Source organism: Micromonospora sp. NPDC048887 (assembly GCF_040649715.1).
Lineage (GTDB): Bacteria > Actinomycetota > Actinomycetes > Mycobacteriales > Micromonosporaceae > Micromonospora.
Window position 1 is genome coordinate 158,815 of record NZ_JBEZGA010000003.1, and the last position, 115,343, is coordinate 274,157.

Annotated in this window: 92 protein-coding genes (1 of these 92 running past the window's edge); 54 read left to right on the forward strand and 38 right to left on the reverse strand. The window is 72.7% G+C overall.

What is annotated here, in order from left to right; all coding sequences use genetic code 11:
* A partial coding sequence (locus tag AB0C17_RS06365; protein WP_357476985.1) for a hypothetical protein occupies nucleotides 1-1,495 on the reverse strand: 1,495 nt, incomplete at its 3' end.
* 265 nt (nucleotides 1,496-1,760) lie between these two features.
* A complete protein-coding gene (locus tag AB0C17_RS06370; protein WP_357476988.1) occupies nucleotides 1,761-3,236 on the reverse strand; it encodes an aminopeptidase P family protein in 1,476 nt (491 codons plus the stop codon).
* A 112-nt stretch (nucleotides 3,237-3,348) separates the two neighbouring features.
* Between AB0C17_RS06370 and asnB the strand changes: the two genes are divergently transcribed.
* Entirely contained in the window at nucleotides 3,349-5,310 is a 1,962-nt protein-coding gene (gene asnB / locus AB0C17_RS06375; RefSeq protein WP_357387992.1) for an asparagine synthase (glutamine-hydrolyzing), read from the forward strand.
* 60 nt (nucleotides 5,311-5,370) lie between these two features.
* On the opposite strand, the gene AB0C17_RS06380 is transcribed toward asnB, so the two are convergent.
* Nucleotides 5,371-6,507: a lytic polysaccharide monooxygenase gene (locus AB0C17_RS06380; RefSeq protein ID WP_357388127.1), complete on the reverse strand. Its 1,137-nt coding sequence runs from the start codon at nucleotides 6,505-6,507 to the stop codon at nucleotides 5,371-5,373.
* Nucleotides 6,508-6,829: 322 nt separating this feature from the next.
* Here AB0C17_RS06380 and AB0C17_RS06385 point away from each other — a divergent pair, with 322 nt between their 5' ends.
* Nucleotides 6,830-7,759 (forward strand): carbohydrate kinase, encoded by a 930-nt coding sequence (locus AB0C17_RS06385; RefSeq protein ID WP_357387994.1) that lies wholly within the window; start codon nucleotides 6,830-6,832, stop codon nucleotides 7,757-7,759.
* Nucleotides 7,760-7,770: 11 nt separating this feature from the next.
* Here AB0C17_RS06385 and AB0C17_RS06390 read toward each other — a convergent pair whose 3' ends face one another.
* Nucleotides 7,771-8,931, reverse strand: coding sequence for a multidrug effflux MFS transporter (locus tag AB0C17_RS06390; protein ID WP_357388129.1), 1,161 nt, complete (start codon nucleotides 8,929-8,931; stop codon nucleotides 7,771-7,773).
* Nucleotides 8,932-9,084: 153 nt separating this feature from the next.
* Between AB0C17_RS06390 and AB0C17_RS06395 the strand changes: the two genes are divergently transcribed.
* Together AB0C17_RS06395 and AB0C17_RS06400 are read left to right on the forward strand one after the other, a co-directional pair.
* Nucleotides 9,085-9,594 carry a MarR family transcriptional regulator gene (locus AB0C17_RS06395; RefSeq protein WP_357387996.1) on the forward strand — a complete coding sequence of 170 codons (510 nt, stop codon included), beginning with the start codon at nucleotides 9,085-9,087 and terminating at the stop codon, nucleotides 9,592-9,594.
* Nucleotides 9,595-9,601: 7 nt separating this feature from the next.
* A complete protein-coding gene (locus AB0C17_RS06400; protein WP_357476991.1) occupies nucleotides 9,602-10,501 on the forward strand; it encodes an aminoglycoside phosphotransferase family protein in 900 nt (299 codons plus the stop codon).
* Between the two features lie 19 nt (nucleotides 10,502-10,520).
* Here AB0C17_RS06400 and AB0C17_RS06405 read toward each other — a convergent pair whose 3' ends face one another.
* Nucleotides 10,521-11,348 (reverse strand): MBL fold metallo-hydrolase, encoded by an 828-nt coding sequence (locus AB0C17_RS06405; RefSeq protein ID WP_357388000.1) that lies wholly within the window; start codon nucleotides 11,346-11,348, stop codon nucleotides 10,521-10,523.
* The gene (locus AB0C17_RS06410; RefSeq protein ID WP_357388002.1) at nucleotides 11,345-11,749 is read right to left on the reverse strand and encodes a hotdog domain-containing protein; all 405 of its coding nucleotides are present in this window, start codon (nucleotides 11,747-11,749) and stop codon (nucleotides 11,345-11,347) included. The genes AB0C17_RS06405 and AB0C17_RS06410 overlap by 4 nt, the downstream gene beginning before the upstream one ends.
* 114 nt (nucleotides 11,750-11,863) lie before the next feature.
* Between AB0C17_RS06410 and AB0C17_RS06415 the strand changes: the two genes are divergently transcribed.
* Nucleotides 11,864-12,931, forward strand: a complete 1,068-nt coding sequence (locus tag AB0C17_RS06415; protein WP_357476995.1) for a phosphatase PAP2 family protein — start codon at nucleotides 11,864-11,866, stop codon at nucleotides 12,929-12,931.
* A 10-nt stretch (nucleotides 12,932-12,941) separates the two neighbouring features.
* Here the strand turns inward: AB0C17_RS06415 and AB0C17_RS06420 are convergent, their stop codons facing one another.
* The 3 genes from AB0C17_RS06420 to AB0C17_RS06430 all read right to left on the reverse strand — a co-directional run bounded on the left by AB0C17_RS06420 (nucleotide 12,942) and on the right by AB0C17_RS06430 (nucleotide 15,350).
* Nucleotides 12,942-14,297, reverse strand: coding sequence for a PH domain-containing protein (locus AB0C17_RS06420; RefSeq protein ID WP_357388131.1), 1,356 nt, complete (start codon nucleotides 14,295-14,297; stop codon nucleotides 12,942-12,944).
* A gap of 242 nt (nucleotides 14,298-14,539) precedes the next feature.
* The gene (locus tag AB0C17_RS06425) at nucleotides 14,540-15,067 is read right to left on the reverse strand and encodes a PH domain-containing protein (protein WP_357476998.1); all 528 of its coding nucleotides are present in this window, start codon (nucleotides 15,065-15,067) and stop codon (nucleotides 14,540-14,542) included.
* A gap of 73 nt (nucleotides 15,068-15,140) precedes the next feature.
* Nucleotides 15,141-15,350, reverse strand: coding sequence for a hypothetical protein (locus AB0C17_RS06430; RefSeq protein ID WP_357388008.1), 210 nt, complete (start codon nucleotides 15,348-15,350; stop codon nucleotides 15,141-15,143).
* 254 nt (nucleotides 15,351-15,604) lie between these two features.
* On the opposite strand from AB0C17_RS06430, the gene AB0C17_RS06435 reads away from it, so the two are divergent.
* From AB0C17_RS06435 to AB0C17_RS06465, 7 genes are all read left to right on the forward strand, one after another.
* Nucleotides 15,605-16,711 carry a MoxR family ATPase gene (locus AB0C17_RS06435; protein WP_357388010.1) on the forward strand — a complete coding sequence of 369 codons (1,107 nt, stop codon included), beginning with the start codon at nucleotides 15,605-15,607 and terminating at the stop codon, nucleotides 16,709-16,711.
* A complete protein-coding gene (locus AB0C17_RS06440) occupies nucleotides 16,690-17,637 on the forward strand; it encodes a DUF58 domain-containing protein (RefSeq protein WP_357388012.1) in 948 nt (315 codons plus the stop codon). The genes AB0C17_RS06435 and AB0C17_RS06440 overlap by 22 nt, the downstream gene beginning before the upstream one ends.
* The gene (locus AB0C17_RS06445) at nucleotides 17,634-18,584 is read left to right on the forward strand and encodes a VWA domain-containing protein (protein ID WP_302907890.1); all 951 of its coding nucleotides are present in this window, start codon (nucleotides 17,634-17,636) and stop codon (nucleotides 18,582-18,584) included. The genes AB0C17_RS06440 and AB0C17_RS06445 overlap by 4 nt, the downstream gene beginning before the upstream one ends.
* A 556-nt stretch (nucleotides 18,585-19,140) precedes the next feature.
* Nucleotides 19,141-19,845 carry a beta-ketoacyl-ACP reductase gene (locus tag AB0C17_RS06450; RefSeq protein WP_357472557.1) on the forward strand — a complete coding sequence of 235 codons (705 nt, stop codon included), beginning with the start codon at nucleotides 19,141-19,143 and terminating at the stop codon, nucleotides 19,843-19,845.
* 25 nt (nucleotides 19,846-19,870) lie between these two features.
* Complete coding sequence (fabI, locus tag AB0C17_RS06455; protein WP_357388016.1) at nucleotides 19,871-20,638, forward strand: enoyl-ACP reductase FabI; 768 nt, start codon at nucleotides 19,871-19,873, stop codon at nucleotides 20,636-20,638.
* A gap of 135 nt (nucleotides 20,639-20,773) precedes the next feature.
* Entirely contained in the window at nucleotides 20,774-21,805 is a 1,032-nt protein-coding gene (locus AB0C17_RS06460; RefSeq protein WP_357388018.1) for a ferrochelatase, read from the forward strand.
* 33 nt (nucleotides 21,806-21,838) lie between these two features.
* A complete protein-coding gene (locus AB0C17_RS06465) occupies nucleotides 21,839-22,618 on the forward strand; it encodes an HAD-IIA family hydrolase (protein ID WP_091048117.1) in 780 nt (259 codons plus the stop codon).
* Nucleotides 22,619-22,635: 17 nt separating this feature from the next.
* Here AB0C17_RS06465 and AB0C17_RS06470 read toward each other — a convergent pair whose 3' ends face one another.
* Nucleotides 22,636-23,430 carry a hypothetical protein gene (locus AB0C17_RS06470; protein ID WP_357388020.1) on the reverse strand — a complete coding sequence of 265 codons (795 nt, stop codon included), beginning with the start codon at nucleotides 23,428-23,430 and terminating at the stop codon, nucleotides 22,636-22,638.
* Between the two features lie 161 nt (nucleotides 23,431-23,591).
* Here AB0C17_RS06470 and AB0C17_RS06475 point away from each other — a divergent pair, with 161 nt between their 5' ends.
* Nucleotides 23,592-24,404 carry a DUF3097 domain-containing protein gene (locus tag AB0C17_RS06475; RefSeq protein WP_357472554.1) on the forward strand — a complete coding sequence of 271 codons (813 nt, stop codon included), beginning with the start codon at nucleotides 23,592-23,594 and terminating at the stop codon, nucleotides 24,402-24,404.
* Between the two features lie 382 nt (nucleotides 24,405-24,786).
* Here the strand turns inward: AB0C17_RS06475 and AB0C17_RS06480 are convergent, their stop codons facing one another.
* Nucleotides 24,787-26,097 (reverse strand): serine hydrolase domain-containing protein, encoded by a 1,311-nt coding sequence (locus AB0C17_RS06480; RefSeq protein WP_357477001.1) that lies wholly within the window; start codon nucleotides 26,095-26,097, stop codon nucleotides 24,787-24,789.
* Between the two features lie 98 nt (nucleotides 26,098-26,195).
* On the opposite strand from AB0C17_RS06480, the gene AB0C17_RS06485 reads away from it, so the two are divergent.
* The 4 genes from AB0C17_RS06485 (at nucleotide 26,196) to AB0C17_RS06500 (ending at nucleotide 31,007) form a co-directional block, all read left to right on the forward strand.
* Entirely contained in the window at nucleotides 26,196-26,669 is a 474-nt protein-coding gene (locus AB0C17_RS06485; protein WP_357388026.1) for an NfeD family protein, read from the forward strand.
* 5 nt (nucleotides 26,670-26,674) lie between these two features.
* Nucleotides 26,675-27,781, forward strand: a complete 1,107-nt coding sequence (locus AB0C17_RS06490) for an SPFH domain-containing protein (RefSeq protein WP_357477004.1) — start codon at nucleotides 26,675-26,677, stop codon at nucleotides 27,779-27,781.
* A 126-nt stretch (nucleotides 27,782-27,907) separates the two neighbouring features.
* Complete coding sequence (locus AB0C17_RS06495) at nucleotides 27,908-28,711, forward strand: hypothetical protein (RefSeq protein WP_357388030.1); 804 nt, start codon at nucleotides 27,908-27,910, stop codon at nucleotides 28,709-28,711.
* A gap of 91 nt (nucleotides 28,712-28,802) precedes the next feature.
* The gene (locus AB0C17_RS06500; protein WP_357477007.1) at nucleotides 28,803-31,007 is read left to right on the forward strand and encodes a transglycosylase domain-containing protein; all 2,205 of its coding nucleotides are present in this window, start codon (nucleotides 28,803-28,805) and stop codon (nucleotides 31,005-31,007) included.
* A 91-nt stretch (nucleotides 31,008-31,098) separates the two neighbouring features.
* Here AB0C17_RS06500 and AB0C17_RS06505 read toward each other — a convergent pair whose 3' ends face one another.
* Nucleotides 31,099-31,677 carry a thymidylate kinase gene (locus AB0C17_RS06505; RefSeq protein ID WP_357477009.1) on the reverse strand — a complete coding sequence of 193 codons (579 nt, stop codon included), beginning with the start codon at nucleotides 31,675-31,677 and terminating at the stop codon, nucleotides 31,099-31,101.
* Nucleotides 31,678-31,789: 112 nt separating this feature from the next.
* Between AB0C17_RS06505 and AB0C17_RS06510 the strand changes: the two genes are divergently transcribed.
* Nucleotides 31,790-32,350 carry a dihydrofolate reductase family protein gene (locus tag AB0C17_RS06510; protein ID WP_357477011.1) on the forward strand — a complete coding sequence of 187 codons (561 nt, stop codon included), beginning with the start codon at nucleotides 31,790-31,792 and terminating at the stop codon, nucleotides 32,348-32,350.
* Nucleotides 32,351-32,354: 4 nt separating this feature from the next.
* Here AB0C17_RS06510 and AB0C17_RS06515 read toward each other — a convergent pair whose 3' ends face one another.
* Entirely contained in the window at nucleotides 32,355-34,187 is a 1,833-nt protein-coding gene (locus AB0C17_RS06515; RefSeq protein WP_357477014.1) for a thiamine pyrophosphate-requiring protein, read from the reverse strand.
* Nucleotides 34,188-34,289: 102 nt separating this feature from the next.
* Here AB0C17_RS06515 and AB0C17_RS06520 point away from each other — a divergent pair, with 102 nt between their 5' ends.
* The 3 genes from AB0C17_RS06520 (at nucleotide 34,290) to AB0C17_RS06530 (ending at nucleotide 38,497) form a co-directional block, all read left to right on the forward strand.
* Entirely contained in the window at nucleotides 34,290-35,102 is an 813-nt protein-coding gene (locus AB0C17_RS06520; RefSeq protein WP_357477281.1) for an RNA methyltransferase, read from the forward strand.
* Between the two features lie 45 nt (nucleotides 35,103-35,147).
* Nucleotides 35,148-36,599, forward strand: a complete 1,452-nt coding sequence (argG, locus tag AB0C17_RS06525) for an argininosuccinate synthase (RefSeq protein WP_357477017.1) — start codon at nucleotides 35,148-35,150, stop codon at nucleotides 36,597-36,599.
* A 101-nt stretch (nucleotides 36,600-36,700) separates the two neighbouring features.
* Nucleotides 36,701-38,497, forward strand: a complete 1,797-nt coding sequence (locus AB0C17_RS06530) for a PucR family transcriptional regulator (RefSeq protein ID WP_357477020.1) — start codon at nucleotides 36,701-36,703, stop codon at nucleotides 38,495-38,497.
* Between the two features lie 138 nt (nucleotides 38,498-38,635).
* Here AB0C17_RS06530 and AB0C17_RS06535 read toward each other — a convergent pair whose 3' ends face one another.
* Nucleotides 38,636-39,985 carry a hypothetical protein gene (locus tag AB0C17_RS06535; protein ID WP_357477023.1) on the reverse strand — a complete coding sequence of 450 codons (1,350 nt, stop codon included), beginning with the start codon at nucleotides 39,983-39,985 and terminating at the stop codon, nucleotides 38,636-38,638.
* 87 nt (nucleotides 39,986-40,072) lie between these two features.
* On the opposite strand from AB0C17_RS06535, the gene murD reads away from it, so the two are divergent.
* On the forward strand, nucleotides 40,073-41,419 hold the full coding sequence (murD, locus tag AB0C17_RS06540) for a UDP-N-acetylmuramoyl-L-alanine--D-glutamate ligase (RefSeq protein ID WP_357477026.1): 1,347 nt from the start codon (nucleotides 40,073-40,075) through the stop codon (nucleotides 41,417-41,419).
* 1 nt (nucleotide 41,420) lies between these two features.
* Here the strand turns inward: murD and AB0C17_RS06545 are convergent, their stop codons facing one another.
* The 3 genes from AB0C17_RS06545 to AB0C17_RS06555 all read right to left on the reverse strand — a co-directional run bounded on the left by AB0C17_RS06545 (nucleotide 41,421) and on the right by AB0C17_RS06555 (nucleotide 43,535).
* Complete coding sequence (locus tag AB0C17_RS06545; protein ID WP_357477029.1) at nucleotides 41,421-41,972, reverse strand: DUF6114 domain-containing protein; 552 nt, start codon at nucleotides 41,970-41,972, stop codon at nucleotides 41,421-41,423.
* A gap of 1 nt (nucleotide 41,973) precedes the next feature.
* On the reverse strand, nucleotides 41,974-42,603 hold the full coding sequence (locus AB0C17_RS06550) for a DUF6230 family protein (RefSeq protein ID WP_357388048.1): 630 nt from the start codon (nucleotides 42,601-42,603) through the stop codon (nucleotides 41,974-41,976).
* A 182-nt stretch (nucleotides 42,604-42,785) separates the two neighbouring features.
* Nucleotides 42,786-43,535 (reverse strand): TetR/AcrR family transcriptional regulator, encoded by a 750-nt coding sequence (locus AB0C17_RS06555; protein WP_357388050.1) that lies wholly within the window; start codon nucleotides 43,533-43,535, stop codon nucleotides 42,786-42,788.
* 345 nt (nucleotides 43,536-43,880) lie between these two features.
* Between AB0C17_RS06555 and AB0C17_RS06560 the strand changes: the two genes are divergently transcribed.
* A complete protein-coding gene (locus tag AB0C17_RS06560) occupies nucleotides 43,881-44,567 on the forward strand; it encodes a Tat pathway signal sequence domain protein (protein WP_357388052.1) in 687 nt (228 codons plus the stop codon).
* Nucleotides 44,568-44,624: 57 nt separating this feature from the next.
* Here the strand turns inward: AB0C17_RS06560 and AB0C17_RS06565 are convergent, their stop codons facing one another.
* Nucleotides 44,625-45,578, reverse strand: coding sequence for a hypothetical protein (locus AB0C17_RS06565; protein WP_357388135.1), 954 nt, complete (start codon nucleotides 45,576-45,578; stop codon nucleotides 44,625-44,627).
* A 152-nt stretch (nucleotides 45,579-45,730) separates the two neighbouring features.
* Here AB0C17_RS06565 and AB0C17_RS06570 point away from each other — a divergent pair, with 152 nt between their 5' ends.
* A complete protein-coding gene (locus AB0C17_RS06570; RefSeq protein ID WP_357388054.1) occupies nucleotides 45,731-47,026 on the forward strand; it encodes an aspartate aminotransferase family protein in 1,296 nt (431 codons plus the stop codon).
* A 3-nt stretch (nucleotides 47,027-47,029) separates the two neighbouring features.
* On the opposite strand, the gene AB0C17_RS06575 is transcribed toward AB0C17_RS06570, so the two are convergent.
* On the reverse strand, nucleotides 47,030-48,430 hold the full coding sequence (locus AB0C17_RS06575) for an acyltransferase (RefSeq protein ID WP_357477031.1): 1,401 nt from the start codon (nucleotides 48,428-48,430) through the stop codon (nucleotides 47,030-47,032).
* A gap of 163 nt (nucleotides 48,431-48,593) precedes the next feature.
* Between AB0C17_RS06575 and ngcE (AB0C17_RS06580) the strand changes: the two genes are divergently transcribed.
* The 7 genes from ngcE (AB0C17_RS06580) (at nucleotide 48,594) to AB0C17_RS06610 (ending at nucleotide 53,676) form a co-directional block, all read left to right on the forward strand.
* The gene (gene ngcE, locus AB0C17_RS06580) at nucleotides 48,594-50,009 is read left to right on the forward strand and encodes an N-acetylglucosamine/diacetylchitobiose ABC transporter substrate-binding protein (protein WP_357477034.1); all 1,416 of its coding nucleotides are present in this window, start codon (nucleotides 48,594-48,596) and stop codon (nucleotides 50,007-50,009) included.
* Nucleotides 50,009-50,917, forward strand: a complete 909-nt coding sequence (locus AB0C17_RS06585; protein ID WP_357388137.1) for a sugar ABC transporter permease — start codon at nucleotides 50,009-50,011, stop codon at nucleotides 50,915-50,917. The genes ngcE (AB0C17_RS06580) and AB0C17_RS06585 overlap by 1 nt, the downstream gene beginning before the upstream one ends.
* Complete coding sequence (locus AB0C17_RS06590) at nucleotides 50,914-51,828, forward strand: carbohydrate ABC transporter permease (protein ID WP_357388060.1); 915 nt, start codon at nucleotides 50,914-50,916, stop codon at nucleotides 51,826-51,828. The genes AB0C17_RS06585 and AB0C17_RS06590 overlap by 4 nt, the downstream gene beginning before the upstream one ends.
* Before the next feature lie 85 nt (nucleotides 51,829-51,913).
* On the forward strand, nucleotides 51,914-52,483 hold the full coding sequence (locus AB0C17_RS06595; RefSeq protein ID WP_357388062.1) for a hypothetical protein: 570 nt from the start codon (nucleotides 51,914-51,916) through the stop codon (nucleotides 52,481-52,483).
* Between the two features lie 84 nt (nucleotides 52,484-52,567).
* Nucleotides 52,568-52,939, forward strand: coding sequence for a glyoxalase superfamily protein (locus tag AB0C17_RS06600; protein ID WP_357388064.1), 372 nt, complete (start codon nucleotides 52,568-52,570; stop codon nucleotides 52,937-52,939).
* Nucleotides 52,932-53,252 carry a metalloregulator ArsR/SmtB family transcription factor gene (locus AB0C17_RS06605; RefSeq protein ID WP_357388066.1) on the forward strand — a complete coding sequence of 107 codons (321 nt, stop codon included), beginning with the start codon at nucleotides 52,932-52,934 and terminating at the stop codon, nucleotides 53,250-53,252. The genes AB0C17_RS06600 and AB0C17_RS06605 overlap by 8 nt, the downstream gene beginning before the upstream one ends.
* On the forward strand, nucleotides 53,245-53,676 hold the full coding sequence (locus AB0C17_RS06610) for an SRPBCC domain-containing protein (protein WP_357388068.1): 432 nt from the start codon (nucleotides 53,245-53,247) through the stop codon (nucleotides 53,674-53,676). The genes AB0C17_RS06605 and AB0C17_RS06610 overlap by 8 nt, the downstream gene beginning before the upstream one ends.
* Nucleotides 53,677-54,014: 338 nt before the next feature.
* Here AB0C17_RS06610 and AB0C17_RS06615 read toward each other — a convergent pair whose 3' ends face one another.
* A complete protein-coding gene (locus tag AB0C17_RS06615; protein ID WP_357477038.1) occupies nucleotides 54,015-55,004 on the reverse strand; it encodes a BadF/BadG/BcrA/BcrD ATPase family protein in 990 nt (329 codons plus the stop codon).
* Between the two features lie 157 nt (nucleotides 55,005-55,161).
* On the opposite strand from AB0C17_RS06615, the gene AB0C17_RS06620 reads away from it, so the two are divergent.
* The 7 genes from AB0C17_RS06620 to AB0C17_RS06650 all read left to right on the forward strand — a co-directional run bounded on the left by AB0C17_RS06620 (nucleotide 55,162) and on the right by AB0C17_RS06650 (nucleotide 62,765).
* On the forward strand, nucleotides 55,162-56,109 hold the full coding sequence (locus AB0C17_RS06620; protein ID WP_357477041.1) for a MurR/RpiR family transcriptional regulator: 948 nt from the start codon (nucleotides 55,162-55,164) through the stop codon (nucleotides 56,107-56,109).
* Complete coding sequence (locus AB0C17_RS06625) at nucleotides 56,106-56,855, forward strand: SIS domain-containing protein (protein WP_357477044.1); 750 nt, start codon at nucleotides 56,106-56,108, stop codon at nucleotides 56,853-56,855. The genes AB0C17_RS06620 and AB0C17_RS06625 overlap by 4 nt, the downstream gene beginning before the upstream one ends.
* A gap of 23 nt (nucleotides 56,856-56,878) precedes the next feature.
* Entirely contained in the window at nucleotides 56,879-58,291 is a 1,413-nt protein-coding gene (ngcE, locus tag AB0C17_RS06630; RefSeq protein WP_357477047.1) for an N-acetylglucosamine/diacetylchitobiose ABC transporter substrate-binding protein, read from the forward strand.
* Between the two features lie 22 nt (nucleotides 58,292-58,313).
* Complete coding sequence (locus AB0C17_RS06635; protein ID WP_120569017.1) at nucleotides 58,314-59,255, forward strand: sugar ABC transporter permease; 942 nt, start codon at nucleotides 58,314-58,316, stop codon at nucleotides 59,253-59,255.
* 13 nt (nucleotides 59,256-59,268) lie between these two features.
* Entirely contained in the window at nucleotides 59,269-60,225 is a 957-nt protein-coding gene (locus tag AB0C17_RS06640) for a carbohydrate ABC transporter permease (RefSeq protein WP_357388077.1), read from the forward strand.
* Nucleotides 60,226-60,363: 138 nt separating this feature from the next.
* The gene (locus tag AB0C17_RS06645) at nucleotides 60,364-62,031 is read left to right on the forward strand and encodes a bifunctional 3'-5' exonuclease/DNA polymerase (RefSeq protein ID WP_357472635.1); all 1,668 of its coding nucleotides are present in this window, start codon (nucleotides 60,364-60,366) and stop codon (nucleotides 62,029-62,031) included.
* A gap of 140 nt (nucleotides 62,032-62,171) precedes the next feature.
* Entirely contained in the window at nucleotides 62,172-62,765 is a 594-nt protein-coding gene (locus AB0C17_RS06650) for a nucleotidyltransferase family protein (RefSeq protein ID WP_357472520.1), read from the forward strand.
* Here the strand turns inward: AB0C17_RS06650 and drmC are convergent.
* From drmC to drmA, 3 genes are read right to left on the reverse strand one after another with little or no spacing between them, the layout of a single operon-like run.
* Entirely contained in the window at nucleotides 62,726-63,565 is an 840-nt protein-coding gene (gene drmC / locus AB0C17_RS06655) for a DISARM system phospholipase D-like protein DrmC (protein ID WP_357477050.1), read from the reverse strand. The genes AB0C17_RS06650 and drmC overlap by 40 nt on opposite strands.
* Entirely contained in the window at nucleotides 63,562-65,403 is a 1,842-nt protein-coding gene (locus AB0C17_RS06660) for a DUF1998 domain-containing protein (RefSeq protein WP_357477053.1), read from the reverse strand. Before AB0C17_RS06660 ends, drmC begins: the two co-directional genes overlap by 4 nt.
* Nucleotides 65,400-68,921, reverse strand: coding sequence for a DISARM system helicase DrmA (gene drmA, locus AB0C17_RS06665; protein ID WP_357477055.1), 3,522 nt, complete (start codon nucleotides 68,919-68,921; stop codon nucleotides 65,400-65,402). The genes AB0C17_RS06660 and drmA overlap by 4 nt, the downstream gene beginning before the upstream one ends.
* Before the next feature lie 157 nt (nucleotides 68,922-69,078).
* On the opposite strand from drmA, the gene AB0C17_RS06670 reads away from it, so the two are divergent.
* The 3 genes from AB0C17_RS06670 to AB0C17_RS06680 are packed head-to-tail and all read left to right on the forward strand — an operon-like array spanning nucleotide 69,079 to nucleotide 72,330.
* Nucleotides 69,079-70,251: a DUF262 domain-containing protein gene (locus AB0C17_RS06670; protein ID WP_357477058.1), complete on the forward strand. Its 1,173-nt coding sequence runs from the start codon at nucleotides 69,079-69,081 to the stop codon at nucleotides 70,249-70,251.
* Nucleotides 70,248-71,396: a DUF3696 domain-containing protein gene (locus AB0C17_RS06675; protein WP_357477061.1), complete on the forward strand. Its 1,149-nt coding sequence runs from the start codon at nucleotides 70,248-70,250 to the stop codon at nucleotides 71,394-71,396. Before AB0C17_RS06670 ends, AB0C17_RS06675 begins: the two co-directional genes overlap by 4 nt.
* Before the next feature lie 13 nt (nucleotides 71,397-71,409).
* Nucleotides 71,410-72,330, forward strand: coding sequence for a hypothetical protein (locus tag AB0C17_RS06680; RefSeq protein WP_357477064.1), 921 nt, complete (start codon nucleotides 71,410-71,412; stop codon nucleotides 72,328-72,330).
* A 166-nt stretch (nucleotides 72,331-72,496) separates the two neighbouring features.
* On the opposite strand, the gene AB0C17_RS06685 is transcribed toward AB0C17_RS06680, so the two are convergent.
* The 8 genes from AB0C17_RS06685 to AB0C17_RS06720 all read right to left on the reverse strand — a co-directional run bounded on the left by AB0C17_RS06685 (nucleotide 72,497) and on the right by AB0C17_RS06720 (nucleotide 88,973).
* Nucleotides 72,497-73,561 (reverse strand): restriction endonuclease, encoded by a 1,065-nt coding sequence (locus tag AB0C17_RS06685; RefSeq protein WP_357477067.1) that lies wholly within the window; start codon nucleotides 73,559-73,561, stop codon nucleotides 72,497-72,499.
* Between the two features lie 100 nt (nucleotides 73,562-73,661).
* Complete coding sequence (locus tag AB0C17_RS06690) at nucleotides 73,662-74,390, reverse strand: EcsC family protein (protein ID WP_357477070.1); 729 nt, start codon at nucleotides 74,388-74,390, stop codon at nucleotides 73,662-73,664.
* A gap of 51 nt (nucleotides 74,391-74,441) precedes the next feature.
* On the reverse strand, nucleotides 74,442-78,557 hold the full coding sequence (locus AB0C17_RS06695) for a DNA methyltransferase (protein ID WP_357477072.1): 4,116 nt from the start codon (nucleotides 78,555-78,557) through the stop codon (nucleotides 74,442-74,444).
* On the reverse strand, nucleotides 78,557-81,799 hold the full coding sequence (drmD, locus tag AB0C17_RS06700; protein ID WP_357477075.1) for a DISARM system SNF2-like helicase DrmD: 3,243 nt from the start codon (nucleotides 81,797-81,799) through the stop codon (nucleotides 78,557-78,559). The genes AB0C17_RS06695 and drmD overlap by 1 nt, the downstream gene beginning before the upstream one ends.
* Before the next feature lie 299 nt (nucleotides 81,800-82,098).
* Nucleotides 82,099-82,908, reverse strand: coding sequence for a metal-dependent hydrolase (locus AB0C17_RS06705; protein WP_357388087.1), 810 nt, complete (start codon nucleotides 82,906-82,908; stop codon nucleotides 82,099-82,101).
* Nucleotides 82,909-83,029: 121 nt separating this feature from the next.
* Complete coding sequence (locus tag AB0C17_RS06710) at nucleotides 83,030-85,486, reverse strand: protein kinase (RefSeq protein ID WP_357388089.1); 2,457 nt, start codon at nucleotides 85,484-85,486, stop codon at nucleotides 83,030-83,032.
* A gap of 89 nt (nucleotides 85,487-85,575) precedes the next feature.
* Nucleotides 85,576-86,901, reverse strand: coding sequence for a glycosyltransferase family 4 protein (locus AB0C17_RS06715; RefSeq protein ID WP_357388091.1), 1,326 nt, complete (start codon nucleotides 86,899-86,901; stop codon nucleotides 85,576-85,578).
* Between the two features lie 128 nt (nucleotides 86,902-87,029).
* A complete protein-coding gene (locus AB0C17_RS06720) occupies nucleotides 87,030-88,973 on the reverse strand; it encodes an amylo-alpha-1,6-glucosidase (protein WP_357388093.1) in 1,944 nt (647 codons plus the stop codon).
* 42 nt (nucleotides 88,974-89,015) lie between these two features.
* On the opposite strand from AB0C17_RS06720, the gene AB0C17_RS06725 reads away from it, so the two are divergent.
* A complete protein-coding gene (locus tag AB0C17_RS06725) occupies nucleotides 89,016-91,736 on the forward strand; it encodes a glucosidase (protein WP_357388095.1) in 2,721 nt (906 codons plus the stop codon).
* Between the two features lie 97 nt (nucleotides 91,737-91,833).
* Here the strand turns inward: AB0C17_RS06725 and AB0C17_RS06730 are convergent, their stop codons facing one another.
* Entirely contained in the window at nucleotides 91,834-93,153 is a 1,320-nt protein-coding gene (locus AB0C17_RS06730) for a hypothetical protein (RefSeq protein ID WP_357472493.1), read from the reverse strand.
* Between the two features lie 134 nt (nucleotides 93,154-93,287).
* Between AB0C17_RS06730 and AB0C17_RS06735 the strand changes: the two genes are divergently transcribed.
* The 3 genes from AB0C17_RS06735 (at nucleotide 93,288) to AB0C17_RS06745 (ending at nucleotide 95,898) form a co-directional block, all read left to right on the forward strand.
* Nucleotides 93,288-93,986 (forward strand): HAD family hydrolase, encoded by a 699-nt coding sequence (locus AB0C17_RS06735; protein ID WP_357477078.1) that lies wholly within the window; start codon nucleotides 93,288-93,290, stop codon nucleotides 93,984-93,986.
* Between the two features lie 22 nt (nucleotides 93,987-94,008).
* Nucleotides 94,009-94,794, forward strand: a complete 786-nt coding sequence (locus tag AB0C17_RS06740; protein ID WP_357477081.1) for a DUF4184 family protein — start codon at nucleotides 94,009-94,011, stop codon at nucleotides 94,792-94,794.
* Nucleotides 94,795-95,196: 402 nt separating this feature from the next.
* Nucleotides 95,197-95,898, forward strand: a complete 702-nt coding sequence (locus AB0C17_RS06745) for a hypothetical protein (protein ID WP_357472484.1) — start codon at nucleotides 95,197-95,199, stop codon at nucleotides 95,896-95,898.
* Between the two features lie 64 nt (nucleotides 95,899-95,962).
* Here AB0C17_RS06745 and AB0C17_RS06750 read toward each other — a convergent pair whose 3' ends face one another.
* Both AB0C17_RS06750 and AB0C17_RS06755 read right to left on the reverse strand, forming a co-directional pair.
* A complete protein-coding gene (locus tag AB0C17_RS06750) occupies nucleotides 95,963-96,238 on the reverse strand; it encodes a hypothetical protein (RefSeq protein ID WP_354873181.1) in 276 nt (91 codons plus the stop codon).
* A 47-nt stretch (nucleotides 96,239-96,285) separates the two neighbouring features.
* Nucleotides 96,286-96,717 carry a hypothetical protein gene (locus AB0C17_RS06755; protein ID WP_357388105.1) on the reverse strand — a complete coding sequence of 144 codons (432 nt, stop codon included), beginning with the start codon at nucleotides 96,715-96,717 and terminating at the stop codon, nucleotides 96,286-96,288.
* 391 nt (nucleotides 96,718-97,108) lie between these two features.
* Here AB0C17_RS06755 and AB0C17_RS06760 point away from each other — a divergent pair, with 391 nt between their 5' ends.
* The 4 genes from AB0C17_RS06760 to ugpC are packed head-to-tail and all read left to right on the forward strand — an operon-like array spanning nucleotide 97,109 to nucleotide 101,511.
* Nucleotides 97,109-98,392, forward strand: a complete 1,284-nt coding sequence (locus tag AB0C17_RS06760; protein ID WP_357477083.1) for an ABC transporter substrate-binding protein — start codon at nucleotides 97,109-97,111, stop codon at nucleotides 98,390-98,392.
* A gap of 55 nt (nucleotides 98,393-98,447) precedes the next feature.
* Nucleotides 98,448-99,455 (forward strand): sugar ABC transporter permease, encoded by a 1,008-nt coding sequence (locus AB0C17_RS06765; protein ID WP_357477086.1) that lies wholly within the window; start codon nucleotides 98,448-98,450, stop codon nucleotides 99,453-99,455.
* A gap of 1 nt (nucleotide 99,456) precedes the next feature.
* Entirely contained in the window at nucleotides 99,457-100,293 is an 837-nt protein-coding gene (locus AB0C17_RS06770) for a carbohydrate ABC transporter permease (RefSeq protein WP_357477089.1), read from the forward strand.
* A 9-nt stretch (nucleotides 100,294-100,302) separates the two neighbouring features.
* On the forward strand, nucleotides 100,303-101,511 hold the full coding sequence (gene ugpC / locus AB0C17_RS06775) for a sn-glycerol-3-phosphate ABC transporter ATP-binding protein UgpC (protein ID WP_357477092.1): 1,209 nt from the start codon (nucleotides 100,303-100,305) through the stop codon (nucleotides 101,509-101,511).
* An 84-nt stretch (nucleotides 101,512-101,595) separates the two neighbouring features.
* Here ugpC and AB0C17_RS06780 read toward each other — a convergent pair whose 3' ends face one another.
* Nucleotides 101,596-102,699 (reverse strand): winged helix DNA-binding domain-containing protein, encoded by a 1,104-nt coding sequence (locus AB0C17_RS06780; protein ID WP_357477095.1) that lies wholly within the window; start codon nucleotides 102,697-102,699, stop codon nucleotides 101,596-101,598.
* A gap of 203 nt (nucleotides 102,700-102,902) precedes the next feature.
* Nucleotides 102,903-103,394, reverse strand: a complete 492-nt coding sequence (locus AB0C17_RS06785) for a GNAT family N-acetyltransferase (RefSeq protein ID WP_357472472.1) — start codon at nucleotides 103,392-103,394, stop codon at nucleotides 102,903-102,905.
* Nucleotides 103,395-103,479: 85 nt separating this feature from the next.
* Between AB0C17_RS06785 and wrbA the strand changes: the two genes are divergently transcribed.
* A complete protein-coding gene (wrbA, locus tag AB0C17_RS06790) occupies nucleotides 103,480-104,097 on the forward strand; it encodes an NAD(P)H:quinone oxidoreductase (protein ID WP_357388119.1) in 618 nt (205 codons plus the stop codon).
* 71 nt (nucleotides 104,098-104,168) lie between these two features.
* Here the strand turns inward: wrbA and AB0C17_RS06795 are convergent, their stop codons facing one another.
* Nucleotides 104,169-106,088 (reverse strand): chorismate-binding protein, encoded by a 1,920-nt coding sequence (locus tag AB0C17_RS06795; RefSeq protein WP_357477098.1) that lies wholly within the window; start codon nucleotides 106,086-106,088, stop codon nucleotides 104,169-104,171.
* Between the two features lie 259 nt (nucleotides 106,089-106,347).
* On the opposite strand from AB0C17_RS06795, the gene AB0C17_RS06800 reads away from it, so the two are divergent.
* From AB0C17_RS06800 to AB0C17_RS06810, 3 genes are all read left to right on the forward strand, one after another.
* The gene (locus AB0C17_RS06800) at nucleotides 106,348-107,718 is read left to right on the forward strand and encodes an FGGY family carbohydrate kinase (protein ID WP_357477100.1); all 1,371 of its coding nucleotides are present in this window, start codon (nucleotides 106,348-106,350) and stop codon (nucleotides 107,716-107,718) included.
* Nucleotides 107,719-107,839: 121 nt separating this feature from the next.
* Complete coding sequence (locus tag AB0C17_RS06805) at nucleotides 107,840-110,440, forward strand: nitrate- and nitrite sensing domain-containing protein (protein ID WP_357477103.1); 2,601 nt, start codon at nucleotides 107,840-107,842, stop codon at nucleotides 110,438-110,440.
* Nucleotides 110,441-110,445: 5 nt separating this feature from the next.
* The gene (locus AB0C17_RS06810; RefSeq protein WP_196806755.1) at nucleotides 110,446-110,859 is read left to right on the forward strand and encodes a roadblock/LC7 domain-containing protein; all 414 of its coding nucleotides are present in this window, start codon (nucleotides 110,446-110,448) and stop codon (nucleotides 110,857-110,859) included.
* Nucleotides 110,860-110,902: 43 nt separating this feature from the next.
* On the opposite strand, the gene AB0C17_RS06815 is transcribed toward AB0C17_RS06810, so the two are convergent.
* On the reverse strand, nucleotides 110,903-112,396 hold the full coding sequence (locus AB0C17_RS06815) for a GH1 family beta-glucosidase (protein WP_357386603.1): 1,494 nt from the start codon (nucleotides 112,394-112,396) through the stop codon (nucleotides 110,903-110,905).
* 861 nt (nucleotides 112,397-113,257) lie between these two features.
* Between AB0C17_RS06815 and AB0C17_RS06820 the strand changes: the two genes are divergently transcribed.
* On the forward strand, nucleotides 113,258-115,343 hold the 5' portion of the coding sequence (locus AB0C17_RS06820) for a glycoside hydrolase family 48 protein (protein ID WP_357477284.1). It continues 812 nt past the right edge of the window; 2,086 of the gene's 2,898 nt are visible here — the first part of the coding sequence; it begins with the start codon at nucleotides 113,258-113,260; the stop codon falls past the right edge of the window.

Below are 115,343 nucleotides of genomic sequence, written 5' to 3' on the forward strand. Positions count from 1 at the left end.
GGGTGGCGTTGTCGTCCTTGTCGTACGGGCGGGCGAGGAAGCCGTCTTCGATCTTGATGAGCCACTCGCCGTTGTAGATGCCGCCACCGAACCGGCCGGCCGTGTTGTCCACGATGGCGCTCTCGGAGATCGTGGCGCTCGCCTCGCCGTCGGCCTTCTCGGCCCCGGTGGGCGTCCAGTCCCGCCCGCCGGTCGTCACCACGCCGCCGCCGTTGCCGTCGGCGTGGTTCCCGGCCACGAGGACCCGCTCCAGGAGCAGATCGGTGCTCTCGGCGTACACGCCGCCACCGTTGTCGCAGGCCGTGTTGCCCGTGATCGCGGTGAACGAGACGCTGACCCAGCCGCCGCTGCTGAACAGGCCGCCACCGTTGTGACCGGCCCGGTTGCGGCTCAACGTGCTGGACGCGGCGTCCTTGCCCTCGTGCCCACCGATGATCTCGACGGTGCCCGCGTGCTGCCGGCCGTGTCCGCCCTTGCCGGCCTTCGCGGCCGACGCCAGGTCGACCGGCCCGTCGTGGTGCGCGCCGCCGCCATTGGCGATACCGCCGCCGTTGCCGCCCGCGGTGTTGTCGTCGACGTGGGTGGTCTCGACCTTGAGGATGCCCTCGTTGTAGATGCCGCCGCCGTCGCCCTGGGCGTGGTTGTCGACGACCTTGCTGTCCATGAGCCAGGTGCGGCCGTAGTTGGCCAGGGCGCCGCCGTCGCCTTCGGCGCTGTTGCCGACGAGCTTGACGGCGTGCAGGTGAGCACTGCCGCCGCGCTCGACCAGGAGCGCGCCGCCGTCACCCTCGACCCGCTTGGCGTCCAGCTCGGCCGGGTCGGCCGCCTTCGGCGCGGACGGTCCCGGGTACTTGAACTCGTTGGCGTTGCCGCCCTTGATGGTGAGGTCCTTGAGGGTGAGGTCGCCGCCGTCGGTGACGCGGAAGATGCGGAAGGTGTCTTCGGCGTCGCGCTTGATGGTGGAGCCGTTGCCCTTGATGGTGACGTCCTGCTTGATCTCGGGCAGGGCGGAGCCGACCTTGCGGTCCTTGACGCCGAGTTCGTAGGTGCAGTTCTCGGCGAGCTTGATGGTGCCGCCGTGGTCGCGGTTGGCCAGTTCGAGGGCGTCGATCAGGGCTTCGTCCTTGCAGGGGACCTCGCGGGTCTTGCCGTGGTCGTCCTTGCCGTCCTTGCCGCCCTTGTCCGGGCCCCACTCGCCACGGTCGCGGCCCTCCTGGCCACGGTCCTCGCCGTCCTTGCCGTACCCGTCGTCGCCCTTGCCGCCCTCGGCGCGGGAGCCGTCGCCGGCGCTCTGCGGCGCCGCGGCGTGGTTGTCCGCCACCGGCTCGGTGCCGGACTTGTCGTCGCGGGCGGCGAGACCGCCGAGCGCCGCCAGCCCGACGACGCCGGTCAGCCCGGCCACGCCGGTGGCGACCCAGAGCGCCCGCCGCCTGCTCGTCCGCGGCGGAGGCGCCATCGGAGCGCCGCCGTCCGGTGTCGTTACGTCGTTCGACATGAGAGCCCTTTCGGTTCTTCCCAAACGGGTCGCACCGCCCCAGGACGGGCGACCAGCTACAAACCGGTTGTAGCCTCTGATCGACACCGTATGAGAAGGGTCCTCGCGAAGAGGACGTATCCGAGAAAAGCCCGCATTCCTCCCACTAATGGCGGTCGGTGAGCAACCACGTGTGCGGGACCGCAACGGCCCAGACGGCGGCGGGCCCCGTCACCGGACCATGGAGGCGCGGTGACGGGGCCCGACGAAGATCGCGGCCGCGGGATCAGCCGGGCAGGCGGGGGCCCGCCTCACGCTGCTCGGCCAGCCAGTTCTCCACCTCGGCGGAGGCGCGCGGCAGGCCGGCCGACAGGTTCACCGGGCCGTCGGCGGTCACCAGGATGTCGTCCTCGATCCGCACGCCGATGCCCCGCAGTTCCTCCGGGACCAGCTCGTCCTCCGGCTGGAAGTAGAGGCCCGGCTCGACGGTGAGCACGTACCCCTCGCCGAGCGGCCCCTCGCGGTAGTTCTCCTTGCGCGCGTTGGCGCAGTCGTGCACGTCGATGCCGAGCATGTGGCTGGTGCCGTGCAGCGTCCACCGCCGGTAGACGGTGGAGGCCGGGTCCATCGCCTCGTCCACGCTCACCGGCAGCAGCCCGAGATCCTTCAGCGCCTCCGCGAGGACCCGCATCGAGGCCAGGTGCACGTCCCGGAACGCCACGCCGGGACGGCACATCTCGATGCCGGCCTGCTGCGCGGCGTACACCGCGTCGTACACCTGGCGCTGCAACGGCGTGAACCGGCCGTCGACCGGGAACACCCGGGTGACGTCGGCGGTATAGAGGTTGCGGTTCTCCACGCCCATGTCCATCAGCAGCAGGTCACCGGGACGGGTGGCGCCGTGGTTGTGCACCCAGTGCAGGATCGTGGCGTGCTCGCCGGCCCCGACGATCGAGCCGTAGCCGACGTCGTTGCCGTCGTGCCGGGCGCGCAGCGCGAAGACGCCCTCCAGCAGACGCTCGGAGACCCCCCGGTCGGCCGGCAGCGCCCGCGCCACGTCCTCGAAGCCACGCACCGTGGCGTCGCACGCCTCCTGGAGCTGCGCGATCTCCCACTCGTCCTTGACCAGCTTCAGCTCGGCGATCGCGATCGCCAGCTCGCGGTCGCGGCCGGGCTGCCCCTCGGCGCGCGCGCCGTCGTACCGGCGCACCGCCGCGTCCACCCGGGCGTCGAAACCGCGAAGCACCCGGGTACGCCCCGGCGCCAGCTCGGCCAGCGCCGCGTCCAGCTCGCTCAGGTCGGCCGTCGGCAGGCCCAGCTCGGTGGACTTCTCCCGCAGCGTCGGCCGGCGGCCCACCCACAGCTCGCCGTGGCGGCTGCGGAAGAACTCGTCGGTCGCCCGGGACGACCGGGGCCGCATGAACAGGGTGGACTCGCCGCCCGGCCGCAGCACGAGGACGCTGTCCGGCTCCAGGTCGCCGGTCAGGTACGCGAAGTCGCTGCCCGGCCGGAACCGGTGGTCGGTGTCGTTGGCGCGTACCTTCTCGTTGCCGGTGGGGATGACGAGCGTCTCGCCCGGGAAGGCCTCGGCCAGCGCGGCCCGCCGCTTGGCGTGGTTGGGCACCTCCGGACGCGGGGTGACCGGCAGCTCGGTGTCCCGCCAGCCCTGCCGCATGAACGACAGGAACGCCTCCGGGAAATCCGGGTCGTGCGACTCCGTGCCGTCCGCCGGTTTGCCCTGCCGGGTCCGCTCCTCGGCCATGATCCGCCCTCCCTGAGCCTCATCGCTGGTCCCGACGGTACCGCGCGCACGACAGCGGTAGGTGCCTGCGGTGCCGCGACGACGGCTTCCGGCGCGTGGAAAGATGGCGGCCATGTGCGGACTCCTGGCCTTCTTCAGCGCGCGCGGCGACGCCGCCGCCCACCGCGACCACATCGCCGGCGCACTGGAGTGCCTGCACCACCGTGGCCCGGACGAGACAGGGGTCGAGGTGGTCGGCGACGCCTCCGGCCGGTACGCGGACGGTGTGTTCGCGCACAAGCGCCTGGCGATCATCGACGTGGCGCTGAGCCACGAGCCCCTGCCCTACGCGGGCGGGCGTTACCTGCTCACCTTCAACGGCGAGATCTACAACTACATCGAGCTGCGCGAGGAGCTGATCCGCGACTACGGCGCCCAGTTCGCCACGAACGGCGACGGCGAGGTGATCGTCGCCGGCTACCACTACTGGGGTGAGCAGGTGCTCACCAAGCTGCGCGGCATGTTCGCGTTCGTGATCTGGGACCGGCAGGAGCGGCGGGCCTTCGGCGCGCGGGACTACTTCGGCATCAAGCCGCTGCACTACCTGGAGACCCAGGACGGCCTCTACCTCGCCTCGGAGAAGAAGGCGTTGCTGCCGTTCGCGCACTCGGCGTACCAGGGCGACGCGGGCATCGACACCGCCAACCTGAGCCACTACCTGACCCTGCAGTACGTGCCCGAGCCGGGCACGCTGCACAAGGGGATCAGCCGGATCGGCTCGGGGGAGTACCTGACCTGGACCCCTGGTGGCCGGATCGAGGTGCGCCGCTGGTACCGGCCGGTGTTCCGCCCGGCCCCGGTCTCCGACGAGCAGCGGCTCTACCACGACATCCGGGAGACGCTGCGGGAGAGCGTCCGGATGCACATGCGCTCGGACGTGCCGGTCGGCTCGTTCCTGTCCAGCGGCATCGACTCCACCGCCGTGGTGGCGCTGGCCCGCGAGTTCAACCCGAACATCCTCACCTTCACCGTCGGCTACGACGTGCCCGGCTACTCCGAGATCGACGTGGCCCAGGACTCGGCCCGGCACCTCGACGTGACCACCATCCCGACCAAGATCGGGCCGCAGGACATGATCGACGCGCTGCCGAAGATCGTCTGGCACCTGGACGACCCGGTGGCCGACCCGGCGCTGGTGCCGCTCTACTTCGTGGCGAAGAAGGCCGCCGAGCACGTCACAGTGGTGCTCTCCGGCGAGGGCGCGGACGAGTTCTTCGGCGGCTACACCATCTACCGGGAGCCGCTGTCGCTCAACGCGGTGAACAGCCTGCCCGACGGCGTGCAGAAGGGGCTGCGCGCGGTCTCCAAGGCGATCCCGCAGGGAGTGAAGGGCAAGAGCTTCCTGGAACGCGGCACCACCCCGATCGAGGAGCGCTACTACGGCAACGCCCGGATGTTCACCGAGGAGGAGAAGCAGCGCCTGCTGCGCCGCTACGACCCCTCGGTGCGCTACACCGACGTGACCGCGCCGATCTACGCCGAGTGCACCGAACTGGACGACGTCACCAAGATGCAGTACGTCGACCTCTACACCTGGCTGCGCGGTGACATCCTGGTCAAGGCCGACCGGATCTCGATGGCGCACTCGCTCGAGGTGCGGGTGCCGTTCCTGGACCGGGAGGTCTTCAACGTCGCCGCCGGCATCCCGGTCGACCTGAAGCTGCCGCCCCGCTCCGAGGCCACCAAGTACGCGATGCGCCAGGCGCTGCAGGGCGTGGTGCCGCCGGCCATCGTCAACCGCAAGAAGCTGGGCTTCCCGACCCCGACCCGGGTCTGGCTGCGCGGCGAGATGTACGAGTGGGCGCGGCACGTGCTGTCCACCTCGGGCGCCGGTGACCTGATCGACCTGTCGTACGCGATGCGCCTGCTGGAGGAGCACAAGCGGGAGGAGGCGGACCACTCCCGCAAGGTGTGGACCGTGCTGATCTTCTGCATCTGGCACGCCATCTTCGTGGCCAAGACGCTCGACCCGGGCATCCAGCGCAACCAGTCCGCGCTGCTCACCAAGCCGGTCGTCGGCAGCATGGTCCGCTGACCCGAGCGTGACGAGGAAGGGCCCCCGGGGTGTTCCCCGGGGGCCCTTCCCGTTACGGGATCAGCGACCGGTGCAGGTGACCGTCGGCAGGGAGTTGGTGCCGGAGAAGTTCGCCGTGAAGCCGAACGTGGTGGTGCCCTCCGGCGGGACGCTGCCGTTGTAGGCGGCGTTGGAGACGCTGACCGACGCCCCGCTGCCGCTCAGCGTGCCGTTCCACACCTGGTTGATGGTCTGGCCGCTGGGCCAGGTCCAGTTCGCGGTCCACCCGGAGTAGGTCCGGGTGCTGTGGTTCATGATCGTCACTTCGCCCTGGAAGCCGCCACCCCAGGCGGTGACCACCTTGTACACCGCCATGCAGGAGCCGGCCGGCATGGTCGGGCTGGTCGTCACCGGCGGGGGTGAGGTCGGCGGCGCGGTCGTCGGGGGAGCGGTCGTCGGCGGCGCGGTGGTCGGCGGCGCGGTCGTCGGGGGGGTGCTGCCGCCCGAGCCGATCCCGGTCACCTCGCCGTTACCGCCGTCGAACGTCACGTCCGAGCAGCCGAAGAAGTTCTCCTGGCTGTCCGAGCGGACCCAGCGCGAGTAGATGATGTGCCGGCCGCTCTTGTTCGACGGCAGGTTGCCGGTGAAGTAGTAGTGACCGTCGTTGGTGCCGACCGCGCCGCGCTGCGGCGGGTTGGTCACCTGCAGGAACGGCTGCTCCTCCAGGTCGCTCCAGGCCAGCGGGCGGTTCGGGCTCCAGCTGTCCTTCGTCACGTAGAAGTAGAACGTGCCCGGGTGGTGGGCCCAGTTGCTGTACCGGAACTCCATCGACCGGCCCGCCGTCAGGTGGGTGATCGGCCAGTCGTTGCGCGCCGCGTCGTACCCGCTGAAGTTGGGGTTGCCGCCGCTGCAGAGCTTGCCGTCCGGGATGAACCCGACGGTCCGCCCGCCGGCGTCGGAGCGCAGCACGCTGAACCAGTTGTACAGCGAGTTCGCCCCGTTCGCGGCCACCGCCGACGAGCAGGCGGGGTTGTTCGGCCGGATCTCACCGGTTCCGGTGAGGCCGTCCTTCCAGCACAGGTAGGTGCGGGCGCCCGGCGTCATGGCCGCGCCGTGCGCGGCCGCCGGTCCGGAGTTGGTGGCCAGGGCGAACGCGCCCAGGGCCAGGGTGGCGGCCGCGGTGAGCAACGCGGCCGTACGGGATCGGTGCACGGGGATCTCCTGACTCGCGGAGCGTGGCCTGGTTCGGCCCGCTCCGCTGGGACGAGCGGATGCGGCGATTGCGGTGCCCGCGCCTGCGCGGCCGGGGCCGTCGGCGGGCGCGCACCGTCTGCGATCCGTTGCCCACGGACCGCGTGGATGCCCTCGCGTCGGCTCGACCCGGCGGCCGGTGACGCGGCAGCCCCCGCGTCGTTACCCGGCACCGCCATCCCACCACGTCCGCTCCCCGCCCGCAATAGGCGCTGCTCGATGCCCGGGTCCCGGCGCGGCGTGGCGCCGGCATGCGCCAGGATCGGGGGAGACGACGAGAGGAGCCAGGATGGGGTACGCGGTGGTGCTCGGCGAGGCGCTGGTGGACCTGCTCGACGCCGAGCACGACGGAGAACCCGTCTACCGGCAGGCGATCGGCGGCGGTCCACTGAACGTCGCGGTGGCGGTCGCCCGGCTCGGCGGGGACGCGCGGTTCGTCGGGTCGCTCGGCGACGACGCGCTGGCCGGACGGATCCGCGCCTTCCTCACCGACGCCGGTGTGGACGTGAGCGGGACGGTCACGGTGCCGGCTCCGACCGCGCTGGCGGTGGCCACCTTCGCCGGGCCCGAGCCGGATTTCCGCTTCTACGGCGAACCCCGCTCGTACGCGCTGCTCGGCCCGGACGACCTGGACGTGGCGCTGGTCGAGGGCGCGGACGTGCTCTACTGCGGCTCGATCGTGCTGCTCGACCCGCCGGTGCTGGCCGCCGCCCGCCGCGCCTGGTCGATCGCGGGCGGGTTGCGGGTGTTCGACCCCAACGTGCGGCCCCGCCTGCTCACCGCACCGGGCGCGCTGGACGGGCTGCGGGCGGTCGTCGCCGAGTTCGCCTCCGCCGCGCACCTGGTCAAGCTCAGCAGCGCCGACGCGCGGCTGCTCTACCCGGACGAGCCGGTCGAGGGCGTCGCCGCGTACCTGCGGGAACTGGGCGCGGGCACGGTCGTGGTCACGCTCGGCGCGGACGGTGCCCTGGTCGCCGCCGCCGACGACGTGGTACGCGTCCCCGCCCCGAAGGTGGACGCGGTGGACGCGACGGGCGCGGGCGACTCGGTGATGGGCGCGCTGATCGCCGACCTGCTGGTCGCCGGGGACCCGGCCGACCCGGCCGGGTGGCGGGAGCGGGTCGCGTTCGCGCTGCGGGTGGCGGCTGTGGTGTGCGAGTCACCGGGCGGCGCCACCGCCATGCCCACCCGCGCGCGGGTGTCCGCCCGCTTCCCGTGAACCCGCCGGGGTCAGGCGCGCCGGCGGGTCATCGTCAGGACGGCGGTCAGGGACAGCAGCGACCCGCCGGCCAGGACCACTGCCATCGGCAGCGCGCTGCCCTCGCCGCCCAGCCCGACCAGCGGGGCGGCCAGCGCGCCCACCACCGACTGGATGCCGCCCATCAGCGCGGCGGCGGTGCCCGCGTGCCGGGCGTGCGCGTCCAGCGCCAGCGCGGTGCTGTTCGGCATCACCATGCCGATCGAGCCGACGAAGACGAACAGCGGCACCGCCGTCACGACCAGGCTCCCGGCCAGCGCGCCGGTCAGCACGCCGGCCGCCGCCACCAGGCCGACCACGAGCATGGTGACCAGCAGCCGGCGCGGGGAGAACCGGTCGAGCAGCCGGGCGTTTGCCTGCCCGAGTGCCACCAGGGCGAGCGCGTTGACCCCGAAGATCACGCTGTACACCATCATGGAGACACCGAAGACGTCCTGGAACACGAAGGACGACCCCGAGATGTACGCGAACAGCCCGGCGAACGCGAAGCCCTGTGTCAGCGCGTACCCGAGGTAGACCCGGTCGGCGAGCAGCGACCGCATGGTCCGGAGGGTGCCCCCGAGACCGCCGGTGCTGCGCCGCTCGGCCGGCAGCGTCTCCGGCAGGCGCAGCGCGGCCGCGACCGCGAGCATCGCCCCGATGACGGCCAGGACCAGGAAGACGGCCCGCCACGAGCCGAACCGCAGCACGAGGCTGCCCGCGGCCGGCGCCGCCACCGGCGCCACGCCGAAGACCAGGATGAGCCGGGAGAAGTACTTCGCGGCGGCGCGGCCCGCGTAGAGGTCGCGGACCACCGCGCGGGCGACCACCACACCCATGCCGCCGGCCATACCCTGGGCGAACCGGGCGACGGCGAGCAGCGGGGCGTTCGGCGCCGCGGCGCACGCCAGCGTCAGCACCGTGTACGCGACCAGGCCCACCAGCACCGGGAGGCGGCGCCCCCAGCGGTCGCTCAGCGGTCCGGTGACGAGCTGGCCGAACGCCAGGCCGATCAGGTAGGTGGTGAGCGAGAGTTGGATGCCGGCCTGGTCGGCGCCGAGGTCGCGGGTCATGGCCGGGAACGCCGGCAGGTACATGTCCAGCGACAGCGGGCCGACCGCGGTGAGCCCGCCGAGCAGGAGCAGCAGCGTCACGCCGCCGGTGGGTGCGGTGGACGCGGTGGTGCGATCGGTCGGGCGCGCGGCGGCGGGCGCGGCGTTGCTCACGAGTGGGTACCCCCTGATCCGGTGCTTCGGGGTACCTTACCTCTGTAGTCAGAACTATTGCGATGTGAGGCGGGTGACTCCGTGGCGACGAACGAGCAGGTGGCGCGGTTCGGCGCGGCGCTGGGCGAGGTGCACCGGCTCCTGCGCCGCCGAGCCATGGCGCGCGCCGGGCGGGACCCGCTGCCCGAGGCTCAGGTGGAGGTGCTCCTGCTGGTCCACCAGACGCCGGGGATCAGCGGCAAGGAGGTGGCCCGGCGTCTCGGCACCGCGCCCAACACGGTGAGCACGCTGGTCCGCGACCTCACCGACGCCGGGCTGCTGGCTCGCGACCGTGACCCCGCCGACCGCCGGGTGGTCCGGCTGCGCACCACCGACGCCGCCCGGGCGCGGATCGCCCACTACGCGACCCACCGCGCGGCGCTGCTCGCCGCCGCCCTGGACGCGCTGGACCCGCCGGCGCGGGCGGCGATCCTGGCCGCCGCCCCGCACCTCGACGCGCTGCGCGACGCGCTCGCCGGACCCGTCCGGCCCGAGGGGTCCGAACCCGCGGCGGGAAACCCGGTGGCCGCCGTACCGCCCCTCGGCACATGATCGCGGGGTGCTGCACCAGGACGAGATACCGGTGGACGAGGGCGTGGTCCGCGCGCTGCTGACCGAGCAGCGCCCCGAGTGGGCCGCCCTGCCGGTGACGCCCGCCGGTGGCGGGACCGACAACACGATGTACCGCCTCGGCACCGACCTGCTGGTCCGGCTGCCCCGTACGGCGGAGAATTCCACTGCCCTGCGCAAGGAACAGCGGTGGCTGCCCCGGCTCGCGCCGCTGCTGCCGGTGCGCGTGCCCGAACCGCTGTACGCGGGCACGCCGGGCGCCGCCTTCCCGCTGCCCTGGTCGGTGCTGCGGTGGATACCGGGCGACGAGGTCCGGCCCGGCACCGTCGGGGACTGGACCGCCCTCGGCACCGACCTGGCGACGTTCGTCCGGCACCTGCACGCGGCCGACCTGCTCGGCGCGACCCGGGCGGGCCCGCTGGGTGGATACCGCGGCGGCAGCCTGCGTCCCTGCGACACCTGGATCTCCCCGGCGCTCGACGACTGCCGGACCCTGATCGGGGAGGAGACGGACGTCGGCACGCTCCAGCGGCTGTGGCGCGAGGCCCTCACCCTGCCCGAACCCGCCGGGCCGCACGTCTGGCTGCACGGCGACCTCAAGCCCACCAACCTGCTGGTGCGCGACGGCCGGCTGCGGGCGGTCATCGACTTCGGCGGCCTCGCCGTCGGGCACCCCGACGCCGAACACGCGCCGATCTGGGACCTCCCGCCACCCGCCCGGCACGCCTACCGCGAGGCGCTCGGCGTGGACGACGTGACCTGGGCGCGGGCCCGCGCCTGGGCGCTCGGCGTGGCGGCCAGCGGCGTCTCCTACTACTGGCACACGTTCCCGGCGTTCGTCGCCGAGTGCCGCAACCGTCTCCGCGAGATCCTGGCCGACGCCGGCTGACCTCGGCCTCCGCCGCCGGTCAGGCCGTGCCGTCCAGCTCCGCGTAGCCGCGCCGGGCCGCGATCAGGCCCGGCCGGGCGCCGAACGGCGACTCGGCCGCCACCCGCTCCGGCGGCGCGCCGCCGGTGTGCCCGGCGCGGATCAGCCACGCCTGCCGCGCGAGCTGCGCGTGCTGCTCGCGGACGAAGTCCGCGCCGACCGGCTCGCCGTGGCCGGGCACCACCACCGTCGCGGGCGTGGTCAGCCGCAGCAGGTCGGCCAGCGCGTCCGGCCACTTCAGGGGGTACGACTCCTCGAACGCCGGTGGCCCGCTCTGCTCCACCAGGTCGCCAGCGACGAGCACGTCCGCGTCCGGCACGTGCACCACCAGATCGGCGTCGGTGTGCCCGTGCCCGGGATGGCGCAGCACCACCCGCCGGCCGCCCACGTCGAGCACCGTCTCGGAGACCACCTCGCGCGTCGGCGCCCGCAGCTCGGTCCGCGCCAGCTCCTCGGCCAGCGCCGGATGCCCGGCGCGCATCTCCTCGTACGCGGCCCGGCGCACCGCCTCGGGGCGGTCCCGCAGCGCCGCCGCGGCCTGGGCGTGCGCGTAGATCGCGGTGTCCGGCCCGGCCAGCGTGGCGTTGCCGAAGCAGTGGTCGAAGTGGTGGTGCGTGTTGACGATCGTCCACGGGTGAGGCGTCACCGCCCGCGCCGCCTCCGCCAGCTCCCCGGCCTGCGCGGCGGTGGAGAGCGTGTCCACCAGCAGCGCCGCGCCGTCACCGGCCACCAGCACCACGTTCACCGCGAGCACCGGCTCGCGTCTCACGTACACCCCGGTGGCGACCTCGGTGAACCCGGCGGTCATGACGGGCCGAGAGCCCGCTCGACGAAGCGCTGCCGGTCGACGAGCGCCCGCTCGACCCGGCCCCGCGCCGCCACAGTGGGCCCGTCGGTGACAGTCACGTCGAAGACGAGTCGCTTCCCGTCGACCTTCACCAGCTCGGCGTGGGCGGAAACGGTACGCCCGACCGGGGTGGCCGCGCGGTGCTCCAGCTCGACCCGTACGCCGACGGTGGTGGACCCCGGCGGCATCCGGGTCGCGGTGGCGGCCACCGTGGCCGCCTCGGCCAGCGCCAGCACCCGTGGGGTGCCGAGCACCGGCACGTCCCCGGAGCCGACCGCCTGCGCGGTGTCGGCGTCGGTCACTGTGAGCTCGACCCGGGCGGTCAGGCCCGGCGCGAAGGGCGGCTCCGGCTGCTCCTGCATGCGGCCGAGCCTAGTGCAGCCGGCCCGGGTCCGTCCGGCGTCCGAGCCGCCGCCCCCGCGTCGTTCCCGCCCGCCCGCAGGCCCGCCCGTCGCCCGCCGTTAACCTTGTCCGCGATGGCCGAGCAGACACAATCTCCGACCCCCGCCCCCGACGCGACCACCGAATCGCCCGACGGCGGGCGTCGCCGTGTGATCGCGATGACCATCTGGGGCGTCGCGTTCGTCGCCGCCTGGCTCGCCATCGGCCTGCCCACCGACCCGGCGTACGCGTTCCTGTGGATCTGGGCCGGCACCATCGCCTGGAACTCGGACCGCCCGTGGCGCAGCCACCTGCGCTTCGCCCGGGACTGGATCCCGGTGGTGCTGCTGCTCGCCGCGTACAACCTGTCCCGTGGGTTCGCCGACAACGGCGCCACCCCGCACGCCATGGAACTGATCGTCGCCGACCGGTTCCTCACCGGATGGCTCACCGGCGGCGAGGTGCCGACGATCTGGCTCCAGGAGCGGCTGTACGACCCGGCCGAGGTGCGCTGGTGGGACGTGCTGGTGAGCTGGATCTACTTCTCGCACTTCGTGGCGACGTTCGCCGCCGCGGCGGTGCTGTGGATGCGCAACCGGCGGCGCTGGATCGCGTACATGTCCCGCTGGGGCTTCCTGTGCGCGGCCGGGCTGGTCACCTACTTCGCCTACCCGGCCGCGCCGCCGTGGTGGGCGGCCCAGAACGGCCTGCTCACCGAGGTCGCGCGGATCTCCACCCGGGGCTGGAAGGAGATCGGCATGCACGGCGCGGGCAACCTGCTCAACGCCGGGCAGATCGCCTCCAACCCGGTCGCCGCAATGCCGTCGCTGCACACCGCGTTCGCGCTGTTCGTGGTGCTGTTCTTCATGCGCTCGGTGCGCAAGCGCTGGTGGCCGCTGATGCTGGCGTATCCGCTGGCCATGACGTTCACGCTGATGTACAGCGGTGAGCACTACCTGATCGACGTGCTGGTCGGCTGGGCGTACGTCGGCATGACGTTCCTGGTGGTCGGCCTGGCCGAGCGCTGGTGGGCGGCGCGGCGGGCCCGGCGTGCCGGCGAGCCCGCCGTCGCCGCCGGCGAGCCGCCCGCCGTCGGCGACACCGCCGACACCCCGGACCGGGCCGCCGACGACCGGGACGCGGTGCCCGCCGAGCGCCGGTAGGCCCGGCGGGTCAGCGGTCGGTACGGCGGGCGGCCCGCGAGCGCTCGGTCAGCTCCGCGGCCAGCGCCCACGCGTCGGCCAGGTCCCTGTCGACGGCCGCGGCCCCGGCCCCACCGGCGGTGTCCGCGTGCACCGTGGCCAGCCGCAGCAGCCGCTGCACCGGACCCCGGGTGACGCGCACGCTCTGGATCCGGGCGTACGGCACCAGCGTCAACCGGCGGGTCAGCAGCCCGGAGCGGGCCACGAACACCCGATCGTCGAGGCCGGCGCCGACCACCTTGCGGCTCAGCGGGCGCAGCCACCGGGCCCGTGCCGGCGGCGGCGTGGCGGGCAGCGCGTCCAGCCGGACGCCGGGCAGCACCTCCGCCACGACCCGCGCGCCGGTGTCCGCGTCGCCGACCGGCAGCAGGCGGTCCGGGCGGTTGCGGTCGTCCGGCTCACCGGCCGAGTAACCGGCCACCTCCAGCCGCAGCCGCAGCCATCCCTTCATCCGCCAGAGCAGCGGCCAGGTCGCCCGTACGGTCTGCACCCGGTGCAGCGGCACGGTCTGCACCCGCGTCTCCAGCAGCCCGTTGTGCACGCGCAGCGTGCCGTCGTCCCGGTCGAGCCGGAAGCTCCAGTCGTCGAGCACCCGGCGGATCGGTTGCAGCACCACGCCGGCCATCGCGGTGAGCGTGCTCGCCACCGCGATGAACGACCACGAGTCCTCGGAGAGGAACTGCGCGCCGACGAAGACCAGGCCCAGCGGCAGCAGGAACGCCTGCGGCGTGAGCAGCTGGCTGACCAGCAGGTCCTGGTTGCGGACGGTGTGCAGCCGGCGCCCCTCCGGCGCGGGCACGGCCGGGAGGCCGGGTTCGGCAGCCGGTGCGGGCGCCGGACCTGAGCGACCGGCGACCGCGAGCAGCCGCTGCCGCAGCGCGGTGGCCTCGGCCACGCTGAGGTAGGCCAGCGGCGCCTCGGTCTTGCCCCCGCCGACCACCTCCAGCCGCAGCTCGGCCAGGCCGGTGAGCTGGGCCAGCAGGGGCCGGACCACCTCCACCGCCTGCAACCGCTCCAGCGGGATGGCCCGGGTACGCCGCCACAGCAGCCCTTCGTGGACCCGCAGTTCGCGGCCCACCAGGTGGTAGCCGGTGTTCCACCAGCTCACCACGGACAGCACCGTGGCGCCGAGGACGAAGACCGTGACCAGCACCGCGAACCAGCCGAACCCGACCCGCGACAGCGTCGACCAGGAGAGCCCGGCGATCACCACGACAAGCGACTTCGCGCCGTGCAGCGCCGGGCTGAGCGGATGCAGCCGCTGCCGGGGCTCCTCGCCACCGACAGGTCCGGCGGCCGGACCCCACAGTCCCGGGTACGGCGGCAGCGGCGCGGGCCACGGCCCGGGCGCCGCCGGATCGGGGCCGGGCGACGGCCCGTGACCGGGTGCCGCCGAGCCGGGCGGCCCGTAGCCGGGCGGTGGCCCGTAGCCGGGCTGCGGCGGTCCGTATCCGGGCGGCCCAGGGGCGGGCGGCGCGGCGGGCGGACCGTGGCCCGGCGCGGGCGGGCCGGGCGTCGGCTCGGACCGGTCGTCGGGGGGCGGCGGGGCGCCGGGCTCGCTCCGGTCGCTCACAGGCCCTCCGCCCGGTCCTCGCCCAGCGCGGTCAGCCGGTCGCGCAGCCGGGACGCCTCGGCCGGGCGCAGACCGGGCACCCGGGCGTCGCTCGCGGCCGCCGCCGTATGCAATTGCACTGTGGCGAGGTCGAAGGCGCGCTCCAGCGGACCGGCGCTCACATCGACGAACTGCATCCGGGAGTACGGCACGATGGACAGCCGCCGCACCAGCAGGCCGTGCCGCACGAGCAGATCGTCGTCGCGCTCGGCGTACCCCCAGGCGCGGACCGCGCGCACGATGGTGACGGACCGCCAGACGCCCAGCAGCAGCGCTCCGCCCACGGCGGCGCCGAGCAGCCAGTGCCCGGCCAGCGCCCAGGCGGCGCCGAGCACCACGAGCGTCACCGCCAGCCCGATGCCGAGCCGGATCAGCTCCACCCAGATCAGGTCGCGGGAGATCGGCTGCCAGCGGACCGTGTCCGGCCAGGGCTCCAGCGCGCTGCGCGAGGCGGGCGGCGGGCCGGCGGGACCGTCACCGCTCATCGGGGAGACCTGCCGTGTTCGCCGCCGGTACGGGCTCGGATCATCTGCTCGCTCACGCTTCGAGCGTAGGCGATCAGGGCAGCGGGACCACCTCGCGGAGGAAGCCGCGTGCGTCGAGGAAGTCGCCGAGGGAGCCCCGGTGCTCCGGGCAGGCCAGCCACGTCTTGCGCCGGTCCGGCGCGTGCAGGCGGGGGTTGTGCCAGCGGAGCTGGTACGCGGCGGGTGCGCGACATCCCCGCGCCGAGCAGATCAGCGTTTCGTCCGGGCTGGTGGGAGTCGTCACCGGGGCGAGTCTAGAGGCCGCACGCCGGGAGTTTTAGCGCCGGGCGGCCACGGGGGGAGCCGCCCGGCGACGGGGTGAATCGTACACACTGCGGACCCCTCGTTGTCCACCCGTGTTCAGCGTTTTCCGCACGCCGGGACGGCGTGGCCGGACGGCGCGGCGAAAATCGTGCCTCTCCCACCCTCGGCTCTCAGGGAGGCATGACAGTCTTGGTACGCACCACGCCGCGACGACGACCCTGCTGTGGAGGACCGGTGGCCCAGCCGACCACACCCGACGTGCCGAACCCGACCGAGGCGGCGCCGGACGCGCCGCCCCCGGCGGGCACCACCCCGGCCCAGGACGCCACGCTGCTGGAGCGGGCCCTGTTCGAGACCAAGCGGGTGATCGTCGGCCAGGACCGGATGGTCGAGCGGATGTTCGTCGCGCTGCTGGCGCGGGGCCACTGCCTGCTGGAGGGCGTGCCGGGGGTGGCGAAGACACTCGCCGTGGAGACCCTGGCGCGGGTCGTCGGCGGCTCGTTCGCCCGGGTCCAGTTCACCCCCGACCTGGTGCCCGCCGACATCATGGGCACCCGGATCTACCGGCAGTCCAGCGAGAAGTTCGACGTCGAGCTGGGCCCGGTCTTCGTCAACTTCCTGCTCGCCGACGAGATCAACCGCGCGCCGGCCAAGGTGCAGTCGGCGCTGCTGGAGGTGATGAGCGAGCGGCAGGTCTCCATCGGCGGCGAGAGCCACCGGGTGCCGGACCCGTTCCTGGTCATGGCCACCCAGAACCCGATCGAGCAGGAGGGTGTCTACCCGCTGCCGGAGGCACAGCGGGACCGGTTCCTCATGAAGATCGTCGTGGGCTACCCGACCGATGCCGAGGAGCGCGAGATCGTCTACCGGATGGGCGTGACGCCGCCCGAGCCGGCCCGGGTGTTCGACACCCCGGACCTGGTCGCCCTCCAGCACAAGGCCGACCAGGTGTTCGTGCACAACGCGCTGGTCGACTACGCGGTGCGGCTGGTGCTCGCCACCCGGGCGCCGGCCGAGCACGGCATGCCCGACGTGGCCCAGCTCATCCAGTACGGCGCCAGCCCGCGCGCCTCGCTCGGCCTGGTCCGGGCCACCCGCGCGCTGGCGCTGCTGCGCGGCCGGGACTACGCGTTGCCGCAGGACGTGCAGGACATCGCGCCGGACATCCTGCGCCACCGGCTGGTGCTCAGCTACGACGCGCTCGCCGACGACGTGCCGGCCGACCACATCGTGCACCGGGTGATGTCGACCATCCCGCTGCCCGCCGTCGCGCCCCGCCAGCAGGCCACACCACCGCCGCCGGCCGTGCCGCACAACGGGTGGCCCGGGCAGCGGCCGTGACCTCGCCCACCCCGCTGAGCGCCGCCGGCGACCGCTCGGGGGCCGTGCTGGCCCGGCTCCAGCTCATGGTGACCCGCAAGCTGGACGGCCTGCTCCAGGGCGACTACGCCGGGCTGCTGCCCGGACCGGGCAGCGAGGCGGGGGAGTCCCGGGAGTACCGGCCCGGCGACGACGTGCGCCGGATGGACTGGCCGGTAACCGCCCGCACCACCATGCCGCACGTTCGGCGTACGGTGGCCGACCGCGAGCTGGAGACGTGGCTGGCGGTGGACATGTCGGCCAGCCTGGACTTCGGCAGCGGACGGTGGCTCAAGCGGGACGTGGCGGTGGCCGCCGTCGCCGCGCTGGCCCACCTCACCGTGCGGGGCGGCAACCGGATCGGGGCGGTGGTCGGCACCGGCGGGCCGGGCACGATGCTGCGGCTGCCCGCCCGCTCCGGCCGCAAGGAGGCCCAGGGGCTGCTGCGGGCGGTCGCCGGAGCCGAGATCCGGCCCGGCCGCAGCGACCTCGGCGCGCTCGTCGACATGCTCAACCGGCCGCCCCGGCGGCGCGGCGTCGCGGTGGTGATCTCCGACTTCCTCGCGCCGCCGCAGCAGTGGGGCCGTCCGCTGCGTAAGCTGCGGGTCCGCCACGACGTGCTGGCCGTCGAGGTGGTCGATCCGCGGGAACTGGAACTGCCCGACGTGGGGGTGCTGCCGGTGGTCGACCCGGAGAGCGGGGAGCTGCACGAGGTGCAGACCGCCGACCCGGGCCTGCGCCGCCGGTACGCCGAGGCGGCGGCCGCCCAGCGCGGGGCGATCGCCGCCGAACTGCGTGCCGCGGGCGCGGCCCACCTGCGCCTGCGTACCGACCGAGACTGGCTGCTGGACATGGTGCGTTTCGTCGCCGCGCAGCGGCACGCCCGCACCAGAGGGACGACTCGATGATCCGTTTTCTGCAACCGTGGTGGCTGCTCGCCGTGCTGCCGGTGCTCGCCCTCGCCGCCGCGTACGTCTGGCGGCAACTGCACCGCCGGCAGTACGCCCTGCGGTTCACAAACGTCGACCTGCTGCGTACCGTCGCGCCCAAGGGACTGGGCTGGCGGCGGCACGTGGCGGCCACCGCGTTCCTGCTCTGCCTGCTGGTGCTGGCGACCGGGCTGGCCCGTCCGGCGATCGACACCCGGGAGCCGCTGGAGCGGGCCACCGTGATGCTCGCCATCGACGTGTCGCTGTCGATGCAGGCCGACGACGTGTCACCGAACCGCCTGGAGGCGGCGCAGGAGGCGGCCAAGCAGTTCGTCGGCGAGCTGCCGCAGAGCTACAACCTGGGGCTCGTCTCGTTCGCGAAGTCGGCGAACGTGCTGGTGCCACCGACGAAGGACCGGGCCGCCGTCACCACCGCCATCGACGGGCTGGTGCTGGCCGAGGCAACCGCCACCGGCGAGGCGGTCTTCACCTGCCTGGAGGCGATCCGCTCGGTGCCGGCCGACGGCGCCGCCGGCATCCCGCCGGCCCGGATCGTGCTGCTCTCCGACGGCTACCGCACGTCGGGCCGGTCGGTGGAGGAGGCCGCGGCGGCGGCGCAGGCGGCGAACGTGCCGGTGTCCACCATCGCGTTCGGCACCGACTCCGGGCAGGTCGACATCGGCGGGCAGCTCCAGCGGGTGCCGGTGGACCGCACCGCGCTGTCCCAGCTCGCGGAGACCACGCAGGGCTTCTTCTACGAGGCGGCTTCGGCCAGCGAGCTGAAGCAGGTCTACCAGGACATGGGCAGCTCGATCGGCTACCGCACCGAGCCGCGTGAGATCACCCAGTGGTACGCGGGGATCGCGCTGCTGCTGGCCCTGTGCGCGGGCGGGCTGAGTCTGCTCTGGACGTCCCGGCTGGTCTGAGCCGGGAACCGGCCGGCGGCGGTCAGTGACCGCCGCCGACCAGCACGAACAGGACGGCCACCCAGACGGCGGCGAGGGTGAAGCCCAGCGGGGCGACGTAACGGCTCATGGGTGTGCTCCGTGGCGACGGGCGGCCCGGTGCGGGCCGTTGGGGGTCGGGGCGTACGCGCACGAAGTCGTGACCGGGTGCTCCGCCGCGCGGCAGGCCACACCCCGGCGTGCTCGCCGGGAAGCGAATGCGGTGCGGAGGGCGGGAAGCGGGTCAGCCGCGTCGGCAGAGCCGTGGCTCAGCGGGGCTGACGGTGGGCCCGGCCACGACTGGGAGGATCGCTATCTCGCACAGCGATCACCTCCTGCGGTCGGCGGGGCCCGGCGCGGGCGCAGACCGGCCCGCGAACGCGATCATCGTACACCGGGGGTGTGGGTGTCGCGCGCGCGGCCGCCGGTCCCGCGGACCCCGGTTGGAGCGGCGCTGTGACCTGCGCGGGTTAGCGCTTACCTGTCGGTAACCCCTAGGCTCCGACCGACCGAGAGATCACTGAGCAGAGGGGGATCCGTGGCCCGAACGGTGCTGGTGACCGGCGGCAACCGGGGGATCGGCCTGGCCATCGCGCAGGCGTTCGCCAAGCAGGGCGACCGGGTGGCGGTGACGTACCGGAGCGGCGAAGCCCCCGAGGGCCTGTTCGGCGTGCGGTGCGACGTGACCGACGCCGAGTCGGTCGACGCCGCGTTCACCGCGATCGAGGCGGAACTCGGCCCGGTGGAGGTGCTCGTCGCGAACGCCGGCATCACCGACGACACGCTGATCATGCGGATGTCCGAGGAGCAGTTCGCCCGCGTCCTCGACACCAACCTGACCGGCTCGTTCCGGGTCGCCAAGCGGGCCTCGACGAAGATGCTCCGCGGCCGCTGGGGCCGCATGATCTTCATCTCCTCGGTGGTCGGCCTCTCCGGCGGCGCGGGCCAGGTCAACTACGCGGCCAGCAAGGCCGGCCTGGTCGGCGTGGCCCGCTCGATCACCCGCGAGCTGGGCGCCCGCAACATCACCGCGAACGTGGTGGCGCCCGGCTTCATCGACACCGACATGACGGCGGGCCTGCCCGAGGAGCGCAAGGCGGAGATCCGCAAGTCGATCCCGGCCGGCCGGATGGCCACCCCGGACGAGGTAGCCGGTGTCGTCACCTGGCTCGCCTCGGACGCGGCCGGATACGTCACCGGCGCCGTCATCCCGGTCGACGGCGGCCTCGGCATGGGTCACTGAGCGAAGCACACGGAGGAGACACGCAATGTCCGGACTTCTCGCCGGTAAGCGGCTGCTTGTCACCGGCGTCATCACCGACGCGTCGATCGCCTTCTCGGTGGCGAAGCTCGCCCAGGAGAACGGCGCCCAGGTCGTGCTCACCGGTTACGGCCGGCTCTCCCTGGTGGAGCGGATCGCCAGGCGGCTGCCCGAGCCGGCGCCCGTGATCGAGCTGGACGTGACGAACGAGGAACACCTGGCCGGGCTGGCCGACAAGGTACGCGAGCACGTCGACGGCCTGGACGGGGTGGTCCACTCGATCGGATTCGCGCCGCAGAGCTGCCTCGGCGGCGGTTTCCTCGACGCCCCCTGGGCGGACGTGGCCACCGCGCTCCAGGTCTCCACCTACTCGTACAAGTCGCTGGCCATGGCCGCGCTGCCGCTCATGTCCGCCGGTGGCGCCGTGGTGGGCCTCACCTTCGACGCCACCAAGGCGTGGCCGGTCTACGACTGGATGGGCGTGGCCAAGGCCGGGCTGGAGTCCGCCTCCCGCTACCTGGCGCTGCACCTGGGCAAGCAGGGCATCCGCAGCAACCTGGTCGCGGCCGGCCCGCTGCGCACCATCGCGGCCAAGTCCATCCCCGGCTTCGACCAGTTCGAGGACGCCTGGACCGAGCGGGCCCCGCTGGGCTGGAGCCTCACCGACCAGGAGCCGGCCGCGCGGGCCTGCCTGGCGCTGCTGTCCGACTGGTTCCCGGCCACCACCGGCGAGATCGTCCACGTCGACGGCGGCTACCACGCCATCGGCGCCTGAGAGGTAAGGAAGGGCCCCTTCTTAACGCCTCGTGCAGCGGAAGGGGCCCTTCTTAACACGCCGCCGCCCGGGTGGTCACCACACCGACCAGGGGGCGTCGCCACGCCGTGACGGCGGGCGAGGAAGAATGGCCCCATGGCGTACGACGCGTTGGTGCTGGTCTCCTTCGGCGGCCCGGAGCGGCCCGAGGACGTTCTCCCGTTCCTGCAGAACGTGACCCGGGGGCGGGGCGTGCCGCCGGAGCGGCTGGCCGAGGTCGCCGAGCACTACCTGCACTTCGGCGGGGTGTCGCCGATCAACCAGCAGTGCCGTGACCTGCTCGCGGCGATCCGCGAGGACTTCGCCGCAAACGGCGTCGACCTGCCGGTCTACTGGGGCAACCGCAACTGGGACCCTATGCTCGCCGACACGGTGGCGCGGATGCGCGACGACGGGATCACCCGGGCGCTGGCGTTCGTCACCAGCGCGTACGGCGGCTACTCCTCCTGCCGGCAATACCAGGAGGACATCGCCTCGGCCCGCGCCGCTGTCGGCCCGGACGCCCCGCTGATCGAGAAGCTGCGCCAGTTCTGGGACCACCCCGGCTTCATCGAGCCGCACGCCGACGCGGTCCGGGCCGCGCTGGCCCAGCTCGACCCGGCGAAGCGGGACAGCACCCGGCTGGTCTTCACCGCGCACTCGGTCCCGATGTCCGCGGCCGCCACCGCCGGCCCGCACGGCGGCCGGTACACCGCCCAGCTGGAGGAGGTCGCCCGGCTGGTGCACGCCGCGGCCGCGCCCGACCTGCCGTACGACCTGGTCTGGCAGAGCCGGTCCGGGCCGCCGCAGGTGCCGTGGCTGGAGCCGGACGTCAACGACCACCTGGCCACCCTGCCCGAGCAGGGCGTGACGAGCGTGGTGGTCAGCCCGATCGGCTTCGTCTCCGACCACCTGGAGGTGGTGTGGGACCTGGACACCGAGGCGCTGGAGACGGCCAAGCAGCTCGGCCTCGACTTCGTCCGCGCCGGCACCCCCGGGGTCGACCCGCGATTCGTGGCGATGGTCCGCGAGCTGGTGCTGGAGCGCACCGCCCCGGACGGCGAGCGGCTGCGCCGCCGCCTCGGCGAGCTGCCCGCCTGGGACACCTGCCCGGCGTTGTGTTGCGTACCCCCGGCCCGCCGGCCCTGAGCCCGACCCGACGACACCCCTGGGGACGACACGATGCTTGACCGCAAGCCGGTGCAGAGCTGGCTCACTGACATGGACGGCGTGCTGGTGCACGAGGGGCAGCCGGTGCCCGGCGCTCCGGAGTTCGTCAAGAAGCTGCGTGCCTCCGGCAAGCCGTTCCTGGTGCTGACGAACAACTCCATCTACACCCCGCGCGACCTCCAGGCCCGGCTGGCCCGGATGGGGCTGGACGTGCCGGAGGAGGCGATCTGGTCCTCCGCGCTGGCCACCGCCCAGTTCCTGGCCGACCAGCGGCCGGGCGGCACCGCGTACGTCATCGGTGAGGCCGGCCTGACCACGGCGCTGCACGCGGTGGGTTACGTGCTCAGCGACTTCGCCCCGGACTACGTGGTGCTGGGGGAGACGCGTACCTACAGCTTCGAGGCGATAACCAAGGCGATCCGGCTGATCAACGACGGTGCCCGGTTCATCTGCACCAACCCCGACGCCACCGGCCCGTCGATGGAGGGCGCGCTGCCGGCGGCCGGTTCGGTGGCGGCGATGATCTCGAAGGCGACGGGTGTCGACCCGTACTTCGTCGGCAAGCCCAACCCGATGATGATGCGCTCCGCGCTGAACACCATCGACGCGCACTCCGAGTCGACCGCGATGATCGGCGACCGGATGGACACCGACATCCTGTGCGGGCTGGAAGCCGGGCTGGAGACGATCCTGGTGCTCACCGGCATCAGCAGCCGGACCGAGGCGGAGCGGTACCCGTACCGTCCGTCGCGGATCGTCGATTCGGTGGCCGACCTGATCGACGAGGTCTGAGCCGGGGGTCTGCGGTGTTAGAGCCGCAGCGGCGCGTTGCAGGCGGCCACCAGGGCCTGCCGGCACGCGGTGGTCAGCGGCCGCAGCGCCGCGTCGCGCTGCTGCGCCTCGTAGGTGTTCACCGCGCCGCCGGGCGCGCTCTCCCCGGCCAGCGCCAGCACCCGATCGAGTACGGCGGCGCGCGCGAACAGCCGGCGGGCCCGCGGGTCGAAGCCCGGCGGCAGGTCGGTGCCGCCGTCCGGGCGGCGCAGCGCGGCGAGCGCGCCGGCCAGCTCGGGCCGCCACTGCGCGACGTCCAGCCGGGTCAGCGTGGCGGTGGTCTCGGCCAGCACGGCGGCGAGTTCGGCCTCGGCCTCCGCCGCGCCGGGCGTGGCGAGCGACGCCTTCGGCGCGTCCACCGGCAGCGGGTGGACCCGCCACAGCACCGTCTCCCAGGTCATCCCGGAGCCGGAGGTGTGCGTGCGGACCTCGGGCACCAGCCCCATCCCGCTCGCCACCACCGCCTCGCCCGCCACCAGCGCCGCCCCGGCGAACGCACCCGGGCCGGGCAGGCCGCGCGGGTCGCCGGGCGCGGGCAGCACCAGGCGGATGTCGTCGGGCGAGTGCTTGGCGAGGCTGGGCAGCGCCTCCCGCAGTGACACGTCGGTCCAGGTGCCGGGGGCGTCGGCGACGAGGTGCTCCTCGTCGCCGGTCACGGCGTCGGCCACCTCGTCGAACGGCACCAGGCCGGCTCGCCAGGCACGCACCCAGGCGACGAACCGGCTCGACCGGCGCGGAGCCAGCGTGGCCGCGCCCGCTGCGGGGGAGGACATGCCGAAAGGGTACGTGCTCCGCGCCGCTGCTGTCTCGGCTGCCGCTCCGGCGGCGCTACCTGGTCCCAACTACCCCCTTCGCACCGTTTCGTGCCGACGGATGATCACGCGGTCGGCGCGTCGCCGGGCGGCACTCCGGGACGCTGGTTAGCGTTTCCGGCATGGCGGGGCGATATGACGGCGACGTGCTGGCCGGCGACTGGCGGCGACGGAAGGTGACCCCCGAGGTCGACGCCGAACCCGACCTGGTGGTCGAGGACGCCGACTCCGGGTTCTGCGGCGCCGTGGTCGGCTTCGACTCCGGCGCGGTGGTGCTGGAGGACCGGCACGGGCGGCGGCGCAACTTCCCGCTGCTGCCCGCCGCGTTCCTGCTCGACGGCAGGCCGGTCACGCTGCGACGCCCGGCCCGCGCACCGGTGCCCGCCGCGCGACGCCGTACCGCGTCCGGCTCGATCGCTGTGGACGGCGTCCGGGCGCAGGTCGCCAAGGCCAGCCGGATCTGGGTCGAGGGCGTGCACGACGCCGCGCTGGTCGAGCGGATCTGGGGCGACGACCTGCGCGTCGAAGGCGTGGTCGTGGAGCCGCTGGACGGCATCGACGCGCTCGCCGACGAGGTGCGCGCGTTCGCGCCCGGCCCGGGTCGCCGGCTCGGCGTGCTCGTCGACCACCTCGTGCCCGGCTCCAAGGAGAGCCGCATCGTGGCGCGGGTGAACTCGCCGCACGTGCTGGTCACCGGGCACCCGTACGTCGACGTGTGGCAGGCGGTACGCCCGGCGGCGCTCGGCATCTCCGCGTGGCCTGTGGTGCCACCGGGGCAGCCCTGGAAGGAGGGCGTCTGCGCGGCGCTCGGGGTGGCCGAGCCGGCCGACATGTGGCGGCACATCCTGTCCCGGGTGGACAGTTTCGCCGACGTCGAGACGCCGCTGATCAACGCCATGGAGCGCCTGATCGACTTCGTCACCGAGCCTGGGTGACCGGTTGGGCCTCTGTAGTGGTTGCGGTTGAGGGCCGGGGGCGACCGTGCCCGGCTCCGGGCGGTCAGGCTTGATCCCCGCGCCGGTCACGATCGCCCCCGGACCCGTCGTGCACCGGCTCCGCCCGCCCTCAGATCTCCTGTCCCCGCCTCGGTCTCCCTTCAGTCTCCCGTCCTCGTGCCCCTGGCACCCCTCGCCTGGTTGATCAAGGAGTTTGTGGGCGTGCTGGAGATCAACGCCGACACAAACTCCTTGATCACCGGGGTGAGGGTGGCCGTGTGCGTCGATCATGGAGTTGTGGTCCCAGTGGATCGGGGCATAGCGGGGCGAAAGGGGGGCCACAAGTGCAAGATCGGCGGGGCGGGGGTGGGGGCGAGGGCTGTCAGGGGAGGTCGTCGGGGGTGCGGGTCAGGAGGAAGGTGGCTATGTCCAGGGCTACCGGGGTGCCGGAACGGTCGCGGATCACCGTCAGGATCTCGCCGTCCTGGGAGCCGGAGCGGCCCCGCCACCGGTCCGGTCCCTCGGGAGTGAACCGGAGCAGCGGCCTGCCCACCTGACCGCCGACCAGGTCCCCGGCGGCGTCGACGCGGAACTCGTACTCGCCGCCCATCCACCACCAGCGGCCGGTGAGCGCGGCGACGTCGGCGGCGGGCGGGTCGGCCGGGTGCCAGGGGGCGGGCGCGGCCGGTTCGGCGTCCAGCACCAGCGTGAGCGCCTCGCGGCCGAGCGCGCCGATGTGGTGGCCGCGCATCCCGTACGCGTTGGCGAAGTTGACCACGGCGGTCCGGGTGGGCCGGTGCACGGCCAGGCCGGCGACGTAGCCGGGCATGGAACCGCCGTGCCCGGCGTACACGCGGTCGCCGACCCGGTAGAGCTCGATGCCGAGGCCGTGCCCCCCGGTCCACGAGTCGAGGTCGTTGATCACCAGCGGGGCGCACATCTCGGTGAGGGTGGCGGGGGAGAGCACCGCCGGGTCCGGGTCGGCCAGGAACGTCGCCCAGCGGCCCAGGTCCTCGACAGTCGACCAGAGTTGCCCGGCCGGCGCCATCGCCCCGGTGTCGGTACGCGGCTCCTCCCGCAGCGTCTCGTGCCAGGGGTGGACGACGTAGCCGTGGGCGTACGGCTCGGCCGGGTGGTACGTGGTGCGGCGCAGGCCCAGCGGCGCCAGCAGCCGCTCGGTGAGCAGGTCGGCCCACGGCGTGCCGGTGATCCGTTCCAGCAGGCCGCCCAGCAGCCCGTACGCCAGGTTCGAGTAGTGGTAGACGAAGTGCGGCGGATAGGCGATCTTGCCCGGCGTCAGCCCGGCCAGCAGCGTGTCCAGGTCCATGCCCTCGGCCCGCTCCCACCACTGGCCGTCCGGCTCGCGTTGCAGCCCGCCGGCGTGGCTGAGCAGCTGGCGCACGGTGACCGCGCCGACCGGGGTGCCGGGCAGGTGGGCGTCCAGCGGGTCGTCGAGCGCCAGCCGGCCGGCGTCGCGCTGCTGCATCACCAGCACCGCGGTCATGGTCTTGGTGATCGAGCCGACCCGGTACTGCAGGTCGCCGTCGGGCGGGGGTGTCGCACCGGCCACCGCCAGGTGCGCCAGGTGACCGTCGCGGACCACGCCGAGGGCGAGCGAGGGCGCCCGCCCCTCGGCCTGGGCCCGGGCGACCAGCAGGTCCACTTGACGCGCGGTCTCGGGCAGCAGGGGCATGTCGTCCTCCTCGTCGGCGGGTGACGCGGTACGCCGCGCCGAGCCTAGCGATCATGACAGTTCGATGACACGTGCGTTGACGTGTCAGGATTGTTCTCGTGGACGCCGTGTTCTGGATCGTTCTAGGTGTGGTATTAGCGGTCGCCGAGATCTTCACGACGACGCTCTTCCTGATCATGTTCGGGGTCGGGGCGTTCGCCGCCGCCGGCGCCGCGGCGCTCGGTGCGCCGGTGGCGCTCCAGGTGGCGATCTTCGCGGTGGTGTCGGCGCTGTCGGTGGTGGTGGCCCGTCCGGTGGTCCGGCGGCACGCCCGGCCGGCACTGGAGACCGGGGAGCAGCCGTTCGGGGTCGAGGCGCTGGAAGGGGCCACCGCTGTGGTCCTGGAGGCGGTCGACGCCGAGCGGGGCATGGTCAAGATCGATGGTGAGCTGTGGACGGCCCGCTCGTACGACGCGACGCGCGCGTACGCCGAGGGTGAGCGGGTGCAGGTGATCAAGGTCCGGGGCGCTACTGCCCTGGTGTGGCAGGACGACATTTCCACCCCGGGCGAGCTGCCCGAAGCGAAAAGGTGAACGGTATGGAGTTTCTGGCGATCCTGATGATCGCGGTGGCGTTGATCGGCGTGGTGACGCTGTTCAAGGCGGTGCGGATCGTGCCGCAGCAGCGTCAGGACGTGGTGGAGCGGCTCGGTAAGTACAAGCGCACGCTGAACCCGGGCCTCAACCTGCTGGTGCCGTTCGTCGACGCGGTGCGCACCAAGGTCGACATGCGCGAGCAGGTGGTCAGCTTCCCGCCCCAGCCGGTGATCACCTCCGACAACCTGGTCGTCTCGATCGACACTGTCCTCTACTTCAAGGTGGTCGACTCGGTCCGCGCCACCTACGAGATCTCCAACTTCCTCCAGGCCATCGAGCAGCTCACCGTCACCACGCTGCGTAACGTGATCGGCTCGCTCGACCTGGAGCGCGCGCTGACCAGCCGCGAGGAGATCAACAGGCACCTCTCCGGCGTGCTGGACGAGACCACCGGCCGCTGGGGCATCAAGGTGACCCGGGTCGAGATCAAGGCGATCGAGCCGCCGCCGAGCATCCGCGACTCGATGGAGAAGCAGATGCGCGCCGAGCGGGACCGCCGTGCCGCGATCCTCAACGCCGAGGGCCACAAGCAGTCGCAGATCCTCACCGCCGAGGGTGAGAAGCAGGCCGCGGTGCTGCGCGCCGACGGTGACCGGCAGGCCCGGATCCTCCAGGCGGAGGGCCAGGCCAAGGCGATCCGTACCGTCTTCGACGCGATCCACACCGCCAACCCGAGCCAGAAGGTGCTGGCCTACCAATACCTCCAGGCGCTGCCGCAGATCGCCAACGGCACGGCAAACAAGGTCTGGATCGTCCCGACCGAGCTGACCAGGGCTCTGGAGGGCATGGGCGGCGCGCTGGGCGGGCTCGCGAACATGGTCGGCGACCAGCCGTCGCCGGAGGCCGCCAAGAGCGCCGGCGAGGTCGAGCGGGAGGCCGCCGAGGCCGCCCAGGCCGCGGCCATCGCGGCCCAGGAGATCCACGACGAGGTACGCGTGGCGGAGGCGCAGGCCACCGGCGGTAACACCCCGCAGGGCCTGCCCGCGCCGGAGCCGGTGTCGCCGGCCAGCCTGGTGAACGACCCGGCGGACCGGCGCGAGCGGGGCTGACCGGAAACCCGAGAATCCCTCATACGGCGCTCCGGCGGCTGCCACCATCGGTCTGAGGACTGGTGGTGGCAGGGCCGGAGCGCCGTCGCGCGTCCCGGGCCGCCCGTGGCGCGAACGAGGTGAGGCATGAAGGACCCGGCTAACCGGTTGTTCTCCCGTACCCCCGTCCCCGGCGCGCACGACCCCGCCGGACCGATCGGCTCCCGGCGTACCGGAGGGGGGTTCGGGGTCCTGCCGTTCGTCTCCGAGCCGGGCCCGGGGGCGCCGGCCACCGACGCGACCTGGGCCTGGTCGATCCGCCGGTTCGCCCGCGCGGCGGTCTGGCTGCTCCCGGCGTACGCGGTCCTCTACGGCCTGGTGGCGATGGCCAGCGACGGCGGCGTGGGCAACGACCCGTATCCGGCCGACGGTCGGCCGCTCTACCTGGTCGGCTGGGTCGCGGCGGTGTGGCTCGGGCTGCTCGCCCTGCTCGCGCTGACCGGCCTGCTCGCCGCCACCCGCTGCCGCCGCGTCGCACTGGCCGGGCTGCTCGCGAGCATCGGCGGGATGGTGCTGATGCTGCCGTTCGCCGGGCTGGCCGAGCAGACGCCGGTGTTCGGGGTGACCGCGCGCGGCATCGTGCTGTTCGGCGCCACCCTCTACAGCGCCGGCTGGTTCCTCACCGGCTGGTCGGTCGCCCGGTCCGGGATGTTCTCCTACGGCGACGGGACCATGCTGATGATCGCCGCCCCGCTGCTCGGCCTGGGCGGCGCGCTGATCGGCTCGCTCCAGACGTTCGGTGCGATCTTCGTGCTGGTCGCGGGCATCGGCATCGGCTACCGCAGTGGCCGGCTGGTGCCCGAGACCATCGCCCGGGACGCGGCCGCGGCGAGCGTCGCCGCCGCACCCGTGCCGCCCGCGTCACCGAAGGGCCCACTCGGGGCGGGATGACCGGTTCTCCAGCTGAACGGTCGCCGTGAGGTAACTGACAGTTGCCTGGCGAGGTGGCCGGTAGGCGGCTTCAGTGGCAATCCTTGCGTCCATGCCGTCTCCCAGGTCGCCGCTGTCGCGGCTGTTCACCGTGCTGCTGGCCGGCCTGCTCGCCGGGCTCGTCCTCGCGGTCGCCGCGCTGCCCGGCGGCCTGCTCGGCGGGTTCGCCGCCCGGGCGGCGCTGGGCGCGTACGCGGACCTGCCGGACGCGCTGCGCACCCCGGTGCAGCCGCAGCGCTCCTACCTCTACGCCAACGACGGCACCACGCTGATCACCACGTTCTACGACGTGAACCGCACCGACGTGCCGCTGGCCGAGATCGCCCCGGTGATGCGGCAGGCGATCATCGCGGCCGAGGACCGGCGGTTCTACTCCCACGGCGGCGCGGACCCGCGCGGCATCGCCCGCGCGCTGGTGGCGAACGTCAGGGGCGGCGGCACCGAGCAGGGCGGCTCCACGCTGACCATGCAGTACGTCCGCAACGTGCTCAAGACCGACCCGAACCGCACCGCCGAGGAGCGGCAGGCCGCCACCGAGCAGACCGTCGGGCGCAAGCTCCAGGAGATCCGGTACGCGAACGCGCTGGAGCAGTCGCTCTCCAAGGACGAGATCCTCAACCGCTACCTCAACATCGCGTACTTCGGCTCCGGCGCGTACGGCGTCGCCGCCGCCAGCCAGCGCTACTTCGGCAAGGCCCCGGCCGACCTGACGCTGGGCGAGGCGGCGCTGCTGGCCGGCCTGGTGCAGTCGCCGGACGCGTACAGCCCGATCGACGGCGACAAGGACCAGGCGCTGGCCCGGCGCGGTTACGTGCTCGACGCGATGGCCGAGACCGGCGCGATCACCGCGCAGCAGGCCGCCGCGGCGAAGACCGAGGCGCTGACGCTGCGCCCGACGGCCCAGCCCAACGGCTGCACCGCCACCGCCCAGGGCCACGACGACTGGGGCTTCTTCTGCGACTATCTGCGCCGCTGGTGGCTCACCCAGCCGGCCTTCGGCAGCACCCCCGAGGAGCGGGAGCAGGCGCTGCGCCGGGGCGGCTACCGGGTCGTCACCACGCTCGACCCGGAGATCCAGCAGACCGCGCAGGAGCAGGCCACGAAGGTCTACGGGTACGGCAACAAGCGCGCGCTGCCGATCGCCGCGGTCGAGCCCGGCACCGGCCGGGTGCTCGCCATGGCGGTGAACCGGCACTACAGCCTCGACGCCAACCCGGACGGGCAGGCCAACCACCCGAACACGGTCAACCCGCTGATCTCCGGCGGCGCCAGCGTCGACGGCTACCAGGCCGGCTCGACGTTCAAGATGTTCACCATGCTGGCCGCGCTGGAGGCCGGCAAGCCGCTGTCCACCGGCTTCGACGCCCCGAGCCGGCTGCCCACCCGGTACGCCTCGGACGACGAGGGCAACTGCGACGGCACGTGGTGCCCGGCCAACGCCAACCCGCAGTGGATGGACGGCTACCGGATGATGTGGGACGGCTTCGGCCGTTCCGTCAACACGTACTTCGTCTGGCTCGCCGAGCAGGTCGGCGAGGACAAGGTGGTGGAGATGGCCCAGCGCCTCGGCATCACCTTCCGGGCCGACTCCGACGCCGCGTTCGCCCGCGACAACGCCGCGAACTGGGGTGCCTTCACCCTCGGCGTCGCCGCCACCACCCCGCTGGACCTGGCGAACGCGTACGCCACTGTGGCCGCCGAGGGCACGTACTGCACGCCGCTGCCGGTGGTCTCGGTGACCGCGCCCGACGGGGACGCCGTCGACGTGGCGCAGCCGTCCTGCAAGTGGGTGCTCGAACCGGACGTGGCCCGCGCCGCCACCGACGCGGCCCGCTGCCCGGTCGGCCAGCAGTCCTCGGTCGGGCAGTGCAACGGCGGCACCGCCACCGCCGTCGACCGGATCGTCGGCCGCCCGGTGGCCGGCAAGACCGGCAGCTCGGAGCGGAACGCCACGGAGACGTTCGTCGGCTACACCCCGCAGATCGCGGTGGCGGGCATCGCCGCCAACCCGGACGACGTCAACGACCTGGTCGGCTCCGCCGTGCAGGCGAAGGTGATCGACGCGGTGGCCCGGACCATCAGGACGGCGCTCACCGGCAAGCCGGTGGCCGGCTTCACCGCGCCGAGCCGGGCGCTGGTCGGCGACCCGCAGCGCCCGCAGCCGCCCCGGCGGACCGAGCCGGACAACCGCCGCGAGCAGCGCCAGGACAGCGAGCTGCCCGCCGACGTGCTGCGCTGGCTGCGCGGCCGCGGGTAAGGAGGGGCCCCTTCTTAACGCCTCCGGTAGAGGAAGGGCACCTTCTTAACGCCGCGCCCCGCGTCCCGCGCCGCGCCCACGACGGCGCCCACTACCGCGTCGAGGCGGCGGCCACCTCGTCCGGGGTGCCGTCGCCGTCGAGCGTGACGAACGAGCCGAACTCCGGCAACGCCCGGTAGGCGGCGTCCAGCGCGCGCAGGTGCGCCAGCTCCTCGGTGTCGATGCCGCGCGCTGCCACCCGCCGCTGGGCCACCGCCGGCGAGGTGGACAGGAAGCACACCACCGCCGGGCGGGGGAAGACCGCGTAGACCGCGCGCACCACGCGCCGTCCCCGGTCGCCCCGGGCCGCCATGATCACGTCCTGGCACCAGGTCCACCGGTCCAGCACCGCCACCCGTCCGGTCAGGCGGGCCACCGCCACGGTGCGGGTCATCGCCACCGCGCGCACCGTCGCCTCCAGGACCGCATAGAGGGTACGGCCGAACAGCGCCACCCCGTCCGGCCGGCCGAGCGCCCGCGCCAGCCGGTTCCACAGCGGCCGCCCACCGGCGTTCTCGAAGTACCGCGCCCGGACACCCCGCTCGCCCAGCCGCGCCGCGAGCGCCCTGGCCTGGGTGGTCTTGCCGGAGCCGTCGACGCCGATCAACGCGATCAGCAGAGGGCGGGCCACAGCCCCGGACGCTAACGCACCCGGGCAACGACGTGTCGGATCCGGGCCGGCGGCTCCGACCCACCGGTGAGCGCGCCAGACCGGGACGCGCCGCAACGCGGAGGAACACATCATGGGCAAGGTCATCTACGGGGTGCACACGTCGGTCGACGGCTTCATCGAGGGGCCGGACGGCGAGTTCGACTGGCCGCAGATGGGACAGGAGCTGTCCGCGTACTCGATCGGGCTGGCCGAGCGGGCCGACGCCTTCGTCTACGGGCGGCGGGTGTGGGAGATGATGTCCTCCTACTGGCCGCAGGTCGAGTCGATCTCCGACCACCCGCACGACCTGGCGTTCGCGCCGGTCTGGCGGCGTACCCCGAAGGTCGTGGTCTCCCGCACGCTCGCCGAGGCTTCCCACGGCGCCGTGGTGGTCGGCGGCGGCGACCTGGCGAAGAAGTTCGCGCAGGTCCGCGAGCGGTTCCCCGGCGACCTGCTGGTCACCGGCGGCACCGGCGCGGCGACGGCGCTGGCCGCGCTGGGGCTCGTCGACACCTACGAGGTGATCGTGCACCCGGTGGTGCTCGGCGGCGGGCGGCAGGTGCTGCCCGGCCTGGCCCGGCAGCACCTGCGGCTGGTCGAGACGCGCGCCTTCGACGGACGGTCGGTGCTGCTGCGCTACGCGCGGGCCTGACGGCTCAGCGGCCCCGGCGGCGGGGCCGGTACGTGGCGAGCGCGGCCGGCACACCGCGCCGCACGATGCCGGCCCGGTCGCTGTCCCCGCGCAGCACCGCGGCGGCGGTCTTGCGGGCCTGCTCGGCGGTGAAGTGCGGCGGCAGCATCAGCTCGGCCGGGTCCACCACCGCGTTGACCACCACCGGGCGGTCCGCGTCGAGCACCCGCTGCCACAGGCCGTCCACCCGGGCGGGGGAGTCGACCAGCTCACCGCCGAGACCCAGCACCTCGGCCCACCTGTGGTACGCCACGTCCGGCAGGTCCTGGCTGTCCGGGAACATCGGCGTGCCCTCGCCGGAGCGCTGCTCCCAGCTGACGAACGCCAGCTGGCGGTTGTTGAGCACCAGCACCACGAACCGGGGGTCCGGCCACTCCCGCCAGTACCTCGCCACCGTGATCAGCTCGTTGACGCCGTTCATCTGCATCGCCCCGTCGCCGAGCAGCGCGATCACCGGGCGGTCCGGGTGGGCGAACTTCGCCGCCAGCGCGTACGGCATCCCGCCGCCCATGGAGAGCAGCGTGCCGGAGAGGCTGGCCAGCATGCCGGGGCGGACCCGTACGTGCCGGGCGTACCAGGCGGTGACGGTGCCGCAGTCCACCGCCAGCATGGCGTCGTCCGGTAGCGCGTCGTCGAGCGTGGTGAACAGCGACTGCGGGTTGACCGGGTCGGCCGGCTGGGCGGCGACCTCGCGTTGCGCGGCCCGCCACTTGCCGGTGGCATCGGCGAGGGTGGCCCGCCAGGCGGTCGGGCCCGGCCCCGGGCCCAGCTCCTTGAGCAGCGCGCGCAGCGTCGGCCCGGCGTCGCCGGTCAGGTTCACCTCGGTCGGGTAGCGCAGCCCCATCCGGGTGCCGTCGATGTCGATCTGCACCGCCCGCGCCTGACCCTCCGGCGGGTAGAACTCCGAGTACGGCATCTGGCTGCCGACGATCAGCAGCCTGTCGCACTCGCGCATGAGCTGCCAGCTCGGGCGGGTGCCGAGCAGGCCGATCGCGCCGGTCACCCAGGGCTGCCGGTGGTCGACGGCGGTGAAGCCGAGCAGCGCTGTGGTGACCCCGGCGCCGAGCCGGTCGGCGATCCGGCGTACCTCGTCCTCGGCGCCGAGCGCGCCCTGCCCGACGAGCATCGCCACGCGCTCGCCGCCGCGCAGCACCTCGGCCGCGCGGCGCACGTCGGCCTCCGGCGGCACCGTCGGCTCGCTGCTCGGCACCACGCTGGTGTGGTAGTAGCCGTGCGCGTGCGGCGGGTCGGGCACCGCCGGCAGGTCCTGCACGTCGGAGGGGAGGACCAGGGCGGTCACGGTACGCCGGGCCAGTGCCGTGCGGCAGGCCCGGTCGACCAGGTGCCGGGCCTGGGACGGATCGTCGAGCTGGGCCAGGAAGGCCGACGCCACGTCCTTGTAGAGCGCGAGCAGGTCCACCTCCTGGTAGTAGCCGCCGCCCTCGGCGGGCAGCGCGGTGTGCCCGAGCAGCGCCACCACCGGCTGGTGGTCGAGTTTCGCGTCGTAGAGGCCGTTGAGGGCGTGGATCGCGCCCGGGCCGCTGGTCACCACCACGCAGCCGAGCGGACCGCCGCCGTACTTGACGTGCGCGCCGGCCGCGAATCCGGCGGTCTCCTCGTGCCGTACCTGGATGAACCGGGCCCGTCCCTCGGCGCGTTGCAGCGCCGAGGTCATGCCGTTGATCCCGTCGCCCGGGTAGCCGTAGTAGCGGTGCACGCCCCACTGGGCGAGCCGGGCCACCAGGTAGTCGGCGACGGTGGCGTCGCGGGGGAGGTTGCCGTCGTGATCCGCGCCCATCGTGGTCCCCTCCGTCGCGTCGACCTCCCGGCTTGCTTCCCCGCCCGGGGCGGCGGAAACCCGGCCCGTGCCGGGGCGGCCGGGTGGGCCGGGCAGAATCGCCTGGTGCCCGTCCACGAGATCACCGACCCCGACGACGACCGGATCGCCGACTACCGCGCGCTCACCGACGTGGAGCTGCGTACCCGCTGGGAACCGCCGCACGGGCTGTTCATCGCCGAGGGGGAGCTGGTGCTGCGGCGGGCGCTGCGGGCCGGTTACCCGGCCCGGTCGTACCTGGTCGACGCCAAGCGGGTCGACCAGCTCGCCGACCTGTACACCGGCGACACGCCGGTGTACGCGGCCACGCCGGACGTGCTCCAGCGCGCCACCGGCTTCCACGTGCACCGGGGCGTGCTCGCGTCGTTCCACCGCAAGCCGCTGCGCCCGGCCGACGACGTGCTGGCCGCCGCCCGGCGGGTGGTGGTCCTGGAGGACGTGAACAACCACACCAACCTGGGCGCGATCTTCCGGGGCGCCGCCGCGCTCGGCGTCGACGCGGTGCTGCTGTCGCCCACCTGCGCCGACCCGCTCTACCGGCGCAGCGTACGGGTCAGCATGGGCGAGGTGTTCGCGGTGCCGTACGCCAAGCTCGACAGCTGGCCCGAAGGGCTGGACCAGGTCCGGGCGGCCGGTTTCACGGTGCTCGCGATGACACCGGCGCCTGATGCCGTACCGATGCAGCGGCTGACCCCGGCGCAGCGGGAGCGGGCGGCGCTGCTGCTGGGCGCGGAGGGGCCCGGCCTGACCGCGGCGGCGCAGGCGGCCAGTGACGTGCGGGTGGTGATCCCGATGCGGCGCGGCGTGGACTCGCTGAACGTGGCCGCCGCGGCGGCGGTGGCGTTCTGGGAGCTGGGACGCGAGGACGCGCTCTGACCAACGGGCTTGCATGACCATGCGAGACCGTGCATAATCTTCCTTGTGTCCAAGGTTCTCACCTCCCTGCCCATCGGCGAACGTGTCGGCATCGCCTTCTCCGGCGGCCTCGACACCTCGGTAGCCGTCGCGTGGATGCGCGACAAGGGTGCCGTCCCCTGCGCCTACACCGCCGACATCGGCCAGTACGACGAGCCCGACATCGCCTCGGTGCCCGGCCGCGCGCTCAGCTACGGCGCCGAGGTCGCCCGCCTGGTCGACTGCCGCGCCGCCCTGGTCGAGGAAGGGCTGGCGGCGCTCACCTGCGGCGCCTTCCACATCCGCTCCGGCGGGCGGGCCTACTTCAACACCACGCCGCTGGGCCGCGCCGTCACCGGCACGCTGCTGGTGCGCGCGATGATCGCCGACGACGTGCAGATCTGGGGCGACGGCTCGACGTTCAAGGGCAACGACATCGAGCGGTTCTACCGGTACGGCCTGCTGGCCAACCCGCAGCTGCGGATCTACAAGCCGTGGCTGGACACCGCCTTCGTCACCGAGCTGGGCGGGCGCACCGAGATGTCGGAGTGGCTGCTGGAGCGCGGCCTGCCCTACCGGGACAGCACCGAGAAGGCGTACTCCACCGACGCCAACATCTGGGGCGCCACGCACGAGGCCAAGACGCTCGAACACCTGGACACCGGCATCGAGACGGTCGAGCCGATCATGGGCGTCAAGTTCTGGGACCCGTCCGTGGAGATCCCTGCCGAGGACGTCACCATCGGCTTCGACCAGGGCCGCCCGGTGACGATCAACGGCAAGGAGTTCGGCAGCGCCGTCGACCTGGTGCTGGAGGCCAACGCCATCGGCGGCCGGCACGGCCTGGGCATGTCCGACCAGATCGAGAACCGGATCATCGAGGCCAAGAGCCGGGGCATCTACGAGGCGCCCGGCATGGCGCTGCTGCACGCCGCGTACGAGCGGCTCGTAAACGCCATCCACAACGAGGACACGCTGGCGAACTACCACAACGAGGGCCGGCGCCTCGGCCGCCTCATGTACGAGGGCCGCTGGCTGGACCCGCAGGCGCTGATGCTGCGCGAGTCGTTGCAGCGCTGGGTCGGCACGGCGGTCACCGGCGAGGTCACGCTGCGGCTGCGCCGGGGCGAGGACTACTCGATCCTGGACACCACCGGCCCGGCGTTCAGCTACCACCCGGACAAGCTGTCGATGGAGCGCACCCAGGACTCGGCGTTCGGCCCGGCCGACCGGATCGGCCAGCTCACCATGCGCAACCTCGACATCGCCGACTCGCGGGCCAAGCTGGAGCAGTACGCCTCCGTCGGCATGGTCGGCGGCGGCACCCCGCAGCGGGTCGTCGGCGCCGCCCAGGCGGCCTCGACCGGGCTGATCGGCGCCATGCCGCAGGGCGGCGCGGAGGCCATCGCGTCCCGGGGCGTGCCCACCGCCGAGGACGAGGCGCTCGACCGCGCCGCGATGGAGTTCGGCGTCGACTGACCGCCGCTTGTGTCTGACCGCCCGCCGGTCCCGCCTCTCCGGTGGGCCGGCGGGCGGTGTGGCTTTCGGCGACGGTGGTGACGCAGGGTAGCGTATCGCCCGTGTTCCCTACCGTGCGTGAGGTGCTGGACCTGGTGCCCGTGCGTCACGGCGCGCCCCGCCTGGTCGCCGGGAACGCCGGACTGGACCGGTCGGTGCGCTGGGTGCACATCGCCGAGGTGCCGGACATCGCCACCCTGCTCGGCGGCGGGGAACTCGTCCTGACCACCGGGATCGGGCTGCCGGCCGACGACGCCGGTCTCCGCGAGTTCATCGGCACCCTGGCCGACGTCGGCGCCTCCGGGCTGGTGGTCGAGCTGGGCCGCCGCTACCTCACCGGAGTGCCCCGGGTGATGGCCGCCGCCGCCGAACGCCGCGGCCTGCCCCTGATCGAGCTGCGCCGGGGCACCCCGTTCGTCCGGATCACCGAGGCGGTGCACGCGCTGATCGTGGACGCCCAGCTCACCGAGCTGCGCGCCACCGAGGAGATCCACCAGCGGTTCACCGAGCTGTCGGTGGAGGGTGCCGAGCCGGCCGAGGTGCTGCGGCAGGCCGCCGAGCTGGCCGGCTGCCCGATGGTGCTGGAGAACCTCTCCCGGCAGGTGCTCGCGTACGACCCGGCGGGGGAGAATGCCGAACTGCTGCTGGACGGCTGGGAGCGGCACTCGCGGCAGATCCGCCCGCCCGGGCGGACCGCGTACGACCCGGACAGTGGCTGGCTGGTCACCACCGTCGGCGCGCGGGGACAGGACTGGGGACGGCTGCTGCTGCGCTGGCCGGCGACCGAGTCGCCCCCGCCGACCCGGCTGACCATCCTGATCGAGCGGGCCGCCTCCACGCTGGCCCTGGGCCGGCTGATCCGGCGCGACGCCGAGGGCCTGGAACGACAGATCCACCGCACGCTGCTGACCGCCCTGATCGACCACACCCGCCCGGTGGACGAGGTGGCGCTGCGGGCCAAGGCGCTCGGCGTCGTTCTGGACCGACGGCACCTGGTCGGCGTCGTGGTCCGGCACCGCGCCGACGAACTCGCCGGTGATCCGGGCGCCCCCGACGACGAGGCCACCCCCGCCCGGCGCGGCACGCGCCGCGACACCGACGCCGAAGGTCCGCAGGCCGGCCCGGCCCGCCTGCGCGACCTCGCCGAGGCGGTCAGCCAGGCCGTCCGGGACGCCAAGCTCACCGCGCTGACCAGCCCGCTCGACGACCAGGCGGTCGGCGCGCTGCTGGCGCTGCCCGACCCGGCCGCCGAGGAGAAGGCCCTCGCCGCGTTCGCCACGGCGTTGCGCCGGGTACGCCTCGACGCCGTCCCCGCCGCCCGCTCGGCTCGACCGGCCGACGCTACCGACCGGCCCGGCGGTAGGGCTGTGGCGTCCGGGAACGGGCGGCCCGTCGACGCGCCGCCCCGGGCGGCGATCGTGGTGGCGGCCGGGTCCGGCGTGGGCAGCCTGCGCGAGGCACGCCGGTCGCTGATCGAGGCGCGGCAGGTCGCCGAGGCGGCCCGGCGGGATCCCCGGGATCTGCCCTGCTACCGGCTGCCGCACGTCGGGCTGGCCGGGCTGCTGCACCTGCTGCGTGACGAGCCCCGGTTGCAGACGTTCGTCGAGCGTGAACTCGGGCCACTGCTCGCCCACGACGCCCGGCATCCGCGGGAGCAGTTGCTGGGCACCCTGCGGGCGTACCTGGAGCAGGGGCGCAACAAGTCGGCTGCGGCGGCTGCCGCGCACCTGTCCCGGCCGGCGTTCTACGAGCGGCTGGCCCGTATCGGCCGCATCCTCGACGCCGACCTCGACTCGGTCGACAGGTGCCTGTCCCTGCACGTCGCCCTGCTGGCCCTGGACGCCATCCGCACCCCCTGACCCCGCCCGCCCTCCTCGTCCCCACCGGGCCTGCCCGCGTCGATCATGAAGTTGACGGTGCCGATCCCGGACAAACCGCCGGTCCAACCTCATGATCGACGCGGCTGGGTGGAGCGGGGTGGGTGGGAGGGGGAGGGGTCAGGTCAGGGCGGTGAGGGTTTTGGCGTACAGGGCGGGGACGTAGTTGTCGCCGCCGGGGGTGAACACGTCGGAGGTCGCGGCCGCCTGCCAGGCGGCGTCGGGCAGCGCCGCCACCAGGGCGCGTACCACCGGGGCGTCACGCCACTGGTCCTGCTGGGCGAGCAGGCTCAGCGCGACCACCGACTCCTCCACCTCGCCCACGCACTCGAACGGCTTGTGCCCGTCGATGCCGAGCAGCTCCCGGTAGCCGGGGACCTGGGACTCGTCGGCCAGCAGGTCGCCGCCGAAAATGCCGGTCAGCCGCTCGCGCGGCATGAACGGCGCCATGGCCAGGAACACGAACCGGCACTTCGGGCAGTCGCGGCACCAGCGCTCGGTCGCGTCGCGCAGCTTGAACGCGGCGTTGCAGCTCGTCACCACCGCGTCGTACCTGTCGATCTCGGCGAAGAGACGGGCGATGTGCAGCTCGGACAGGGAGCGCAGCAACGAGAAGTACGGCTCGGTGAGCCCGGCGTGCTCGGCCAGCGCGGCGCGCAGCAGCCCTTCCGCCTCGACGCCCTTCGACCACTGGTGGTTGATCTCGTGGCCGTTCCAGATCAGGTTCGGGTCGGACGCGGAACGCTCGTTCGACATCACCACCGGGCCGAGCCCGTGCAGGACGGCGGTGGCCACCGCGATCAGCGAGTTGATCGCGGTGACCGGGATGTGCCCGTTGCGCGCGCCGGCCGCGTTCAGCTCGAACAGCACCGGGTCCAGCCGTCGCCGGGCGGCGAGCGGCACCAGGTCCGACGCCTCGTTCACCGACACGATCACGTGGTTCGGGTTGACCGAGAACGGCACCGGGTCGAGGCCGGCACGGCGCAGCGCCTCCAGCGTGACGATGGAGTCCTTGCCGCCGCCCACCGCGGACAGCGGACGGCGGTCGGAGTTGTCCACCGGCACTGCCGGATCCACGGCGCCGGACGGCACCTCGGGACGCAGTTCCAGCACGTGCGGCAGCTCGTTGCGGTACGCGTACTCGGCGAGGCCCTTTGTGTAGACGGCGGTGACCAGCTCGACGGCGGCGGCGCCCAGCGGTGCCGGCAGCACCAGCCGGGGCGGCGCGGCGGCCTTGTAGTAGCTGACGCCGGCCACCACGTGCAGCAGCTCCAGCACCCGGGCCAGGGTGGCCGCCGTGGCGTCGGTGACCGGCTCGGCCGGCAGCGGAAGCGTGATCACCTCGGTGAATCGCTGCTCGCCGTCGGGACCGGTCAGGGCGTAGTCGAACAGGACCTCGCCGGTGGCGAAGTCGATCGAGTAGGACGGGAACGTGAAGGCGTCCATCCGCCGCAGCTGCTCGTTGGGCACACGCCATACTAGGCCCTGGTTCGTCCGGCCGTGTCCGGCTGGGCCGGACCCTGCCCGCCGTGCGTCGACCGAGTCCGAGGAGAGCCCGTGCGCCTGTCTGATCTGCGCGGACGTCATGTCGCCGTCTGGGGCGCCGGCCGCGAGGGCCGGGCCGCGGTGACCGCGATCGCCGCGCACGGGCCGGCCGGCCTGGTCGTCGTCGACGACAGCGCGAACTTCCTCACGCTGCCCTGGGACGGTCCGCTCGCCGCCGCGGCGCCGCTCGTCACCGGCGAGGAGGGCTTCGCGCGCCTGGCCGCCGCCGACGTGGTGGTCCGCTCGCCGGGTGTGCCGAACACCCACCCGTGGATGGTGGAGCTGCGCCGCCGGTCCGTGCTCGTCACGCAGGGCAGCGCGCTGTGGATGGCCGACCACGCGGACCGGACCGTGGGGGTGACCGGCAGCAAGGGCAAGAGCACCACGTCCAGCCTGATCAGTCACCTGCTCACCGCGATGGACCGGCCGAACGTGTTCGGCGGCAACATCGGGGTGCCGTTGCTGGACCTGCCCGAGGCGGAGCTGTACGTGCTGGAGCTGTCCAGCTACCAGTGCTCCGACCTGACCGACTCGCCGCGGGTGGCGGTGGTGACAGCGCTGTTCCCCGAGCACCTGGACGCGCACGGCGGCGAGCGGGAGTACTACCGGGACAAGCTGAACCTGATCGCGCACGGCCCGCACGCCGTGGTCGTCAACGGCGCCGACCCGCGCCTGACGGCGGAGCTGGGTGACCGGGCCGCGATCCGGGCCGGCACGCCGGACACCACGCACGTCGCCACCGGGCCGGACGGCACGCGGTGGTTCCACCTGCGGGACACGCCGCTGTTCCCGCGCGCGGTGCTGCCGCTGGTCGGGCGGCACAACGAGGGCAACCTCTGCGTCGCGCTCGCCGTGCTGGAGGCGCTCGGCGTCGACGTGGTGGCGCGCAAGGACAGCCTCGCCGTGGCGGTGGCCGAGTTCCAGGGCCTGGCGCACCGGCTCACCGAGATCGCCGACCCGTCCGGGCTCACCTTCGTCGACGACACGCTCGCCACCAGCCCGTACGCGGCCATGCACGCGATCGACGCGTACGAGGGGCGGCCGTTGACCGTGATCGTCGGCGGCGCCGACCGGGGGCTGGACTACAGCCCGCTGCGTGCCCACCTGGCCGGCCGGGAGATCACCGTGATCGGCGTGCCGGACAGCGGCCCCCGCATCGTGGAGGCGCTGTCCGGCTTGCCGTCGGTGCGTACCGAGCTGGCCGACGACCTCGTCGCCGCCGTCGGGCTGTCCCGCGATCTCACCCCGGCCGGCGGGGTGGTGCTGCTGTCCCCGGCCGCGCCGAGCTACGGCCGGTTCCGCAACTTCGAGCACCGCTCCGAGGTGTTCGCGCAGGCGGTCGCCGACACCGCCCGCTGAGTCAGCCGCGGTCGGCCCGGGCGTTCCCCGGCGGCCCCGGCTCGGCCGACAGGAGCGCGTCGAGCGACTCGGTGGGTGCCGCACTGTCCACCGGCTCGCGCGGCGCGGGCGCCGTCTCAATGGGCACCGTGTCAGTCGCGGCGGGCGCCGTCGCCGGGCCGGCGTGTGTCGCCCGTCGCTTGACCGGCGTCCAGGCGAACGCGAGCGCGCCGCCGACGAGCGCCAGCAGCATGCCGATCAGGAAGCCGCCCAGGTTCGAGGTGAGCCAGGAGACCAGCCCGAGCACGAGGGAGACCACCGCGTAGAAGACGCGTTGCTGCGGCGTGGTGATCAGCAGTACGCCGCAGATGACCAGGACGAGGGGGACCAGGTACGCGGCCAGCCCCTGCGGCCCGACGTGCAGCAGCACCCCGAGCGGCGCGCGCAGTGTCACGAGCATCTCCGCGCCACCGAGCGCGATGAGCAGCCCGGCGGTGAACGGCCGGGCCCGGCGCCAGCGCCGCCAGCGTGTGCGTACGCCGGCGGCGGGCGCCGAGTGCTGTCCCGCGCTCACCTCAGCACCCTTCGGAGCTGAAGCCCATGCGCAGGTTGGGCAGGGTGAACACGGCGGCCGTGGTGGCGTAGTTGTTCTGCCGCAGGTTGGTGATGGTCACGCTGTCGGCCTGCTGGGCGAACACACCCGGGTTGCCCTTGACCCCGGGGACCTTGTCGACGGTGCTGGCGTCCTGGCCCACGTCGATGTTCTTGAAGGAGGCGTTACCGGCGACCTCGTCGCCGTCGACCACGAGCGTGCGGGCGGTCACCGGCTTTCCGGAATTGCCGGCGGTGATCCGCAGATTCGTCCCGCCCAGGTTGATGCTCTGGCAGAGATTCGTCAATTCGGCCTTGTCGATGGCCGAGACGATCACGAGTACCTGCCCGCCGGTGTCGCCCTGGTTGGGGCTGTCCGGGATCATCTGGTCGAGCGTGGCGAACTGCTCGAAGCCGGTGCCCTCCAGCTTGTCGGCGGTGACCGTGAACGGCATGCCCGAGATGGCGAACTGCGCGCCGAGCACACCCTGCGCGGTCAGCACCACCATGCCGGCCGCGCCGGCCGCCACGGCGCCGAGCGTGACGGCGAACCGGCGCCAGCGCACGCCACTCCGCGGTTGATCGGTCTCGATCTGCTCGATCTGCTCCGACATGCCGGCCCCTTTCGAGATCAATTCATTCGCGACGATGCGAGTGGGATTCGCAAGATGTGCGCGCCGAGGGCGCAGGCCGAAGTTACCGCTGAGTAAAGATGCGGTCAACTGTCTGTAGCAGATGGTTGGGCGGCATTTGCCAAAAGCGGCCAAAGTGAAAAACCGCTGCGGTTTTCCACCGCTCAGGGCTGAACGCAGGGCGCGGTGGCGGCCGGACCGTCGTCCGTCCGGGCCACCCGGGCCACGCGGCTCGCCTCTCCGGGGCCGAGGAACGGCGCGGTCGCCGCGTACGTGAGCGCCGGCAGCAGCAGCGGTAGCTCGTCGGCCCGCCCCTGCGCCACCCGCTCCCGGATGGTGGCGTGTATGCCGCCGACCACTGTGGACAGCAGTGCCTCCCGGTCCACCTCGGCGGGTGCCGGCCCGGCGTCGGCGAAGAACCGGCGGAAGCTGTGCAGCAGCGCGTCGCGCTCCCGGCGGGCGTCCGGGCCGGCCGCGTCCACCTCGACGAGCGCCATCCGGGCGAAGGCGGGCACACTCGCCAGCACGTCGAGCAGCGTGCGCAGCGCTGCCCGGGCGGCCTGCGGCCAGTCCGGTCCCGCGTCGCGGTAGGCGTCCTCCATCAGGTGCGAGACCACGGCGATCCCGTGCCGGTACGCGGCCAGGAACGCGTCCTGCTTGCCGTTGAACAGCGCGTAGAAGGCGGGCCGGGTGACCCCGGCGGCGTGGCAGATGTCGCTGACCCGCGCGTTGTCGTACCCCCGGGTGGCGACCTCCCGGACCAGCCCGTCGAAGAGGCGGTCGCGCTGGGTCGCCGCCACCTCCTCGGCCGGCACGCGGCGCGGACCGCGCTTGATGGCGCGATCCGGGTCGCGGCCGTGGCGGGCGCCCGGCAGTGGCGCGGGCGCCGGCGGCGGCGGGCTCGGCACTGTCACTCATCGACCTTTCTTGATTCGTTGACTTTACGACCCTCCGAGGTTTATAACTTTCGACACGCTCAGTTTACGCCTCGTCACCGCTGGTGATCACTTCTCGTCGGTCACCCCGTACGCGTCGAAGGAGGGCCGGATGGCTGCCATTATCGCCGCGCGGACCCGTCCCCCCAAGGCCGGAGAGACCCAGGTGACGCGGCGACGCCGCACTGCGCCACGCCGCCCGGCCCGCTGAGGCCGCGACGGCGCACCACCACCATCGGCGGCCCGATCCCGGCCGCCGCATCCCACCGGCTCCGTCCAATCGGGACGCCGCCGGCACCTGTCCCACCGCCGGAAGGAACAACCATGCCCAGGTACGGACGCATCGGCGCGGGCCTCGCGGCCCTGACGCTGCTGACCGGTCTGGTCGGCGCCGCTCCCGCCACCGCCGCCCCCGCCACCTCGCTCGCCAGTGCCGTGCTGACCTACCCGACCGTCGGCGGCACCGCCGTGTCGGTGGGCGACGTCATCCAGGCCAGCCTGCGCAGCGGTACGAACGCCACGTTCTACTCCTCGACCAGCGGCACCACCGGCATCAAGTGCGCCGCGTCCACCTTCAGCGCCAAGGTGCTGACCAACCCGACCGCACCCGGCACCGCGACCGAGAGCCTCACCGCACAGTCGTTCACCAGCTGCACGACAAACGTCATCGGCACCACCGGCGTAAAGAGCGTGACCGTCAACAACCTGCCGTACACCACCTCGGTGACCAGCGCCGGCGTGGTCAAGATCTCCGGGACGGCGGCGGCGCCGATCCAGAGCACCGTCGTGCTCAACTCGCTGCTCGGCGCGATCACCTGCGTCTACCGCACCAGCACGAACTCGCTCACCGGCACGGCGTCGAACGCCACCAACTCGATCAGCTTCACCAACCAGCCCCTGACCAAGTTCTCCGGCCCGTCGCTGTGCTTCGGCACCGCGTACTTCACCGCGTCGTACTCGCCGGTGAAGGACACCAGCAAGACCGGCAGCCCGGCGGTCTACGTCAACTGACACCCGGCTCCCGGGCCGGTGCGCGGCGGATTCGCCGGGCACCGGCCCATGAGCCGGTCAGCCGGTGGCCAGCGTCGCGTGCAGCGCTCGCATCGACCGCAGCGCCGACCGGATCTCCTGGAGGTAGCGGCCCGGCGTCAGGGCCGGCTCCGGCAGGTCGACGACGGCGCGTGCGGCCGGATCCACCCCGACGGTCTCGACGCCGCAGCCGTACGGCACGGCGAGCGTCCGCAGCGCGTCGCAGTGCTGGAACGGCACGTAGATCGGGGCGGTCACCATCAGCACCGGGTCGTCCGCGCGCAGCCGCACGTGCTCGGCCCAGAACCGTTGCGTGTCGGCGGTGTGCGCGCGACGGCGGTCCGGCTCGCTGGACGGCGCGGCGAGCACCCGTACCGGGGGCGACCCGGCCGGCCGGTAGGTGCGCGAGGACCAGGCCCGGTGCGGATGACCGCCCGGCTCGCCACGCTCGTCGTCCGGCCCGGTCACGCCGAACGCCAGCCGCACACCGGCGTCGAGGACGTCCACCTCGGTGGCACAGCCGGACAGCCCGGCGGCGTCCAGCGTGTGGGACTCGGCCGCCGACAGCGGCCGGAAACTGCCCAGCACCGCCACCTCGCCGGACACCTCGGCCACCGTCCGGGCCAGCACCGCCGCGTACGCGGTGCGCCGCAGGCAGGCGTGCGCCAGCCCGCCGAGCACCAACAGGTGCGCGTACCCGGATCGGGCCGGCGCGACCGAGCGGACCAGGCCCAGCGATTCGGCGGCGCTCAGCACCAGTGCGGCGGTGGCCGGATCGAACGCCGGCTCCCGGGCGTCCGGGCGTTCCCGGCCCTGGCGGAAGTCCCAGCGGCGGGCGGAGAACGCGTCCAACCCGGCCAGCACCGCCGCCAGATCACCGCCGGGCCAGTCGCCGCCGAAGTGCGACACCAGACGCCGCACCGGCGCCGACTCCACCCAGGACCGGACCTCGGCCAGCAGATGCGCGCGCGTCGCGCCGCCCGGCAGTGTCACCTGATCCGTACGCACCCGGCGGATGCTACCGCCGGACCGCTCCCGCACCGGCCGGGACGCGGATCGGACGGGCCTCCCGTCCGTCGCCTGTTGTCCCGGCCCCGGTGGTGGTGGGAACGTGCGGGGATCCACCTCCGCTGAAGGGTGCGCCGATGACCTCCGACGACCTGCTGGCCCGGCACCGCGCCGTGCTCCCGTCCTGGATGCCGCTCTACTACGCCGAACCGCTGGAACTGGTGGCCGGTTCCGGCCGCCGGGTCACCGACGCGGCCGGCCGGACCTATCTGGACTTCTTCGGCGGGGTGCTGACCACCATGGTCGGTCACGACATCCCGGAGATCCGGGAGGCGGTCGAACGGCAGCTGCGGACCGGGCTCGTGCACACCTCCACGCTCTACCTGATCCGGCAGCAGGTCGAGCTGGCCGAGAAGATCGCCCGGCTCTCCGGCATCCCGGACGCCCGCGTCTTCTTCACCAACTCGGGCACCGAGGCGAACGAGGCGGCGCTGCTCGTGGCCACGAACCACCGGCGCTCGCACCAGATCCTCGCGGTGCGCAACAGCTACCACGGCCGGACGTACGCGACAATGGGCGTCACCGGCAACCGCGGCTGGTCGGCCAGCGCCCTGAACCCGTTGCAGGTGGCCTGGCTGCACTCCGGTGAACGGCTGCGCGGGCTGCTGGCCCGGCTCGACGCCGCCGACCGGGTCGACGCGGCGGTCGAGGACCTGCGCGAGGTGCTCGCCACCCAGACCACTGGCGACGTGGCCTGCCTGATCGCCGAGCCGGTCCAGGGCGTGGGCGGCTTCGTGCACGGCCCGGACGGGCTGTTCGCCGCCTGGAAGAAGGTGCTCGACGAGCACGGCATCCTGCTGATCAGCGACGAGGTGCAGACCGGGTGGGGCCGTACCGGCGAGCACTTCTGGGGCTACCAGGCACACGGCGTGACGCCGGACCTGCTCACCTTCGCCAAGGGCGTCGGCAACGGCTTCGCGCTGGCCGGTGTGGTCGGTCGCGCCGAGGTGCTGGAGTCGGTGCCGGCGATCAGCTTCTCCACCTTCGGCGGCAACCCCGTCTCCACCGCCGCCGGCAACGCGGTGCTGGACTACCTGCTCGACCACGATCTCCAAGGCAACGCCGCCCGCGTCGGCGCGATCCTCGGCGACGGCCTGCGCGCGGCCACCGCCGGACTGGCCCAGGTCGCCGAGGTACGCGGCAAGGGGCTGATGCTCGCCGTCGAGTTCGTCCACCCGGGCACCGTCGAGCCGGACCCGGCGCTGACCACAAGCGTCTTCGAGGCGTGCCGCGCGGGCGGCCTGCTGGTGGGCAAGGGCGGCCTCTACGGCAACGTGATCCGGATGGGCCCGCCGCTGACGCTCACCGAGGACGAGGCCCGGGAGGGCCTGGCGATCCTGGTCGACGCGATCAGCGCCGCGATCGGGGCGTGAGCGTCAACCCGGCCGGCGCCGGCCCGCCCGCCCCGACCTGAGCAGCCGCAGCAGACCCGCCCCGGCCAGGTACGCCACGAGCGCCGGGGCGGGCAGGCCCAGCGGCTCCTGGGCGGCCTTGGGCACGAGGCTGTTCAGCAGCAGACCGGCCAGCACGCCCGCGTACCCGGCCACGGCCAGGGTGGCCCGCAGCCGCCGGCCATTCGCCCCGGCCGGCCCGGTCGCGGCCGGGCGGCGGGTGCGGGCCTCGACCGGCCCGAAGACGGCGACCAGCACGGCCAGCACCGCGGTGAGCGCGAGCAGCCACGGCACGCGCCACGCCCACCAGGCCGCCGAGCCGACCGGGGGAGTGGGCAGCACGCCGAGCGCGTCCAGCAGGCCGACGAGGAGCACCGCGGCGGTCAGGTGCCAGAGGAAGAGGGTGAGCACCACGGCGTTCACCGCGAGTACCGCCTGCCACGGGCCGGACCGGCGCAGCCAGCGCCCGGCCGGGCCGCGCAGCAGCAGGATCAGGCCGAGCTGTGCGGCGGCGGTGGCCATCAGCGCCAGGCTCGGCGGCGCCGCGTTGTCCAGCCGCTCGCCCGGCACGTGCAGCATCGCCACCGGGTACGGCCCGAGCACCGTGAGCAGCAGCAGCGCGACAAGACCGCCGCCGAGCAGGACCGCGCCCGAGCGGCGGGACAGCGGCAGCCGGCGGCGGAACAGGCCCCGGGTTCCGCCGCCGGCCGCGTCGCCGGTCCGGCGGGTGTCCGCCCGGGCGGCGTCGTACCAGGCGAAACCGAGCTGGTGGACGACCAGCCAGCCGAACAGGTAGTTGCCGTCGGCGAGCGCGGCCGGGCCGAGGAGCCGGCCGAGGTCGCCGAGCGCGACGAGGACCACGAGCGCCACCGGCACGGCGAGCCCGAACCGGCGGTGCAGCGCGTACATCGGCGGGGTCAGCGCCACCACCGCGACGTAGGCGACCAGGAACCACAGCGGGATGGTGGCGAACCAGACCACCGCGCGCACCTGCGCCGGGTCGGCGCCGCGCAGCGTGGCGACTCCCGCCCCGGCGGCCAGGACGAGCAGCAACACGGTGGTCGGCCGGACCAGCCGGGCGCTGCGGTCCACCAGCCACCCGGCCGCCGACCCGCCCCGGCGCCGGCGGGCGGCCAGCGAGGCGGCATTGGCGTAGCCGCCGACCAGGAAGAACACCGGCATCACCTGGGCCACCCAGGTCAGCGGCCAGGCCCAGCGCAGGTCGCCCAGCGCGGAGTGGCCGGCGGGGCGGCCGTGGTCGTACCCGATTACTGTCACGCCCCAGTGGCCGAGCACGACCATGGTGATGGCGAGCGCCCGGAGCAGGTCGATGTAGCGCTCCCGCCCCGGCGGCGTGCGTTGCGCGAGCTGCCGCAGGCGGCGCATGGGCTCAGGTTAGGCCAGCCGGCCCGGACCGGTACGGATAACGGATCGGTCGAGAGGGCTTGTGGTCCCCGCCGCACTGTCGTAGAAATTCTTCATTGCAAATGCGTCTTGTGAAGACAAGCGACAGGGTGCTCACCGCGCGTACCCGGACCGAGGAGATGCGATGAACAGGCGTGAGATCCTACGGCGCAGCGCCGCCGCCGGTCTGCTGGCCACCCCCGCCGCCGGCCTGCTCGCCGGCTGCGCCACCTCCGGTGGCGACGACGCGGGCGACAAGGACGCGTACAAGGGCACCAAGAGCGAGCAGAACCCGCTCGGCGTCGCCGAGGACGCCCCGCTGGAGGTGGTGATCTTCAACGGTGGCTTCGGCGAGGACTACGCCAAGGCACACGAGGCCATGTACAAGGAGCGGTACCCGAAGGCGCAGATCAAGCACTCGGCCACCGCGGAGATCAGCAAGACCCTCCAGCCCCGCTTCGTCGACGGCAGCCCGCCCGACGTGGTGAACAACTCCGGCGCCGGCCAGATCGACTTCAACGGCCTGGTCTCCCAGAACGCGCTCGCCGACCTGGGCGAGCTGCTCGCCGCGCCGAGCCTCGACACGCCCGGCAAGACGGTCAAGGACACGCTGCTGCCCGGCACCGTCGAGGTCGGCTCCTACGACGGCCGGTTCCTGGTGCTGAACTACACCTACACGGTGTACGGCATCTGGCACTCCACCAAGCTGTTCGCCGACCGCGGCTGGGAGGACGCCAAGACCTGGGACGACCACATCGCGCTCTGCCGCCGGATCAAGGCCGCGGGCATCGCCCCCTGGACGTACGCCGGAGTGCACCCCCGCTACATGAGCTGGCCGCTGATCTCCACCGCGATCAAGCTCGGCGGGCCGTCTGTGGCGCTGGCCATCGACAACCTGGAGCCGAACGCCTGGAAGTCGGACGCCATGAAGACCGCCGCCGACGCCTGGCACCAGATCGTCAAGGACAAGTTCATCCTCGACGGCTCCCCGGGCCTGGACCACAAGCAGTCGCAGACCGCCTGGTGCCAGGGCAAGGCCGCGTTCATCTCCTGCGGCTCCTGGCTGGAGAGCGAGCAGAAGGACGTCACGCCGCCCGGCTTCAACATGACAGTCGCGCCGACGCCGAGCCTGGGCAGCGGCGACAAGCTGCCGTACGAGGCGATCCGGGGCACCGCGGGCGAGCCGTTCATGGTGCCGGCGAAAGCGCGCAACGTCGCCGGTGGCCTGGAGTACTTCCGGACCATGCTCTCCCGCAAGGGCGCACAGGACTTCACCAAGAAGGTCGCCAGCCTGCCGGTGGTCGCCGGCGCCACCGAGGGCATCGACCTGCCGTACGGGCTCAGCACCGTGGTCAAGGCGCTCGACGCGTCCGGGTCCAACGGCTTCAACTGGGTCTACAACAACTACTACCGGAAGCTGGAGCGCAACCTGGTCGACGCGGCCTGTGGCGAGTTCTTCAGCGGCCGGATCTCCCCGGCCGAGTTCCTCGACCAGTGCCAGAAGGGCGCCGACTCGATCGCGCAGGACAGCTCGGTCAAGAAGTACAAGCGGTCGGCGTGATGCGACAGGGCCGCTACCCCCTGATCCTCACGTTCCTGCTGCCCCCGCTGGCGTTGTACGGCATCTTCGTGCTCTCGCCGTACCTCCAGGCGTTTCAGATCTCCACCACCGACTGGATGGGCTACTCCGCGCAGGCCGACCCGGTCGGCCTGGCGAACTTCCGCACGCTGCTGAACGACGGGTACGTGTGGAACGCGTTGAAGAACAACGCGATCCTGCTCGCCGTGGTGCCGGTGGTGACCATCGCGCTGGGCCTGTTCTTCGCCAGCATGCTCACCATGGGCGGACGCAAGGGCCGGGCCGGGGTGACCGGGGTGCGGGGCACCTCGGTCTACCGGCTCGTCTACTTCTTCCCGCAGGTGCTCTCGGTGGTGATCATCGCGCTGCTCTGGAAGGAGATCTACAGCCCGACCAGTGGCCTGCTCAACGGCGCCCTGCGCGCCGTCGGGCTGGCCACGCCGGCCTGGCTCGGCGACCCGCGTTTCGCGTTCTGGTGCGTGCTGGCCGTGATGGTGTGGAGCAACGTCGGCTTCTACGTGGTGCTCTTCGGCGCCGCCATGCAGGCGATCCCGCGCGACATCTACGAGGCGGTGCTGCTCGACGGCGCGTCCCGCACCACGATGCTGCGGAAGATCACCATTCCGCTGCTCTGGGACACCATCCAGGTCGCCTGGATCTACCTGGCCATCGCGGCGCTGGACGGTTTCATCCTGGTCCAGCTCATGACGAACGGCGGGCCGAACTTCTCCTCCGACGTGATCGGGCTGCGGATGTACGACACGTCGTTCGGCAGCGAGAACAAGTTCGGGTACGCGTCGGCGATCGGCGTGGCGATGTTCTTCCTGACCCTCTCGGTGGCGGTGCTGGCGCTGCGCACCGCCCGGCGTGATCGGATCGAGTACTCGTGACCACAGTGGATCCCGGTACGACGACCGCCGGTGCTCCCGTCCCGGCCGGCGCCGCACGACCGGGCGACCGGCCGCCGCGCCGCGAGCTGGGCGTGGCGAACGTCTTCTCGCACGGCTTCCTGCTGCTCTGGGCGGCGATGACGGTCCTGCCGCTGGCCTGGATGGTGCTCAGCTCGCTCAAGACCAACGGCGAGATCGTCGCCGAGCCGTGGGGCCTGCCGGAGGCGCTGCGGTTCGACAACTGGACGCGTGCCTGGACCACCGCCCACATCGGCCGGTTCTTCTTCAACAGCCTGGTCGTGGTGGCCGGCTCGCTGAGCCTGACCATGCTGCTCGGCGCCACCGCCGCGTACGTCTTCGCGCGCTACGAGTTCCGCGGCCGGCAGGTGGTCTACTACCTGTTCGTCGGCGGCATGATGTTCCCGGTCTTCCTGGCGCTGGTCCCGCTGTTCTTCGTGGTCCGCAGCGTCGGCATGCTCGGCACCTGGCCCGGCCTGATCCTGGTCTACACCGCGTACTCGCTGCCGTTCACCGTGTTCTTCCTGACCGCGTTCTTCCGGACGCTGCCGACGTCGGTGGCGGAGGCCGCGCTGATCGACGGGTGCGGGCACTTCCGGCTCTTCTTCCGGGTGATGCTGCCGATGGCGCGACCGGGACTGATCAGTGTGGGGATCTTCAACTTCCTCAGTCACTGGAACCAGTTCCTGCTACCCCAGGTGCTGCTGCCCGGCGACGGGCAGGACCGGATGCTCGCCCAGGGGCTGAGTTCGCTCGCGGTCAGCCAGGGCTACGCCGGTGACTACGCCCAGTTGTTCGCCGGCCTGACCATCGCGGTGCTGCCGGTGCTCGTGGTGTACGTGGCGTTCCAGCGCCAGGTCCAGTCCGGACTGACCGCCGGGCAGCTCAAGTGAGGTGGTTGCCACAGGCAACGGGGCAGTGGGAGAGATCGAGCTGACCTAGGGTGAGCCGGCACGCTCGTCTATCGACAGGAATATCATGTTCTTCCTCCTCTACACGCTGTTGCTGATGCTCGGCGGCATCGCGATGGTCGTCGTCGGCGCGGTGGTCAAGGAACAGGGGACCGGCTCCCGGATCCTCAACGTGGTCATCGGCCTGGCCTTCTTCGGGTACGGCTTCTACCTGCTCTTCCTCTTCGACGGCGACAGCTACCGGATCTTCTTCTACGTCTTCGTGCTGCCGATCCTGCTGATCGTGCGCGCGGTGAAGGCGCGCAAGGAGGCACGCGAACAGGCCGCCGCACAGCAGTTCGCCGGTGGGCAGCAGTTCGCCGGCGCGCCGCAGCAGCCGGGCACGTACCCGGCGGCGGGGCACGGTCAGCCCGGCCCGGCGTTCGGGCCCGCCCACGGCCAGCCGGCACCGTACGGCGCCGCGCCGCAGGGGCAGCCGGCGCAGTACGGCGCGCCGCAGGGACAGTCCGCGCAGTACGGCGCGCCGCAGGGGCACCCCGGTCAGGTGCCGCAGCAGCGTGCGGCGTACCCGCCGCATCCGGGGCAGCAGGCTCCGCAGGGCTGGCACCCGGGGCAGCCGGGCAATCCGAACGCCTGAGCATGCGACGCGGGCCGGCCGGGTCGAGCCGGCCGGCCCGCGTGCCGCTTGACCGGTAGGAAATCTCCTACCTATTCTGGCGGCATGTCCGTCACCCACGTGCAGATCCTCTCGGTGCCCGTCAGCGACCAGGACCGGGCGCGTGACTTCTACGTCGACGTTCTCGGTCTCGACCTGGTCCGGGACAATCCGATGCCCGCCGGTCGCTGGGTCCAGGTGGCCCCCGCGGGCGCCACGACCACGCTCACGCTTGTCACCTGGTTCGACAGCATGCCGGCCGGTTCGCTGCGCGGGCTGGTGCTGGAGACCGACGACCTCGACGCGGACGTGGCCCGGCTGCGCGAGCGGGGCGTGGCGTTCGCCGAGGACGGCGTCCAGGTCGCGCCCTGGGGGCGCTACGTCACCTTCGCCGACCCAGACGGCAACGGGCTCGTCCTGCAGGAGACGCATGTCTGAGCCGGACGTGTTCACGGCGCTGGCCAACCCGACCCGGCGGGAACTGCTGCGGCTGCTCCGCGACGAGGGGGAGCAGCCGGTGCGGCGGCTCGCCGACCGCTTCGAGATGCGTCGTCCCAGCCTGTCGGAGCACCTGCGGGTGCTCAAGGACGCCGGGCTGGTGACCGAGCAGCCCGTCGGGCGGCAGCGGGTCTACGCGCTGCGCCCGGAGCCGCTTCGGGAGCTGGCCGACTGGCTCACCCCGTACGAGCGGTTCTGGCGGCAGCGGCTGGCGAGCCTGGGCGACGTGCTGGACACGATGCCGGATGAGTGAGCCGACCCGCATCGCGGTGGACCGGTTCCTGCCTCACCCGCCGGCCAAGGTGTGGCGTGTGCTGACCGATTCCGATCTGATCGAGCGCTGGCTCATGCCGAACGACTTCCGGCCCGTGCCCGGGCACCGGTTCACGCTCCGGACCGAGCCGCGACCCGGCCGGCGGTTCGACGGGCTGGTCCACTGTGAGGTGCTGGAACTGGACGAGCCGCGCCGGATGCGGTGGGCCTGGCGTGGCGGCACGCTCGACACCGTGGTCACCTGGACGCTGGTGCCCGAGGGGCGGGGCACCCGCCTGTTCCTGGAGCACGCCGGGTTCGACCCGGACGACCCGCTTCAGCGCCGCACCTTCACGGTCCTCGACGGCGGCTGGCGTACCCGGGTCTGGACGCGCCTCGCCGGCACCCTGGCCGCGCTGCCCTGACCCTTCGCGTGGGTGCTCGCGGTCGCCTGTCGAGCTGAGCGCGGAAGCGACCGAACCCGCAGGACGGCGCGGCAGATGTCCTGAGCCGTCGTCACTCTCCGCTCGGCAGGAAGCCCGACGCCGCGCACCGCCCGCCGGACGACAACTCGCCGAGGCCGTCCGCGGGCAGCCACGGGGCGGGTGGAACACCACGGTGTCAAACCGGGGCCATGGCGCCCATGGTGTTCCACCCGTCGGCCGGTCCAGCGGCAGCGCGGGCGATCCGGCGGCAGCGCGGGGCGGTCCGGCGGCGGCAGGCGGCAGGGCGAGCCAGGCGGGTCAGGGGCGTGCCGGGCGGGTCAGGCGGGTGGGGGGACCAGGCGGGCGTGCAGTGCGGCCGGGTCGGCGACCTCGGGCAGGTCGCGGGCGGCCAGCCAGGCCGCGGCGGCGGCACCGTCCCCGGCACCGTGCAGCGGTGCGCCGGGCCAGCGTGCGGCCAGTTCCGCGCGTACCGCGCCGGCCAGCGGCGTGTCGCCGGTGAGCAGTCCGCCGCCGAGCACCACGGCGTCGGTCGCGCCGGGTGGGCGGATACGGGACACGCTCTCCGCCAGCAGTGCCGCCGCCTCGGCGATCAGTGCGACGGCGGTCGGCTCCCCGTCGCGGGCCGACGACACCACGAGCGGCGCGAGCCGGGCGAGTTCCACCGGCGGTCGCCGGGTGACCGCCTGCACGACGGCTGCGGCGGTGGCGCGGGGCGCGTCGTCCACCTCGGTCGTGCCGGTCAGCTCCGCCAGCACCCGGCGGCCCAGGTCACCGGGCGGTTCGGCACGATCCAGGTCGGCCAGCAGCCGCCGGACCGCCTCACGGCCGAGCCAGAACCCGGAGCCGGCGTCGCCGAGCAGCCAGCCGTGGCCGTCGGCAGTGCGGTCCAGCCGCAGGTCGCGTACCTGGGCGGCGATCGCGCCGGTGCCGGCGACGAGCACCGTTCCGTCCGGCGCGGCGGTGCCGGAGGCGTAGGCGACGAGCGCGTCGCCGTGCACCGCGTACGGGCATCGCAGCCCCGCCTCGGCCCACGCCTGGTCGAACGCGTCCCGGCCGCGCGGGTCGGCCAGGAGGCGGCCGGCCCCGGCGAGGCCGATCACGCCGGCGCGTACCCGAGCCGGGTCGATGTCGGCGAGCGCCGCGCGCAGGGCGGCGAGCAGCTCGGCGGCGGCCCGCTCGGCGCCGTGGCTGGTGGGGTTGCCGCCGCCGGCGCGGCCGGCGCCCAGTCGCGTGCCGTCGAGGCTCAGCGCTGCCGCGCGGGTGGAGGTGCCCCCGACGTCGAGGCCGACCACGACGGTGTCCGACATGGAACTCATGCTGGTCGGCCGCGTCGCCGGACGCAAGATCGCGGCCTCGCGGGAGGTAACAGTTTGAAAACTTCACCCACGCCCTTGACACGGAGGGGCCTTCAGTAAGAACTTTTACCACTAACAGTTAACACTCTTTTCCGAAAGGCTTACGCCGATGGCCGAGCACGAGGTGGAGACTTCCGCGGCGACCGCGGTGGTCGATGCCGGCCCGGCCGACCGGCTGGGCGCCGACGGGGTGCTGGCCAGGGTCCGGGCCGGCACGGGGGAGCTGACCGGGGCGCTGCGCCGGGTCGCCGAGCACGTGCTCAGCGACCCGGAGGCGGCGGCCCGTGCCACCATCGTCGAGCTGGCCGAGCGCAGCGGCACCTCACCGGCGACCATCACCCGGTTCTGCCGGGCGATGGGCTTCGAGGGGTACGCGGACCTGCGGCTCGGCATCGCCGCCGAGACCGGCCGGGCCCGCTCGGCGGGCTGGACCGTCGACATCGGACGCGAGATCCAGCCCGGAGACCCGCTCTCCCGGGTGCTCGACCAGATCATGGCCGCCGACACGCGCGCCATGCACGACACCGCCGCGCTGCTCGACCTGGCCGAGGTGGAACGCGCGGCGCTCGCCATCGCCGCGGCCAGCCGGGTGAACATCTTCGGCGCCAGCGGCAGCGCGCTCGTCGGCGAGGAGATGCAGTTCAGCCTGCACCGCATCGGCGTCGCCGCGTGGGCCTGGAGTGACGTGCACGAGGGACTCGCCAGCGCCGCGCTGCTGGGCGCCGGGGACGTCGCGCTGGGCATCTCGCACACCGGGCAGACGCGGGAGACGATCGAGCTGCTCGCCGAGGCCGGCAGTCGCGGGGCCACCACCGTCGCGCTGACGGGCTTCCCCCGCTCGCCGCTGGCCGAGCTGGCCGACATCGTGCTGGTCACCGCCAGCCAGGCGACCACGTTCCGGCCGGACGCGCTCTCCGCCCGGCACCCGCAGCTCGTCGTCCTCGACCTGCTCTACATCGCGGTGGCGCAGCGCACCCACGACCGTGCCCACGCGGCCTTCCGGCGTACCGCCCAGGCCGTCGACGGGCACAAGGCCGCGAAGGGGTCCCCATCATGATCAGTGCCCAGCGGTACGCCGACGCGGTCCGCCCGGTGCTCGACCGGCTGGTGGACAGCCAGGCCGTGGCGGTGGACCGGGCGGCCGACCTGATCGCCTCCGGACTGCGCGCCGGCGGCGTCCTCCAGGCGTTCGGCGCCGGCCACTCGGAGGCGTTCGCCGCCGAACTGGTCGCCCGGGCCGGCGGCCTGGTCCCCGCCAACCGGATCTCCCTGCACGACCTCGTGCTGCACGGCGACGCGCCCCGCGACGTGCTCGCCGACCCGAAGCTGGAACGCGACCCGGCCGTGGCGCACCAGCTCTACGCGCTGGCGGCGCCGCAGCCGGAGGACGTGTTCGTGGTCGCCTCGCAGTCCGGCATCAACGGCTCGGTGGTCGAGCTGGCGACGCTCGTCAAGCGCGGCGGCCATCAGTTGATCGCTGTCACCTCGGTCGAGCACACCGCCCGGGTAGCTCCTCGGCACCCCTCCGGGCACCGGCTCGCCGACCTCGCCGACGTCGTGCTGGACAACGGCGCGCCGTACGGCGACGCACTGCTGCCGCTCGAGGGCGGCGGCGCGGTCTGTGCGGTCTCCTCGGTCACCGCGGCGCTGCTGGCGCAGCTGCTGACCGCCGAGGTCGTACGACGGTTCCACCAGGCCGGAGAGGTACCCCCTGTCTACCTCTCCGCCAACGTCCCCGGTGGGGACGAGCACAACCTCGCCCTCGAGTCGCGGTACGCCGGGCGTCTCCGGCGGACCGCCTGACCCGACCCACAAGGAGAGACAACATGTCGGTTTCCCCCGAGAAGTTCGGCGACGTCAGCCGGCGGACCCTGCTGCGGCGCGCCGCGGCGGCCGGTCTGCTGGCCGTACCGGCGGCGGGTCTGCTGAGCGCCTGCGCCGGCAGCGAGCCGAGCAAGTCCGGCGGCGGCGGCGCGGCCAAGAGCAAGGACAACCCGTTCGGCGTCAAGGACGGCAGCGCGGTCAAGGTGGTCGTGTTCAACGGTGGCCTGGGCGACCAGTGGGCCAAGGAGGACAAGGTCGTCTTCAACGCCAAGCACCCGAACGTCACGGTCAACATGTCTTCCACCCAGAAGATCAAGACCGAAGAGCAGCCCAAGATGGCGACGCAGCCGAGCGACCTGGTGATGAACTCGGGCGCCGACATGATGGACCGCAGCACGCTGATCAACGAGGGCGCGATCGAGCCCCTGGACGACCTGCTCACCGCGCCGGCCTGGGACAGCGAGGGGACCGTGGCCGACAGCCTGCTGCCGGGCACGGTCGCCGACGGTACGCAGAACGGCAAGTTCTACGTCGTCAACGTCGCGTACACGGTCTGGGGCAACTGGTACAACGCCGCGCTGTTCAAGAAGGAGGGGTGGACGGCGCCGACCACCTGGGACGAGTTCTTCGCGCTCGCGCCGAAGATCAAGGCCAAGGGCATGGCGCCGTACGTGCACGACGCGGTGCACGGCTACTACCCGCGCTGGGCGCTGTTCGCCAGCATCTGGAAGGCCGTCGGCAAGCAGGCCGTCGTCGACATCGACAACCTGAAGGACGGCGCCTGGAAGGCCGACGGCATCGTCGCGGCGCTGGAGCCGTGGGAGAAGCTGGTCAAGGACAAGCTGCTGCTGCCGGGCAAGCTCGACCACACCCAGTCGCAGCAGGCGTTCCTGGACGGCAAGGCGGCGTTCATCCAGGTCGGCACCTGGCTGAAGAACGAGATGGCCGCGACCATCCCGCCGGGCTTCGAGATGACCATCTCCGACTACTGGAGCAAGAGCGGCGACAAGGCGGCCAAGGACGTCTTCGCCTCCTCCGGCGAGGGCTTCGTGGTGCCGAGCAAGGCGCCGAACAAGGAGGCCGCGAAGGAGTTCCTGCGGGCCATCCTCTCCAAGGCCGGTTCGGCGAAGTTCGCCGAGCTGACCAAGTCGCTGGCGTCCACCAAGGGCTCCGGCGACAACGTCCAGGACACCGCGCTGGCGTCGGCGAACTCGCTGATGAAGAACGGCAGCTCGGACCTGATCTCGGTGAAGTTCCCGGACTTCTACGCCGACCTGGACAAGGAGAGCCAGAACCTCTCCGAGGAGCTGATGGCCGGCCGCCTGACCGCGCAGCAGTTCGTCGACAAGATGCAGGCGGCCGCCGACAAGGTCGCCAAGGATTCGTCGATCAAGAAGCAGACCCGCACCGCCTGATCACCGCGAGGAAGTGAGTCAAATGCGGCACGGAGTCGCGCGTTTCGTCACGGGCTTCCTGGCCCTGCCCGTCGCGCTGTACCTGTTCTACGTGGTGTGGCCGTTCGCCCAGGCGGCGGGATACTCGCTGACCGACTGGGGCGGGTACTCCGATTCCCAGCGCTTCGTCGGGCTGGACAACTACGTCCGGCTGTTCTCCGACGAGCTGATCCGGAAGGCGTTCTGGCACAACGTGTTCTTCCTGGTCACCGTGCCGCTGTTCACGATCGCGCTGGCCCTGTTCCTCGCGTTCCTGCTCAACGTGGGCGGACGCGAGGACAGGGCCGGCATCCGCGGGGTGTTCGGCTCCGGGATCTACAAGGTCATCTTCTTCTTCCCGCAGGTGCTGTCGCTGGTGGTCATCGCCGTCATGTGGCAGCAGATCTACCGCACCGACGGGCAGGGGTTGATCAACGGTCTGCTCATCAAGATCGGGCTGGTCGACGCGGACAACCCGATCGCCTTCACCGCCGACCCGGAGCCGTTCCTCGGCGTACCGGCGGTGCTGTGGTGGCTGCTGTTCATCGCGGTGTGGAGCGGCGCCGGCTTCTACATGGTGCTGTTCTCCGCCGCGATGCAGTCGATCCCGAAGGACATCTACGAGGCCGCGATCCTCGACGGCGCGGGCCGGTTCCACACGTTCTTCAAGGTGACGCTGCCGCTGCTGCGGGACAGCATCTCGGTCGCCTGGGTGTATCTGGGCTTCATCGCGCTGGACATGTACGCGCTGGTCTTCGTCATGACGCCGAGCCAGGGCGGGCCGAACCACGCCAGCGAGATCTTCGCCTCGGTGATCCAGTTCAACGCGTTCCAGAAGGGCCAGTTCGGTTACGCCTGCGCGATCGCCGTCGCGCTGGCCATCTTCACCATCCTGCTGGCCGCGCTCCAGCTGAGGATCACCCGCCGTGAGCGGATCGAGTACTGAGGAGGTCTGGACGATGAGCACGGTGACCCACACCTCCGGTCCGGCCCGGTCCGACACGGCACCGCCGGACCGGCCACCCGCGGACCGGCGCGCGAAGGACGTCGGCAACGGCTTCGGCGGCCGGATCTTCAACGGCTTCTCGCACCTGTTCCTCGCGGTCTGGGCGATCATGGTGGTCTACCCGCTGCTGTGGGTGGTGATGTCGGCGCTCAAGACCGACTCCGAGGTGATCCGCGAGCCGTTGTCGCTGATCCCCGACGCGTTGCAGTGGGACAACTTCGCCCGCGCCTGGACCGCCGGGATCGACAGCTTCTTCCTCAACACGCTGCTCGTGCTCGTGTTCAGCGTGACGTTGACGATGCTGCTCGGCTCGATGGCCGCGTACGCGCTGGCGCGCTTCGAGTTCCGCGGCAACCGGCTGATCTACTGGATGTTCCTGTCCGGTCTGACGCTGCCGATCTATCTGGCAGCGGTGCCGCTGTTCAAGGGCGTCTACAACACCGGGGTCAGCCTCCCGCTGCTCGGCCCGAACAAGCACCTCATGCTGATCCTGGTCTACGTGGCCTGGTCGCTGTCGTTCACGATCTTCTTCATGCACTCGTTCTTCCGGACGCTGCCCGACTCGATCGCCGAGGCGGCCCAGGTCGACGGGGCCTCGCACACCCGGACGTTCTTCAGCGTGATGCTGCCGATGGCCAAGCCGGGCCTGATCAGCATCGGCATCTTCAACGTGCTCGGCCAGTGGAACCAGTGGTACCTGCCGACGCTGCTCATGCAGTCCGTCTCCGGCGAGCCGAAGAACCAGGTGATCGCCCAGGGGTTGATCGAGCTGTCCGTCAACCAGGGCTACAAGTCCGACTGGTCCGGCCTGTTCGCCGGCGTGACCATGGCGATGCTGCCGGTGCTGATCGTGTACATCGTCTTCCAGCGCCAGGTGCAGTCCGGCCTCACCGCCGGCGTCGGCAAGTAACCCTCCGGGTGCAAGGAAGGGCCCCTTGTTAACGCTCGGCGTTAACAAGGGGCCCTTCCTCTACCGCAGGCGTTAAGAGGGGGCCCTTCCTTCCACGCGGAGCGTGTCGGGGGGAGGGGGCAGAATGCGTTCGTGCTGATGGCGGTGGTGGCGGACGAGCGGGGTGGCGGCCTGCTGCAACCGCTGCACGCCGACGGCCGCCCGGCCGGCGCGGCCGAGGAGGTCGCCGACCTGGCCGCCGCGGTGGCCGCCCGCGAGGCGGCCGGCCACCCCCGCTGGCTGTGGGCCGCCTGGGCCGGCGTCTACCCGGCGCTGCTGCGCGCCGGGGTGCGGCTCGACCGCTGCCACGACGTCGAGCTGACCGAGGCGCTGCTGCTCGGGCACGCGGGCCGGTGGGGCGAGCCGCGCGCGCTGCCGGCCGCCTGGGCCCGGGTCACCGGCGCGCCGGTCCCACCGGACCCGGCGCCCCGCCCGCCCGAGCCGCCGGGCCACGCCCAGGCCACGCTCTTCGAGCCACCGTCCGGCCCGCCCGGTCCGGGCATCACGGCGTTGACGAGGGTGTACGCCGACCAGCTCGCCCGGATCGCCGCGACCACCCACCCCGGCCGGTTCCGGTTGCTGGTGGCCGCCGAGTCGGCGGGCGCGCTGGTGGCCGCCGAGATGGGCGCGGCCGGGCTGCCGTGGCGTGCCGACGTGCACGACGCGATCCTGGCCGGCCTGCTAGGTGAGCCGTCCCCGGTCGGTGGGCCGCCGCGCCGGCTGGCCGAGTTGCAGGCCCGCATCGCCGACGCGTTCGGCGTACGCCAGGTGCACGCCGACTCGCCCGCGGAGCTGTTGCGGGCGTTCGCCCGCGCGGGCGTGGACCTGCCGAACACGCGCGCCTGGGTGCTGCGCGGGGTGGAGCACCCGGCGGCCCCGCTGGTCCTGGAATACAAGGAGCTGTACCGGATCTGGACGGCGCACGGCTGGGCCTGGCGCGACGCCTGGGTGTCCGGCGGCCGGTTCCACCCCGAGTACGTGCCGGGCGGCGTGGTCTCCGGCCGGTGGGCGACCCGGGGCGGCGGGGCATTGCAGATCCCGAAGGTGATCCGGCGGGCGGTGGTGGCGGATCCGGGCTGGACGTTCGTGGTGGCCGACGCGGGCCAGCTCGAACCGCGCGTGCTCGCGGCGGTCTCCGGCGACGAGCGGCTGGCGGCGGCCGGTGGCGCCGGTGACCTGTACGCGGCGCTGGCCCGGGACTCGTTCGGCGGTGACCGGGCGAAGGCCAAGGTGGCCCTGCTCGGGGCGATGTACGGGCAGACCGGCGGGACGGCTCTGCCCGCGCTGGCGGTGCTGCGGAAGAGCTATCCGACCGCGTTCGGCTACGTCGAGGCGGCGGCGCGCACCGGTGAGGCGGGCGGCCTGGTCCGGTCCTGGCTGGGGCGTACCTGCCCGCCCGGGTCGGCCGGGTTCGCCGAGGGGGAGGAGGCGATGCCGGACGGCGGGGCCGATCCGCACAGCCCGTCGGCCCGGGCGGCCCGCTCGCGGGGGCGCTTCACCCGCAACTTCGTCATCCAGGCCACCGCCGCCGAGTGGGCCTCCACGCTGCTCGCCACGCTGCGCACCGAGCTGGCCGGCACTGAGGCGGAGCTGGTCTTCTTCCAGCACGACGAGGTGCTTGTGCACTGCCCGGCCGGGCAGGCGGCGGCCGTCGCCGAGGCGGTCAGCGCCGCCGGCGCGCGGGCGACCCGGCTGCTGTTCGGTGACACCCCGGTCCGGTTCCCGCTGGACCTGTCCACTGTCGATTGCTACGCGGACGCGGCATAGTCACACAATTTTCCGTTTTGCCCCGCTACCCGCCTCCGGCCGCGCTCGTTGGGCCCGGTGTGCGTACGACGGGACGGACCGGGCGGCTGTGCCCGGTCCGTCCCCTGATCGAGGGGGCACCGCTGAACCGGATCGCTGCAATGATCATCGCCGCCGGTGGCGGCCGCCGCATCGGCGGACCTGAAGCGCTGCTGCACCAGGGCGAGAAGCCACTGGTCAGCCGAATGGTCGACACGCTGGCCGAGGCGGGCTGCGCGCAGGTCGTGGTGGTGCTGGGCGCGGCGGCCGAGCAGGTACGGCAGACCACCGACCTGAGCGGCGCCACGGTCGTGGTCAACCGCGCCTGGGGCACCGGGGTCGGTTCCTCGATCCGGGCCGGGCTCGCCGCGCTCACCGACGACGACATCGAGGCGGTGGTCGTGGTGCCGGTGGACATGCCCGGGCTCACCGCTGCGGCGGTCCGCCGGGTGACCGCGCTGCCGTACCCGGACGTGCTGGTCTGCGCCACCTACGACGGGTTGCGCGGCTACCCGATGCTGTTCGGCCGCCGGCACTGGTCCGGCATCGCCACCCTGGCCAGCGCCGATGTCGGCGCACGGCCGTACCTGCTGGCGCACAAGGACCAGATCGTCGACATCGCCTGCGACTCGGTGGCCGACGGCAGCCGGATCGACAGCCCGGAGCTGATGGCGCTCTACGGCCTGTCCATCCCCGAGCAGCGCGTCGGGGCGTGATCCGGAAGCCGTTCCAGCGGGCCGACCCGGGGATCGCAGAGGGCTCGGAAATGCGCGACGAGTCGTCGCACCACCTCCGGGTCGCGGAGCACCACGCCCACCTCGACGTTGTGGGTCAGTGCCCGGTCGGTGAGGTTGGCGCTACTGATCAACGCGACCGTGTCGTCGGCGGCGACGAACTTGGCGTGCAGCGCGGCACGGGAGCTTCCCGTGGTGGGCCGTCGCGCGGCCGGCCAGTGCCAGAAGACCGCCCGGTGGCGGAGCGCGGCGAAGGTGGCTGCGGCCCCGGTTGAGCCACGCAACGCGCCACCGTCCTCGGCCGAGCTCTCCAGCATCAGATCGATGCGGACGCCCCGTTCGACTGCCGAGCGCAGTTCCGCGATCACCTCCGCCACCCCGTACGCGGCGAAGCTCGCCACCAGCAGTCTGGCCCGGGCGGCACGGATGACTTCCACGACCACCGAACTGGTGAGCCGTACGGGCACGGACGCGCTGGTCGGGCCGCTGACGGCCAACTCGGTCCGCTGCGCGTCGGTGCGCTGGTGCAGGACTGCGGCGCTGCGGAGCGCGAGCGCGACGGCGGAACCGGGAAGATCGGGTGCCTCGTGTCGCCAGGCGCTGGCCAGTCGTTCCGCGGGTGCGGCGATGGAGAAACCCGCACGTGCGTCGATGAGATCGGCCACCACGTTGCTGTCGCGGGCCGCCGCCTGCCGCAACACGCTTGCCCAGGCGGTGATATGGCCGGCGGGAAGGCCGGCGGCGATGTCCGCGAGCACCTCGGCGAACCGCTGGTGGCTCATGGGACGAAGAACCCGGAGCCGGGGTCGGTCAGGGTGTCGACCAGCAAGGTGCGGTCGAGGTAGTGGTTACCTCGCTCGCAGGAGGTTTCGGCCGCGAAGAGACAGGCGTGGCAGGCCGCGCCGGACAGGCGCGCGTGCACGGTCGGGTCGTGTTCCGCGCAGAGCGGGTCCGAGCTGCACAGCCGAGCGGCTTCCAGGGCCCGTTCGATGAGCGATCCCAGCCGGTCCTGCCGCCCGAGGGAGACCAGGCCGCCGAGGGTGCCTTCACTGTCTGGCGCCGAGGTGTACAGCAGCACGCCGGCGGCCGGTTCCTCGGCGGACCCGGGGTAGATGCGTTCGCCGATGCCGGCGGCGTTGTAACCGCATTCCAGGGCGAGTTCACGGATCAGCACATGGGCGAAGGTGTGCAGCAGGACGTACCGGGGGCCGGGATGCGGCGACGGGTCCAGCCCACGCTGCCGTCGCCAGTGGTCATGTGCGCGGGCCAGGAACTGCTCGCGTTGCTTGACCTGCGGACGGTGCTCCCACTCGGCGACCCGTTCCTCGGCCAGCCGCAGGAAGATCCCCTCTCCGCGCATCTCCGCGCAGGGCAGCCAGGTCGGCCGGCCGACGGTCAGCGGCGCCCGTCGCCGGTCGGGGGTGTCCAGCACGTCCCACTCGGGGGCGTCGATCCGGGTGAAGCCGTACAGCGCGGCTACCTCCCGGAGGCGGGGTGCGAGGACCACTTCCCGAAGCCAGTCCCGGTGCGGGAGCGGCACCGGCTCCGGTCGGATGGTGAAGTCGGGCAGCTCGACGGGAGTGCCCGAGGTGAAGGCCCGCCACTCGGGCGCACGCAGGTCGGTGTCGTCGTCCCCGGTGTCGTCGGCGGGCCCGTTCGTGGCGCGACGCTGGATCGCCGGCCAGACCCGCTCGACTCCGTAGGGCTTCAGCTTCGGCCAGCAACTCTGCGTCGGCAGGATCGCCTTGGCGGTGGCGGCGTCCAGGCCCGCGAGCACATGCAGCGTCGGCCACAGATCGGCGACCACCTGATCGACCGGATGCTCGGCGCGGGGGATGCTGAACACCGGCAGATGCATGGCGAACCAACTGTTGGTGGCGCCGAGGGCGAGCGTCCGCGCGGTGGCGGTGCAGGGCTCATACGTGCCGAGGTGCGGATGGCGCCCTCGGCAGGCGGGGAGGGTCCGCTCGGCCGGCAGGCCGATCGCCACGGACATGGGTCGGGACACGCCGCACTCACAGGCGATGAAGATGTTCGACGCTTCACCGGTGCTGCCGCGTTCAGCGAGCGTGAGCGAGTGACCGGGCCCGGGGTCGAAACCCCCATGCGCGACGTACGACCACGGAAAGTCGTCCAGATGACCGTTGTCGCAGGCGAGTACGAAGCGGGCCGGCACGGCGGTGGGCCGGGAGGCGCCGTTGCCCCGGCAGCCGTGCACGTAACGATTCTTGTCAGGTTGGGCGGGCGACGGGTGAAGGTCGAACAGCCCGGAGTCCACAGCGGCCAGACGGTTGCAGCGGGTGTCCGAGCAGCGCAGCCAGGTGGGGAAGAGCGTCACCGGCACGCCCACCCGCGTCCAGTCGGCGAACGGGTCGGAGGTCTCCGGCAGGTGCGGCGGCAGCCGGAGACTCTCCACCTGATTGCCGAGTCTGCGCCGGATCGCGGTCAGCAGCCGATCCTCGACCACCGGCGCCGAGTGCGTGAGATCCCAGTGCGTCAACCCGAGTGTCAGCACCGACAGGCTGGGTAGGTCGGCGACCGAGCCGACGCCGTACGTGTGCAGGAGTTGGTTGGGGCGGAGCGCACCCACCCGCAGGCTGCTCGGCTGGCCTCGGCTCATGACGGCACCCCCGGTCCGCCGGCAACGGGCGGCACGAACGGTGGTGGTTCGTCACCGACGGCACCACGTTGCAGTTGGAGCTGGATGGCTGGTTCCACGTCCCGCAGCGAGGTGGGGCAGGTCATCTGTTCCCAGACGCCCTCCTCCGGGCGGTGCAACAGGCCGGCGACGTCGTCGCTGTGGTGGGGTCGGTCGTAGGCCAGCCGCCGGGCGGGCCGGCTCCGCTCCCGCGCCCAGATGTCGAGGCGGGCCTCCAACTCGTCCTCTACCCGCTGGCGGACCGTGTTGTCGGCGGCCACCTCACTGCGGCGCTTGAGGAACCGTACGACGTGGTCGGCGAGTTGGCCGTGCCGCTCGAAGTCGGCGGCCCGGAGGTTGCCGTTGTAGGCGGGCTCCAGGCCGCGGACCAGCGCCATCAGCACCCCGGTCAGCCCGCGATCGATGGCCCGCTCGGCGAACGGGGTCACCGACAGCGCTTCGACCTGCCGGTAGACGGTGGCATGGAAGTGGTCGAACCGTTCGTAGTGTGACAGGTCGCGGGGACGGGCCCAGTTGTAGACGGTGAAGACCAGCCCCGGCGCGCGGCGGCCGACCCGGCTCGTCGCCTGGATGTACTCCGCCGCGGACTTCGGCTGGTTGGCCACCACCATCACACCGAGCCGGTCGATGTCGACGCCGACGGAGATCATGCTGGTGGCCAGGAGCACGTCGATCGGTCGAGGCGTGTTCTTGCCGCGAGCGCCGGTGAAACGCACCGCGAGCCGGTCCAGCAGCGGCCGGATCGCGTCCGAGGGCATTCGGGAGGTCAGCTCCTCCAAGTAGGGGTCGTAGCGGCGAGCGAGCCCACGCTCGTCGGCACGGATGAGACGGCTCGACACGTCGTCCTCGATCACGCGCCGCATCCCGCCGAGGTCTCGCAAGCTGTTGAAGTAGCCGACCAGGGTCATGTAGGGATCGGTCACCGGGTTGCGGCCGTACGTCTCGTGGAGTTTCTGCGCCGCACCGAGCACCGAGACGTACACCCGGATCAGGGTGGACCGCAGTCGATTGCCGTGCGCGCAGATGCCGACGTACCGGCGACCCGGGTGTTCTTCGGTCTCGCGTTGCCGGGCGAAGAAGCTGTCCCCGGCATCCACTCCAGGCGGTGGAAACACCCGTGTGCGCCTGTTGAACAGCGCCCCGATCTGCTGCTGCGCGCGCCGCACGGTCGCGGTCGAAGCGATGACCTTGGGCCGGGACAGGTGCCCCGGCTGCGGCTCCCAGCTCGCCAGCCGGTCCACCGCCGTCTCGTAGAGCCCGACGAGGGAGCCGAGCGGCCCGGAGATCAGGTGCAGCTCGTCCTGGATGATCAGGTCAGGTGGACGCATCCGCGCGCAGGTGACGACCCGGCTGCCGGGCCTGTGCGGCTTGCGCTCCCAGTCGGTGGACCGCAGATCCTCGGTGAGGTAGCCGTGCTGCGTGCAACGCTTGCCGACCTGGCCGAAGAGGGCAGCGGTCTCGCCCTTCCACGGCAACTGCGCGAACTTGTCCACGGTGGCGATCAGCAGCGCCGGCGGGTGGCGGTAGATCTCCTCGTCGACCAGGAGCACCGGCAGCCCGCGTTCGTCCTCGGGCGACAGCGCCCCGCTGGGGGACAGGCAGCCACCCACGGTGCTGAACGGGCACTCCGTGTCGGGGCAGAACACGAGGGTGCGCCAGAAGTCGCGATCCACGTCGATGTCCTTGCCCGGGTCGATCCTGGTGCCGCACCACGGACAACTGGTGAGCTGGTGCGGTGACCCGACCCCCCGGCTCGGGCGGCGTCGTCGTCGGTCGGTCAGCCAGTCCTTCGCGTCCTGGGTGCGGTTGGGCGTGACCCGGCCGCCGACCCACAGCCCGATCCGGATCGGCGTCTCACCCCAGGACCGCGGATCGGCGCGACGAAGGGTTTCCGCCGCACAGATCAGGGTGGCGGCGCGCTCGAACTGCTGGATGGTGAGCAGGCGCAGGGTATAGCGCATCAGCACGGCGAGCCCGGCTCCGCCGGTGAAGCCGTTGTAGTCCGGTTGCCGGCGGCGTACCCCGATCGTGAAGGCGGTGAGGCCGAGGTATGCCTCGGTCTTGCCGCCACCGGTGGGGAACCACAGCAGGTCGGTGACGGCACGGTCGATGTCGTCGCCGCGCTCCGGGTGCCGCGGGTCGGCGAGCGCCGGCAGGTTGATCAGCAGGAAGGCGAGCTGGAACGGACGCCAGCGGTGGTTTTCCGGCTGGTCGGCGGCATCGACCGCCTGCGCCAGCGAGAGCTGCGGCTCGTCCCGGCGGTAAGCGGCGGCGATGGTGTGCACACGTTGTAGGTACATCGCCCGGTTGGCGAAGCCGAACGCCGTGCGAGCCGTCGGGTCGACCGTGAGCAGGTCGATGCCGGCGGTGATCCGGTCGGCCGCCTCGCGGGCGTCGCGGAGCGCCTCCCGCACCTGGTCCGGGTAGGCACCGAGCCGGCGCGGCGGATCACCGGCGCTCGCCTCGTTCCGGTCGATCCAGGCCCGGTAACCGGTGACGAGGGGCCGCAACGCCGCGGTCAACGCCCCGGCCGGGCCTGCCTCGGCCAGCTCGGCGAGCCGCTTCATGTCCAGCTCCAGGTCGGCCAGCTCGGGCAGGTCCGCGTCCCGCGAGCTGTCCGGTACGTCGGTGAAGGGCAGTTCGTGCGTGGGGACCGTCGCGGTGCAGATCTTGATCGCTCGCAGGGGATCGGCGGGTGCCGGCTCGGCCCGGACGGCCGTGCCGTGTCCCACCGCGAACTCCGGGTGGAACCGGTAGGCCATCGCCGACCGGCGTCGCTCCGCCTGGTCGGCGGCGTCGCCACCGGCGACCTGGTCGGGCCGGGGCACGAAGACGGGCAGGCCCGGCTCGGGGCCGGTCACGCTCAGCTCCACCTGGAAGATCCAGCGCGCCGCATCCCGCGGCGACTTGCAGTCCTCCGCGTTGACCAGGAACAGGGAGACCAACCAGACTCCGTCGAGACGCCGGGCCCGGCCTCGTACGACGACCTTCGGCTGCGCCGGGTCGACGGACAACGGCTCGATCAGCCCTTCGCGCAGGTGCACCGGGACAGTGCCGCGCCGCTGGAGCCGTCGCCACACCTGGCCACCGGCATGTTCCTCCCGGTCGGAGGGGCCTCTCTCGTAGCAGCCCCAGGCAGCGGTCACCCGTAGCTCGGTGACCGCCGCCGGGACCGTGGCGGTGAAGCCGAATGCGGACGGGGCCAGACTCGGCACGCTCGGCGCGGCCGGCTCAGTGCCCCCCTCCACCAGATCGGACGGGGTCGCGTCGGCGACGCCGTCCTGAGTGGCCGGATCGATCGACTGACCGTTGGGGGCCAGCCGGCCGAGCACGTAACGGTCGAGCGGGCTTTCCTTCCGGGTCGGGAACTGCTCCGCCGGGTCGTCGAGCGGCCCGAGCAGATCGGCCAGGACCAGCCGCTGCAACTCGTCGCGGATCACCCGCTCATCCGGTACGGCGAGCACGTTCTGCCCAGTCATGTCGGTGACCGTAGCCTCTGGATGCGACAGGGAAAAAGGCCCGCTGGCGCACCGCGGCGGGGTGCGCGGAATCCGTTAGGCTACTGCGGGTCGTGGAAGCGGTGTTCCCGCAGGACAGGGCTCCGAGGCGAATCGAGGTGGCGAGATTTCCGAGCAGGTGACAGAGATCCTCGAGGAGTTGGATTCGCTCGGCCGAGCGACCGGCATCGAGTTCGACGACGCGCAGGACGCCCGGGCGGATCAGTCGATCGACACCATCCACACGCCGTTCGACCCCGAACGGATCGACGTGGTGACCCGGAACACCACCGTCGACCTGCTGTTGTCCCGCATCCGCACCGGCCGTGTCGATCTGCAACCCGACTTTCAGCGTCAGGCCGGCATCTGGAAGGCGATGGCCAAGAGCCGGTTGATCGAGTCGCTGCTGCTGCGGATCCCACTGCCCACCTTCTATGCGGCGGAGGGCGAGGACGAGGCGTGGGCCATGGTCGACGGGATCCAGCGCCTCACGACGATCGCGGAGTTCATCGAGCCGAAGGCGATCGGCCGCGACCCGTTGCGCCTGGTCAACCTCGAATACCTGGGCGCGGAGTACGACGGCAGGACGTTCGACGAGCTGCCCGGACGGTTGCAGACCCGGCTGCGGGAGACCGAACTCATCGTCCACCTCATCCGGCGGGGCACGCCGGATGAGGTCAAGTTCAACATCTTCGCCCGCATCAACACCGGGGGTCTGCCGCTCTCACGGCAGGAGCTGCGGCACGCCCTGATTCCGGGCAAGGGCCGTGAGATCCTCCGCGACTGGGCCGAGTCGGCCTTCTTCCGGTCCGCTACCCGCGACAGCGTACGCAGCGAGCGCATGGTCGACCGGGAGATGATCCTCCGATTCATCGCCTTCCGGTTGACCAGCCCGTACGACTACGACCACGATGACTTCGACCGCTTCCTGCGGGAGTCGATGGGCACGTTGAACACGCTTCCCGCCAGCCAGGTCGACCGGCTCTGGACGGAGTTCGGCATGGCGATGGGTGCGGCAAAGGGGATCTTCGGCCCGTACGCCTTCCGCAAGCGCGACCGTTCCGGCGGTGGCCGTCGCATGCCGATCAACAAGGCGTTGTTCGAGACGATCTCGGTCAACCTGGCCGAACTCGGTGGGCCCGGAATGGCGATTCTCATGGATCGACGCCAGCGAGTGGAGGACGAGTTCATCGGCCTGATGTCCGACGTCGACTTCCAGGGAGCCATCTCCCAGGGCACCGGTGACCCGGGCAAGGTGCGCATGCGCTTCGGGATCATCCGGGAGGTCTTCGAGTCGGTGATGGGCCGATGATCGATCGGGTACGGCTGGAGAACTTCAAGGCGTTCCGGCACATGGATCTCCCGCTCGCGCCGCTGACGCTACTCGGCGGCGTGAACGCGGCCGGGAAGAGCACCACCATGCAGGCGTTGGCGTTGCTGCGCCAGTCGTACGACGCGGGTGTGCTCGACCACCGAGGTGGCCTCCTTCTCAACGGCGAGCTCGTGGAGTTGGGCGTCGGGCAGGACGTGCTGCATGAGAACTACGCCGACGGCACGCACGGAGGCCGCATCTTCATCTCGGTCGCCGCGACGATCGATGGCGTCGAGAGCGTCTGGCGGGCCGAATACCGGACGGCCGAGGACCGCGAGGCCGATCTGCTCACCGTGCCGCAGGAGTCGAACGCCTCCGACCTGCCGTGGCCACCGGAACGGGCCGGCCTGTTCGGGCCGGGCTTCCAATACCTGCGAGCCGACCGGATCGTGCCCGCGGTGACCTACCCGAAGTCGTACGAGATGGCGGTCCGCCGGGGCTTTCTCGGTGTCCGGGGCGAGCATACGGTGAACTTCCTGCGGGCCCGCCAGGAGGACCGGGTCGCATCGGAACTACGTCATCCGGCCGGGAAGTCGACCGGCCTGCTGGACCAGACCGAGGCGTGGCTACGGGAGATCTGCCCCGGCGTCGACCTGAGGGCGGAAGACCTGCGTGGCACCGACATGGTGCGGCTGAGCTTTGGGTTCGGTGGCACGGCGGGCATCTCCTCGTCCAACATCCGCTACCGCCCCACCAATGTGGGCTTCGGGCTCACGTATGCGCTGCCGATCATCGTGGCCTGCCTGTCGGCGGCTCCGGGTCGGCTGGTCATGTTGGAGAACCCGGAGGCGCACCTGCATCCCCGTGGACAGACGATGGCGGCCCGGCTCGCGTGTCGCGCCGTCGCGGCGGGGGCGCAGTTGATAATCGAGAGCCACAGTGACCATGTGCTCAACGGACTGCGACTCGCCGTTAAGGAGCGGGTGTTGACGCCGGATCGCGTGGCGCTGCATTATTTCGACCGGAACGACGACGGTGAGATCGAGGTCAGCTCTCCCGAGATTGAGCCCGACGGCATGCTGTCGCATTGGCCCAGGGGTTTCTTCGACGAATGGGATAGGGCGCTCGATCGTCTACTCGACTGACGAGGAGTGAATCTTGCCCTTGCTGTTGGTGCTGAACGAGCTTTCCTACCGGGAAACCAAGGCGCGACGCGAGGAGATCTCAGATTCACTGCGAGGTCTGGTGCGGCTGCTGCGAAAGGTTCGGGAGCACCGCACCGACGTGGCTTTGGTGACCGAACGCGCATTCTTCGACCTCAACCTCGGCGACGACTACTCGGTCCGCGAGTGGGCGGGCGACGGGCGCAACCGCGATTGGCTGCGCTACCTGCTTGGCCTGCGCCAGCGCGCCCCGTTCCGGGATGTGGCGCCGGCAGATCTGCGCGACGGAACGGAATACCTCCACGATGGGCGACCGGCGGAGGGCCTGGGCACCGCGTATCAGGTGGGTGGGCTGGCGGTCAGCCTGTCCCTGGCGGAATCGTGGGAGAAGACGCGGCTCAAGCTGAGTCAACACGGCCTCGCCGAGGATGATGCGGGCACTGTCGAGGTCACCCGCACCGACGTGGACATCCGGCACGCCGCACGCTCTGAGCACGTCGAGCAGCATCGACAGTGGCTCTGCGACTCGGAGTTGACCCGCATCCACACCGGAGTCGAGCTGTGGAACGCACGCGACGACATCTTCCCGCACCTCCGGTTCCTGCCCCGCGTCGCTCACGACCTGCGCCGGCTGACACCTGCCTGGCTGCACCCGGTCAAGGAGCGGCTCGCCGAACTCGAACTCGCCACCGCCGCCTGGACGCCGACCCTGGACTCCGCTCCGCAGTGGCGGAGCAAGGTGACGCCGGAGAGTGACACGCGCAAGGCGCTCTGCCATTTCGAGGACACCGACGGCACCAGCCAACTCTTCGACTGGCACGCGCGGTTCACGCCGGGCGCGGGGCGGCTGCACTTCCGGATCGACCGGTCACGACAGCAGCTCGTGGTGGCGTACATCGGGGCCAAGCGGGTTTAGGCCGCCTGCTCGGCCGGGGCCGGGACGCCGCTGCCGGATCGAGGTGCGGATCACCGGCGGCGTGGGCGGACGTCGGCGACACCGCGGGCCGCGCCGGTCCGGCGCTCGCCTTCGACGGCTACTCGTGGGCCCGCTCGCTGACCGGCCTCAAGACCGAACAGGGGCGTTAGGGCGTCTCCTCCTCGACCAGCACCCAGACCTGCTTGAGGGGCAGCTCCGCACGAAGCTCGTCCGGAAGCCGGAGGTAGTTCCGGCAGACGGCGTCGATGAGGTCGTCGGCGTCCCACACTCGGATGCGAAAGTGCTGGTTGATCAGCAGTGCGCGAGCATGCCCGTTGAGACCGCCCCAGGCCACCAGCAACGCCTGATCCGCGCCGTGGCTGCTCAACGCGCCCTGGAGTTTCTGCACCACGTCAACGCCGACCGGGTTGGCGTCGCTCTTGACCTGCACCACTAGTCGAGGGCTGTCCAGGCCGAACGGCCCGCGACCGGCGAAGACGTCTACGCCCCCGTCGCCGGATGCCTTCGTGACTGTGCACGAGAAACCCTCCGCTCGCAGCACGGCAGCGACGAGATGCTCGAGCTTGTGCCCGGCATAGTGCTCGATCACCGTGCTGGTGATGCGATCGCGCGCGTAGCGTTCGACATCGACAGCCGGTGAGGCATCGGCCTCCACGTCGCCCGCCTGTGGCACATCCGAAGCGGCTGCTGCCGACGCGCCAACGGCAGGTCGCGCCCCGGGATCATGGCCCGATTTCAACACCTGGGCCATCCGCCACGCGCCGTCGTTGCGGCTCACCTCGCAAATAGTGAGGAACGCGCCCAACGTGTAGAGCAGATCCTGTTTGATCGCGGTCCGGGGAACATCGGTACGCAACCAGTGCACCGGCCGAACGTGGCGCCGTTCCGGGTCTGGATCGGTCAGATGCCGATAGCCGTCTACCACCTTGCCGAGGGCGATCTGCCCCGACGTCTTCATCGGCATCACCACGATGTCGCCCACCGCGATGCGCTCGCGCAGCGCCCAGAGCTGCCCGGTGTAGTTCGCCACCAGGTTCGGTTTTGCCTCAGGGAAGCCGGCCCGGACGCGTTTCGCCACGGCATCCCGGGTGGTCGCCTGCGTCAGGTCGTCAACCTCTCGGAATCCGCCTCCGGCAACCTGATTGTCGAGGGCCCAACCCGCGCGCTCGCCATGGCGGCCCGCTCGCACCAGCCAAACCCGTGGTGTCACCGATACTCCTCCTCGTCAGGGCAGCGCGTCCGGCACGCAGAACAGGCCGGTGTTTCCACGCGGGCGGCAAGACCATATCCGGCTGACCGAGTCGGACGCGTCAGATGGCGGCCGGGAAGTTGGCCTTGGCCGCGCGACCGACCAGGGCGGTGAGGGCGGCATCCACCCCGGCTCCGACGAGACCCCCCGCGAGCGGGATGCCCTTGGCCAGGGTGATGGCCGAACGCTGCGTCCCGTACTTGGCGAGGAGCATGAAGCCGACCCGCTCGTTGACCTTCCGAATGACGGCGATCGGAATCGCCTTGATCATTTGCGCGGTCAGCTTCGTGCCGACCTTGACGCCCACCCCGTGCAGCGTGCTCGCCAGCGTCCCGCCCGCCGTCGTGAGCGTAATGAACGTCTGGACGTGCGGGTCCGAGATGTCGTAGCCGCGAAGGTAGGCGATCGAGCCGACGAGTCGCGCGTTGATCACCAGTGATCCGGCGATGTTCGCGGGAAGCGTCAGGGGCATGGTCATGAAACCGCCCAGACCGGTGACGAACCCGTTCGTCGAGGCCGTAGCCACCGACTCCATGATGAGCCGATCGATCACCCGTTCGATCGCCGCCTCGCTCGCGTGGTCACGCAGTGGCCCGTCGCCGGCATCGACGACCTGGCTGCCTTCCTCCGGCCTGGCCTTGCTGAGGCGGGCCTCCGCATAGGGAATCGACCCGGTGATCGGGCCGACCCCATCTCGGATGACCTTCACGGTCGTGTCCTGGAAGAAGCGAACCACGGCATTTGAGACACCCTCATCCTGCTCGCCCGCGTCGGGCTCGTTCGCGGCCATCAGTTCACCTTCCGACATCGGATACCGGTTGTCGCGGATCGCTCTCAACGATCAGAAGAGCGCGTTCGGGGGAGCGAAGAGACCGTCGAGCAGCAGAGGTTCGGCCGAGGCAGCGTCTTCCGAGCGAGGCCGTGGAATGGGCTTGGCTCGCTTCGGCGACTTACGCGCTGTGCCGGCACGCGGCCCGGTACGTTCTTCCTCCCGATGACGCTCATGATTGAGTTCGAGCAGCAGGTCAAGCGCGTCGACCTGGGCGTCCGGGTCGATGGTGAACCGGATGCCCTGGCGGGTCTGGTGAAACCCGTGCTCGAGCGCGGGGCCAAACCGGTACGCCTCGGCCACCGCCTCGTCGACTTCGACGTGGATCTCCCGCAGGCGGCGGATGTCCGCGCTGGTCTCCTGATCGTCATGCACCAGGTTGTAGAGCTTCGTCAGCCCCAACTTCCGTTCCAGCATCACCGACCGCCGATACGAGTCCAACTCCGCCCCGACCCGCTCCATCCGCTCGGTCGACTCCGGCTGGGGAAAGGTTTCATAGACATCCGAAGGCGAGTAGTTGAGGTCGGCCTTCATCGTCGATGAGTTCTTCCAGGCCCACGAGCTGTGAAAGCTGCTGGACAGGAGGGTGAGGCTCGCCGGCTGCGCCGAGACGAAGACGCCGAGCTTGTGGGATAAAACCTGCCCAGTCGGAACGAACACGGGCAGTCCGGTTCTGCTGACCAGCGCGATCACCAGCACGCGATCGAGCCCTTCGACCGCTGAGTAGAGTTCGGGTCGGCGCCGCTCATACTGCCACCAGCGCTCCCGAGCGTTGACGCTGTACTTGTTGCCTAGCCGCTCCGGCTTGACCTTGTGTTCGACGATGGCGAAGCAGTCGGGATATTCCTGGGCCCGTTCGAGTGACCAGTTGTGGAAGTTGATGACCCAGCGGCGGGCCGAGCAGTCGGGGCGGCCGTTCAGGTCCTCGCCGTTGAGATAAGGGAAGAGCACGTCCGCATTGCGCGGGTCCCTGGCGATCAGCTCCTGCGCCTGCTCCGGCTCGAGCAGGAAGCCGGTGCCCAGGACATAGGAACCGATGTAGGACTGGTCGGCGTTGGCCGCCAGGCGATACGGCTTGCCGGTGACCCGGGACCGGGCGTCCAGCGACGGCGTGATGCCAGAGACCGGGCGGCCGTCGAGGACCGGCTGCTCGCCCTCGGCGACGTGACCGACCCAGAGCAGCGACACCTCCAGCGCGGCGGTGCCGGGCCACGGCTGCGACTTGTTCGCCCGGTACACCGTCCAGCCCATGTCGACCAGTTGGTCCAGGCCGACCTCCCGGGTGTCGCCCTGAGCGATCGTGTTGGTGGCGATGATGCCGACCCGGCCCCCGCTGGTGACGCTGAGACTGCGCAGCAGGAAGTACGAGCACAGGTCGGCGCTGCCCCGCCGACCCCGGCCGACCCGCTCGACCAGGTATTCGCGTACGTCCGGCCCGATCGCCCCGGTGAGGCGCTGGCCACCGACGAACGGCGGGTTGCCGATGACGGCGTCGAAACCGGCGCGGTTCACCACCTCGGGAAACTCCAGCGGCCAGTGCAGCGGGCGGATCGGCTCCGGCCGGGAGCCGCGCAACCATCCGTCAACGGTGATGACGAGGCGCTGCGCCAACTCCGGGTCGTCCGCCCCGCCGAGCAGGCGGTGCACGTCGTCGCTGATCCGGAGCAGGCGGTCGTCGTACTTCCGTTCCGGGTCGTCCTCGTCGTCGGCCGGATCCCACGGGCGACGCTGGGGCCGGACGGCGGTGGAGAGCGCGGCGCCGACCACCGCGTCGGCGGCCAGTCGCAGGACCCGGCCGAGATGTTCGACCTCGGTGAGCGCGGCTTCCTTGTCGGCGGCGTCGCGGACGTCCTCGACCACGGACGCGCCGATCGACTCACGCAGTCCGGTCATCTCACCGACCGTGTGATGCAGCCGGTCGACGAGGTCACCGAAGAGGCGGCTGTGCTGGAAACGGCCCGTCTCCGGGTCCAGGTGGAAGGCGGTGAGCTGGTCCAGCGAGGTGATCCCGACCAGCGAGTCCCCGCACCGCAACGCGTGGTCGAGGAAACCGAACGGCTTCCCCTTGGCCAGGGTCACCAGCCACAACGACAGCTTCGCCAGCTCCACCGCCATGTCGTCGCGGTCCACTCCGTAGAGGCAGCGGGCGGCGACCAGTCGACGGGCCGTGAGCAGCAGATCCTCCCGGTCCGGGTTGCCGTTGGCGAGGTCGGACAACTCGGCGGGCAGCCCGTCGCGCCGCCACGCCCGCACCACAACCTCGGCCAGATAGCGGCACGCCGCCACCAGGAAGGCCCCGGAACCCATCGCCGGGTCGAGCACCTTCAGCCGCAGCACGTCCTCGGCCGGCTTCGGCTCCCACCGCGCCTCGTCAGTGACGCCCTGCGCCGGGCCGGGGGAGAAGCAGAGCGGCGCGAGCGTGTGCGCCACGACCTCCTCGGCCAGCTCCCGCGGCGTGTAGTGGGTGCCGGTGGCCCGCCGGTCGCCGAACTGGGTGAACAGCACCGAGCCGGTGGGGAAGACGGTGGGCAGGTTCCGGAGGTCGGCGCGGAGGAGGCCCCACCAGGGGCGTACCCGTCGGGCCAGGTCGTCGTCGTTGTCGCAGGCCGCGTGCAGCGCGGCGAGCTGGTGCGGCGCGGGCGTCGCGGCGCGGGCCTTCGCCACCTGCCGGGCGGTGAGGCCGCATCGGGTGACCAGCCAGACACCCAGCTCCGACTCACCCCCGGCGGCGGCGGCCTCGAGCTCGGCCAGCGGCACCTCCGGCTCGTGCCTGCCGAGCAGACCGACGTACGGTTCCCCCACCCGCGCGCAGGAGAACTCCAACAGGCCCTCGTAGACGTGGCCGAGCTGCTCGACGCCGAGACTGGAGTAGCTGAGCTGCTCGGCCGCCCTGCCCCGGTGCCGGAGCACCAGCAGGGCGTCCAACATCTCGTGCACCACGCGATCGGTGACCGCCGCGCCCGCCAACCAGGCGAACCGGTCCGGATCGAACAGTGACCCCCCGTGCGCGGGGATGCGCAGGTCCGGGTGCTCGCAGCCGTCGTGCACCGCGCTGAAGAGCGCGAGCAGCCGGGGCCAGGCCGCCGTCCGCCGGTCGCCGACCTCGTCGCCGTGCAGATCCCGCAGGGCGCCGAGCTGGCCGTGCAGCGTGGCAGCAGCGTACGCCTGCGCGTACAGCGGATCGACCACCGGCAGCAGCCGCTGCTCCTCGGCATAGAGCAGAAAGACCAGGCGCATGAGTACGGTCAGCGAGCCCTGGTAGATCTCCCGGTCGCTGACCTTGCCGAGCAGCGCCCCCCCGGACTCCCGGTCCAGCCGGGCCAACTCGCCGACGAACAACTCCACCGCCCGACGGACCTGGTCGCCCAGCGTGGTGGTGACCTGGGTGAGCGCCTCGGCGCTGTGGGCCAACAACCCGGCGAGGCTGGTCGACGGTCGGCCGTCGACACCGGTCGGCGGGGTCAGCACCCGGGAGGCGGTGAGCAGGGTGGCGAACGCGCGCAACAGCGTGGGCTCCTCCAGCCACAGGTCGGCGTCGAAGACACCCACCCCGGTAGCCTCGCCCCGGCGGGCGTGCACCAATGCCCAGTGCTGCCCGTTGGTGACCAACGCCAGCGGCACGGCGGTGTCCCGGCAGATCTGCGCGGCGTGCTCGACCGGGGCCGCCCGGCCCCCACGGGCGACGGTGAGGGAGGTGCCGAACGGTAGCCGGTGCACATGCAGCCGAGCGGCCCGACCTCCGCCGGGCTGCGGACCGGACAACACCACGTCCGGCCGGGGACCGGCCTCGGCCTCCACCGCGCTGTGGGACCGGGCGGACCCCGGGTAGCGCAGCAGCTCACCGAGGATCAACTCGATCCAGGCCGGGCCGAGCAGGTCCGGGGCGTCCTGCACCTCCGCCCAACCCCGGCGGACCCGATCCCGTACGTCGTCCGGCACCGTGTCCAATCCGTGCGGCAGCGCCTCGACGAGCACCGGCACCGTCAGGAACGGGCCTTCCGGGCGTAGCAGCCCCAGCCACTCGGCGTGCTGTTCGTCGACGCGCTGCGCGGGCGGCCGGAACGGACGGCCGGTCGCGGCGCCGGCCCGGCGGGAGGAGCCTCGGGACTGGCGGGGGACGGCGGGCATCAGCGGGCACCTCGGGCCAGGGAGGCGGGGACCAGGAAGGTGACGGCGGCGGGGAACCACCGGGCCGTCGGGTCGGCGTATCGGCGGCGCAGCGCGTCGCCCTCCCGCTCGCGTTGCGCCGGAATGGCGCGCAACCGCGCCCGCAGCGCCTCCCGGTCGGTGTGCAACTGTTCCCGCTCGACGGCGAACAGGGTGGGCTGCTCCCAGTGCGGCTCGTCGGCGAGCTTGCCGCGGATCGAGGTCTCCAACTCGGTCAGGACCGCGTCGACGGCGGTGACCTCCTCCGCGCAGCGCCGGGCGAGCAGTCCGTGCAGGCTGCGTGCCCGCTGGTCGGCGCGGGTGGCGAGGGCCCGACCGAGTGCCTTGCTCAGGGCTGGCCACAGCTCGATCAGGCTCTGCCGGACCTGCTCGGCGGGAACCTGGTCGGTGGCGGCGGCGAGCAGGGCCGCCAACTCCTCCTGTCGGACCCGGGTCAGCTTCCCGCCCTCGATCGGCCCGCCGGCGGTGACGATCTCCTCGTGCAGCCGGGTGCCCTCCGCGCCGGTGATCACCACCCGGCCGTGCGCCACCAGTGCCGGAGTGCGGAGCAGGTCCCCGGGCACCACTCGGGCCGTGACCCGGCTGAGTCTCGCGCGACCGGCGCCGGCGTCGCCCCGGGCCTGTGCCCACAGCTCGGCTCGGAGCAGCCGGAGGCACATCTGCACCAGCCGGTGCCCGAGGTGCAGCAACACGACGTCGGTGCGCCCCACCACCGCGTCCGGATCGAAGGTGACCGGCCGTTCCCGACCGGTCACCGGGTGCAGGAGCCCGTCGTTGCGGGCTGCGGACCAGGCGCCGGGCAGCTCGGGCAACCGGAACCAGGGGCCCGGCACGCCGCTCGGAGTCGGCGCGTCGATCAGGTCCCGGCGGTGAGCCAGCCGCAGCCCGGTGCGAACCACGCGTTCCACGGTGGCGGGGATGAGGTTGAGTTCCGCGCGACTGCCCTTCAGCGTGTCGACGAGTCGTTGCAGATCCCGGGCCAGGTCACGTTCGACCCGCAGCCGCGCCCGGCTGGCCCGCCGGTCGATCTCGACGTCGGTCACCTTCCAGTCCGTCTGCTTGCCGGTCATCTTCTGCTCGATCTGGGTGGCGATCACCTCACCGGCGCTGCCCAGATCCGTGCGGATCGCCTCGACCTTCTCCACCGCCAGCCGGAGAAACGCCAACTCGTCCTCCAGCGAACCGTTGGCGTAGTCGATCTGCTGCCAGCCGGTCGGCACGAAGTGCAGCACCTCGACCCGGCCGGCGCGTTGGCCGTGCCGGTCGATCCGGCCGTTGCGCTGTTCCAGCCGGTTCGGGTTCCACGGGATCTCCCAGTGCAGCAGCCGATGGCAGTGCCGTTGCAGGTTGATGCCCTCGCTGGCCGCGTCGGTCGCGAGCAGGATCCGGACCGGGTCGAGGTCAGGGTGTTCGGTGAAGACGTTCTTGACGTGTTCGCGCTCGTCCGGGTCCTGGCCGCCGTGCAGCAGGGCGATCCGCTCCGGCGGGTAGCCGGCGCTGAGCAGCCGTTCGTGCAGCCAACGCTGGGTGTCGCGGTATTCGGTGAAGATGATGACCCGGTCGGGCCGCCACTCGCCGTCGGGCCGCACGATCGGGTCCAGCCAACGACGCAGCGCGGTGAGCTTGGCATCCGGCCGGTCCTGCGCCGCTCGGGCCCAGGTGCGCAGCTCGCCCAGGGTTGCCCGCTCCTCGGCCGACAGCGGCGCGGCGTAGCGCCGGACCGTGGTCAGGGCATCGGCTTCGGCGTTGCCGTAGGCGTCGTCGTCATCGGCCGTCTCGGCCAGCCGGTCGATCACCGGTTGCAGGACCCGCTCACCGCCCGACTGCTCCCGATCGCCGGTGGCGTCGTCGGCCCTGGCGGTCATCGTCGCCAGATGGGTGTCGACCGTCTCGGCGAACGCCTTCGGCGACGAGAAGAGCCGCCGCTTGAGCAGGGTGGTGACGAAGTCGGCGGCGATCTCGCCGGCCCGGCTGTCGGCGTTCACCCGGCGGCTCGCCGCGTAGCGGTTGAGCAGGTCGTGGGCGCGTCGCTCCGGGGCGGAGTAGTCGACCTCCAGGTAGTCGAGATGACGCTCCGGGAAGCGTGGGGTGCCGTCCCACTTCGGCGGCAGCTCGCTCTTGAGTCGACGCACCATCACCCGCGCCAACTGTTCGTCGGTCGGCTTGACGCCCCGGGCGAACCGACGGTCGTCGAGCAACTCCAACAGCGCGGTGAACGATTCGGTGAAACCGTTGTGCGGGGTGGCGGACAGGAAGAGCCGGTGCTCGCAGTGCGGAGCGAGCGCGCGAATGGCTTTTGTGCGCTGCGAGTCCACCGCGTAGCGGCCACGGCCGGACGGCGCACAGGTGTGCACCTCGTCCACCACCAGCAGGTCGAACGCGCGTGGATAGCGCGGTGTGACCGGCAGCACCTCGCGGAGCAGCCGCATGGGCCGATCCCGCTTGAGCCAGTCGACGCTCACGATCAACCGCGGGTAGTGCGTCCACGGATTGGTGTAGAGACCGCGGGTACGGCGTAGCTCGCGCAGCAGGGCCGCGTCGACGATGCGGAAGTCGAGCCCGAACTTGTCGCGCATCTCGTCACGCCACTGGCGGGTCAGACCGGCAGGGCAGACGATCATCATCGTACGAGCACGGTGGCGCAGCATCAGCTCCTGCATCACCAGTCCGGCCTCGATCGTCTTACCGAGGCCGACGTCATCGGCGATCAGCAGGTTGGTCCGCGGCATCGACAGCGCCCGGACCACTGGGTCGAGCTGATAGTCCTCGATCTCGATGCCGGAGCGGAACGGCGCCTGAAGCGCGGTCCGGTCGGCGGAGGCGATGGCACCCCAACGCACCGCGTCGAGAAACGCGTCCAACTGGCCAGGGGGATCGAATCCGTGTCGCGGATCCGGCAGCGTCGCGCTGTCATGCACCAACCGCCCCGGCTCCAGCTCCCAGATCACCCGCAACTCCTCGTCGCGGGCGTCGTCCTCGATGCTGACCAGGGTGGCCAGGTGTGGGATCTGGTCGGTGAAGACATGCGGATCGCTGCTGGCCACGTCGCTGTGAGCCACGTCAGCGACGACCCAACGACGATTGCGGACGGTAACGAGTTGGCCGGCTACCGGCGGCCCACCGATGTCGGTCGCCACGGTCATCCGGCTCGTACCATCGGTGTGCTCCTTCAGCCTGCGGGCCGTCCCGCCTGTTCCGATCATGCGAATCGCGAAGTGCCTACCCCGGATCGCAGACGTGAAGGTTAGACGACATTCCACATCGGAGACGCCGGTGCTCGATGTCCAGATGGACAAAGACGTCGATAGGGGGCCGGCAGTCGGGAATTCGACAGCATAGGCGGAGCCGGAAGGCCGCTGGCCCTCCCGCAGACGGTGGCGTACGCGCTCACCGCCGGCGGAGTGGGACGGGCGGCCCGGTTGTTCCGGCGCCGGACGGCCACTGCCGGTCCGCTGCGCGCCGAGGCGGGCTGACCCGGGCCGCTCCTGGACGTGCGCTCCGGCTACACCTGGATGTTGAAGCGTTGCAGCACCGACGGGGCGACCAGCCCCAGCGCGGCCAGCACGGAGAGCACCGTCATAGCGGTGCGCAGCACCACGGTCTCGGCCTTGCTGCCGGTGCGCAGGGCGATCTTGTTCGGGAGCCCGATCATCGTCCACATCCGGCGTTTGATCGGGATGGGCCAGAGGATCGGCACGCCGGCTCGGGTGATCATGTCGCCGAGGATGTGCACGAAACAGCCCACCCCGACCGCGAGGCCGATCATCGGATAGCCGCGGTCACCGGGCAGGTTGGCGAACGTGAACCAGGCCGCGGCGGCGGACACCAGCGTGACCACCACCCAGCCGGCGCGCTCGGCCCACTGGTCGAAGAGCCCGCGCAGCGCCAGGCCGATCATGAAGAAGAGGATGCCGACCACCGCCCACTTGCCGTAGTGGGCGCAGAGCGCGGTGGTACCCCAGCCGACGAGCACGGTGAACGGCACGGTGTGGGTCAGCGTGCGGTGCCCGTTGTTGCGGCGTGGATCCTTGCTGAGCTTGGTGGCGTAGTAGACGCCGAGCGAGATCTTCTCCACCACCTCGGCGACGAAGAGGCTGAACACGCCGAACGTGCGCGCCACGGTGGCGCCACCCTGGTTCCGGGTGACCTTGCCGGACAGGTCGAGGTCGGGGAAGAGCGCCCCGCCGGCGCAGACCGCGGTGCCCACCGCCACCGCCAGCGGTGTCTGGTGGTAGTCCGCGAACTGGGCCATCGCCCAGGAGCCGGTCAGCCACACCGCCGCGCCCGAGAGCGCGTGGGACGGTCCCATCATCTCGGCTCGCCCTTCCCGAAGATCTTGATCTACGAAACTACGCCACTGTAGTCAGCCGGTACGACGGCGGGGCATCACCCGGACGGTCCACAGGGGAAGGAGCAGCCGGGGACGCCGAGGTTCAGCCCGCGGTACGGGTGGGCCGGACCGTGCCGAGGCTCGCGCGGATGACCGCGAACTGTTTCGAGGCCGCCTGCCAGTCGGCGTCGGACGTGGTCCAGCCGAGCGTCCAGCCGGCCCGCTCGCCCGGCAGTACGCGCAGCGCGTGCATCCGCTCCCCGTACGGCGCTGTCCACAGGCACTCCCACGCCGCTCCCGGGCCGTCGGGCTCCAACCGGAGCTTCTGGTACAGCGGCAGCCGGCCGGCGGATTTCAGGTCCCGCTCGGACGACTTCAACCGGCCCACCGGATCGCCGCCCGGGTAGGGCTCGACGCCGAGGATGCGCCGGGTGGCCGGGTCCTGGAAGCAGGTGGTGTCGCCGGAGCGCAGTTGCAGCCAGCCGGCGGGCAGCGCGATGCGGAAGCCACCGGTGTCGGCGGGCCAGACCCAGCCGGCCGGAACCGTCACCGGCGGGTTGTCGGGGGGCGGACCCTTGCGGACCGGTGTGCCGGCCACGTCGGGCCGGACGCAGGGGAACGGCGGGGGCGGCATGCCCGGCCCGGGCGGGCGGTCCCAGGGGCGGACGACAGCCTCGGTGGACGTGCTCGCCTGCGGTGGATCGTCGTGGCCGCCGCTGATCGCCAGCGCGGTGCCCACGCCCGTCGCCACCGCCAGCAGCACGGCGCCCAGCACGAGCCCCCAGCGGTGCAGCGGGTTCCCGTCGGCGGCGGGCAGCGGCGGGTCGGCGGGGCGGGGGACCCCGGCGGGGCGGGGCGGGGCGGGGTGCACAGCGCCGCTGTCGACCGGCCCGCTGTGCGCGACCGGGGGAGGCTTGGCCACCGGCGCGGAGCCGGGACCACCGATGCGCACCGGACTGAGGGCGTCGGCGCGGGGGGCCGACTCGGGCCCGCCCGGGCTGCCCGGATCGACGAAGCTGGTGAGGACCGTGGGACCGAGACTGATCGGGCCGGGGCGGGCCGGCCCGCCCCGGGGCGGGTCCGGCTCCGTGGCGGCGGCCGGGTCGTTCTGCCCCGGCGGGCCGGCCCGGCCGCGCTCCGGTGCGCCTGCGGGGGCACGACCCGGGGCCCCGGCCCGGTCCCGATCCGGGTCACCGGCCCGGGCGTGCTCCGGCGGCGCGGCCCGGCCGACGGCGACCGGGCGATCGGCCGCACCCTGGCGATCGGCCGCACCTGGGCGGTTGGCCGCACCGGAGCCGGCAGGTGCGGCCGGGCCACCGGCCGCGCCCGAACCTCCGTCGGCGGCCGGACCGCCTGACGCATCCGGGCGGCGGTCCGCATCCGGCCCGCCGGCCGCGGACGACGGGGACGGGAGGCCGCCGGAATCCGAGCGGCGGCCGGCCGAACCCGGCACGTCCGCCGGTCCGGTGGCCTCGGCCGCGTCGCCCGGTGGCGGCGCGCGGTCGCCCTCGGCGGGCGGGGCCCACTCGCTGCGCTTCGCCGCCCGGTTCCACGCCCGCGCGGCGGCGGCCGGCGGCATCAGGTCCGGGTAGATACCGCCAGCTGGTGCGGCCGGGCTTCCCGGGAGCGCCGCACCGTCACCGGCGGCGCCGCGTGCCGGGACGTCGGCCTCGCGGCCGGCCCCCGCCCGGTCGGAGGACGCGGCGGTGGCGCGGCCGGCGGACCCGGCGGCCTCCGCGTCGGCCTCCGACACCGCGGCGACGCCGAGCAGCCGGGCCGTCTCGCGGTGCCCCATGCGGGTACGCGGATCGCGGCGCAGCAGCCCGGCCAGCACCGGCGTCAGCGGGCCGGCGTGCGGCGCCGGGTCGGGCGGCCGGGTGGCGAGTGCGGCGAGCGTGGCCATCGCGGTGCTGCGGGCGTACGGCGAGCGGCCCTCCACCGCGGCGTGCAGCGTCGCGCCGAGCGACCACATGTCCGCCTCGACGCTGGACACACCCTCGGCGGCCCGTTCCGGGGCGACGTACTGCGGGGAGCCGAGGACCAGGCCGGGACGGGTCATGGCGCCGTCGCCGCCCTCGAACACGGCCAGCCCGAAGTCGGTGAGCAGCACCCGCCCGTCCCGGGCCAGCAGCACGTTCGCGGGCTTCACGTCCCGGTGCAGCACCCCGGCGTCGTGGGCGGCGCGCAGCGCGGCGAGCACCGACAGGCCGATCTCGGCGGCCCGCCCGGGCGGCAGCGGCCCGTCGCTCTCGATGATCTCCTGGAGCGAGCGGGACGGGACGTACTCCATGATCAGCCAGGGCTCACCCTGGACCCGGACCACGTCGTAGACCCGTACCACGTTGGGGTGGTTGAGCCGGGCGGACGTGCGCGCCTCGCGCAGCGTACGGGCGCGCAGCTCGTCCCGCTCGTTCTCGGCGAGCCAGTTCGGCGGCACCACCTGCTTCACCGCGACCTCGCGTTGCAGCTCCTCGTCGCGCGCCCGCCAGACCTGGCCCATCCCGCCGCGGCCGACCAGTTCGAGCAGGCGGTACCGCCCCGCGATCACTACCTCCCGCACCGCACTCCTCACCGCTGGTCAGTGGTCCACAATAGCCAACGGATCGGACGGTACCTATCGCATGTCAGTGCGTCATGTCCTCCGGGGGCCTAACTTGCCGCGCCGGCGAGCAGGTTCCCCTCCGGCACGGCGATCGGGGACCGGTCGCCGGCGAGCAGGGTGGTGGCCCGGCGGGCCTGGAACGCGTCGTGGTCGCGGCGGGCGGTCGCGTAGGCGGCAGCGGTCCGGGCGGCGATCGCCGACCAGGTGTAGCGCCGGCTGACCATGGTCCGCGCCCTGCGTGCCACCCGCCGGGCGAAGACCTCGTCGCCGAGCAGCCGGTCGACGGCGCCGGCCAGCGCGTCCGGATCGCCGTGCGGGAAGGTCACCCCGGTCACCCCGGGCTCGACGATCTCGGCCAGCCCGCCCGTGCGGGCCACCGCGAGCGGCGCTCCGGCGGCCGCCGCCTCCAATGCGATCATGCCGAACGGCTCGTAGAGGCTGGGAATGACCGTGGCGTCGGTGGCGGCCAGCACCGCGGGGAGCTGGGTGGCGTCCATGAAACCGGCGAACCGGACCGTGTCCCCCAGGTGCAGCCGCCGTGCCTGGTCGACCAGCTCGTCCCGGTACGGCCCGTCCCCGGCGATCACCACCCGCAGGCCGGGGTGTCGCTTCGCCAGGTGCGGCACCGCGTGCACCAGGTGCTGCACGCCCTTCTCGTAGACCAGCCGGCCGGCGTACCCGACGAGCGGGCCGCCCGCCGCGAAGCGGGCCCGGGCGGAGGCCACCGCGTGCGGCCGCGCCCGCCAGACCCGGTCGTCGACGCCGTTGGCGACCACGTCGATGCGCCCGGCCGGTACGCCGAACAGCCGTGCCACCTGGTCGCGCATGTAGCCGGAGCAGGCGATCACCCGGCCCGAGGCGTTGCTCAGCCAGTGCTCGACGCCGTGGATGGTGCGGTTCATCTCCTCCGGCAGCCAGCCCTGGTGCCGGCCCGCCTCGGTGGCGTGGATGGTGGTCACCAGCGGGACGTCCAGGTGCTCGGCCAGCGTGACGGCGGTGTGCGCGACCAGCCAGTCGTGGGCGTGGATCACGTCGTAGGTGCCGGTCGAGGCGGCGCGCAGCGCGGCCCGGGTCAGCGTGTGGTTGAAGGCCATGGTCCAGGCCAGCAGCGAGCCCGTGGCGAGCGGGAACCGGACCGGGTCCTCGGCGGCGCGGACGACGCGTACGCCGTCGGCGTACTCCTCCAGGGGAGCGCCCTCGGCGTGGCGGGTGACGACTGTGACCTCGTGTCCGGCGGCGGCCAGCGCCACTGAGAGGGCGTGTACGTGGCGGCCGAGCCCGCCGACGAGCACCGGCGGGTACTCCCAGGAGAGCAGCAGCACCCGCAGGCGCCGGGCGGGCTGGATGTCGATCACTTCGGCGTCGGCTGACACGCGGCCCCCTTTGAGTTGTGGCGTCCCCACCCCGGGCGGCGTCGCCGCGGTGTCCGGTGGGGTCGTCGCCCATCCTGCCGAGGGGTCGATAACCGGCGGCGACGCGCCGGTTGCCGGTCTGTAACGCGTTACCGGCGCATCCGCCGCGCGCGCAGCAGCTCGGCCACCGACCACGCCTGGAACGGGCAGCCGGTGGCCGCGTGCGGGGGCGTGCCCTCGGCGGTCTCGCTCACCGAGCCGAGGCCGTCCTCGGTGAGGTGGCCCACCAGTCCCACCAGCAGGTCGTCGGTGGGCAGCCCGGCCCGGCGGTACGCGTCCAGCAGCGGCCCGGTCAGCCACGGCCAGACGGTGCCCTGGTGGTACGCGGAGTCCCGCTCGGCGGGCCCACCCCGGTGCCGTCCGGTGAAGCCGGGGGAGTCCGGGGCGAGGCTGCGCGGGCCGAGCGGGGTGAACAACGCCTCGGTGATCCGGCGCAACGTCACCTCGTCCGGTTCCAGCGGCGCGTGCGGCAGCGACCAGGCGAGCAGTTGGTTGGGGCGCAGCAGGTCGTCGTCGTGGTGCGCGGCCCCGCCCAGCGGGTACGCGGGCGCCGGTGCGTCCACCACGTCGTGCAGCCAGCCGGCCGGGGCGGGGAAACGCTCCCGGAACGCGGCGGTGGCCCGGTCGTGCAGGGCGTGCAGCCCGGCGGCGTCGCGTCCGGCCAGCTCGGTCAGCTCGGCGAGCCCGGCCAGCCCGTTGATCCACAGCGCGTTGACCTCGACCGGCTTGCCGGTACGCGGGGTCACCGGCACGCCGTACACCCGGGCGTCCATCCAGGTCAGCGCCACGTCCGGCGGGCCGCCCTGGGCCAGCAGCCCGTCGGCCGGGTCCACGCCGATGCCGTACCGGGTGCCCGCCACGTGCGCCTCGACGACGCCGTGCAGCGCGGGCAGCAGCTCGTCGCCGAGGTCGGTGTCGCCGGTGACCGTGACGTGCCGGTGGACCGCGTGCAGGAACCACAGCGTTGCGTCCACGGTGTTGTACTCGACCCGGCCGGTGTCGGCGGTGTTCGCCAGCATGCCCTCGTTCAGCGTGGCCGCGTACGCCCGCAGCAGGTCCCGGCCCTCGTCGGCGCGGCCGGTGCACAGGAACAGGCCCTCGTAGGAGATCATCGTGTCCCGCGACCAGGCGCCGAACCAGGGGTAGCCGGCGACCACGTCCGGGCCGGTCGCGGTGCGTACCACGAACGCGTCGGCGGCCAGCGCGAGCGTCGCCTCGACCGCGTCGCCGGGTTTCGCCGCGGCCACCACCGCCCGGCTGCGCCGCCGGGTGGCCTCCACCACCGCGGTCGCCGGTGGCGGCTCCTCGGCCAGGTCGTCCGCCCAGGCCAGCACCGACACGGTAGCGCCCGGCTCGTCGAGCGCGCCGGTGAACCGGCCCGCGTACCAGAGGTCCTCGTCCGGGTGCAGGCCGCGCTCGGCCTCCACCCGGTGACGCACCCCGTGCCACCACTGCCCCTCCGGGGTCCAGTCCGGCCCGGACAGGCGGTACGCGCCGTCGACCACGGCGCCGCCCGCAGCCGGCTCCAGCCGGGGCGCCGGGCCGTCCGCCCGCCGCTCGCCGTGCGCGTCGCGCCAGGTGCAGGCCGCCGCCAGGTCCAGCCGCACCGGGCCGCCGGAGATCAGCCGGTGCACCACCGCCACGCAGGAGCGGCCGTACGTCATGGCGATCTCCCGCTCGATCACCACGTCGCCGATGCGCCAGCGCCAGCGCGGCACCCCGTCGGCCAGGTCGAAGTGCTCCAGCAGCTCGAAGCCGCGCGGGTCCACCACGCCCGAGGACCACTCGTGCGCGCCGAGGCGGACCTGCCGCCCCGACGGCAGGGTCACCGCCGGATCGAGGCTCACGAGTCCCACCTTGCGGGACGCGGGCGTGTCACCGGCCACCACGAGCAGTCCGTGGTACCGGCGGGTGCGCAGCCCGGCCACGGTGCCCATGGCGTACCCGCCGCGCCCGTCCGTGACCAGCCATTCCCGCGCGGCGGCGGTGGACAGCTCGCCGCAGACCCGCGGCCCGAAACGGATGTCGATCAACTTTCCTCCACCGGCAGCGAGGTGTGACATGCCACGGCGACAATGGCCGCTGTGGAGAAGTACCCGGGCGGCGTCGAAGATGAGCCAGTGATCACCGACCGGTCGACCTCCGCGTCCCCCGACCCCGAGCGGCACCGGCTCGCCCAGGCCGACGCCGGGGAGCAGGACTGGCGCGCATGGGGCCCCTATCTGTCCGAGCGGGCGTGGGGGACGGTACGGGAGGACTACAGCGAGCACGGCACGGCGTGGGACTACTTCCCCCACGACCACGCGCGGTCCCGAGCGTACCGGTGGAACGAGGACGGCATGGCGGGCGTCTGCGACGACCGGCAGACGTTCTGCTTCGCCCTCGCGCTGTGGAACGGGCGCGACCCGATCCTCAAGGAGCGGATGTTCGGCCTCGGCGGCGACGGCGGCAACCACGGGGAGGACGTCAAGGAGTACTGGTGGTACCTCGACAGCACCCCGACGCACTCCTTCATGCGCTGGCGCTACCACTACCCGCAGGCCGCCTTCCCGTACGACGAGCTGGTCGCGGTGAACGCGCTGCGCGGCCGGGACGACACCGAGTACGAGCTGGTCGACACCGGCATCTTCGACGACGACAGGTACTGGGCGGTCACAGTCGACTACGCCAAGGCGTCCCCGGCGGACATGTGCGTGCTGGTCACCGTGGCGAACCGGGGAGACCAGGACGCGACGCTGCACGTGCTGCCCACGCTGTGGTTCCGCAACACCTGGGCGTGGGGCCTGCCCGGCACCGACCGGGTGCCGAGGCTGACCGGCGAGGAGGCCGGGACGCGCGGCGGCGCCCGGCTCGTCGGTGACCACTGGGTGCTCGGCCAGCTGCTGCTGGAGGGCGACGGCGACCCGGTGCCGCTGCTGTGCGACAACGAGACGAACGCCGAGCGGCTGTGGGGGCTACCAGGGCGGTCGCCGTACCCGAAGGACGGCATCAACGACCACGTGGTGGCCGGCGCGGACACCGTCAACCCGGAGCGCACCGGCACCAAGGGCGCGCTGCACTACGTGCTGGACGTGCCGGCGGGCGAGAAGCGGCAGATCCGGTTGCGGCTGACCCGTACCGCGCCGCCGCCGGCCGCCGCGCCGCCCGCCCCGGCCGACCTGGGCGACGGGTTCGACACCGTGCTGTGGGCCCGCCGGGCCGAGGCGAACCGGTTCTTCGACAGCGTCATCCCGGCCGCCGCCACCGCCGACGAGGCACTGGTGGCCCGCCAGGCCATCGCCGGGCTGATGTGGGGCAAGCAGTTCTACCACTTCGACGTCGAACGGTGGCTGGCCGGCGACCCCGGCTCCGCGCCGCCGCCGGCCGGCCGCCGGCACGGGCGCAACAGCGCCTGGTGGCACATGAACAGCTTCGACGTGATCTCCATGCCGGACCCGTGGGAATACCCCTGGTACGCGGCCTGGGACCTGGCCTTCCACTGCGTCACCATCGCCCGGGTCGACCCGGGCTTCGCCAAGGAGCAGATCCTGCTGCTGCTGCGCGAGTGGTACCTGCACCCCAACGGGCAGATCCCGGCGTACGAGTGGGCGTTCGGGGACGTCAACCCGCCGGTGCACGCCTGGGCGGCGCTGAAGGTCTTCGAGATCGACGGCGCCCGCGACCACGAGTTCCTCGCCCGGGTGATGCACAAGCTGCTGCTCAACTTCACCTGGTGGGTCAACCGCAAGGACACCGGCGGCAACAACGTCTTCGAGGGCGGCTTCCTCGGGCTGGACAACGTCGGCCCGTTCGACCGCTCGGCCGCGCTGCCGGTGGCAGGGGTGCTGGAGCAGTCCGACGGCACCGGCTGGATGGCCATGTACGCGCTCAACCTGCTCGACATGGCGATCGTGCTGGCCGAGCACGACCGCACGTACGCCGACACCGCCACCAAGTTCTTCGAGCACTTCGCGTACATCGCCGCGGCGGCGTACCACCAGGGGCTCTGGGACGCCGAGGACGCGTTCTTCTACGACGTGCTGCGGCTCGCCGACGGCACCAAGGTGCCGCTGAAGGTCCGCTCGGTGGTCGGGCTGCTGCCGCTGGCCGCTGTCACCCGGCTGACCGCCCGGACCATGCGCCGCCTGCCGGAACTGGGCGCGCGGCTGCGCTGGTTCCTCACCAACCGCCCCGAGTACGCCGAGGTGATCGGCGCCCGCCGGCTCGGGCCGGACGGCCGCCAGCAGCGGCTGCTGTCGATGGTCGCCCCGGACCAGGTGGTACGCCTGCTGGCCCGGATGCTCGACACCGACGAGTTCCTCTCCGAGTACGGGCTGCGCACGCTGTCCCGGGCCCACCTGGACAAGCCGTTCACAGTCATGCTCGGCGGGCAGGAGTTCAGCGTCGGCTACGAGCCGGCCGAGTCGACCAGCGGCCTGTTCGGCGGCAACTCCAACTGGCGCGGCCCGATCTGGATGCCGACGAACTTCCTGCTGATCAGCGCGCTGCGCGACTACGCCGCGTTCTTCGGCGACGACCTCCAGGTCGAGTACCCGACCCGGTCCGGCGTCAAGCGCACGCTGGACGAGATCGCCGACGACCTGTCCGCGCGGCTGATCTCGCTGTTCACCCGCGACGACTGGGGACGGCGGCCGATCTACGGCGCCGCGCAGCTCTTCCAGACCCACCCGGACTGGCGCGACCTGATCTGCTTCCCGGAGTACTTCCACGGCGACAACGGCGCCGGCCTGGGCGCCTGGCACCAGACCGGCTGGACCGCGCTGGTCGCCGACCTGATCCTCACCTTGCGTCGCTGACGCGGCCAACCCTCACCTTGCGTCGCTGACGCGGCCAACCCTCACCTTGCGTCGCTGACGCGTGGGGCGCGGCGGGACACCGCCGCGCCCCGCCCGTTCACGGCAGCGGCAGGAACGCCAGCCGGGCGTGGTACTCCCCGGCCACCGTCACCGTGTCGCTGCCGACCCACAGGCCCCGGTCGGTGGCGTACAGCTCGCCGGTGCCCACCCCCCGGTCCTTTGTCGGGTTCCACGGCAGCGCCTTGCCCGTGGTCGGGTGGATCGCCCCGATGCCCGGCCGGGACACCGCGCCCGGGCCGGCCGAGTTGCGGCCCTGCGGGTTGTCCAGCCAGCGCTGGTGCCCCCCGACGTAGACCGCCGCGCCGGTCACCGCCACCGACAGCAGCGTGTCGCCGCCGGTGTAGTTGGCCCAGGTCGGCTGCTTGCCGCCGGTGGCCGTGCCGAACTCGAAGCGCGCCGCGGTGTCGCAGAGCGTGCCCGGGAACGCCGCCCCGGTGGTCACCACCGCGAACCAGGTGCCGTCCGGGGAGATGTCCACCCCGCGCAGGTACGACGGCATCGACCGCGCGCACTGCGGCTGGTAGCGGTCGGTGGCCCAGCCGGAGAGCGTGGCGCCCGCGCCGGACAGGTTCGCCACCGCGAGCTGGTGCCGCGCCACGCTGGCGACGGTGCTGAAGTTGCCGGCGAACACCAGCCGGGTGCCGTCGGGGGAGACGTCCAGCGCCTCGACCTTCACCGGGGCCGTCGCGCCGGAGGTGGTCTTGCGCGGGCCGGCCAGGTTCAGGTTGACCGACGCGTCGGCCGCCCCCGTGGTGGCGTTCACCGCCGCCAGGGCACGGCGGGTCACCCCGCCGACGGTCTGGAACGCGCCGCCGACGATCAGCCGGTTGCCGACCAGGCGCATGTCGTTCACCTGGTTGTTCAACGCCGGCGTGGAGAACCCGGCGACCCGGGCACCGGTGGCCGCGTCCACCCGGGCCAGCCGGGACGCCGCGGTGCCGTTGACAGTGGTGAACGCGCCGCCGATGTAGAGCGAACGGCCGTCCGGCGCGGCGGCGAGCGCCTTGACCGCGCCGTTCACCTGCGGCCGGAACGTGGTGTCGATCCGGCCGGTGGTCGCGTCCAGCGCCACGAGCCGGGGCATCGCCAGCTGGGCCGACTGACTGGCGTTGCGCACCTTGGTGAACGTGCCGGCCACGTACACGCGGTTGCCGATCTGGAGGATCCGGTGCACCGTGCCGTCCAGCGCGTGCGGCGTCCAGTCGACCGGGTTCGTGCCGACCACTGTGGTGTGCGCGGCGTTGACGGCGAGCGCCGGGGAACCCGGCAGTGCGGCGCCCGCGACCGCCAGCGTCGCGGCCACCGCGACGGCCACCCGCCGCCGGCGTCCAGGTGGATGATCAGGTGAGGTCTTCATGGCCGAAGCATGCCGTCCGACCAGGGATTCCGCAGTCGGGTAGCCGCCGGTAACCGGCCGCCGACCGGATAAACCGCGTGGCCCGTCCGGCGGCCGGGCAGTACGGTGTCCGGGGTCCACGAGGGAGGGATGCGATGCCGCCGCGCCGGGAGGCCGCCGTGCTGGTCTTCGACGCCGACGACACGCTCTGGGAGAACAACGTCCTGTTCGAGCGTGTCATCGACGACTTCCTCACCTGGCTCGACCATCCGACGCTGGACCGGGCCCGGATCCGCGCGGTGCTCGACGACATCGAGCGCGCGAACGCCGTCGCGCACGGCTACGGCAGCAAGGTCTTCCTGCGCAGCCTCGGGGAGTGCCTGGAGAGGCTGCGCGAGCGTCCGGCCACCGCAGGGGAGCGCGCCGAGATCGATCAGCTCGCCGCCGCGCTGGTCGGGCACCAGGTGGAGCTGATGCCGGGCGTGGCCGAGACGCTCGACGACCTGGCCGGGCGGCACGAGCTGCTGCTGCTGACCAAGGGCGAGCGCGAGGAGCAGCAGCGCAAGCTGGACGCGTGCGGGCTGCTGCACCACTTCCGGGCCGCGCACATCGTGCCGGAGAAGGACGCCGACACCTACCGCTGGCTGGCCCGCGAGCACGCCTTCGACCCGGCCGCCGCGTGGATGATCGGCAACTCCCCGCGCTCGGACATCCTGCCCGCGCGGGCCGCCGGGATGAACGCGGTCTTCATCCCGAACGAGAACACCTGGATCCTGGAGCACGACGAGCTGGACCCGTCCGACTCGCGGGTGATCCGGCTGGCCGCGTTCCCCGACCTGGTCCAGCACTTCTGAGCGGGCCGGTAACGTCCGGAGGGTGCCGCTGACCTTCCCGTCGCACCTGGCGCCGGTGCTGCCGCTCAAACTGTGGCGGCCGGGCTGGTTCGACGGCGTGGCACTGTGCACCGGCGCGGTGGCGCCGGACGTCGCGTACCTGTTCACCGGCACGCGGCTGGCGCTCGGCATGCGGACGCACACGCTCGGTGGACTGCTCTGGTGGTGCCTGCCGGTCGCCATCGCGTACGCCTGGGTGGTGCGCCGCGTGGTCGCCGGCATCGCGGTGCACCTGCCCGCTCAGCGGTTGTTCGGCTGGCAGTGGTACGCGACGCTGGCCCGGGTACGCCACCCGTGGCAGGTGACCGTCTGCTCGGCGCTCATCGGCGCGTTCAGCCACGTGGCCTGGGACCGGGCCAGCCACAGCGAGCGGTTGCCCCGTCTGCTCGGCGTCGCCGACTTCCACGCCCTGACCGGCGTGTACTGGTACCAGTTCGCCGATCTGGTGACCGGTCTGGGCGGCGGGCTGCTGGTGGCCGGGCTGGCCGTCTACGAGGCCCGCCGCGGGCTGCGGTCCGGTGACGTGCCCGTACCCGGGCCGGAGGCGAAGCCGAACGTGTTCTGGCGGGTGGCGCTGGCGGTCACCGGGCTCGGCGCGCTGCTGCTGCCCGCGCTGCCGGCGGCCGGCGTCGCCGCCCCGGCCGGCGTACGGGCGCTGCACGTGGTCGCGTTGGCGCTCGTCGCCGGGGCGGTGGCGGCCCGGACCGGCCCGCCGTCGCCCGCCGGGCGGACTCGGCGTCTCGAAGTCGAACAGCGCGAAACCGGCTGACCCCGTTACGCCGACATGCCGCAATTCCGCATAGACATCAATCACAACCGCAGTCGTCGGTCATCGCTTGTCCGGCCTGCGCGGACGCGCCTAACCTGAGCCGGCGCCCATGCCTCGTCGGGGTGAGGCGGGGGCGCACCGGAGTCCGGTGGTGAGAGCACCGTGGAGCTGAGTGCGGGCATACCGGCTCGCCGTGCGGAGCCCGGCGGAAGGCGTCGTGCCACGCCTGCCGCGCTCCCGTGGCGCAGACCGCTACCCAACCGGACGGCCGGGGTCAGGACCGGGGAGTTGCGGACCCGGTCCTGACCCGTCCGGCGCCCTCCACCAGCACGCTGGATCGCCGCCCGGATCGCGGGTGGGACACCCCTGGTGCGCGGGCCGGTGACGGAGCGACACTGAGTCATGACACCTCAGCGCGTACCGCTGCTCGCCGGTCTGGTCGTGCTGTTCGTGACGGCCTGCACGGCGACCGGCCACGACGGCGCGTCCCCGGCGCCCACCCCGACGGTCGCGGCGGCGTCCGCGCCGGCCCTCACCGACGCTCCGGAGGCCACCCCCACCCCGCCGGTCCCGACCGATGCCGCGTCGGCCGCCGAGTCCTGGCGCGTCACCTGGGGGTGGGCGGTGCCGGGCGGCCCGGCCCGGGTGACCCATCGGGTACGGGTGCCGGTCACCCCGCCGCCCGGGGAACCGCTGCCCGTCCTGGTGGCGATCGACGTCGGTGACCATCCGGCGGAGGGGTTCAGCCGGATCACGTTCGCCTTCCGCGGTCCCACCCCGTCCTACGAGGTCTCCTACGTGCCACAGGTGGTGACCGAGGGGCGGGGCGCGCCGGTCACGCTGCCCGGCACCGCGTACCTGTCGGTGCGGTTCGATCCGGCCCAGGCGCACGACGCCCGCGGCGGCGGAACGGCGGACCTGCCGCCGGCGGCGATCCGCTTCCCCACGCTGCGCGGATGGGCGGTGGCCGGCGACTTCGAGGGCCACCTCAGTTTCGGCCTCGGCCTGCAACCGTCCGACGGCGGCCGGCTGCCGGTGCGGCTGGGGGAGTCCGACCGCCCGGACGGCACCCACGTGGTGGCAGTCGACGTGCGGCGGAGCTGATCCGGCGAGGAGGCGGGTGAGGCCGTTGGTTTCGAGCTTCGGATGCCCCGTCGATGAGTGAGTGTCAGCCGACCTCGCCGCGCACGATCGCCACCGCCACACGGCAGAACTCGTCCATGTCCGGGTTGAACCCGGCGGCGATGTCGGGGTGCAGGCCGGAGCGGGTCTCGTCGAGCAACCGACGGCAGACGTCCTCCACCGGCTCGCCCGCGTAGCCGGCGCGGACCCGGTCGGCGGCCGCCTGCAGGGCCGAGGTCAGCTGATCCTCCAGCGGGCCGCGCAGCTTCTGCTGCACAGGGTCGAGCCCGCTCGGATCGAGCGTGACATGTGGCTCCGACATCGGCACTCCCTTCGTCGGCGTCCGCGGTACCCCACCGCGGACGTCGGTCAAACCATCGTCGGTACGGCCGACACCCGGACCAGATACGAGAACTCCTCCGCCGGCTGTTCGACGTACGACAGCCGGCGGATCTGCCGGTCGTCGGCCCAGAGCGCGACGTCGACGAGCACGCCGAGGTGGGCGAGACCGATGCTGGACACCCGCTTCTTGTCCTGGAGCACCGCGCACACCCCGCCCAGCAGGGTGCTGGCGTCGGAGGTGCGGTGCCCGGGCGGACAGCGCAGGGTCAGTTCCACCTCGACCGGCCCGGTCAGCGGGGTCCACCCGGTGCGCTGGGCCGCCGTGCAGGCGGCCTGAAGCAGGGCGCGGACCCTCGTCGCCTGCCGGTGCCCGGCGGCGAAGATGGACAGGGCCTCGGTCTTGACCGGGGGCAGGCCGCTCACCTCGAACGTCAGGGCGAGAGCGCGGGTGTCCTGCACGACGGCACCTCCTCGGGGGAATCCTGCCCAACCGGGGAACGCGCGCACGGCACTTCCCGTCAGAACCAACCGATCGGGCGGGCGATGGGGGACGGCCGGAGGCGCGTCGGCGTCGACGGCGACGCGCCGGCTACGGAGCTGGGCAAAACGCTAGCCGAGCCGGCTGACGCTGGGTAGCCTCCGCCGCTCCCGGATCGCCACGGCGGTCGGGGCGCCGGTGTGCCGGGCCGCCGTCACATGTCCGTGATGTTTCGCTCCGTCGCAGGTCGGGCACGTTCAGCCGCACGACACGCCCGGGGCGTCGGGCGATCGGGCCCGTGCCCCGGTCGTCTCGCCGTGCACCGGGGCACGTGTCACTCCCCGGTTCTTCGCCGAAGAGAGGGGGAGGGTGATGACGACAGTCCCCGACACGGCCGCACGGCGGCCGGCCGGACGCGCGGCGGCAGCGGCCGCCGCGCTCGCGTTGGTGGCCCCGCTGGCCGCCTGCGGGTCCGGCGGCGACGGCGGCGTCCCCACGATCAACCTGTACTACCCGCCCGAGCAGAACCTGCAGAAGGTCGTCGACACCTGCAACACGGCGGCGCAGGGGCGGTACCGGATCGACTACCGGGTGCTGCCGCGCGAGGCCGACGAGCAGCGGGTGCAGATGGTGCGGCGGCTCGCCGCGCAGGACAGCGGGATGGACGTGCTCGGCCTGGACGTCACGTGGACCCAGGAGTTCGCCAGCGCGAAGTGGATCAAGGAGTGGACCGGCCAGGACAAGGCCGAGGTCGAGCAGGGCACGCTCGGCGGCCCGCTGGAGACCGCCCGGTACGAGGACAAGCTCTACGCCGCGCCCAAGAACACCAACGTGCAGCTGCTGTGGTACCGGTCCGACCTGGTGTCGCAGCCGCCGAAGACCTGGGACGAGATGATCTCCGCCGCCCAGCAGCTCAAGGAGCAGGGCAAGCCGTACCAGGTGCTCACCATGGGCGCCCAGTACGAGGGCCTGGTGGTGCTCTACAACACGCTCGCCGAGAGCGCCGGCGGCAAGATCCTCAGTGACGACGGCAAGAAGGCGGAGATGGACGCCGGCGCGGTTCGCGCGCTGGACCAGCTCCAGAAGTTCGCCACGTCGGGCGTGACCTCGCCGTCGTTCAGCAACGCGCTGGAGGACCCGGTACGGCTGGAGTTCCAGTCCGGCAAGGGCGCGTTCCAGGTGAACTGGCCGTTCGTCTATCCGGCGCTGCAGGAGGCCAACCCCGACCTGGCGAAGGACGTGAAGTGGGCCCGGGTGCCCGGCGTCGACGCGGACACCCCCAGCAAGGTCACCATCGGCGGGGTCAACCTGGCGGTGAGCAGCTACTCCAAGCACCCGGAGGAGGCGTTCGAGGTGGCCCGCTGCCTGCGTAACGCCGAGAACCAGAAGTTCTCCGCCGTCAACGACGGCGTGCCGCCCACCATCGAGGCCGTCTACGACGACCCGGAGATGACCGAGGCGTACCCGATGAAGGAGACCATCCTGGAGGAGCTGAAGGACTCCGCGGTCCGGCCGCTGACCCCGGCGTACCAGAGCATCTCCACGGTGATGTCGGCGATCCTGTCGCCGCCGTCGGCGATCCGGCCCGAGCAGACCGCCGACGAGCTGCGCAAGGCGATCTCCGACGCGCTGGAGTCCAAGGGGGTTCTGCCATGAGCGCGAGGAGTGAGCCGGTCCTGCGAGCCCCGCAGTCGCGAAAGAAGGTGGCACCGTGAGCGTGAACGCCACCCCGGCCGGCGCGCAGGCCGCCGCCGAGGCCGAGGCCGAGGCCGAGCAGCCGGGCGGCCGGCACGCCGCCGTACCGGAACAGCGGTCCCGGCGTGGATCCCGCGCCCCGCTCAGCGAGAACAAGCGGGCCGAGCGGCGTCTCGGCTGGCTGCTGTGCGCGCCGGCCGCGCTGGTCATGGTGCTGGTCACCGCGTACCCGATCCTGTACTCGGTCTGGCTGTCGCTGCAACGCTTCGACCTGCGCTTCCCCGACGAGCGGGAGTTCGTCGGGCTGGAGAACTACGTCACCGTGCTGACGAACGACTTCTGGTGGACTGCGTTCGGGGTGACCGCGCTGATCACAGTGGTGACCGTCGCGGTCGAGCTGGTGCTCGGCATGGGCCTGGCGCTGATCATGCACCGGACGCTCGTCGGCCGCGGCATCGTCCGCACCGCCGCGCTGATCCCGTACGGCATCGTGACGGTGGTCGCGGCGTTCTCCTGGCGGTACGCCTGGACGCCGGGCACCGGCTACCTGGCGAACCTGTTCGACGGCAGCGCCCCGCTGACCGAGCGGGCCAGCTCGCTGGCGATCATCATGCTGGCGGAGATCTGGAAGACCACCCCGTTCATGGCGCTGCTGCTCATGGCCGGGCTGGCGCTCGTGCCGGAGGACCTGCTCAAGGCGGCCTCCACCGACGGCGCGACGGCGTGGCAGCGGTTCACCAAGGTGATGCTGCCGGTGATGAAGCCGGCCATCCTGGTCGCGCTGCTGTTCCGCACGCTCGACGCGTTCCGGGTCTTCGACAACATCTTCGTGCTCACCAACGGCGGCAACGAGACGTCGTCGGTGTCGATGCTCGCCTACAACAACCTGATCCGGGGCCTGAACCTCGGCATCGGCTCCACGATGTCGGTGCTGATCTTCATCACCGTGGCGATCATCGCCTTCGTGTTCGTGAAGCTGTTCGGCACCGCTGCCCCCGGCAGCGACGATGGGGAGAGGCGCTGACATGGCAGTGGAAACCACCACGCGGGCGAAGGTGCGCTGGGGCCTGCTGGACGTCGTGGTAGTCGTCTTCGCGCTGGTCCCCGTCCTGTGGATCGCCTCGCTGTCGTTCAAGACCCCGGCCACGCTCACCGACGGCAAGTTCTGGCCACGGGAGTGGACGCTCGACAACTACCGGACCATCTTCGACACCGACCAGTTCGTCCGGGCCCTGGTCAACTCCATCGGCATCGCGCTGATCGCCACCACGATCGCTGTGGTGCTCGGGACGATGGCCGCGTACGCGATCTCCCGGCTCGACTTCCCGGGCAAGAAGCTGCTCGTCGGCGTCTCGCTGCTGATCGCGATGTTCCCCCAGGTGTCGCTGGTGTCGCCGCTGTTCGAGATCGAGCGGCAGCTCGGGCTGTTCGACACCTGGCCGGGGCTGATCCTGCCGTACATCACGTTCGCGCTGCCGCTGGCGATCTACACGCTGTCGGCGTTCTTCAAGCAGATCCCGTGGGACCTGGAGAAGGCGGCGAAGATGGACGGCGCCACCCAGGCGCAGGCGTTCCGGCGGGTGATCGCGCCGCTGGCCGCACCCGGCGTGTTCACCACGGCGATCCTGGTCTTCATCTTCTGCTGGAACGACTTCCTGTTCGCGATCACGCTCACCTCGACCGAGCGGTCCCGCACGGTCCCGGTGGCCCTGCAGTTCTTCACCGGCGAGTCGCAGTTCGAGGACCCGACCGGGGCGATCTGCGCCGCCGCCGTGGTGATCACCGTGCCGATCATCCTGTTCGTGCTCTTCTTCCAGCGCCGCATCGTCTCCGGTCTGACCTCCGGCGCAGTCAAGGGATAGGTGGTAGCAATGGCCGACATCGTGCTGGACAAGGTGAGCAAGCGGTTCCCGGACGGGACCACCGCCGTACAGGACGTCGACCTGGAGATCGCCGACGGCGAGTTCGTCATCCTGGTCGGCCCGTCCGGCTGCGGGAAGTCCACCACGCTCAACATGATCGCCGGGCTGGAGGACATCAGCTCCGGTGAGCTGCGCATCGGCGGTGAGCGGGTCAACGACAAGGCCCCCCGGGACCGGGACATCGCGATGGTCTTCCAGTCGTACGCGCTCTACCCGAACATGACCGTGCGGGAGAACATGGCGTTCCCGCTGCGGCTGGCGAAGCTGGACAAGGAGACCATCAACCAGAAGGTCGACGAGGCGGCGAAGGTGCTGGAGCTGACCGCGCTGCTGGACCGCAAGCCGGCCAACCTGTCCGGCGGGCAGCGGCAGCGGGTGGCGATGGGCCGGGCGATCGTCCGCCAGCCCAAGGCGTTCCTGATGGACGAGCCGCTGTCGAACCTCGACGCCAAGCTGCGGGTGCAGATGCGCACAGTGGTGTCCCGGCTGCAGAAGCAGCTCGGCACCACCACCGTCTACGTCACCCACGACCAGACCGAGGCGATGACGCTCGGCGACCGGGTGGTCATCATGCGCGGCGGCGCGGTGCAGCAGGTCGGGCCGCCGCAGGAGCTGTACGACCACCCGCGCAACCTCTTCGTCGCCGGCTTCATCGGCTCGCCCTCGATGAACTTCGTGCACGCCGTCGTGGAGGACGGCCGGCTGCGGACCGCGATCGGTGACGTGCCGGTCGGCGACCGGATCCGCCGCGAGCTGGAAGGCGCCGACGCACCACGGGAGCTGATCCTCGGCATCCGCCCGGAGCACTTCGAGGACGCGGCGCTGATCGACGACGAGACCCGCCGCCGGGGCATGGAGTTCGAGGCGCCCGTCGACATCGTCGAGTCGATGGGCTCGGACAAGTACGTCTACTTCACCGTCGAGGGGGAGCGGGCCACCGCCGCCGAGCTGGAGGAGCTGGCCGCCGACACGGGTGCGGCGGACTTCGCCGGCGCCGGGTCGAACCTGGTCACCCGGCTGTCGGCGGAGTCGCCGGTACGCGAGGGCGAGTCGCGGCGGGTGTGGTTCAACCTGGAGAAGATCCACCTGTTCGACCCGGGCAGCGGCCGCAACCTGACGCTGCGCGAGGGCCGATCGGCCGGCGCGCTCGCCGACTGATCCCGGACCCGCCCGAGGGCCGGTGGCATGTCTGCCGCCGGCCCTCCGCAGGACCGCCGGAGGGGAACGGCAGGCCCTGCGCCGTCACCAGGAGTGGCGCAGCGCAAGGCCGAGGAAGCGGGCGTAAGCAGTCAGTGCGGCGCCGACCCGGGATCGCAGCGCGGCGTCGAACGGCACGAGCTGGTGCACGGTCACCCTCACCGCCTTCGCGCCGATCGTCCGCGTCCAGGTGCCGGCCACGCGCCCGCCGCGCACCACAGTGGAGCGGAACATCCCGTTGTTGCCGGGGACCACGGCGGCGGCGTGCGCCGGGTCGAGCATCAGCGACCGGTCCTTGAAGCCGAGCAGGTATTCGTCGAAGCCGGGCAGCGTGTGCACGTCGTCGGCGGGCGCGCGTGACGCGTCGAGCAGCGCGGTGTCGACCACCGCGGGCTCGCCGTCGACCTCGACCGGGGAGAGCAGGTCACCGGCGAGCGTGATCGCCCGGGTCGCGTCGGTGACGGTCAGGCCGGTCCACCGGGCCAGCTCGTGCCGCGACACCGGGCCGTGGCCGCGCACGTAGCGGTGCGCCAGCAACGCCAGCGCCTCGTCGCGCTCCGGACGGTGCGGCTCGGGCGCCCACTCGTCGAGCAGGACGAACGTCTGCTCGGTGCCGACGTGCGGGGCGATGCAGGTGACGCCGCGCTGGCTGGCGTACCACAGCAGGTGGTAGCCGCGCTGACCGTCCGTGTCCAGCCCGGCGGCGCGCAACGCGGCCAGGCACTCGGCGCGGGTGAGCCGCCCGCCGCCGGTCAGCGCCGCGCCCAGCACGTCGCCGGCCCGGTCGCCGTCGGCGAGGGTCAGCCCGAGCTGCCGCCACCGCCCGCCGATGCCGGCGAGCGTCCGCGCCCCGGTCAGCTCCAGCATCCACCGCGTGTCGCGCGCCGGCACCAGGTGCACGGTGCCGCGCATCGGCCAGGTGCGCAGCGCCTCGCGCCGCTCCAGCGCCGCGCTGACGTCGGCCTGGGTGGCGCCGGGCAGGCGTACGCCGAGCGACCACAGCCCGCTCGCCGCGTCCTGCGCCTGCATGGCGCCGAACCACTCGACCACGTCGGCGACACTTGTCGGGCGGGCGGTGGGGTGCGGGCGCAGCAGCAGGGCGGTCATGCGCAGCGCGAGCGCCTCGGCGCGGCTGAGGCGTACGGTCACGGGCGTCAGCCTAGGCCCGGGGTACGACAACCCGGCCCCTGATCGCGCTGCGCCGGCGGCGCTGCCGACACCAGCGCGATCCCCCGTTCAGGTTCCCGGCGCGGGGGCGGCCGGTGCGGCCGGCGCCGGTCCGATCAGCATCCCGTGTGAGCTGGGCGCAGGCAGCGGTTGCCGGCGGAACTTGCGCAAATCTTGAGCCACGCTCAAGCCAGGCGCCGGTGCATCACCAGCAGGTCGACGTACCCCCGGGTGGGGTGCCGGAAGCCCTCCGGCACCCGGCCGATCACCTCGAAGCCCAGCGACCGCCACAGCGCGACCGCCCGGGTGTTAGTGGCCACCACGGCGTTGAACTGCATGGCCCGGTAGCCGTCGCCCCGGGCCGCGTCGAGCACGTGCGCGGCCAGCGCCCGGCCGACGCCGCGCCCGGCGGCGGCCGGGTCGACCATGAACGAGGCGTTCGCCACGTGGTCGCCCGGACCACCCTGGTTGGGCGCCAGCTTGGCCGAGCCGAGCACCGCGCCGTCCGGCGCCACCGCGACCACGGTGCGCGCCGGCGGGGCCGGCATCCAGAGCCCACGCGCCTGCTCCTCGGTGAGGTCGCGGGGCCAGGTGTACGTCTCGCCGGCCGCCACGATCTCGCGCAGGAACGGCCAGATCAGCGGCCAGTCGGCCGGCGTGGCGGTACGGATCTGCACCCGGCGAGCATGCCACGCCCGGCGTTTGACGGAGCAAGTAACGGGTAGTCGCCGGAGCTGACCCGAAACGAGGAGGAAACGTCTGATGGATGGCCAGGTCAAGGTCGCGGTGATCTATTACAGCGCGACCGGCATCACCTACCAGATGGCGCAGGCGGCGGTCGAGGCGGCGGGGGAGGCCGGCGCCGAGGTGCGCCTGCGCAAGGTACGTGAGCTGGCGCCCGACGAGGCGATCCGCTCCAACTCCGGCTGGCAGGCGCACCGGCTGGAGACCCAGGACGTGATGGAGGCCGAACCGGACGACCTGGCCTGGGCGGACGTCGTGATCATGGGCGCGCCGACCCGGTACGGCATGATCGCCGCCCAGCTCAAGCAGTTCATCGACACCACCGGGCCGCTGTGGGCCAACGGGGCGCTGGCCGACAAGGTCTACACCGGGTTCACCTCGACCGCCACGTCGCACGGCGGCCAGGAGGCGACGCTGCTGTCGCTGTACACGGTCTTCTACCACTGGGGCGGTGTCGTGGTGACCCCCGGCTACACCGACCCGAGCCAGTTCGTCGCCGGCAACCCGTACGGCGCGTCGCACACCAGCAACAACGGCGAGGTGGCCCCGGACCACGTGGCCCTGACCGCCACCGCGCTGACGGCCAAGCGGGCCGTGCTCATGGGGGCGGCGCTGAAGCGGGGCATGGCCGGCTGACCGGCGCGACCGGGTGACCGGTGGCCGGGCGGGGGCTCTCGAACCCGTCCGGACCACCGGTCGCCAGTGCCCTACCCGCGATCGGCCGCGCCATGCGCGCTCAGCGCCGGCCGGTCGAGCAGATGCCCGAGCAGATCCGCCAGGACCTTCGTGCCGTCCTGGCTCAGCACCGACTCCGGGTGGAACTGCACCCCGGCGAAGCCCGCGCCGCGCAGCGCGTGCACCGCGCCGTCGGCCGGGTCGCGGGACACCTCGACCGGGCCGTACGGGCCGGCGACCCGGTCGGCGTCGGCGCGGGCGGTGAAGCTGGCGTAGAACCCGACGCGGCGGGTCACCCCGAACACCGGCACGTCCCGCGGCAACCCCTGGTACGGCGCGTCGCGGCGGTGCAGCGGCAGGCCCAGCAGCCCGGCGAGCAACTGGTGGCCCAGGCACACCGCGAGCGTCGGCCGGCCCGAGTCGAGCAGCTCGGTCAGCAGCGCCCGCAGCGCCACCATCTTCGGCGCCGTGGCGTCCCGCGGGTCACCCGGCCCCGGGCCGACCACCACCAGGTCGTAGCCGTCCAGCGGGCCCGGGTCCGGCCAGTCCCGCCGGGTCACCGCCAGGCCCAGCGCGCCGAGCTGGTGGGCGAGCATGCCGGTGAACGTGTCCTCGCCGTCGACGATCAGCGCCCGGCGTCCGGCGAGCCCGCGCAGCGCGAGTGCCCCCGGCTTCCGCTGGTCCAGCCAGAACCGGGCCAGCGGGGCGTTGCGGGCGGCCAGCGCGGCGCGTACCTCGGGGTCGTCGGCGTACCGGACGGCCGGCTCGGTGGCCGAGCGCGGCGCGTCCGGGCCCAGACCCAGCGCGGCGAGCACCCCGGCGGCCTTCGCGTGCGTCTCGGCGACCTCCCCGGCGGTGGTCGAGTGCCGGACCAGCGTCGCGCCGACCGGCACGCGCAGCGCGCCGTCCGGGGAGATCTCGGCGGTACGGATCAGGATCGGCGCGTCGAGCGTCTGCCGGCCCTGCTCGTCGCGGCCCAGCAGGGCGAGCACCCCGGCGTAGTAGCGCCGGCCGGCGCGCTCGTGCCGGGCGATCACCCGGCAGGCGTTCTCCATCGGGCTGCCGGTGACCGTCGGCGCGAACATGGTCTCCCGCAGCACCTCGCGGACGTCCCGGGAGCAGCGCCCGGCCAGCAGGTACTCGGTGTGCGCCAGGTGCGCCATCTCCTTCAGGTACGGCCCGACCACCTGGCCGCCGTGCTCGGCGACCACGGCCATCATCTTCAGCTCCTCGTCCAGCACCATGTACAGCTCCTCCACCTCCTTCTCGTCGTGCAGGAAGCGCAGCAGCTCAGCCCGGTCGACGGTCGCGCCCCGGTGCCGGAACGTGCCGCTGATCGGGTTCATCTCGACCAGCCCGTCGGCGACGCTGACGTGCCGCTCGGGGCTGGCGCCGACCAGGATCCGGGTGCCGGTGTGCACCAGGAACGTCCAGTACGCGCCCCGCTCGCGCAGCAGCAGCCGGCGCAGCGCGGCCAGGGCCGCCGCGAGCGGGTCGCCCTGCACGGTGGCGCGCATGGTGCGGTGGATGACGAAGTTCGCGCCCTCGCCCCGGCCGATCTCGTCGGTCAGCACCCGTTCCACTATCGCCGCGTACTCGTCGTCGGGGATGTCGAAGCCGGCGTCGCGGGTGCGTACCTCGGCGTCGGGCAGGTCGTCGAGGAGTTCGACGAGCGGTATCCGCCGGTGTTCCTCGACCGCCAGGAACTCCAGCGGCAGCCCGTCGTCGACGCACTCGAAACCGCGTTCGGTGATCTGCCGGTACGGCACCACCGCCAGCGTGTGCGGCCCGGGGCCGTGCTCTGGCAGTGGCAGGTCGGCGAGCCGGCCGGCGGTGCGTACCGGGCCGGTGAACAGGTCGACGTGGCCGGCGCCCTCGCGGCGGACGAGCGCGAACGGGCCGGGGTCGCGGCCGGCCGCGACGGCGGCGAGCGGGTCGGACAGGCGGGTCATCGGGTCTCCTCGGTGGGCCGGTGGCCGCCGGTGAAGGCGACCCGGGATGCCGGGGAAGACCGGCGGCCGCCTCGTCGGGCGGCCGCGTGGGGAAAGCTACGCGCGGGGGTGGGCCGCCGGGTCGGCGGGCCACCAGCAGGACAGATGCGCGAGCATGACGGTCACTGTACGCGGTCGGCGGTCGGCGCGGAACCCGATCACACGAGAGCGGTACGGATCTTGGCGTAGCCGCCGGTCACGCCGGGTAGGTTGACCGGCGATGGACATTCTCGCTCTGGATCTGGGCACCTCCTCGGTGCGCGGCCTGGTGCTCGACGCGGACGCCGTGCCCCGTCCGGGCGCGCTGGCCCGGCGCCGGGTGCGCCTGGTCACCGGGGAGGACGGCAGCGGGACGCTCGACGGCCCGGCCTATCTGGCCTGCCTGATCGAGTGCGTGGACGAGCTGGCCGCCGGTGGGCACCTGCGGGACGTGGAGCTGGTCGCCACCTCCGCGCAGTGGCACTCGGTGCTGCCGGTGGCCGCCGACGGCACACCGTCGGGGCCGGTGCTGACCTGGCTGGACACCCGGCCGGAGCCGCTTGGCGGAGCGACCGGGCCGGCCGACCCGGAGGACTTCCACAGGCGTACCGGCACCTGGTGGCACCGCTGCTACTGGTCGGTGCGGCTGCCCTGGCTGCGCGAGCGGGCCGGCCCGGCCGCCCGTTTCACCGGGCTCACCGAGTACGCGCTCGGCACGCTGCTCGACGAGGCGCCGATGTCCGTGTCGCTGGCCTCCGGCACCGGGCTGTTCGACCTGTGGCGCCTGGACTGGGACGCGGAGGCGTGCGAGCTGGCCGGCGTACGCCCGGATGGGTTGGCGCCGCCGGCCCCGCGGGGCTGGCACGGCCGGCTGAACGCGACGTACGCCCGGCGCTGGCCGCAGTTGGCCGGCGCGCGGTGGGCGCCGCCGGTCGGCGACGGCGCGGCGGCGAACGTCGGCTCGGGCTGCGTCGAGCCCTCCCGCGCGGCGGTGACCGTCGGCACCTCGGCGGCGGTCCGTGTGGTCCAGGCGCTGCCGGCCGGTGCGCAGCCGCCGCCGCTGCCGGCGCAGCTCTGGCGCTACCGGGTCGACCACGACCACGTGGTGACCGGCGCGGCGTACTCCAGCGGCGGCAACCTCTTCGCCTGGGCGGCCCGCGAGCTGCGGCTGCCGGAGGGCGCGGAGCTGGAGGCGGCGCTGGACCGCACCGCCGGCCCGGTACGGGCCGATCCGCGCTTCGGCGGCGACCGTCCACCCGGCACCGCCCCGGCGGGCTCGGGGGAGCTGCGCGGGCTGAGCTTCGGCACCACCGCCGTGGACATCCTCGCCGGTCTGATGAGCGGGCTGTGCCGGCTGGTCGCCGACGACCTGACCCTGCTGGAGGCCGACATCGGCGAGCCGACGGAGGTGATCCTCGGCGGCGGGGCGCTGACCGCCTCGCCGTGGTGGCGCGGGGCGTTCCTCGACGCGCTCGCGCCGCGCCGGGTGGCCTGGCAGCGCAACCCGGAGATCGGCGCGACCGGCGCCGCGCTCATCGCGCTGGGCCGGCTCGCGGAGGCGGGCGAGATCGCCGGGGTCGGCCGGACGGACGAGGCCGCCTCGCACGCGTGACCGTCCACCCGCGGCGCTGACCGTCCTGGTCATGCCGTCCGGGCGGCCGTTGACACCGACCGTCGGCCTGATTGGATGGACTCCGCTCCCCGACGTGGTGGGGCGGGACGAGGAGGCAACCGTGGGCGCAGGTCCCGACCCGGTTCGCGGTGCGGCCCCTCAACCGCACCGGCGGCGCTCCGGGTTCCGGCTGCGGGACTGGCGGATGGGCACCAAGCTCGCCACGGTGCTGGTGATCCCCTCACTGGCGTTCCTGATCCTGGCCGGCATCCAGACCCGGGGGCTGGTCGGGCAGACCACCACGCTGAGCGCCTTCGCCGAGCAGGTCGGCATCGGCCGGCAGATCTCCGCCGCCGTGGACCGGCTCCAGCACGAACGGGACCGCACCGCCGGTGAACTGGCCGCGCTGCGCCGCGCCGGCACCGGCGCCGACCGGGACGCCGCCGTCGCCGCGCTCAAGCCGCTCCAGGAGGCCACCGACCGGGCGATGACGGAGCTGCGCACCGCCGCCGCGCCGCTGGCCGACGCCGACGCCGCCTGGCGCGTTTCCTACTCCGAGGCCATCGAGGCGTACGACCAGGTGGTGAACATCCGGGCGGCGGTGGCGCCGGCGGTGCTGTCCAGCGACACCGTGCTGAGCAACTACCACAGGTCCGTCGCGGCGCTGCTGCGCCTGCTGGCCGAGCCGTCGCCGGGCGACGGCCGGCAGGACCTGACCGAGGCGGTGCTGCGGTACGTGCAGGTCTCCCGGGTCAAGGAGCTGTCCTCGCGCATCCGCGCGGAGCTCTACGCCGCCGCCCGGTCCGGCCGGTACGAGCCCGACGCCCAGGTGACGCTGAGTGACCTGCGGGCCCAGCAGCTCACCGCGCTCGGCGCGTTCCGGGTCGCGGCGACCTCGGACCAGATCCGCCGCTACGACCGCACCTCGGTCGACCCGGCGTTCGTCGCCGCCACCCGGATGGAGGAGCGCACCCTGCCCGGCGGCGAGGCGAAGCCGGCCCTGCTGGACGCGGCCCAGTGGTGGGCGGCCGGCGAGCAGCGGCAGGAGCTGTTCCGCCAGCTGGAGAGCGAGATCGTCGCCGACGCGGTACGCGAGGCGGACGACGCCAGCGCCCGGCAACTGCGCGACACGCTGCTGGTGGGCGGCGCGATCGCCACGGTGCTCCTGGCCGCGGTGCTGATCTCGCTGCTGGTCGGCCGGTCGGTGGCCCGTGCCATGCGGCAGCTCCGCGGCCAGGCGCTGCGGATCGCGCAGGTGGACCTGCCGCTGACGCTGGAACGGCTGCGCACGGTGGACCGCCCGGTGGGCGCGATCGACGTACCGCCCGCGGTGATCGACTCGCAGGACGAGATCGGCGAGCTGGCGGAGGCGTTCGTGGCGGTGCACCGCAGCGCCGTCGACGTGGCGGTCGAGCAGGCGATGATGCGGCGCAACGTCAACGCCATGTTCGTCAACCTGGCCCGGCGCAGCCAGGTGCTCGTGGAGCGGCAACTGGAGCTGCTCGACGACCTCGAACGCGAGGAGAGCGACCCGGACCAGCTGGAGAACCTGTTCAAGCTCGACCACCTCGCCGCCCGCATGCGCCGCAACGACGAGAGCCTGCTGGTGCTCGCCGGCAGCGAGTCGACCCGGCGGTGGAACCGCCCGGTGGGCCTGGGCGCGGTGCTCCTGGCCGCCAGCGCGGAGATCGAGCAGTATCAGCGGGTGCGCCACGAGAACCGGACCGACCTGCACGTCGTCGGGCACGCGGTGGGCGACCTGGTGCACCTCTTCGCGGAGCTGCTGGAGAACGCCACCGCCTTCTCCCGCCCGGACACCGCGGTGCGGGTGGTCGTCGAGCCGGACGGCCGGGGCGCGCTGGTGCAGGTGGTCGACGCGGGCCTGGGCATGAGCCCGTCGGCGCTGGCCGAGGCGAACGCGGTGCTCGCCGAGCCGCCGGCCGCCGACGTGTCGGCCTCGGAGCGGATGGGCCTGTTCGTGGTGAGCCACCTAAGCGCCCGGCACGGCGTACGGGTGCGGTTGAGCGCCAGCCGGGCGGGCCTGGTGGCCCGGGTGCGGATCCCGGCCGAGCTGCTCGCCGAGGCGCCCGCGCCGGAGACGGACCGGCCGGGGCCGGACCGGCTCGGGCGCGGCGCGGAGCAGCGGGCGCTCACCGGTCGGGTCGCGGCGTCCGGGGCGCTCGTGGCGGCGACCGCCGAACTGCCGGTGGCCGGATGGCGTCCGGCGCCGGGCCAGCCCGCGGCGCTGCCGGTGTCCCCGCTGACCGGCCGGCCGCTCGGCGACGGAACCGACGCCGCGCCCGGCGCGCCGGCGCCGGCCGCCGCGCCGGCCGCCGCGCCGGCCGCCGCGCCGGTCACCGCGCCACGGCCCCGGCCGGGACGGGCCGAGGACGTGCTCACGCCGGACGCCGGCGCGGCGGGCGGCGGCTGGTTCAGCCGGCAGGGACCGGCCGCGTCGGCGCCGGGTGTGACGCCGGCCCCGGCGGCGACGCCGGTGACCGGAGGGACGAACGAGCGGGGCCTGCCGGTACGCGTGCCGATGGCCCAGCTCACCTCGGTCGCCCCTGCCGGGCCTCCGGACCGCCCGGTGGTGCGGCACGAGCCGGATCCGGAGGCGGTCGGCGGCATGCTGTCGCGCCTCTACAGCGGCGTACGGCGGGCCGAGGCCGAGGAGACCACCGAGATGTACCTGCCGCACGACGAAGGAGGGCGACGACAGTGACGACGTTGAGCCAGGAGGCACGCGACCTGAGCTGGCTGGTGAACGCGTTCGCCGAGCGTGTTCCGGGGGTGGCCCACGCGGTGGTGGTGTCCTCCGACGGGCTCCTGGTGGCGATCTCGGCGCACCTGCCCCGCGACCACGCGGACAAGCTCGCCGCGGTGACCTCCGGCCTGATGAGCATCACCGCCGGGGCGGCGCAGATGTTCGACGGTGACGTCGTCAAGCAGACGGTGGTCGAGATGGGGCGCGGCTACTTCCTGGTGATGCAGATCCGGGACGGCTCGATCCTGGCCACGCTGGCCGGGGCGGACGCCGACATCGGCGTGGTCGGCTACGAGATGGCGCGGCTGGCCAAGCAGGCGGGCGAGATGCTCACCCCGGCGTTGCGCGCCGAACTCCAGCAGGCGCTGCCGCGCTGAGAGCGCGCCCGGCCGGTGGTCTGCCGGCCGGGCGCGCACCGGGTCACAGGCCGTTGCGGCGGATCACGTCGCGGTACCAGTGGGCGCTGCGCTTGAGCACCCGTCGCTGGCTCGCGTAGTCCACGTAGACCAGGCCCCAGCGCTGCTCGTACCCCTCGGCCCACTCGAAGTTGTCAAGCAGCGACCAGACGTGGTAGCTCTCCAGCGGCACCCCGTCGGCGACGGCCCGGTGGGCGGCGGCGAAGTGGTCGCGCAGGAAGGCGACCCGCCCGGCGTCGTCGATGTTGCCGTCCGGACCGGGCACGTCGGGGCAGGGAAGGCCGTTCTCGGTGATGGTGATCGGCACCCGGCCGTAGTCGCGGGTGACCCGGGTCAGGATGTCGTACATGCCCTCCGGGTAGATCTGCTGCCACTCCGCCTCGGAGGTGGGCCACTTGCGGACCGTGTCGCGGGTGCCGGTGACGTAGAGCGGCGTGTAGTACTGCACGGCGAGCAGGTCGACCGGGCTGGAGATGATCTTCAGGTCGCCGTCGCGGACGCCGCGCGCCATCCGGCTGTCCGGGCCGAGGTCGTCCAGCACGTCCTCCGGGTACGCGCCCTTGAAGATCGAGTCGAGGTAGAGGCGGTTCTCGTAGCCGTCGTGGAGCCGGGTCGCGGCGGCCGACTCGGCCGAGTCGTCGGCCGGGTAGCAGGGGTGCAGGTTGAGCGCCGGGCCGATCCGGCCGGTGACGCCGGAGGCGCGCAGCGCCCGCACGGCGAGGCCGTGGGCGAGCTGGAGGTGGTGGGCGACCAGATACGCCGCGTCCTCGTCGCGGATGCCCGGCGCGTGGTGGCCCCAGATGTAGCCGTTCTGCACCACAGTCTTCGGCTCGTTGATGGTCAGCCAGACCGGCACCTGGTCGCCGAGGGCGCGGAACACCACGTCGGAGTACTCGGCGAAGCGCTCGGCGGTGTCCCGGTTCTCCCAGCCGCCGGCGTCCTGCAGAGCCTGGGGGAGATCCCAGTGGAACAGCGTGGCCATCGGCGCGATGCCGCGCTCGTGCAGCCCGTCCACCAGGCGGCGGTAGAAGTCGAGGCCGCGCTGGTTGGGGCGGCCGGAGCCGTCGGCCTGGATGCGCGGCCAGGAGATGGAGAACCGGTAGCTGCGCAGCCCCAGCTCGCGCATCAGGTCCAGATCCTGGGCGTACCGGTGGTAGTGGTCAGCCGCGACGTCGCCGGTGTCGCCGTTGCGGGTGCGGCCCGGCGTGTGGCTGAAGGTGTCCCAGACGGACTCACCCCGCCCGTCCTCCTTCGCGGCCCCCTCGATCTGGTACGCCGAGGTCGCCGCCCCCCAGCCGAAGCCGTCCGGGAAGCGCAGCCCGCGATCCGGCTCCGGGTCGGTGGTGCGCTCGGGCCGGCTGTCGCAGCCGCCGAGCGCGACTGTCGACGCGGCGACCCCGGCCGCGGTGGCGCCGGCGAGCCCGGTCCGGGCCGCGCCGGCCGCGGTCGCGGAGAGGGCGGCGCGGCGGAGCAGGCGCCGTCGGGTGAGTAACGACATGAGGCTTCTCCTCGGAGTGACGGGCCGCCCAGGGCCGGGAGCGCTCCCAGCATAGCCAGGGGCGGCCGGCCCCGATCCGGCGGTCGCGGCGAGGATGCGGCGCGGCCGGCGGGCGGCCGGAAGGGTGTGGGGTGGGCGGGGGCGTCGCTCGGGAACGTCGCTCGCGGCGGCGTGAGCGGCGAGGGATGGGGCGGATAGCGCGAAAGGCCGTCCGGGTGGCGTGTCACGCCTGTCCCGTCGGCCTCTTTTGCCGTCGACAACGGGGGTTTAGTGTGGGGACGGGGGAGGGCAACCCCCGTCCCCACCGATGGTGCACACACGCACGAAGTGGAATTGGCGTCCGTCGTGCGCGTCGCGCGGGAGCCGGGCCACGCGAGTGGCTCTGGTTCCACCTCCCTCCGTGTCTGGCGGGTGACGGCCGGCGGCGGCGTCCGGGCTGGTCCGCCGTCGGCCTCTGGGCCGACGCGCCGGGCACGGGTGTACCCGGCGATCCAGTACTTGTATCTCCGTCGATGGAAGCGCTCCCATCGGCGATGCTGCGACTGTAACGCTCGTCACGGGTTTGGAAAAGACCCTAAACGAGATCGAAACATGGAAGCGCGTATCTGCCCTGGCCGTTGTGGTGGGAGCGCTTCCATGTCACACTCTCGTCACGCAGCGCGGAGCCAGTGAACGCGAGCGCGGGCCGCCGAGGGCACCCGGTGACGAACCGGTGCGGCGCCCCGATCCCCGGCACGGCCGGGACGACCACCTTTCCGGACGCCTCCGTCCCCCCGCGTACGCCCGTCGTCGCGTGGAGGCGCCCTGCCGGGGCCCCGAGGTCCCGGCCCGGTCCGAGGAGAAACCGCCCACATGAGACTTCTGGCCAGACGTCGCCGTACGGCGATGGTCGCCGCCACCGCCCTCGTCATAGGCGGGGTGGCCCTGCCCGCGGGCGCCGCACAGGCCGCGCCCGCCTGCGACGTGACCTATGCGACGACCGACTGGAACAACGGGTTCACCGCCAACGTCACCATCAAGAACCTGGGTGACGCGCTGAACAACTGGTCGCTGAAGTTCGCCTTCCCGAACAGCAGCCAGCGCGTGGTTCAGGGCTGGTCGGCCCGGTGGAGCCAGTCCGGCAGCGAGGTCACCGCGACGAACGAGTCGTGGAACGGCAGCCTGCCCACCGGCGCGTCCACCAGCATCGGCTTCAACGGCAGCTACAGCGGCAGCAACCCGAAGCCCACCGCGTTCACCCTCAACGGGGTCGCCTGCAACGGCGCGCAGACCAACCAGCCGCCGACGGTCTCCCTGAGCGTGCCGACCGGCCCGTTCGAGGCGCCGGCGGACGTCCCGCTGTCCGCGACCGCGAGCGACACCGACGGCACCATCAGCAAGGTCGAGTTCTACCGCAACGGCCTGCTCGTCAACACCGACACCACCGCGCCGTACGGTTACGACCTGCTCGACCTGCCGGCCGGCAGCTACACGGTGCAGGCCAAGGCGTACGACAACGCGGGCGGCACGGCGGTCTCGGAGAAGTCGTTCACAGTGACCGCGGCGAGCGGGCCGAAGCTGGTCGCCAGCCCGTCGGCGGTCACCGTGTCCGAGGGCGGCAGCGCCACGGTCCGGTACACGCTCAGCGCGGCACCCACCGCCAACGTCCCGGTGACCCTCGCCGTCACCGGCGACAGCGACATCACCGTCTCGCCGTCCACGTTGACGCTCACCCCGAGCAACTGGAGCACCGGCGTCACCGCGACGGTCTCCGCCGCGGAGGACGCCGACACGGTCGGCGGCACCGCCACGATCACCGCGTCGGCCACCGGCTACGCGCCGATCTCCGTCGTGGCCACCGAGGCGGACAACGACACCCCCGGCGGCGACAACGCCTACATCAAGAAGTTCCTCGACCAGTACGGCAAGATCAAGAACTCGGGCTACTTCAGCCCCGAGGGCGTGCCGTACCACTCGATCGAGACGCTCATCGTCGAGGCGCCCGACCACGGCCACGAGACCACCTCGGAGGCGTTCAGCTTCTGGCTCTGGCTGGAGGCGCAGTACGGACGGGTCACCCAGAACTGGGCCCCGTTCAACAACGCCTGGACGGTGATGGAAAAATATATTATTCCGAATCATTCAGACCAGGCGACGGCCGGTTCGCCCGGCACCCCGCAGTACGCCGCCGAGCACAACCTGCCCAGCCAGTACCCGTCGGCGCTGGAGGCCAGCGTCCCGGTGGGCCAGGACCCGCTGCGCTCGGAGCTGCAGTCCACCTACGGCACCGGTGACATCTACGGCATGCACTGGCTGCTGGACGTGGACAACACCTACGGCTTCGGCCGCTGCGGCGACGGCACCACGCGGCCCGCGTACATCAACACGTTCCAGCGGGGCACCCAGGAGTCGGTGTGGGAGACCGTGCCGCAGCCGTCCTGCGACACGTTCAAGCACGGCGGTCCGAACGGCTACCTGGACCTGTTCGTCAAGGAGTCCAGCGCCCCGGCCAAGCAGTGGAAGTACACAAACGCCCCGGACGCCGACGCGCGTGCCGTCCAGGCCGCCTACTGGGCGCTGACCTGGGCCAAGGCGCAGGGCAAGCAGGCCGACGTCGCGGCCACCGTGGCCAAGGCCGCCAAGATGGGCGACTACCTGCGTTACGCGCTGTTCGACAAGTACTTCAAGAAGATCGGCAACTGCGTCGGGGCGAGCACCTGCCCGGCCGGCAGCGGCCGTGACTCGGCGCACTACCTGCTCTCCTGGTACTACGCCTGGGGCGGCGCGTACGACGCCTCGCAGAACTGGTCGTGGCGGATCGGCTCCAGCCACAGCCACTTCGGCTACCAGAACCCGTTCGCGGCCTGGGCGATGACGAACGTCGCGGAGCTGAAGCCGAAGTCGCCGACCGCGGTCTCCGACTGGCAGAAGAGCCTCGACCGGCAGCTGGAGTTCTACACCTGGCTCC

Coding starts and splice junctions, on each gene's coding strand:
- AB0C17_RS06370 (WP_357476988.1), bottom strand. CDS start 3,236: ATGGCCGAGGAGCGGACCCGGCAGGGCAAACCGGCGGACGGCACGGAG.
- asnB (WP_357387992.1), top strand. CDS start 3,349: ATGTGCGGACTCCTGGCCTTCTTCAGCGCGCGCGGCGACGCCGCCGCC.
- AB0C17_RS06385 (WP_357387994.1), top strand. CDS start 6,830: ATGGGGTACGCGGTGGTGCTCGGCGAGGCGCTGGTGGACCTGCTCGAC.
- AB0C17_RS06405 (WP_357388000.1), bottom strand. CDS start 11,348: ATGACCGCCGGGTTCACCGAGGTCGCCACCGGGGTGTACGTGAGACGC.
- AB0C17_RS06410 (WP_357388002.1), bottom strand. CDS start 11,749: ATGCAGGAGCAGCCGGAGCCGCCCTTCGCGCCGGGCCTGACCGCCCGG.
- AB0C17_RS06415 (WP_357476995.1), top strand. CDS start 11,864: ATGGCCGAGCAGACACAATCTCCGACCCCCGCCCCCGACGCGACCACC.
- AB0C17_RS06425 (WP_357476998.1), bottom strand. CDS start 15,067: ATGAGCGGTGACGGTCCCGCCGGCCCGCCGCCCGCCTCGCGCAGCGCG.
- AB0C17_RS06445 (WP_302907890.1), top strand. CDS start 17,634: ATGATCCGTTTTCTGCAACCGTGGTGGCTGCTCGCCGTGCTGCCGGTG.
- fabI (WP_357388016.1), top strand. CDS start 19,871: ATGTCCGGACTTCTCGCCGGTAAGCGGCTGCTTGTCACCGGCGTCATC.
- AB0C17_RS06460 (WP_357388018.1), top strand. CDS start 20,774: ATGGCGTACGACGCGTTGGTGCTGGTCTCCTTCGGCGGCCCGGAGCGG.
- AB0C17_RS06465 (WP_091048117.1), top strand. CDS start 21,839: ATGCTTGACCGCAAGCCGGTGCAGAGCTGGCTCACTGACATGGACGGC.
- AB0C17_RS06470 (WP_357388020.1), bottom strand. CDS start 23,430: ATGTCCTCCCCCGCAGCGGGCGCGGCCACGCTGGCTCCGCGCCGGTCG.
- AB0C17_RS06475 (WP_357472554.1), top strand. CDS start 23,592: ATGGCGGGGCGATATGACGGCGACGTGCTGGCCGGCGACTGGCGGCGA.
- AB0C17_RS06480 (WP_357477001.1), bottom strand. CDS start 26,097: ATGCCCCTGCTGCCCGAGACCGCGCGTCAAGTGGACCTGCTGGTCGCC.
- AB0C17_RS06490 (WP_357477004.1), top strand. CDS start 26,675: ATGGAGTTTCTGGCGATCCTGATGATCGCGGTGGCGTTGATCGGCGTG.
- AB0C17_RS06495 (WP_357388030.1), top strand. CDS start 27,908: ATGAAGGACCCGGCTAACCGGTTGTTCTCCCGTACCCCCGTCCCCGGC.
- AB0C17_RS06500 (WP_357477007.1), top strand. CDS start 28,803: ATGCCGTCTCCCAGGTCGCCGCTGTCGCGGCTGTTCACCGTGCTGCTG.
- AB0C17_RS06510 (WP_357477011.1), top strand. CDS start 31,790: ATGGGCAAGGTCATCTACGGGGTGCACACGTCGGTCGACGGCTTCATC.
- AB0C17_RS06515 (WP_357477014.1), bottom strand. CDS start 34,187: ATGGGCGCGGATCACGACGGCAACCTCCCCCGCGACGCCACCGTCGCC.
- AB0C17_RS06550 (WP_357388048.1), bottom strand. CDS start 42,603: ATGTCGGAGCAGATCGAGCAGATCGAGACCGATCAACCGCGGAGTGGC.
- AB0C17_RS06560 (WP_357388052.1), top strand. CDS start 43,881: ATGCCCAGGTACGGACGCATCGGCGCGGGCCTCGCGGCCCTGACGCTG.
- AB0C17_RS06570 (WP_357388054.1), top strand. CDS start 45,731: ATGACCTCCGACGACCTGCTGGCCCGGCACCGCGCCGTGCTCCCGTCC.
- AB0C17_RS06575 (WP_357477031.1), bottom strand. CDS start 48,430: ATGCGCCGCCTGCGGCAGCTCGCGCAACGCACGCCGCCGGGGCGGGAG.
- ngcE (WP_357477034.1), top strand. CDS start 48,594: ATGAACAGGCGTGAGATCCTACGGCGCAGCGCCGCCGCCGGTCTGCTG.
- AB0C17_RS06585 (WP_357388137.1), top strand. CDS start 50,009: ATGCGACAGGGCCGCTACCCCCTGATCCTCACGTTCCTGCTGCCCCCG.
- AB0C17_RS06595 (WP_357388062.1), top strand. CDS start 51,914: ATGTTCTTCCTCCTCTACACGCTGTTGCTGATGCTCGGCGGCATCGCG.
- AB0C17_RS06600 (WP_357388064.1), top strand. CDS start 52,568: ATGTCCGTCACCCACGTGCAGATCCTCTCGGTGCCCGTCAGCGACCAG.
- AB0C17_RS06605 (WP_357388066.1), top strand. CDS start 52,932: ATGTCTGAGCCGGACGTGTTCACGGCGCTGGCCAACCCGACCCGGCGG.
- AB0C17_RS06610 (WP_357388068.1), top strand. CDS start 53,245: ATGAGTGAGCCGACCCGCATCGCGGTGGACCGGTTCCTGCCTCACCCG.
- AB0C17_RS06615 (WP_357477038.1), bottom strand. CDS start 55,004: ATGTCGGACACCGTCGTGGTCGGCCTCGACGTCGGGGGCACCTCCACC.
- AB0C17_RS06620 (WP_357477041.1), top strand. CDS start 55,162: ATGGCCGAGCACGAGGTGGAGACTTCCGCGGCGACCGCGGTGGTCGAT.
- AB0C17_RS06625 (WP_357477044.1), top strand. CDS start 56,106: ATGATCAGTGCCCAGCGGTACGCCGACGCGGTCCGCCCGGTGCTCGAC.
- ngcE (WP_357477047.1), top strand. CDS start 56,879: ATGTCGGTTTCCCCCGAGAAGTTCGGCGACGTCAGCCGGCGGACCCTG.
- AB0C17_RS06635 (WP_120569017.1), top strand. CDS start 58,314: ATGCGGCACGGAGTCGCGCGTTTCGTCACGGGCTTCCTGGCCCTGCCC.
- AB0C17_RS06640 (WP_357388077.1), top strand. CDS start 59,269: ATGAGCACGGTGACCCACACCTCCGGTCCGGCCCGGTCCGACACGGCA.
- AB0C17_RS06645 (WP_357472635.1), top strand. CDS start 60,364: ATGGCGGTGGTGGCGGACGAGCGGGGTGGCGGCCTGCTGCAACCGCTG.
- AB0C17_RS06650 (WP_357472520.1), top strand. CDS start 62,172: ATGATCATCGCCGCCGGTGGCGGCCGCCGCATCGGCGGACCTGAAGCG.
- drmC (WP_357477050.1), bottom strand. CDS start 63,565: ATGAGCCACCAGCGGTTCGCCGAGGTGCTCGCGGACATCGCCGCCGGC.
- AB0C17_RS06660 (WP_357477053.1), bottom strand. CDS start 65,403: ATGAGCCGAGGCCAGCCGAGCAGCCTGCGGGTGGGTGCGCTCCGCCCC.
- drmA (WP_357477055.1), bottom strand. CDS start 68,921: ATGACTGGGCAGAACGTGCTCGCCGTACCGGATGAGCGGGTGATCCGC.
- AB0C17_RS06675 (WP_357477061.1), top strand. CDS start 70,248: ATGATCGATCGGGTACGGCTGGAGAACTTCAAGGCGTTCCGGCACATG.
- AB0C17_RS06690 (WP_357477070.1), bottom strand. CDS start 74,390: ATGGCCGCGAACGAGCCCGACGCGGGCGAGCAGGATGAGGGTGTCTCA.
- AB0C17_RS06695 (WP_357477072.1), bottom strand. CDS start 78,557: ATGCCCGCCGTCCCCCGCCAGTCCCGAGGCTCCTCCCGCCGGGCCGGC.
- drmD (WP_357477075.1), bottom strand. CDS start 81,799: ATGATCGGAACAGGCGGGACGGCCCGCAGGCTGAAGGAGCACACCGAT.
- AB0C17_RS06705 (WP_357388087.1), bottom strand. CDS start 82,908: ATGATGGGACCGTCCCACGCGCTCTCGGGCGCGGCGGTGTGGCTGACC.
- AB0C17_RS06725 (WP_357388095.1), top strand. CDS start 89,016: ATGGCCGCTGTGGAGAAGTACCCGGGCGGCGTCGAAGATGAGCCAGTG.
- AB0C17_RS06730 (WP_357472493.1), bottom strand. CDS start 93,153: ATGAAGACCTCACCTGATCATCCACCTGGACGCCGGCGGCGGGTGGCC.
- AB0C17_RS06735 (WP_357477078.1), top strand. CDS start 93,288: ATGCCGCCGCGCCGGGAGGCCGCCGTGCTGGTCTTCGACGCCGACGAC.
- AB0C17_RS06745 (WP_357472484.1), top strand. CDS start 95,197: ATGACACCTCAGCGCGTACCGCTGCTCGCCGGTCTGGTCGTGCTGTTC.
- AB0C17_RS06750 (WP_354873181.1), bottom strand. CDS start 96,238: ATGTCGGAGCCACATGTCACGCTCGATCCGAGCGGGCTCGACCCTGTG.
- AB0C17_RS06760 (WP_357477083.1), top strand. CDS start 97,109: ATGACGACAGTCCCCGACACGGCCGCACGGCGGCCGGCCGGACGCGCG.
- AB0C17_RS06770 (WP_357477089.1), top strand. CDS start 99,457: ATGGCAGTGGAAACCACCACGCGGGCGAAGGTGCGCTGGGGCCTGCTG.
- ugpC (WP_357477092.1), top strand. CDS start 100,303: ATGGCCGACATCGTGCTGGACAAGGTGAGCAAGCGGTTCCCGGACGGG.
- wrbA (WP_357388119.1), top strand. CDS start 103,480: ATGGATGGCCAGGTCAAGGTCGCGGTGATCTATTACAGCGCGACCGGC.
- AB0C17_RS06795 (WP_357477098.1), bottom strand. CDS start 106,088: ATGACCCGCCTGTCCGACCCGCTCGCCGCCGTCGCGGCCGGCCGCGAC.
- AB0C17_RS06800 (WP_357477100.1), top strand. CDS start 106,348: ATGGACATTCTCGCTCTGGATCTGGGCACCTCCTCGGTGCGCGGCCTG.
- AB0C17_RS06815 (WP_357386603.1), bottom strand. CDS start 112,396: ATGTCGTTACTCACCCGACGGCGCCTGCTCCGCCGCGCCGCCCTCTCC.